The following is a 115,343-nucleotide window of genomic DNA, read 5'->3' as shown; positions in this document are numbered from 1 at the left end:
CAATCTCAAGAACGGCGTAAGTCCTATCTTATTAACGTTGATTACCAAATGAGGATAAAAAGAGTAAAACAAATTAAACGGCGCAAGTCATTCTATTTTTAACGCCAACCCGCTCAGGCCTGATTTCTTTTAAACGATTAAATTGATCGACAAAAACGACAGTGGGAACCAGGGTTGCGCAATCTTCTTCTAATACTTGGGTAAAGGAGGCAATAATTACCAGATCCCCTGGAGTAACCAAATGGGCGGCCGCTCCATTAACGCAGATATCAGTAGACCCTTTTTCACCGGTGATGGCATAGGTTTCAAATCGGGTACCTGCAGTGACATTCCAGACATTCACCGCTTCATAAGGCAATATATTAGCGGCTTTGAGAAGTTCGGGAGAAATAGTGATACTTCCTTCATACTCCAGATCTGCCTGAGTGACACAAGCACGATGAATTTTTGATTTAAGCATTTTTCTATAAGCCATTGTTTCTTTCCTAAAGGTACACTGTAAATAGATAATCGTGGAGATTCATCCAGATTAAATTGTGTTTTAATTTTACATCATGATTGGAAATTTATGCTAGATAAATTTTAAAAATAACCCAGTTGAACCTTTCTGCATAATCAGCGCTCTTGGTGGCTTTATCCCAATAATTGCAGATCGCGAAGCGACGAAATGTTGCAATTCAGGGCGCCGGGCGAATAGAAATTAAGCGATTTTTGTGATTGCGCAGTGCACAATTTGATTTTTGTTTAGCCAGTTGCTACAGTAATACATTAAAGGTATTAACATTGATCTTTGTCTAGGGAAGGATAAGGGAAGTGAATAGTCTCGGCAAGGGGCCCTCATTTTTTTATCTATGGAAAGATAAAGGACGCGGACATCAGTCTGTGAAAGAGGAATCCAATGAAATCCAGCGAAGCGTCAGAAACATTAATTAGCATTTTAAGCACTAATGCGGAGCTTTCCCCCAGTAAAACAATCTATACGTTTTTAGCTGAAAACAAAGAGTCAGTAAACATAACCAATCAAAAGCTACTCCAAAAAGTAATGGAATCGGCCACTCGTTTATTAACCTTAACAAAAACTGCGTCAAGAGCAATTATATTGCTAGGACCTGGCTTAGACTACATTATTGCTTTTCTAGGTTGCTTAATGGCAGGTGTTATAGCCGTTCCTGCGTATCCTCCTCGTAACAACCGTCATGCCAAGCGACTATTAGCGGTTATCAACGATTCAAAAGCTGAAGTGGTTATAACCACTGCGGCAATTGTCCGCCAATATCCTTTAGATAGGGTGAAGATGCTCTTGGTTGATGAGGCCTTACCCATAGACGCTGATTGCGGTCGATTTCCGGTGCTCACCTCGGATAGACTGGCTTTCTTACAATATACTTCAGGTTCAACCGGTGTCCCTAAAGGGGTGATGGTCAGCCATGGTAATATTATTGCTAATATCACTTTAATTGATACGCTCATCGAAGGAAGCTGCCAAACAGTCTGTTCCTGGTTGCCTCCTTTTCATGATATGGGGTTAATTGGGGCCATTTTATACCCTCTTGTTCAAAATGTTCATAGTATTTTAATGGCGCCTACTACTTTTTTAAAATGTCCCTTTTTTTGGTTAAAAACCATTAGCGATTATAAGGTGGACATTTCCCCTGCGCCCAATTTTGCTTATGAAATGTGCGTTAACACCATTACTGAAGAAGAAAAAAAAGAACTGGATCTGAGCTCATGGATGATTGCGTTAAATGGCTCAGAGCCTGTTAATGCAAAAACACTGCATCAATTCACCGAGAAATTCAGTTCGTGCGGTTTTCATGCAGAAACTTTTTATCCTGCATATGGGATGGCTGAAACGACCTTAATGGTTTCTGGCAAAAAACCAGGTGATAACACGGTCATTTTAGATGTTGATAAACAAGTTTTGCTGGAGTCCCATAAGATTCATGTCGATAAAACGGCGAAGAGTCGCGTTAGCATTGTCGGCTGCGGTTATACTGCAGCAGAACATGAGGTGAAAATCATTAATCCCCAAACGCAACAGATCCTGGACGCTTATGAAATAGGTGAAGTTGTTATTGCTGGCCCCAGTATTACTCAGGGGTATTGGGAAAAACCTGAGGCCAGTGAGCAAATGTTTGGTTTAAAGCTGCCTCACAGCAATAAACGATTTTTGCGAACGGGTGATCTGGGTTTTCTGGATGCAACAGGTCAGTTGTTTATTACTGGGCGTTTAAAAGATCTCATGATTATTCGTGGCCAGAATATTTACCCACAAGATATTGAATATGTTGTTTATGAGAGCCATCCGGCTTTAATACGACATGGAGCCAGTGCTTTTCTAATGGAAATAGAAGATGAGCCTGCGTTGGTTATTATCCAAGAGGTTCATCGCAGAGCTAAAGATTTTGATGCGATTTTTGCGGCTATTTTGAGGCGCTGTTCAGAAGATTTAGCTGTTGTGCCGGCTAAAATTATCTTAATCCCGCAAGCAACCTTGCTTAAAACCTCTAGCGGCAAGGTGCAGCGTAATGCTTGTCGCGATGCCATGCTCAATAATGAATTAACCGTCATCGCTCAATGGCAAAAAGTTACCAAACAGGCACCACAACATCCGGTAGATGTTAAAGAGAATGATTTACAGACCTGGATGAGTCAATGGTTTGCCAACCGGTTGAATCTTAATTTACAACAGATCGATTCCAAGGCCAATTTTGCTTATTATGGTGTTGATTCAAGTCTTGCCATGCAGTTTTGCGCCGCTCTTGAACAATATCTGCAATGCGACATTAATCCAAGCCTGCTGTGGTCTTATTCAACAATAGAGCAATTAGCTAATTATCTGTCTCCTGCTCCATTTGTGCAAAATGAAACTCCGTTGGTACAGTCTCAAGAAAGTAAGAAACAACAGATGGAGCCCATTGCTATTATCGGGATGAGTTGTCGCTTTCCGGGCGGGATTAATACGCCTGAACAATTATGGAGTTTTCTACAAGAGGGCAAAGAGGGTATTAGACAAGTTCCTGCTGATCGCTGGAATGCTGAACTCTATTATGATCCTGTTCCCAATACCCCCGGAAAAATGGTTACCGACCGTGGTGGCTTTATTGACCATATTGATCAATTTGATGCGGCACTTTTTAACATCAGCCCCCGTGAAGCTGAAGCCATGGATCCTCAGCATCGACTCTTGCTTGAGCTTTCATGGGAAGCACTGGAGCATGCAGGTATTGCTCCCTCCTCACTCAATAACAGTGATAGTGGGGTATTCGTAGGCATTTCTTCTGATGATTACAGTCGTCTGGCGACTGATGCAGTCTATCAATACGCGGATGCCTATTATGGACTTGGCAATGCGCATAGTGCTGCCTCAGGGAGAATTGCCTATTTTCTAGGTAGTCAAGGACCCAATGAAACTGTTGATACCGCTTGTTCTTCATCACTGGTTGCGGTTTTTAATGCATGCCAGGAGCTGCAATCCAGGATGTGTCATGTAGCAATTGCTGGGGGGGTAAACAGTATCCTCGAGCCCAGCATAAGCATCAGTTTTTCGCAAGCAGGCATGTTATCACCCAGTGGCAAATGCCAAGTATTTGATGCCAATGCCGATGGCTATGTGCGCAGCGAGGGCTGCGGAGTGTTAATTCTAAAACGTTTAACGGATGCTCAACGTGACGGTGATAAAATTCTTGCTGTTATTCAAAGTGCCGTGGTGAACAGCGATGGTCATAGCAATGGCATCACCGCACCCAGTCCGCAGGCACAAAAGGAATTAATAGAAACAGCACTTAACCAGGCTGGTTTATCTGCTGATGCGATCAGCTATATCGAAGCTCATGGAACAGGTACTCGTTTGGGTGATCCCATTGAATTTAATGCGCTTAGAGAAGTATTTGCTACAGGTACAAGACAAAAGGTTTTGTACGTTGGTTCGGTAAAGAGCAATCTTGGTCATTTAGAGGCCGCTGCGGGCATGGCAGGGCTTATGAAAACCATATTGATGCTCCAGCACAAACAAATTCCTGCCAACGTACATCTTAAAAACGTTAATCCGTTAATCAATTTAGACAGCATTCCTGCCCAAGTGCCAACCCAGCTGCAGCGATGGGAAACCACTTCTGCCCAGACTATTCGCTACGCTGGAGTAAGTTCTTTTGGTTTTACAGGCACCAATGCTCATTTAATTTTGGCAGAAGCGCAACCTGATGAAAAAGAGAAGACTGTAACACCCCAGAGACCCTGGCATGTATTGACTTTATCAGGGCACACCCTGGATGCATTAAAAACGCAACGGACTAATATCTTAAATCTGCTTCGGCAAGAGATGAAACCAGAATTAGCCAATTTGTGTCATACCTTGAATGTCGGCCGAAGCGCTCTGGCTTACCGTTTGGTCGTGGGGGCAAAAACAATTGAAGACATGATCAGGCAGTTAGAAGCTTATCCTATAGAGGCTGAACCAAGGCCGATTACCCATAAACAATGCGCCTTCTTATTTACTGGTCAGGGGGCGCAATATTCGGGGATGGGCTTAGAACTTTACACCAGTCATCCATTATTTAAAGCCCAAGTAGATAACTGTTGCCGTCTCTTGGCTGACTATTTACCTGTTCCCCTGGATGAAGTGATGTTCAATCCGGAAAAGAATTATTTATTGCAACAGACTCAATACAATCAGCCCGCTTTATTTGTTTTGCAATACGCTATGGCTATGTTATGGATTAATTGGGGGGTTAAACCTACAGCAGTCATTGGTCACAGCGTAGGTGAATATGTGGCCGCGACTGTTGCTGGAATGATGCGATTGGAAGATGGCTTAAAACTCATTTTCTGGCGGGGCAAGCTCATGCAGGCCCAGAAAAAGGGAAGTATGATTGCAGTAAAAACCAGTAGCGAACTGGCTTTGCAATTACTCAATGAGGTAAAACAAGAATCAGCAACTTCTATTTTAAATATTGCAGCCATTAACAGCCCTAGTCAGATTGTGTTTTCAGGAGAATCAGAGTTAATTAGTCAATTAGAGAAGAGCTGTCAATTACGTGGTATAGCAATAACGAAACTTGCAGTATCCCATGCTTTTCATTCTGAACTCATGCGTCCCATGTTAGATGAATTTAGGGAAATTGCGGATACGATACAGTATATGCCTGCCAAGATGTTATTCATTTCCAATGTTACTGGTAAGGCCATGTCTTCTGTTACGGGTTCTTATTGGGTCAATCATGTACTGGCAACTGTTCAGTTTAATGATGGCATCAATCAATTGTTTGAAGAAAATTATCAGATCTTTATCGAGGTTGGCCCTCAGCCCATCCTGCTCAGTTTTGCTATGGTACGAAATCCAGCTCCTGCACAGGCGCTTTGGTTGGCTTCTTTGAAAAAAAACAGCTCGGATTGGGAAACACTTGCTGATTCAATAGGGCAACTTTACAGCCATGGCGTCGATATTAATTGGAGCGCTTTTGATGCGCCTTTTCAAATAGAACACTATTCAAAACCATTGCCAACTTATCCTTTTCAACGTCAGTCATACTGGTTGGCAAAGGAATCACATCATCAGGAAACCGTTCTGTTGGATGCCTTTATAAACCAGGCACTCTATCAGATTTATTGGAAAAAATTACCCTCGACTGGGGAGGGTTCGATAGAGCAACAAGCAGGAAGCTGGTTGATTTTTGTCAACCAGAACGCCGAGAGCAGCAAGATTGCTAATGTTTTATCAGAGCATTTGGCAGAAAGTGTTATCGTAAAAGCGGGTAGCGCCTATAAGGCTTCTCCATCAATAGTAATCCTGAATCCATTTGATCCCGAGCACTTTCTGCGTTTGCTAGCCAATCTGCCAGATCTAGCGGGTATTGTTTACCTGTGGGGAATGACCGATAGTGATTTTGTTAAAACAGATAAGACATCTACGATAATTACCGAGGTACTCACCCAATATATCAGCGAGGCTTGTGCTGGTTTATTACATTTAACTCAGGCGCTGATCCATAAAGGCGGTACAGCCAAGCTCAGGGTCGTGACCAGAGCGACCGCAGGCTTTTCTCAATCATCAATCCCGGTATTCACGCCGTTAATTGGTATGAGTAAAACCCTGGTACTTGAATTCCCTCAACTTGATTATCAGCATATTGATTTTGATGCTGACGCAACAGTTAAAGAGGTAAGCACCCAACTTAGGCCGCTTCTTGCAACACACTGTGAGACACCTCTGCTCGTATCCTATAAAAGTGATCTCTACGTGCCCCGCCTGCGCCATGCCAAACTCAAACATGCGAATGCCGAATGGAGGTCTGATTCTACCTGTCTTATCACTGGTGGCTTGGGAGGACTGGGTTTGACATTATGTAAATGGCTTATAAAACAAGGTATTAAGCATATTGTTCTCTTAGGCCGACGCCCCCTTACTACGGAGCTTGATGAGCAGTTAAAGGCCCTTAGTGGAGGTAATCAAACCATCAGTTACTTGCAAGCGGATGTCAGTGATATGGAGCAATTGCGCACCGCTTTATCTCTGGTGCAAAGCTCGTTGCCCACAATTAAAAGTATTTTCCATACGGCGGGCATTTTAAGTGATGGGCTTTGGCAGAATTTAAGCTGGGCACAATTTGAAGAAGTCTTTCGGGCTAAGATACAAGGCGCATGGAATTTGCATCAGTTAAGTATCGATTTGGCCCTGGATGTGGATTACTTTGTTTTGTTTTCATCCATAAGCGCTTTGCTGGGCTCACCAGGACAAGCCAATTACGCAGCCGCTAATGCTTTTCTGGATGGTCTGGCTCATTATCGTCAACAATCAAAGCTTGCTGCATTAAGTATTAATTTTGGCCCCTGGCAACAATTAGGAATGACTCGTGACTTGCCCCAATCCTGGTTATCGTATGGTATTAAAAATATTAGTGAAAAAGAAGGAATGGCAGCCCTTAGGGCGATGATGGCATCGCCATCTTCTCAGCTGTGCCTGATGCCAAACCGTATGTCATCGGAAATATTAGCCCAGTTGCCTTCATTCCATAGGACATTTTGGTCTGAAGCCATTCAATCGGGCTTCAGCGCAGAGTCGACTAATTCTTCTAGTGCGCCTGACCATGTCTTAAGTCAATTGAAAAATGCCAGTGAGCGGGAACGTGTTGCTTTTTTGACCGAGCTGGTTACCAAGGAGATTAAGACTGTTTTACGCTTAAAAGAAAATCAGCCCTTGGCAATGCATACCACTTTATTAGCCCTAGGGATGGATTCTTTGATTGCTGTAGAATTGTTACACCAACTAAAAAGTAAATTACCGGTTGCAAATCTTAGTGCGCAAACTCTGTTGCTGGAAAATCATTCCATTCATGAATTGATTAAAATACTTGATGAAATGATAAAAAAATCCCTGAATGAGATAGCGACAACAAGTCCAGAACTGCCTATTGCGAAGCGTAATCTTCATCAGTTCAACCAATTATTGCCACTCTCCGTACAACAGATAAGAATCTGGCGACACATCCAGGAACAGCCTGACAACCCGGCTTATCGGATTACCAGTTTCTTAGAAATTATTGGTTCGCTCGACGTGGATGCTTTGGAACAAAGCATCCGACAGGTTATTAAACGACATGCAATGTTGCGTTGTAGTTTTCATACTTATCTGAATACTACCTTTCAATTTTGTCATGATGAAGTCCATTTTAAGCTACAGTTTCTCGATCTGAGCCAGGCAACGGCCAGCCAACAGAAACTAAGAATTAACCAAGTGGTGGCGGAGGTAAGCCAGCATCAATTCGATGTCACAAAGGCACCGCTGTTGGAAAGTCGTTTAATTAAATGTACAGAAAAACAGCATATTTGGACATTAAGCTTGAGTCATTTATTGATTGATGGGGCAAGCAGTTTGATTCTTTTACAGGATATTCTTCATTACTATGCTCTGAATTTAAAAACAACTACCGAGGCATTAGATGAAGAAGCGGTTCCCTATCAAGCCTTTATTGATTGGCAATTAGCCAGTTTTGTAAATGGTTCCTGCCAGAAATATACCGCATTTTGGCAGGAAAAACTGCAAAATTACAAGCCTATTCCGTTGCCAACTGACAAAGCCATACCCGAACAAGCTTTAGCAGTGGGCTCCAGAGAACTCATTGACATTGCACCTGAGGATCTTGAGACGCTACAGAAGTTGGCCAAGGAGCATCAGCTGACCTTGGTCAATCTTTTGCTTGCTGCCTACGGATTACTACTGGCTCGTTTTGCGCAGACTGATCGTGCATTTATTACCATGCTTTGTTCCGGGCGAGAATTAGAGCCCTACAGAACAACAGTAGGTAATGTGGCCAATGAACTTCCTTTAATTATTAGTTTTGCTCCCGATGCGACTTTTTTCTCCATGGTAAAACAGTTACAAGATGATCTGGTTAATTCCCTTGATTATCAGTATTTTCAACCAGAGCAAATAACGGAATTAGGATTACCTGTTCCTGATGTTTCTTTTGATTTTCAGCATCTTTGCTTACCAGAAATGGATACGGGTTTTACTCTGCGCCCATTTTCTCTGAAGCAAGTCGATTTACCGCTTTGGGGAGCCAATCCACGTAAGTTGTCGCTTAAATTTAACTACACCAACGTATTAAGCGGTTATATCAAATATCGCCGAGATTTATATGAAGAAGAGACGATAAAACGTCTTGCCAAACAATATGTTATGACGCTGAAACAAATAATGGGGAACCCTGAAATCAAGTGCCGTGACATCATTATTGCCTTTCCAGGAGATAAATTATGAGTGAATTAAGCTTGGTGACCCCATCATCGACTCTATTTAAAGAGTATGATATTCGCGGCGTGATTGGGGAGGATCTGAATCGGGACACTTATTACACTCTGGGGCTTACTATTGGTAGCGAACTGCAAGACATCGACACATCTAAAAAGATACTGGTTTGCTATGACAGTCGTGCGAGTAGCGAGATTTTTGCCGAAGCATTGAAACGCGGCTTATTACTTAGCGGAATTCAAGTTATCGATATTGGCTGTTTACCCACGCCTGTTCTTCATTTTGCCATGCGTTTTCTTAATTGTCCTTCCAGTTTAATGGTAACAGCCAGTCATAATCCCATCGATTATAATGGACTAAAAATCAGTATTGCTGGCAAAAATTATCATGGTGCGCTCCTCAAAACCTTGTACTATCGCATGATTCACCATCAACTCAGAGTCAATGAAAAAAATGAGGGAGCTTATATCCAATATCCTTCGGAACTGCTCGTTGCTCAATACATTCAGGCGATTAAAGCCGATCTTTCGCTGCCCCAAAAACTGCGCGTTGTTGTCGATTGCGGTAACGCTGTTGCAGGTAAGGTGGTGCCTCAGTTATTAACCTCATTAGGTTGTGAGGTCATCCCTTTGTATTGTGATGTTCAAGAAACGTTTACCAATCATCACCCCGATCCTGCAATTGAAGAAAATCTGGCCGATTTATGTCGCGTCGTTCAGGAGCAGAAAGCCGATATAGGCATGGCTTTTGATGGTGATGGAGATAGACTCGGCGTTGTGGATAATAAAGGGACTATTATTCCTTCAGATCGCCTGCTTCTTGCTTTTGCGGCAGTAGTACTTAACACAAAAAGCAATCCCACCGTTGTCTTTGATGTGAAATGTACTCAGCAATTGCATGACTATATTTTAGCTCATGGTGGGATCCCGGTAATGACCAGAACAGGAATGGCTCACATTATGTCCAGCATGGCAGAGCATCAAGCAATTCTTGGTGGTGAATTTTGCGGTCACTTTTACTTTAAAGATCGTTGGCTTGATTATGATGACGGGATTTATGCCGCGGCGCGCACTTTGGAAATGCTCGGTGAACAAGCGAATGATGTCCATACTTATTTCAAAAAATTTCCCAAATCAATAAATACCAGTGAATTAAAAATTCCTATTTCGGAACATAAGAAAGAAGCATTTATGAGGCAATTGTTGGAGCAGGCGCCAAAATTCCTGGGAGGTACCATCGTTCGTATTGATGGGTTGAGAGTGAGTTTTGCCAACGCCTGGGGCTTAATCAGACCTTCAAATACGGGGCCTTGGCTAACCCTGCGTTTTGAGGCGAAGACAGAGAGTGATTTACAACAAATTAAATTATTGTTTCGTGAATTAATTACGATAATTAACCCTTTTCTTGAATTACCTTTTTAATGAGTCAGTATGAACGAACGGATTATTGCTGTATTTGATTTTGATGGAACCTTGACGGTAGGGGCGTCCAGCCGCTTGTTATTTCTAAGACAATTAGTTGGCTTGCCCAGGCTGGTTGGGGGACTCTTATCTCGTTTTTTCAACGGTGGTTTACCGGGCAAGCCAGTTGGTAATGCGGATTATTTAGATCATTTATTTTTAAAAGGAATAACGAAGCACGAGCTAGAGCAGCAAGCTGTTGTTTTTCTTAAGCAGGTATTACTTAAAAAATTGCGCAAAGAGGCGATCGATCGCCTCCATTTTCATCAACAGCAGGGACATACTTGCATTGTCGTGAGCGGGGGATGGGATATTTATCTTAAACCCTGGGCGGAAGAATACGCGATTCAACAACTCATATGCACGGAACTGGAATTTGATCCAATTCACCATAAAAGTACTGGTCAGATGTTGAATAACTATTGTATTGGTTCTGAAAAATTAAAGCGGTTCAAAAAATTATATGCGAATCGTAATGAGTATATTCTTTACGCCTATGGGGATAGCCACCAGGATTTAGAATTACTTAACTATGCTGATTATCCTTTTTATAAGTGCTTTCAGTAAGTCTTTCAAAAGTCTTAGAGAAGGTAAGGCGGTTTTTTTTGATAACTGGTCAATTTTAAACCATAATTAAATACGTAGCGCTGAGCGGGGTGATTATTATGTTGACAAGAGATGAGCTGATTTTAATTGAAGAAAATTACTCCCTGGAACTTCTTCCAGAGAAGATAACCTACATGCCGGGGGGCGATGTCAATGAAGCGTATCAAGTACAATCAGCAACAAACTCTTACCTGCTTAAAAAAATAGAATTGAGTGAGTATGCGCGAGTATATAAAGCTACTCAAGATGAGATCAAAACCTCGTTATCTTTTTCTGAAGATATTTGTAGAAAGCAACAACAATTTGGGAATGTAGTTCCCGCATTAAAAGGGAAATCAGGTGTTTTTGTGGAAAGTAAAAATTACTTTTATATGTTGTTTCCTTATGTTGATGGCTCGGTTATAGAAAATCTGGCTATAGATAATGAAATGATTAGCCGAATCAGTCATAAGCTGTTTCAAATGCATCATGGAGCCATAAGCTATGACCAGGATTTCTCTAAACACAAAAGTGCTCATTTCCTTGAGGTCGCGCATACGCTGGTGGAAAACTCCTACTGGGCAAAACTAGACAAGGTTCTGAACTATTTTACTCCTTTTGAACCGATAAAAAAAATAACCCGATTCATCCTGGATAGCCAGGATGGTTTAGAGCAATCAATAAATGCTCTGTCTTTAGAGTCCGTGTGTCATAATGATTTAAAACCTAAAAACGTACTGTGGAATAAAGATAAAGATTTTTGGATTATTGATTGGGAGGCTGCCTGTGATTTTGATCATCGTGCCGATTATCTTGATACCCTACTAGCATGGTGCATTGAGGAAAATGCAAGAGTTTTTACCATAAATCCTGACAAGGTGATTGCTTTTCAAGGTCCTTACTATATCGCGCCAGAAGAATTGCATCATGCAATGAATATCGTCATTTTGAAATGGTATTTTTGGCTTTATTTTTGTCTATTAAAGGGGATGCAACATCCCACCAGAATTCCTCACTATGCTTATCATGCAAAAATAGCCCTAGGCTATCTAAATTTACTTATCGACAAAAGAGATTTGAGCTTTTTAGTTACAAGAAAATAGTTTGAGAGTTTTTATGAGCTTAACAAAACAAAAAAATCAGGATAAAGGTCATGTTGTCGCCATTTTTGATTTTGATGGGACTTTAACTAAAAAATCGACTACTTTACCTTTTTTGCGATTTGTATTTCCCGGGCAATTCATCCTGCTAATGCCATTTTTATTCCCCGCCTTAATTTTGTTTTCCTGTAGATTAATCACAATAGATAGTTTAAACCTCTTTATTTGCTGGCTCTTTTTTAAAAATAAGTCCAGAAACGTAATATTATCCTGGGGTGATTTGTTTGCCCAAACTCAAATACCTCATCTGCTCAAAGATGAAGCAATTAACGCCTTGAAAAAACATCAAAAAAACGGACACTACTGCATTTTAGCCACGTCTGCTTATGATGTTTATATAAAAGCTTGGGCCGAGTTTTATGGCTTTGACGCCGTAGTATGTACCGTATTTGAGGTGGGGAATAACAATCAGTTTACCGGATATCTCTCTGGAGCCAGCTGTTATGGTTTAGAGAAAGCCAAAAAAGTGCAACCCTGGATTACCAAAAATACGGAAATTTATGCTTATGGAGACAGTAGCGGAGACAAAGAAATTCTGGCATTAGCCGACCATCCGTTTTATCGATGCTTTTAATCATTAAATTAATGATATTAAAAGTATTTTCTTTGATTCTCTCTTCAAAAAACTGCCTCTGGAGATAACAAAGCACAAAAGTAGTGCAATTTTTCAAAGCGGAATTGGTTAAAAAAGCATTTGATTTTTAATTGATTTACGCCATGGGGTGGTCTAACCTTATAAAAGACTGTGCAAATTTTGGGCAGGGATGCGAAAGTGTTCTCTTTTTGCTTGAGGAGAGGTAGAGATGAGCTTCGATCCCAACGATTTATTGATCAATACCATTTTTAAAAACGCCCAACAATCCCCCGATAAAATAGCCCTCAAATTTCTTAAAAACGATTACCAGACTTCCGAATATTTAACTTATGAACAGTTATGCAACAAGATGACTGAGTTGGCTATTATAATCCAAGGTACAAAAAGCAATAGTCCTATCTTGCTGCTGTTTGATTCAGGGCTTGATTATATTGTTGCTTTTCTTGCTACTTTGCTCGCGGGTAAAATAGCCGTTACAGCTTATCCTCCACGAAAAACAAGACATCTCGAACGATTATTAGGTATTATTGATGACTCCAAAATTGATGTGATTCTGACTCAAAGTGCTATTAAAAACCATTGTGATCATAATCACTTTGCTTTTCCTGAACAAGCAGAAATAATCTGTACAGACGCTTTGGCAAAAACTACTGCATCATTTATTCCTACCCCAATTCTTAGTCATGACATTGCCTTTTTGCAGTATACCTCTGGCTCTACTGGAGCTCCCAAAGGGGTTATTGTCAGACATGAAAATATTGTTGCGAATATAAAATTAATGGCACAAGGACTCGGTTTAGAAAATATAAAAGTAGTCGTATCCTGGTTACCTATTTTTCATGACATGGGTTTAATCGGTTGCACCTTATTGCCTCTCTATCATGGTAGTACCGTGGTATTTATGGCCCCTATAACTTTTTTGAAGAAACCACATTTCTGGTTACAGGCAATGAGTGATCATAAAGCGACCTTCACCATGGCCCCCAATTTTTCGTATGAACTTGCATTAAACGCTGTGAATGATCAATCCAATCTTGATTTATCCAGTATATGTCATTTAATTAATGGGGCTGAACCAATTAAATCCAGCACTATTGCGAATTTTGAAAGAAAATTAGCCTCTTTTGGTCTTAAACCAAGAGCCATGAAACCTGCTTATGGTATGGCGGAAGCAACTTTAGCCATTTCAATTAATACTAATTTGGCGCCACGTGTTATCTCTGTATCTAAAAAGGGCTTACATCAAAGACAACTGCTAGGCCCAGAGAATGATGAGGAAGTAATTGATATAGTACGCTGTGGGATTATTAATGAATCTCATTACCATATTCGTATTGTCTGTCCTGAAACGTATAAAAGCTTGCCTAATAAGCAAGTAGGAGAAATATGGTTAAAAGGACATTCTGTAGCTGCTGGTTATTACCAGAATGAGAATAAAACAAAAGAAATCTTTGAAAACTATATTAGTGATACGGGTGAGGGGCCTTTTTTACGTACAGGGGATCTGGGCGTTCTGGATGAAGAAAATCATCTTATAATTTGTGGACGCCTGAAGGATTTAATTATTATCAATGGGCGTAATATTTATCCTCAGGATATAGAGCGGATCACTTATGAATCACATGCCCGACTTATAAAAAATAGTGCTGCTGCATTTGCGATTGCAGTAAATAACGAAGAAAAAATAGTCATTATTGCTGAGGCCGAAAAGCATTTAAAGCCAGCGGTCTATGAAGAAATCTTACAGGGAATAAAAAGAGCGGTCTTTGATGAAGCTGATATTATTCCTTATGATATTATTCTGATACCACCTCGCTGCATTTCCAAGACAAGCAGTGGCAAAATTCAGCGCAGCACATGTAAGAGAAATTATCAGGAAAACCAGTTAAGAGTACTGGCTCACTTATTAAACACCAAACCCGAGGCCATTAATAGGTCTCCTCTGCCAATAAAATCACTGGAGGATTGGATAAAAAGCTGGATAGCCCAACATTGCGCTATTGACGTCAATAAAATTGAAAGTACTCGTCCGTTTTTAGATTATAATCTGGACTCTGTTGCTCAAGCCCAGTTTCTTCATGAATTGGAACAATATACCAACAAAACATTAGAACCATGGCTTGTTTGGCAATATCCCAATATTCAGGAGTTGGTCTTGGGTTTAACCAATCAGGATAGTTCAACCAATACCAACCACCATTCTATTGCTTATACTCCAATTGCTATTGTTGGAATGGATGCCCGTTTTCCCGGAGTATCGCAGCACGATCTAAACGATATAAATGAGTTTTGGCAGTATTTACTGACTCAAAATGATGCCATTAGTTCTATACCAATAGAGCGCTGGGACAATCGACTTTATTTTAGTAAAAATCCACATCAAGAAGGTAAAACTTATGCAACAGCAGGTGGATTTTTAAATGACATTAAAAAATTTGATGCTCCTTTTTTTAATATTTCACCCCGTGAAGCTGAATATCTTGATCCGCAACAGCGTCTTAGTCTTGAGGCATCTTGGCATGCATTGGAGGATGCTAATATTGCTCCTTCAAGCTTAAAAAATAGCAATACTGGAATTTACCTGGGGATTAGCACCCATGATTATGATACGTTGATTCAAAAAAATACCTCCCTGGAGGAATTAGGTACTTATCAGGCAACAGGAACCAGTTTCTCAACCGCGGCTGGACGTCTGGCTTACTATTTAGGAACAGAAGGTCCTTGTCTGGCCATCGATACGGCTTGCTCTTCCTCGCTTGTTGCCGTCCATCAAGCGGCCCGAGCATTACATGAATACGAATGCGATCTGGCCATTGCCGGTGGCGTCAATCTGATTTTATCTCCTGAAAATAATATTATTTTTTCTAAAAGTGGCATGCTCTCTCCAACTAATCATTGCCATACCTTTGATGAACAAGCCGACGGTTATGTTCGTGGAGAAGGTTGTGGCATGATCGTTCTGAAACGTCTGGATGATGCATTGCGAGATGGAAATAAAATTTATGCCGTCATTCATGGGAGTGCCGTCAATCAGGATGGAGCAAGTAATGGGATGACCGCTCCTAATCTTAATGCTCAAATCAAAGTAATGCAGACCGCATTGCAAGCTGCTCATGTAACACCCGGACAAGTATGTCATGTCGAGGCGCACGGAACAGGAACCCCATTGGGTGATCCTATTGAATGGGAGGGAATTCGTAAGGTTTATGGAGAAGGACGCAGCACGCCGCTTTACATCACTTCCTTGAAAACAAGAATCGGCCATCTTGAAGCGGCTTCAGGTATTGCAGGATTAATCAAAACGACCTTGTCGCTCTATCATAAAACAATTCCTGCACATCTTCATTTTAAAAAATTTAACCCCAAAATTCATACTCAGGACAATATGATTGTTCCAACGACACCGGTTGAGGTCAACTCCGAAGGGGCGCTTTACGCTGGGGTAAGTGCTTTTGGTTTTAGCGGAACGAATGCCCATTTGATTTTAGGCGCAGCTCCGCGGCAGGATATTCCTTCTCTTTCTGAAAAGGAACATCCTTGTCTCTGGACTCTCAGTGCTAAAGATAAGATAACCTTGGATGATTACCTGCAGCATTACAAACAATTTGGAGAAAAGATACCTACCCAGGAATTTGTAGCCATGTGTTATCAATTACAAACCGGTCGGAATCATTTCCCTTATCGCTGTTTTATTGTCGCGAATAATAAAGAACAATGGCTTCAGGAACTCCACCAGTACCCACAGAAGGGAGAAATACATGGAAATCACCAATTAGCATGGTTATTTACTGGGCAAGGGTCATTAAAAAATAATATGGCCAGAGATTTATATGCTCATTCAATGTTCTTTACCAAACTTATTGATGAGTGTTGTGCAGTTGCTAATAATTATCTTCCTTATTCGTTAAAAACGATATTAATCGATACTCCTGACTCTATTGATATTAATAATACCTTCTACGCTCAACCCGCTCTTTTCGTTTTTGAGTATGTAGTGGCCCGTTGGTGGTTGGCATTAGGTATTAGACCTGCAGCATTATTGGGGCATAGTCTTGGTGAGTATGTTGCAGCAACTATTGCAGAAGTCATGTCTTTAGCTGATGCGTTGATGTTGGTTTGTGCTCGTGCTCAACTGATGGCAGAGTTGCCTGGCAATGGAGGGATGATTGCTGTTCATACTCCTGCTGAAGGTATTGACCTGATTCTGAAGAATAATTCAGATTTATCTATTGCGGCGCATAATAGTCCCGAACAGACGGTGCTGTCCGGTCCTGAGTCGTCAATTGAGGCTGCGGCGCTGTTTTGCAGACAACACCACATGCATTATAAAAAATTGCCCACATCCCATGCTTTTCATTCCCCGATGATGCAACCGATGATGGAGGCATTTTATTTGAAAGCAAACACCATTACTTATCATGCACCAACTTTACCGATTATCAGTAATGTGACTGGTAAAGCAGCAATGGAAAATACCTATAATGCTACTTATTGGTGTCAACATGCACTCAATTCAGTAGCGTTTTTAGCCGGTGTTGAAACACTGGTACAACAAGAAATTAACTTGATTCAGGAAATAGGACCTTCACCTGTATTAAGCCACCTGGCACTATTGAGCCATGAATTTATCAGTATTCCCTCCATGCTGGATACCAAACAAGGTTTTACTGATCTTTTAAATGCAACAGGGCAGTTTTATCTATCTGGCTGGGATTTAAATTGGCAAATTTTGTACAATCAAAATGCATTTGCCCCTGTCCAGTTGCCTTACTATCCTTTCCACGGTAGCGAATATTGGCTGAAAATCAAAAAAAATCTGCCTTTACGAAAAGAATGGACGCAAATGCTCTATCAAACCGCCTGGTTTGAGGCAGCCGTGTCAACTGAGCTACCCACTAAAAAATTAAGGACTCTGTTGATTTCTTCCGATTCAACTACCAGTAAGTCGCCTCAATATGTCGAAGCGTTGCTCCGACCCGAAACCAGTATGACGCTCTCTTTAATTTTAGCGGAAGAAACATTACCATTGATTACAAAGCATGAGGTGATCGTTTATTTTTGTCAGGCAGAAACCGAGAACTTTATAGGTGAGCTGACCTATTTTTATCGTTTGAGCCGCTATGTATTATCTGAAGCCCGTGAGAAACAGTTTATTTATGTTACCCATACTGATTCAGTAGTTGGACAAACCTTAATTGCAGCATTGAAATCAATCCATAAAGAACATCCTGAATGGCATTTAAATATCATCGATGCGAAGGACCTGAAAAATCCTTTATTGTGGCAAACCGTCGCCAACCCGCAGGTATTTAAAGAAACCCGTCTGCGTGTGGTGGAACAGCAGGTATTAACCGAAGCTATAGTTCCCTTCGAACCACAAAAAAACGCTATTTCCAGGCAAAAAACACTATCCAATAAAGTTTATCTTATTACAGGAGGAACTGGTGATTTAGGGCAATATTTTATTGAGCAACTTTTAAGAAATAAAGTTAAAACAATCATTAGTGTGGGGCGTAGCAATAATCCCAAGCCTTGGAATAGTAACATTAAAAACCTGCTTCGGGATGAAAAAACGTTGAGTTATCGCTCATGTGATTTAAGTAATTATGCTGATACGCAGGCACTTTTTGCCGAATTAAGCCATTCTTTTCCGCCCATAACCAGCATCATTCACGCTGCTGGGGAACTAAATGATAAGCTCTGGTTGGACACTACTCCGGAAGAGCTGGAGAGCTTGCTTAAAGGAAAGGCGTTAGGCGCCTGGAATCTTCATCTGGCTACCCAATCAATGAACCTGGAGGATTTCATTTTAATTTCCTCTCTGGCATCAGTGCTGGGTAATCAGGGACAAGTACTCTATGCTGCAGCCAATGGTTTTCTCAATGGACTAAATCAAAATCGAATAGAACAAAAACTGCCTTCCATGGTGGTTAATTATGGCCCAATAAAAAACACTGGGCTGTTTAAAAGGAATGAATCATTACTTACCGAGGCATTAGCATCACAAGGCATCAATACTCTTGAGAAACAAAGCACCTTTATTCCATTGCAATTATCCCCCAGTCCTGCTGAGCTCATTTATGCCGATATTAATCTTGAACGGTTGACTCGGTCGAATCTTCCCCCTGCCAGTCCCTTAGTAAGCGCTGCTGGTGAGCCTCCGGTGACTAATCTCGCTTTGGCTAAGGAAACAATCAATCAACTGGCTCAAAAGGTATTAAAAGTCGAATCTTTCTTAAAAACCAGTCAAAACTGGTTTGAGATGGGTATGGATTCTATTATGGCAAATCAACTCGCTTACTCAATCAATGGGATCTATCCGCAGGCAAAAGTCACCTCTAAAGACATTTTTCAACATGCTTGTACGGAAGCCCTTACTGATTTTTTAAATAATAGAATAGTACCCAATAAGCTCGATCCACTGGCTGCAACGCTAGGCATAAAGCAACTCCCAATCTCATTGCAACAGCAGGAGATATGGAATTATCTACAGACTACCCAAGATCCTAAAGCCTATTACATTCCCATGCAGGTACGCCTGATGGGCAATATCTCTTATGAGCGTTTTAAAGAAACGATTAGGTCGGTTGCTGCAAGTCACGATGTATTTTTCTTTCAATTTGATGAAGTGTTGACTCAGATCAGTATTAATAATGTAGAGCAGGCTCAAATTGAGGTGAGTTATGCCGACTCGCTTGATGAGGACGAAGTGAATTTGTTTTTCAGAAAACCATTCAATCTAAAAAAAGGCCCACTGGCACGTTGTCTCTTAATTAAAGAGAAAGAAAACGAGTATTTATGGTTAACTGTTTTGCATCATTTACTCGCCGATGGATTATCTGCCAATCAGTTTCTCCATGAAGTGGTTACCCATTATGCCAATGGGACCCAGCCTGTCTTAGCTAAATCGTATCAGGAATACATCATTTGGCAACGAGAGAATCATTTTCACAATCAAGTACCACTATTGCGTGAAAAATGGCAACCATTACTCAATGCCGTCCCTGTAGACGTTCCATTGGCCCATGATACTAATCTTCCACAAGAAGCCGTGGTAATAAACTGTTCCATTCCCATGGATTTAATAGAAAATAATAAAAACCTATTGGGGCAAAATCAGCTGACTTTGAGTAATTTCTTATTAATGACGCTTTCTCAAACCCTGCAGAATGTATTTAAGCGAAAAAGGCAAGGTCTTGTCGTATTTTTTTCAGGGAGAGAGAGCGGTGAATTTACTAATGTATTTGGCGATGTATCCAATGATGTGATTGTTTGTCTGGACCAGGTAGACGACATAGACCCTATTCTTTATTTAAAAGCATTACAAAAACAACTAATGGGGCTTGTTGAACATCAGTACTTTAGAATTCAATTATTAAAAGCGCATGATTTGTTACCGCAGATATCCTTTGATTTTCAAAATATTAATCAAAATATTTTCGCTAATGACACTTTGACAGCGATGCAGACCAGTTGTTGTAACGTGCAATCTTCTTTGTGGGGAGATGAGCCTCGATTGCTCTCCTTTAAAGTATTGCAAACAGAAGAAGGCTTGCGCTTATCATTGAAATATCGCGCCGATAAAATCAGTGAAGAGCATGCCAGGTTTCTCTTGGCGCAATGGAGAATTAAAACCATTCAGCCCTTGATAACCACGATCTCCAACCCTGAGGAGCATGTGATTGCTCAGCGTCCTGCTTCAATTTTACAACAAAATCTTTGGGAGTTATTAAAAAAATGCCCTAATGAAAGCCCCTATAGTATTCCTTTGTTTAAACTTTTGAATAATCAGTACAGTGTGGACGTTTTGCAACAAGCTCTTTCATCCATTATTGATGAACTAGCCGCATTACGGACTCATTTTGTGATTAAAGATAATGGTTTAAATTATGTTCTTTCACATAAAAAAAATAGTTTCATTACGCTAATTAAAACAGAACAACTTTTTGAAGCGATTAATGAAGTATTAGCCACACCATTAGCTATAGATAAAGCGCCATTATTGCATTGTTGGATTATTCAGGCCCAAAATGAGCCGGACTTATTATTGGTGAAAATTCATCATTTAATTATGGACGGCTTATCTGCAGAATTTCTTATGAAGCAACTTGAAGTCCGTTATTATCAGCACCTAAGAAAGGAAAGAATAATCAGCCACAATGATAATGAGGAATATTTATCTCTCTATAGCGAAGAGGAGAAATATTATTCACAGACCCAAAGAGTGAATAGCGATTATTATCAAAAAATTTCAGCACAGGCAAAACATCTCTTGCCAGCGAAAGCACAAAAGACAGGCTCATTTGGAGAGTTATGTTATGAAAAAATAAATGTAGAGCAAGTGAAGATTTTATATGAATTCTGTCATCACCATCAAATTACTCCCTATGCGATTTACTTGCAATTATTTAGTGAGGCAATCGCCATAGAGTACCATTTTGATGCAGTCTATATTAGTCTTGTTAAATCCAATCGTTCTATGTTGCCGCAAGCAGATATGATTGGCTATTTTGCAGACAATGTTCCTTTATTGGTGCCAACAGGTTCATCTAATTTCATCGAGTTAGTGAAAGCGACTCAATTTTCCATTCTGGAAACGATAAAAAAAATTCAGCGTCCTTTAAGTCATCAGGATCGGAGTGCCAGTGGTTATAAACAACCGGATTTCATTTTTAATTATTATCAACTTCTACCCAGCGAAGGATTGTTTGAGTCGGCAGAATCCATTCTGGAAATGAGTGTGAGGCACTTGACCCAATTTCCGTTTTGGAATTATCAATGTCCGGAGCAGTTGAATTTTATGATTCGCAGTACAGAACATGGGGATTATTTGGGCCTAATCTACGATCCTGTTCGCGTTGAAAAAGAAAGAGCGCAGCGAATTATTCGCTATATTCTCTCCCAAACAGAGCTGCTAACCAAAAAATAAGCTTACTGTACTCTGCTATTGGCTTAAGCTGTTTTTACGTCATCTTGAACGCAGTGAAAGATCTCCAAATGCAGGTACAATGCCCGTTCAGGAGATCTCTCACGATGTTCGAGATGATGTTTCTCAGATTTATTAAGATGTCACAAGAAATTATAGTAACATATTGTTTTATAAAGAATAATAAGGGTTGTCGTTTCATGCATAACCTCCTCTATGATGAAGTAATTAGTATAACTTCCTCAAGCACGTTATAATTCATTTTTGATTTTTTGTAGGTGATAAAAGTGAGGCACAGCCCACGTAAACGTTTCGGTCAGAATTTTTTACAAAACCGGCATGTTATCGATGAAATTTTGCGCGCCATTAATCCTCAGGCAAAAGATAATATGCTGGAAATAGGCCCGGGTTTGGGGGCATTAACCCAGCCTTTATTACGCAAACTGGAGCATTTGACTGCTGTTGAAATTGATACAGATTTACAACACTATTTAGCTCAGTTACCCATCGCGCAGGGTAAGTTGGATTTAATTTCAGCGGATGCGCTAACCATTGATTTCAGTCAATTTGGTTCTGATTTAAGGGTAGTTGGTAATTTACCTTATAATATTTCTACTCCTCTACTTATCCATCTACTGCAATTTGCCCCCTGTATAAAAGACATGTATTTTATGTTGCAAAAAGAGGTCGTCGATCGTATGGCAGCAGTGCCTGGAACCAAAGCCTATGGGCGATTAAGTGTCATGTTGCAATATCATTGTGAGGTAGAGCATTTATTTGATGTGCCCCCGGAAGCGTTTGACCCTCAACCCAAAGTGGATTCCGCAGTAGTGCGTCTTATTCCTTTTCAAACATCTCCTTTTGAAACAGTTGCAGTAGAACAGTTGGAGCGATTAGTTGCCAGTGCGTTTGCCATGCGGCGTAAAACACTCACTAATAATTTAAAAGGAATCATCTCTTTAGCTCAATTAACTGACTTGGGAATAGATGGTGGCAAAAGGCCAGAACAAATTTCTGTCGCTGAATATGTCCAACTAGCGAAATTTATTTCCAATTAGTGTAAAATTAAATAATAAATGAATGTGGAGGTTGTCTTGTTTCATCGTCAACGAAAAAGTCCCTTATCGGCACACTCTAAATCATTAAAGGATTTAGTGCGACATGTAGCTGCTCCTCAGTTTTTAGCTGAAGATAAAAGACAAGCACTATTGCAAAAAATGAAAGAACTTACTTGTCTGGAGCCTTCTCGCTATGAAAGCTTGTGCGCCGTTCTGGTTGAAAATTTGGTCAATTATTGCCAAAGTCTGCCTGAAACCACCAACAGTTATTATTCACAGCCGGGCGGATTGGTGGACCATGCTCTAAATCGCACCGAAGCAGCATTAAGTCTGTTTCAGGAGTTTATGGTTCAGGATCCATCGGATTCAATATCTGAAGAACAGAAACAATGGCAATATGCTCTTTATTCCGCGGCAATTTTACAGGGGATAGGTAAATTATTTGTGGATTATCGGATTAATTTATTTGATAGCAACGGCCAATTATTAAAACAATGGAATCCATTGCTGGAAAGTTTGAACAGTACCGGCAGTTATTACAGTTATGAGTTTCAGAAAGAATCTGATATTGAGTTTCGCCGTCGTTTAAATTTATTGATTGCAAGAGCTTTGATGCCGGCTAGCGGCTTTGCCTGGATTGCGTCTAATCCACAGATATTAGCGGTTTGGTTGGCTTTATTAAATGAAGATCAACGTTCGGCAGGTACTTTAGGGGCGATTTTAATTCGTGCAGATGCCTTGGCCATCCAACGTTATATTATGGAATTTATGGGCAAGAGCACTGGAAATCGTGCTGGACGTTATGGTAGGGCCGGTACTTTTTCAGGTGGAGTGCCTGAAACTTTAGCCGAAAAAGAACAAGCAATGGGGGTTGAGTTCATTCAGTGGATGGTCAAGGTTTTGGGTGAAGGCCGAATTATGATTAATAAGGCGCCTTTATTTATGGTACCGGGCGGTATGTTGATGTGCCAGGAAATGTTTCAGTTATTTGTGCGCGAACATCCAGAGTATAAGAACTGGCAGGCGGTACAAAATGGCTTTTTATCTTTAGGCCTTCATCGTCGAGGTGCTGATGGCTCTGTTATGAGTCGTTTTGAACAGACGCATAATCAACAAATGCACAGCGGCATTGTCTTTTCGGAGTATGCTGTTGCCTTACCTGAATCAGTAAAAGTCGTACAGTTGAATACAGGTATAGTGGAAACCTTATCTTCAACAGAGTTAGTGCATAGAGCACAATACCCTAGCCAATTTACCCAGCAACAAAACGTACTGGTTGTGGCACCATTGCAAAAATTATCGGCCACAGGATGGCAGAATGCGGAAAGCGAAGTATCATTTTTGGCCCCCGGGGTAAAGCGCGGTGTCTGATTATGCCATAGGAGATGTACAAGGATGCTACGAGCCTTTACAACGACTGCTGGATTTAATTGATTTTGATGAAAAAACAGATCGTTTGTGGTTCGTTGGTGATTTAGTGAATCGCGGTCCAGAGTCATTAGCTGTCTTGCGTTTTATTAGTACTTTACCCCTTGCCCCCATCATCACTTTAGGCAACCATGATTTGCATCTATTAGGTTCTCTATTTGGCGAGCGGCCATGGAAAGGGCATGATGATACGATTCAAATCGTTCTCAAGGCACCTGATGGAGAGCATTTGGGGCATTGGCTTAGAAAGCAATCCATTCTTCATTACTCCCCTGAACTAAAGGTCGTGATGAGTCATGCAGGGATAGCCCCTCTGTGGGATTTGTCTCAAGCCATACACTTAGCTCAAGAGTTAGAGGCAGTACTTTCCGGAGACGGTTATCAGGAGTTTTTAACTCATATGTACGGTAATAAGCCCGATATTTGGTCTGGTGACTTAATGGGACTGGATAGGTTAAGAGCCATTACTAATTATTTTACCCGCATGCGGTTTTGTGATGGCCGGGGCCGATTGGAATTGGGTTATAAAGGTACTATTGATAAGGCTCCTGCTAATCTTTATCCTTGGTATGCAGTACCAGGGCGTAAAGAAATTGAGGTTGATATTGTTTTTGGTCATTGGGCGGCTCTCATGGGGAAAAGTCCCAATCCTAAAATTCATGCAATAGATACCGGATGTCTTTGGGGTGGTCCATTGACCGCATTACGTTTGCAGGATAAACAAAAATTTTCCGTGCCAGGATTAGGAACGAATTGATCGAGTAATCACCTCCGAAGGCCTCGTATAGGCCACGGAGAGATAATTTTTAATAAACAACAGGCGATGACATCAGTGAATTTTTTACAGAAAAACAGATTGTTATTACAGGTATTCCTGTTGTTAAGCTTGCTTGGCTTTAATGCTTGGCCGGCAGCTAAATCTTCTGAATCTAAAAATCTGTACAGTTGGGTCGATGACCCTGCCGCCGAAGCCCAGCAGGTGGAAGAGGCTGGAGTTCGTCTGCGTGAGGCCATTGCAAATCCGGAATATGTGCTAAAGCACTGGATAGAACTACCTACCTCACCCGCTTCCCGTCGTAAGGTCATCCAGCATTTGAGCATACGAGAAGCAATCTTATTGGCTTTACGCTATAACCCTAATATTCAAAATGCAGAATTAGATCGCATTATTCAACGTTATCAGTTGCGTCTGGCCTATAATGAATTCGAACTGCAATATGCTTTGGGTGCCTCAGGCGTAATCCAGAAAAATACATTTAATGGCGTTGGTAGTGATACCACTCGTACCTTAGTAGGGAGTCCTGAGCTTAAACTAAAAACCAAATTGGGTACCCAGGCCTCATTGTCTATAGATAATAATGTAGCGATTTACAATGGCTATAATCCCCAGTTAAATTTTACTGTGACTCAACCTCTATTGCGGGGCTTTGGCTCGTCAGTTAATAAAGTGGGACTGTTGAATGCCATTGATAGCGAATGGTTAAATAAATTAAATTTACAACAATCCGTTGTCGATCAGATTACCCAAGTCATTATCGCTTATCGTTCGCTGATTCTCAGCGGTAATAATTTACAAAATCAGCGTTTGCAGCTAAAAGAAGCTAAAAAATCATATGAGATTAATGAAAAAAAAATAGCAGCGGGGCAATTGGAACCTACCGGCAATATTCAACAATCCTATCAAATTGAATCGTTAAGCTTGATGGTAGAGCAGGCCGAAAATGACTTTAATACGGCCGCCCAGGATTTGTTGCAAACGATTGGTCTTGATCCGGATATGCATTTATCAGTTCCCAGTGATGTGACCTTAGAGAAGCTCATGGTTCCTGATCTGCATCAAGCAATCGAAACAGCACTTAATCATAATACCTTATATTTAGCCCAGAAAATGACATTGCGTGCCGATGAGCGTGCCTACAAAGTGGCAAAAAATCAACAATTGTGGCAATTGGATGCTGCTGGAAGTGTGCAAAGTGGTACGGTAAATGATGTAACAGGGCTTAATGGGGGATTACGTGGTATTTACAATGGGAATAATGTAAATCAATCTGCACGGTTGACCCTAACTGTTCCCTTGCACGATTTAAATCGCCGCAGTCAGTTAATTAATGCCAAAGTGAGATTGGAAAAAGATAGAATTAATCTGATCGCGGCTAAAAGAGCATTGATTACCAACATTACTAACACGATTAATACGATCCAAAGTCTGGCTAAACGTTATGAATTAGCCCAAAAACAAGTGAAATTGGCTGAGCAATCCTATGCATTGGAAAAGAAAAAATTACAGGCAGGTATTTCAAGTGCTTTAGATGTAAATAATACTCAGAATCAGTTGATTCAAGCGCAATCAGGGCTAATTGGTGCAAAGATTGCGTATCTTAATCAGTTATCAGCCCTTCAACGGACTTTAGGAACCACGCTGGATTACTGGCAAATTAAACTAAGGTATGGCGGATGAATATTTATTTAAAAATGATTATTGGAGCCATTTTAGCTCTGAATCTTGCAGCTTGCGGTCATCATGAAAAGCAGAAAACCACAACCTTGAAGACCTATGAAGTAAAATCAAGGCCTTTGCATAAAACCCTGCATTTTACAGGAACCATTCAGCCTTTGCATGAAAGCACGCTGACCAGTCCCATGGAAGCAGTAGTTGAATCGATGGATTTTCATTACGGTCAGATGGTCAAAAAGGGTGATGTTGTTTTAACTTTGAATTCTAATGAATTGCAAAAACAATATAATGATACATTGACCGATTATTTAAAGGCTAAAGACAGTTATACCATCGCAAAAGCAAAGTTTGCCGGTACCCAGGACTTATGGCATTCAGGATTATTATCTAAAAATAATTATTTAAGTGAAAAATCAGGCATGGATACCGCGCGAGTGACCTTAATGCAAGCAACGCGTAAACTGACTGAAATGCTGGAAAAGATGGATGAAAATAAGACGCAAAATTTGTCCGCATTAAGTTTATCGGATTTTGATAAAGTTCGAAAAATTTTGACTTCCAATCATAATATCATTCGCTTGAAAGCGCCAAGTGATGGGGTGATGCTGTATCCACCAAAATCCGGTGAAGATAAAGCAACGCGAATTACCGTAGGTTCCTCAGTGAAATCCGGACAGGTATTGGCCATAGTTGGTAATTTAAGCGGCATTAGCGTCGAGATTGATGTTCCGGAAATAGATATTGATAAAATCCGTCCGGGAATGAACGCCACCATTAGTGGTATTGCCTTCGGCAAGCATCAATTAAAAGGCACTTTAGTCGCCGTGAATGCTCAGGCTTCTAATACCAGCAATGGCGGTTTACCCTCCTTTACAGCAGTAGTTGAAGTAAAATCATTGACTGCCGAGCAACAACCCTGGATAAAGGTGGGTATGAGTGCTGCAATTGAATTAAATGTAGAAAGTAATAATCAATTATTAGTTCCTATTGCGGCAGTAAAGCGAGAAAAGGGTAATAGTATTGTTACTCTTCAGCTTGCCCAAGGCTCTGTTGAGAAACGAATTATCACTACGGGCGCTGCTCAAGCTGATTCGGTGGTTGTAGAGACCGGTCTGAAAATAGGGGATGTGGTGGTTTATGATTGATGGTCCATTGATTAAGCTCACCGACTTGGTGAAGACTTATTCTCTTGAAGGAATCAGTACTACTGTATTAAAAGAGGTTTCCTTGACCGTCAATGAAGGGGAACTGCTGGCTATTGTTGGTGCTTCCGGCTCCGGAAAATCTACTTTAATGAATATTATCGGCTTATTAGATAAAGCCGATTCGGGCACTTATACGCTAAAAAATAGGAATGTAGCGGGTTTAAGTGACGATGAGTCTGCTTTTTTACGCAATCAGAGCATAGGCTTTGTTTTTCAGCAATTTAATTTATTACCTCGATTTACCGCCGTTCAGAATGTGGCATTGCCTCTTACTTACAGAGGGGTTAATGCCGCCGAGATTAAAGAAAGAGTATTAAAAGCGCTTGAACACGTCGGCATGCGCCAGTACGCGCATCACCGCCCGACGCAATTATCAGGTGGTCAACAGCAACGGGTAGCAATCGCCAGGGCTTTAGTTACCGAACCCCAGGTGATTTTAGCTGATGAACCCACTGGAGCTTTGGACTCCAAGACGGGCACAGAAGTAATGAATTTGTTTTTAGCCTTACACCAGGAAGGCCGTACCATCATCATGGTGACGCATGATGAACATGTCGCCGCACAATGCAAACGACGAATTACTCTTGTTGATGGAGTTGTTGTTGGAGAATCTGGGTAATGAAGTTTGTCAATCACTGTCAGCAGGCCTTAGTTAATTTAACTTCCTCTAAAATGCGTTCTTTTCTGGCTGTTTTAGGCATTTTGGTAGGTACTGCTGCTGTAGTCGCCCTAATCAGCTGTGGCCAATTGGCTACCGAAAAAGCTTTGGAGCAATTCAAGGCTTTAGGTACCGATTTACTTGCGGTGGCTGTTTATGAAAAAACGCCCAGTAAATCACGAAGTGGAGATGATTCATTATCAGTAAATCAATGGCAGCAACTCCCAGAGCGAATTCCCTCTATTCTAAAAATTGCACCTTATAGTACTGCCTATCAACCACTAAGTTTCCATGGCAAATTGATGCAAGGGGTGGTTATCGGTGCCGATGAGAATTTGGCTAATATTGTGCATGTTACTTTAGCACAAGGCCATTTTGTTTCCTTTTTAGAGTCCTTTGAACATTTCTGTGTCATTGGTGATGGATTAGCGCGCCAAATAAAAGAAATCAGCTTTGATGATCCTATAGGGAAACAATTACGTATAGGTCAATCTTTATATACTATCATTGGTATAGCCAATCACTGGAAAGAAAATGGTTTTTTTAATGAGGATATCAATCAGGCCGCTATCATTCCTCTGGCGGGCATCTCATTGGTGAGTAAGGATGCAAAAATTAATAATGCGGTGATTCAGCTTAAACCCGATAGCCCCATTGACGAGGTAATAGAAGAGATAAAACAAATCATTAGTTCCCAGATACCCAAGCTCAGCGTCTTTCCTCGCAGTGCCAAACAAATTATAGCCAGCATGGAAAGTCAGGGACATATTTTCACTTTGTTATTGGCTGTTATTGGCGGAATTTCACTTTTGGTCGGTGGGATCGGGGTAATGAATGTGATGTTGGTTTCCGTCAGTGAACGAAAAAAAGAAATTGGGATACGAAAAGCAGTGGGGGCTAGAAACAGTGAAATTCAAGCGTTGTTTCTTGTTGAGTCGGTGATGCTCTCTTTATTAGGCGGTATTCTAGGGGTTATTTTAGGGCTGATTTTCACCCGGGTTGTTGCTTATTTTAGCGGCTGGACTTTCTCCATATATTGGCTTCCCCCCATAGCAGGTTTTTTAGTTTCAGCCGCAACAGGAATTTTCTTTGGTTTTTATCCGGCCCGTCGTGCTGCAAAACTGGAGCCCATGGCTTCCTTACGCAGTGAGTAGCGTTTAATTATTGCAAAGAGAATCCTCGTCCGTCAGTAGAGCACAACGATGAGCGCTCCTTGAATTCATATTCTGGACTATAATAAATAGAATACCAAATAATGCATGATCTGGATGAAAAATGACCAAAAGACAATTAGAAATAGAGAATTTAAAAAAGAATAATCAAGAACAGCAAAATACACAAATGTTAATTAGTTTTACTGTACAGGAGCAAAGGGCGAGAGACTTGGAAAAAGAAAGCCAGATAAGTAGTTCCCAACAGCAGACTAATGAAGAGCCTGAAGCAGAAAAAAAAACAGATGATGCGATTGAATATATATTTTTGCCAAAGAAATCTCTTGAAGAAGAGGACGAGGAGGATAAGAAGAAGGCAACGGGTGGTCTTGAAACGACCTATGTAATTTCCCATCATATGAATGGTAAAGTGCTTGCTTACAGTATAGGCGTAGGTGATTGGTCAGATAATTTTCATGATATTTCTGACCTTGATATAAGTGATGAGGAATTTACAAACGACTTGCACTCAATTTTAAGAGGAGCGGCCTCCTCAGAAGATGGTGTACGAGCAGTAGAAAAAAAATATCCAGGGAGTAGAACCTACAAAGACTCAGAAGCCAAAGAACGTGCCGCAGAGTTTCTTCAAAAAATGAAAGACCGTAATGATATTGCAATCCCTAATTCACCAGCTCCCAGCCCTACAGCTGCACCAAAAACGGAGAATAGAGCCCCATTATCACCTCTACCGAATACACTACAGCCTAAAGAGTCTTCTTTGGGGATGTTCCATGACCCTCTAGAGGCTAACGAAAGTTTTAGTGAGCTCAGACCTTCCGCAACTGCCGAAGGCGAGGTGGAGCCTGGTTCACCGTCTCCCTTTCAAACTACACCCAAACCCTAAACATCCCAGAGAGTGAGACATAGGGGGATATTCGAGTTTAATCGTCATGCAGATACAAACGCTGGCATCACCATTAATAGTTCGATAATTAATAATGCAATCGTTAGTATACCCGCGGTATTTAATTGCCTCTTTTCACCAGCCATATCCATCTATAGCCTTTGTAGCCTGGGTTAGCCCAGGCTAATCCAGGATTTTGGTGTCAAGCAACAAAGCATTTCCCTGATTACGTTGACACGTTATATTACCCTAGATTCCTTAACTTAATGGCTGTGGGCGTATGCCGCTGGGTTGTCTACAAAGTCGATAAAATAATGAACTTAAAATGAGTCGCTTAGCACGTTATTTTATTTCATGGTTTTCTGTAGATGCGGACATGCCAAAACGAGCTAAAATATGCTGAATCATTCCTTTTGCAAGCTCTTCTTCACTCAGGAAAAAAGTTCCATCAATTTCTTGCTGTAATAAGTGGGCTTCTTCCTTATTGTGTGCTCGCACTGCGATTTCAATGTGAGGATTAAGCTCTCGTGCCCTGCTGATCATCTGTCTTAAATTAAAAATACTTGATGTGGCAATGACAAGCATACTGGCGCGAGTAATATGTGCCTGAATAAGGGCTGGTGCTTCCGAAGTATTACCAAAGATTGCAGCTATTTTGCGTTTTCTCAGGTGTTCAACCAGCTCTCGGTTCTGCTCCACAACTACATAGGGAATACCGTGATCATTCAATATCGCTCCTACCCGTTTACCAACCTGGCCGTAACCAATTAAAACAACTTGGCCTGATAAGTATTTTTCTTCAGTTGTTCTTGGGAATTCGGCCAATGGATCTTCAGAACGCTCGAGAGATTGAATCCAGGAAAACTTCGAACACATCCAGGATTGTAGCGGGTTTACCAATTTAAAAATAAACGGATTTATGGCTATAGAGATAAGTGCTGCGGCAAGAATTAATTCTTGGCCTTCAACGGGTAACAATTTCAGATACACTCCTTGACCTACCAGGATAAATGAAAACTCCCCAATTTGAGCTAAACTCGCTGAAACCGTGAGCGCTATGCTCAATGGATAACGAAAAGCGAGAACCAATGCTGCAGCTGCAATTGATTTTCCAATCACAATAATGCCGACCACGGCTAAAACATGTAACGGTTTTTCTATAAAAATGTAGGGATTGAATAACATACCTACTGAGACAAAAAATAATACGGCAAAGGCATCCCTAAAGGGCAATGATTCTTCTGCTGCGCGCCGACTAAATTTGGATTCTCTGATGATCATGCCGGCAAAAAATGCGCCCAGCGCTAATGATATACCAAATAATTTAGATGCTCCGAAAGCAATGCTGACTGCTGTAGCAATAACGCAGAGAGTAAAAAGTTCGCGAGAACCCGTGCGGGTAATATGCCATAATATCTTGGGTAGTATCCAGCGCCCCATTAAGAGCATTACTATAACAAATGATGAAATTTTGAAGAGGGTGATGCCCAATATTAACCACAAACTATGATGGTTGTACGCACCAGGCCCACCATTCCATGCCGCCAGGAATGGTAAAAAGACCAGCACAAGAATCATTGCGATGTCTTCAACAATCAACCAGCCTACAGCAATTTGTCCGTTTATAGATCCTAACAGGCCCTGGGACTCAAGCGCTCTAATTAATACTACGGTACTGGCAACGGATAGTGCCAAGCCAAACACCAAAGCATTACTTAAGCTCCAACCCCAAAAAAGGGCAATACAAGCACCAAGAACAGTAGCAATAACAATTTGGATTAATGCTCCTGGTAACGCAATTTTCCTTGTTTCAAGCAAGTTATCCAGGGAGAAATGCAGGCCCACCCCAAACATCAGCAACATCACTCCAATCTCGGTAAACTCAGCAGCAATTTCTGTGTTAGCTACAAATCCGGGAGTAAAAGGGCCGAGGATAATTCCTGCCAATAAATAACCAACCAGGGTGGGTAATTTGAGCTTTATCGCGATAAAGCCCATTACCAGAGCCAAACCCAATGTCGTTGCCATAGTTGTTATTAAAGGCAGACTCTGATGCATGAGTTAATTCCATATTCTTGAATATAAACTACATGTTCAAGTGTAAATATAAAGATCCTTTATCCCGTTTGCTCTTGAGATTTTATTCCAAGGCACTATAAGTAAAGCGCAAGAACTTATAAAAAACAAGAAAGCATGCTGCTAATGGTCTTTTTCATTTTTGGCTTAAAACGTTTTTCCACCCAGACCATAATAAATATTGGGCGTACTGGTTTCGCCCTGCTCTATTACCGCTTGTATTTCTTTTCGGGCTTGCTCCTTGAGCGGGTTATAATCCATATAATCCCATCTTGATTCACACCCTTGCCCTATACTTAGCGTATGTGCACTGGAAAAATTTGAATTGGCTATGACAGGGCCGTCTAAAACAAATTTTTTATCTTCAGAGCGTTTAGGCTTAGTTGCAATCTCACAAGAAACCTCCAGTGGTTGGTCCGCTTTTTCTCGAACACATTTGATTGCGCATATGATTGATTGTGGAGGAACTTTATAAGCGAGTGCTTCATAAGCATATAAAGACCACCCCGCATAGGCTCCAAGATTGTCTACCCCATGATCAAAAAATCTGCAAATATTCCCAGTTTGTGTGGCTTGAAAACTATGAAAATCCAGAATGATGTTTTCGAAATCACTGGGTGTATCTGATGTTCTGGATAGCCTTACTTCACCCTTGCCCTTACCTAAATATTCAATTTTAGTAGGCTCAGGTAGCGCAATAGCATAGATATAGGATGTTTCGGTGTTTAAGGGGAAAATGGGCGCACTTTCGAGTTTAGTCGTCATGCAGATACAAACACTGGCATCACCATCAATAGATTGGTAATTAATCCCGCAATCGTTGGTATATCCTCTGTATTTAATGGCCTCTTTCCACCATCCATCCCCATATCCATCTATTCGCGGGGAAAAACCGTCTTTAAAGATTTGCTCTGGGGGTCTTGTATCTGAACGATAATAAAGTCTTCCTTTCATGATAATCCCTTACATGATGATGAACCTCTTAAACTTTATAAAAAAAACATTAAGGAAATATTAAGAGAATAATAAATTAACGTCAGTTTCGGATAAGAAACACCTAAGGTCCCCTCTCACCGCGCGTAGCGTGTGAAGAGAGGGGGCTCTTAAGTGTTGCTTAGCCTGAACGGTTCATGAGTTGAACTTTAGACAGTTAAGCCTTTTCCATAGCGCGTTGCTTTAATTGACTAATGCACCATTCTTGTGATGAGTTAATACTGTTTTCAAGGCGCACCACCTTAATTTCATCCCTATTGCTCCAGTGCGCATCGCCACTGGCCGTGAGGGTATATTGAATAGTAAATTTCCAGATATTATCTTTTGTTTGTGGAGGAGTAATTTTGTAGCTTGATACCCACGGACTGGATACCCCGGTGACCCAATTTAATTCTATGAAATGATTAAGCGTTGTTTTTTGTAAGTCGGGGCACTGCAGCATGTATTGCACCGCTCCATTTCTGTTTTTCACCGCTTCTGCCCACGCTGTTGCAACTCCTTTGGGATTAGTTGGCGCTAATGCTTTTTCCAACATAAAAATTTGGCGGGGCATGAGCTCTTTTTCATTTATTGAGGCTGAATTTGTAGCAAACAAAAAATGGGAGGACAAAAATAAGCCCCCTAAAAGCAAATATTTTTTTATTATTGAGTCATTCAACATAGATTTTATCCTGGATTGTTAATTGTGGTCATTGTAGATGATACAACGAAGTTTTCATCTCGGCGACTTGGCTAATTAGGCAATTGATTTTAATTCACTGAGGGCAGAAATTGACTTATTGCATTGAATATATAAGTATTTTATGATGATGAAATTGTTGTCATCATGATAAATGGAATTTACTATGCTAAAAAAATCCTTGGTGCTGGCGCTATTAACCTGCAGTACTTTTTCTTTGGTTTATGCGGATTCTGCGTTACCTCCTGCCGAGAAATCCCTCCCGACAAGTTATATGCCAGTCGTCATTAATGAAACTTTTCAAACTATTCTGCAACGCATGAGTGCCGCGAAAGACGCGATTAATAAGAAGCAACAGGATCTGTTACAACAACGTTATGATTTGAGTAATAATCCTTCGCAAACAGCGACTATGTCTAACGGCAAACCTATTCAGGAAGGCGTCCGGGTCAAGTTACCTCAAGGGGTAACCTGGGAGCAGCTGGGAAGCATGAGCCCTGATGAAATCAAAACCAAAAAATTATTTCCCCAAGGCTTTTTACCCTTACCTCATCCTAATCATCCTGAGGGAGGCATGCTATTTCCCAAATTTGCAATTGATGAGATCAATAAGCAGGAAAACAGAGATTTAACTCGCTTTGATCTGGACTTTGATATTCCAGACCATTTTTTACCACCCTTTCCTGCTCCCATCTACTTAACAACCAGACCGGATCTTGGTGATGTGTCGCAAGGAAAATTAGTTACTATCGAGAATTACTATGAGTTGTTTAATGGGATATTGAATCCCAAGCAACTGGAAGGCCTAAGACTGCTGGTCACTCCTTTTCCTCAGCAACAATTTAACCAAACTGAGGACCGACGTACTGTAAAACCTAGTCGTGGAGTGGCCTGTTTGGATTGTCATGCCAACGGCCATACTAACAAAGCAACTCATCTGGTCGGTGATATTCGGCCACAAGAGTTTCGCCATAGGATCAATACCCCCACTTTACGTGGACTGAATATCCAGCGTTTATTTGGGTCTCAACGTGCTTTGAAAACAGTGGAGGATTTTACCGAATTTGAGCAAAGAGCCGCGTATTTTGATGGCGATCCGGTCATCGCTACTAAGAAAGGAGTCAATATTCTGGAGCGCGGCAGCCAAGTGCATTTCATGGCTGAATTCCAGGAAATTTTGGATTTTCCGCCGGCACCCAAGTTGAATTGGGAAGGAAAATTAGATCCAGCAAAGGCTACTCCAGCTGAACTTCGTGGCCAGGCTCTATTTTTTGGCAAAGCAAAATGTGCTAGCTGTCATACACCGCCTTATTACACAGATAACACTATGCATAACTTACAGACGGAAAAATTTTATGCACCGCAAATGATTAACGGCATGAAAGCTGTTGGCGATGGCCCAATCAAAACCTTCCCATTGCGCGGAATAAAAGATTCCCCCCCTTATTTGCATGATGGTCGTTTGTTAACCCTGGCGGATACCGTAGAGTTTTTCAACCTGGTGTTGCAATTACAGTTGACCAAAGAAGAAAAATCCGACTTAACTGAATTTATGAAAGCACTCTAATCTTGTCTATCAGTAGCCCGCAATAGAGTGCGGGCTACTCAAATAGTTAGGCGTGGCATGGTGCACTGTTAATCTGTAAATCTCGTTCTGCTATTACCACTGCATTTTCCAAGTCAGACTTCACTAGCGTGAAAAAAATTATTTCTATGACCTAGAGTAACTATTTTAATGACTGCGTTTGCAAGAGCTTTCAACAGATTAGTGAGATAGTCTCCCTAACCTAAAGCATTTTGTAATATGGGTTTAGCTGTATTGATTGCCTCTCTACAGGTGCTTTTAAATAGTTCGTCTGAGAATAGATCCCTGTCTTCCATATTATCTTTATAACGATCGCGTGCTGCTTGTAATGCAACTACTAAATTTGAAGCTACTCCATAAGCTGCGTATCATCTTGATGTTTTTGAATATATTTTTCCAGTAATGCTACTAAGGTGAATGTTGTGCCTGATATAGAGGTAACGAAAGGTATTGTTGGATGACTCCTTGAATAGCCTTGAGCGACACGGAGATCTAAATCTATCTTGCTTACTGTTCTTGTGTTCACTACTGGTAATTCGCATTAAGACTCTGTACATTCTAAAAACGGGACATTCAGTAGTTAAAGAATAAAAAGTCTATCTTCAAAGAAGATACTTCAGTTATTATTTAAAAATTAATGGTTTAAATATTAAAGAGAAATAGAAATGGGTCGACATGACATGTTACTAAATAAAAAGGGGAGAGCTATGAACAAGTTGGGGCTCGCTATAGCGTTTATGCTATTACAACACGTTGCTTTTGCCAGCCAAAGCTGGAATCAATGGCTTGCAGGAGTTAGAGAGGAAGCACTTCAACAGGGCATTCCACCCAGTTTATTTGATGAAGCCTTTGCTGGAATTCATGAGCCAAGTCGCCAAATTAAAGGGTTTATGCACTCTCAGCCCGAGCATCGATTAACTTTTTTAAAGTACCGGACTACGCGGGTTGATAATTACCGAATTGCCATTGGACGTAGAGAATATAAGAAGAATAAACAAGTACTGGAAGAAATCGGCCAACAATATGGAGTTAATCCTTGTTTTATTGTGTCTTTTTGGGGTATGGAAACAAGCTATGGGACTTATATGGGGAATTTCCCAGTAATAAAGGCCTTAGCTACTTTAGCCTATGATTCCAAACGTAAGGAATTCTTCCGTAAAGAATTGTTTATTGCCTTACGTATTCTTAAAGAAGGTCATGTTAGTCTGCAAGATTTCAAAGGGGAATGGGCCGGTGCTTCAGGCCAGCCGCAATTTTTACCTTCAAGTTGGGTGAAATATGCTGTGGATTATGACGGGGATGGTCATAAAGACATTTGGAAAAGTAAGCCAGATGTTTTTGCTTCTATAGCGAATTATATGAAGAAAAATGGTTGGCAAACTGGAGAGCCTTGGGCAATACAAGTAAAACTTCCAGCCAAATTTGATATGAAAATGGAAGGTAAAAATATTATAAAGCCTGTCAGTGAATGGGATGCATTAGGGGTGCGTACTGAAAGTGGTGAACCTTTGCCGTATCAGAACCTGCAAGCCAGCATAGTGAAACCCTTAGGAGGGCCTACATTTTTAGCTTTCCCTAATTATAAAATGATTTTGCGCTATAATAATTCTATCTATTATGCAGGTGCGATTGGCTACATGGCAGATAAAATTTGCCAGGCTAAGTAAGTCATAGCGTGGGGTTGGGCCAAGGCCCATAGCCGTTAAGAAACGTCATCCTGAGCGAAGCGAAGGATCTCCAAAATGTGGCTCAATGCCTATTTTAGGAGCTCCTTTGTCGCAAGCTTCTCGATGACGGGAAACCGCTTAAGATATAGGCAGGGCTAAATTCCTTAGCTTAACGTCTATGGGGCTAGGCCCAGGCTACGATAATTTATCATTGCATCCAATCTCAGCATCCGGTCTGATCCAAGATCTTTATAGGAGAAAAAAGTGAGCGATTATCTTGATAAAACAGCCAGCCTAACTCCTGCCACGAGAAGAGTGGTTTGTGATAAAGCCACCGAATATCCCCATACAGGCGCTTATAACACGGTGATGGCTCGAGGGACTTACTTATGTCGACGTTGTGGATTGGCTTTGTTTCGTGGCTCCAGCCAATTCAGTTCAGGGTGCGGATGGCCCAGTTTTGATGATGATATTGTCCATGCGGTAAAAAGAGAGCCCGATCCAGATGGTCAACGTACGGAGATACTTTGTGCTCGTTGTGACGCTCATTTAGGGCACGTATTTACTGGTGAGTCGTTTACCCATAAAAATTTGCGCCATTGTGTGAATTCTGCTTCACTTGATTTTGTGGTTGATAATGAGGTTTTGGATACGGAGGAAGCTATTGTCGCTGGAGGCTGCTTTTGGGGCGTAGAACATTTTTTACGCCAGATTCCTGGGGTAATCAGCGTGGAATCAGGATACACTGGAGGCCATACTTTAGATCCCGGTTATGATCAGGTTTGCAGCGGTAATACCGGTCATTACGAAGCAGTTCGGGTGATTTATGATCGGTCTAAAACGGATTATCACACGGTCTTAAAACGATTTTTTGAAATTCATGATCCCACCCAACGCACCGGACAAGGACCCGATTTAGGACAACAATACCAAAGTGCTGTGTTTTATTTTGATCAAGAGCAGAAGCAAGAGGCCGAGTCTTTAATGCAACAGCTCAGAAATAAAGGCTATCAGGTCGCCACTCGTTTACTTGAGGCTCAACCTTGGTGGCCTGCTGAAGAGTATCACCAAGAATATTATATAAAACATCGCAAGGCACCTTATTGTCATCAGCCGACCAATCGCTTTGAAGATTAAGGTTCTGCTCTGCCATACTCGATGGTTCCACTCCAACACCTAGATATTCCCAACGTCCCGTGGCTTGTCCACGGGATCCAGACTCTGAGTGTCTCTCCATATCAGATGTAACTCTTCGCGGTAACCCACGTTCTTAATAATAAAATGAGCGTGATCAATACCACGCCAAAAGCAAACCAATAATAACTGGTTAAACCCGCTGCAGGCAGCTCTTCGCGAAAAACATTCAATAAAACAGAGCCCGCCAAAAAAGCTACCATCAATGCGGCAATCAGAACATTAACTGGATCAAAAATAACCGAACACAACCAACCGGTTAATAAAGCGCTAATCAATAGGAAGCGGCCTACATGGTTGAATCGTGTCGGGTAGAAATGACAAAATTTTCTATCGGTCAATACAAAATGTAAGGCCATAGCCAAAGTAAACAGGATGGTTGCGGTGATGCTGGAGAGGGCTCTTAATGACATCGTATAGGTGATTAAGAAGTTGTAAACACAGAACATCACTAAATGTAAACCATAGACCAACCCATCGCTATGCCTCTCGTCACGATAACGTTCAGCCAATAAGTCAAAGCCATAATAAATGAGAAAGCCACATAAAGCGAAAATATAAATTAGCAACTCAGTAAAGGGGGTGAGCCATTGATTCTTCAATAAAAAGTCACCTATTGGTTTATTATATTCCACTAAATTAGGTAACATCTCCAAAAATACATAGGCAACAGCAACACCACCCGCAAAAGAGACAAATGCACGGCCATTTTCAGGAAGACGATTAGCAATCCACGGGCTTAAATAATGAAACATCACTAAAAAAAAGGTGGCGGCAAAGGCGATCCATAAATGAGGGGCATTGATCCATAACACGAAATAAACCTCCAAAAAATATTGGTTTCAAGTTCAGTATTTTCATAATCTTTTATAAAAACTGCCCTCAGTACACCATTATTAAAAGATGTTTTCAAATAAAACCAGGCGTAATGGCTTGTCACTATCAAGTTAAGAAATCAAGAGAACATTATTAGAGTCCATTTCACATTCACATGGTGTCGTGTAGGGGAGTAGATCTTGCTTGCGCGGGAAAGACAACTATTCATATACAATGAGTTAATTCTTAATGTAATGGCCTGGGTTTCAATCGAGTGTCTGACGAAGTTTTTTTAAATGACCTCTCTGGGTTTTGCTATCCAGTCTTTTTCTCACTGATGCTTTAGAGGGCTTGGTTTTCTTTCTTTTGACAGGAACAACACTTACTTTCTTAATGAGGGTAACGAGTCGCTGTAAAGCATCATCTCTATTCTTCTCCTGACTGCGATACCGTTGTGCTTTGATGATAATAATGCCGTCAGTAGAAATTCGGTAGTCGTTTAGTTGTAACAGCCTTAGTTTATATTCGGCAGGTAAGGTTGACTGTTCAATATTAAAGCGAAGATGAATCGCGGTAGAGACTTTATTTACATGTTGTCCACCGGCGCCTTGCGCTCGAATTGGGGTCAATTCAATCTCCGCTAGTGGAATGAATATATTATTGTTGATCTTTAACATGTAGACTCTTTTTGATTACCTCATAATTAATAATACAGTATTTTTCATTGGCTGGCGTGGGCTGCTCATTACCTCAACCGCGCTGTTTCATTTAAATATACTTTTTTTTAGGCTACCATCAACTATATTTAACTCTAGCATTATTAATAATATTGAAGGATAGAATGATGACTGAAACGATCGGGTATGCGGCTCCCAAAGCCGGAGCACCGCTACAACCTTTCACCTTTGAACGACGCAAGATTGGTGCACAGGATGTTGCTATTGATATTTTATTTTGCGGCATTTGCCACTCTGATTTACATCAAATCCACAATGATTGGGGTTTTGGACAATACCCTATGGTACCAGGGCATGAAATCATCGGCAAAGTGACTGCCGTAGGTGCCAAGGTTGACCGATTTGCGCCAGGTGATTTGGTTGGTGTGGGCTGTATGGTTGATTCCTGTGGCAAATGTTCTAGTTGTACCCTAAACGAAGAACAGTTTTGCGAATCAGGCATGACGCAAACCTATAATAGTGAAGATAAGATCTTAGGCGGTATGACTTATGGCGGTTTTTCTAAACATATAATAGTAACTCAGGATTTTGTATTAAAAATAGATAAACAATTAGATGCGTCTGCGGCGGCTCCCTTGCTGTGCGCCGGAATTACGACTTATTCACCGCTGAAACGGGCCAAAGTAGGTAAAGGAAGTAAAGTGGGCATTGTAGGTCTAGGTGGTCTTGGCCATATGGCCGTGAAACTGGCTCATGCTTTTGGGGCACATGTTACTGTTTTTACTACTTCAGCAAATAAAGTAAATGCCGCCAAACAATTAGGTGCTACAGACGTAGTACTCTCTACCGATGCAAAGGCAATGGACGCTCTGGCGAATCAATATGATTTTATTCTCGATACGGTCTCTGCCAAGCATGATTTAAATCCTTATTTAAATCTTCTAAAACATGACGGAACGATTACCCAGGTTGGCTTGCCTGCAGACCCAATGGAAATTCCAATGTTTCCAATAATCTTTAAACGCTTAAATGTAAATGGCTCTTTAATTGGCGGAATTAAAGAAACGCAAGAGATGTTGGATTTTTGCGCTAAACATAAGATTACTGCCGATATTGAGTTAATCAATATGGACGAGATCAATACCGCATTCCAACGCTTGCAAAAAGGGGATGTTAAATATCGCTTTGTTATTGATATGGCTTCCTTACGCTAGACTATAGGTATGTCAATTCCGTCGTTGCGAGCCTTGGCGAAGCAGAACGATGTTTCGTTAGAATTTTACAATTGCTTCACTTCGTTCGCAATGACGACTACTTGGGGCGCGATTAATGGCGTCAACTGAAGGATGTAGCCCGGGTGAAGGCGCAGCCGTAACCCGGGATCGAAACTTGATTGGTACTCTATCCCAGATTACGCTTCGCTCCATCCAGGCTACTGTGTTCTCTTAAGTTGACGCCATTCAACAGTTAAAGCACCCTATGGTAATACGTAGATAATCAAGGCTACCAAACCCGTAACCGCAATTAGTGGATGCAAGACCGCTACCCATTTGGGGATGGTGCCTCCCTTCATATCGATAATAAATAGAGTTAATCCGCCCAAGGCGCCAAGAATAAGCAAGGTCAAACCGACAGTCAGGGTAGGGGAGGCGACGTTCAAAATCATATAAATGATTACCAGTATTAATGCAGTTGCGGCAATAATTCCATGTAAATAGACGACCATTTTATGGCCGGGTCTGTCTTGCAAAACTGCAGTCAAAATGATTAAACCAAACAGTGCTGCAATAATAAATAAAATAATAGCCGCTATTAACATAAGACTTCCTTTTTCTTAGCCAATGGGTTGGTGCATGCATTTCTAAAATAGCCGTAAAATACGTTGTTTTATAATGCTATTCTTTAGCCTACCTCTTTTTTCCTGAGCCATCAATGTGAGTTCAATAAATCGACAATTTTCAAATTAATATTATCTTAAGAATAGTACTTTAGAATGACGTTGCCATCCTGCCAGTATCCGCAGGGAGTTGGTGCTATCTGAGCCGTAATTGTGCATTAATTATAAGCATGAAGTCAGTAGGAATACGGTTTATATTCACTTTTAAAAATGGAAGTAACTATGAAAAAATTAATTGCTACTTTATTCTCTTTATTTGTTTTTATTGGCGCTCAGGCTGCCTATTCCAATAATGATGTTCCCAATGAGTTTCAAGTTACGGAGCACTGGATCAGCTTAACCACAAGTTTTGATATTGAAACAAAAACTCATAAATTAGGCACTTTATATCGAAAATTTTTCAGCTTCTTATTAACATACGAGTTTTTTGATCCCTTTGATAATAAAATGGCTACTGCGCGTTCCAAGTTTTTCTCCTTTACGGCCCACTTTGACATCTATGACCGGGATGAACGTTTCTTAGGTTTTGCCGAAGAAAAAATATTTACTTTTTTCCCTACTTTCGATATTTATGGTAGCGACGCGTCAACCAAGTTGGCTAGAGCCGCAATGAATTTTTGGGGAACAACCTTTACCATCTATGATCCTGTAACAGATCAGGAAATGGCTAAAATGCACCGCTCCTTTTTCAGATTAAAAAATGACTGGAATATTACTATTACCAACAGAGCTTTATTTGAACGCAAAAACATTGATTTTAGAGTGTTGATGACGGTTCTTGCCTTCCAGGGCGATAGAGAAAATTGGGAAAAAGATCAAGACAACAATTCTAATAAAATCAGAACAAGCGCAGCAGATGCCACTTCGGTAGTCACTGATGATGAGCTCAATGGATTTAAGGAAAAAATTGCTGCAGCTGGGAAACACGCAGGATTAGACCATGTTCAAAAACCGGATCAACAAACCCTGGAACATATTGCCATTGAATTGGAAAGCAATTACAAAAATGTCCATACCCGCAATGAGGTAGAGCAAACAAGTCAAGAAAGACTGAGCAGTTTCATTGACTATTGTCTGAATTTAATAGAAGCAAATGATATGCCGGACACTAAGAAAAAAGCGATTCTCTTTTTGTTGAAGATGCGCTTGGAGGGAAGTGTTTAATTTCTTTAATTGTAGCCCGTATTAGCGGCGTAATACGGGTTTCCTAACACTTTCATGCCCTAATCTTTTAAGCCACGGCTAATGTTAAATTAACGTATGGTCCATTAACGCTAAAATTCCTGCTTCTTGCTTCAGTAGAGTTAATCGCCATGGTTCCTGTTGCAAATGAAGGGGTGATAAACACTGTTCCTGCCTGTACTAAAGTAGCCGGACTTACCTCTGCTATAGCATTATTATAGTAAGCCAGGCGATAACCTGCTTCTATGGTAAGACTATCAATATGTCGTCCAGAATAATTATAAAACAATCCTAACTTACCATCAAAACCGGTTACTACCTGGGTCACATCAGGGGTAGTTACTTCTTGATGGCTGGGCGATAATCCCAAAAATGTCAGGCGTGCTGAACTGGCGGTAAAATTATCCACCACACTAATACCGCCTGCAGTAAGCATTCCTGCTAGTTCTCCGACTACGCCAAAGCCGCGATAGACAACATATTGCACATTAAGGCCAAGATCAGGTCCCGCTCCTAAGTATTCTGACTTGTTTTGGGTTTCAAAAAAGAATTGAGGATCGGGAGGAAGGGCATAACTGTAGGGGGTGGCTGGAGCTCCGGCATAATCACTAAAGACAGTCGTTAAGGTTTGATTAATGCGTAATATATTAAGACCGCCAAACAGTCGGGCTCGCAGATTGGGACTGTATTCGAATAGTTTGCTGGCATTGATATCTATGCTATCAAAATCAAATTTTACCGTGCTATCAGCTCTTTTTATACCAAATACGGGTGGCCCCACTTCATAAGCAGGAGCAACAAATTCAACAGTAGAAAGATCGGTACTTTGAGATGCTTGTTTGAACGTTGAGTTACTTGTATCTAAATGAAGCCAATTAACATTAGCCTGATAGGGCGATGCTGAAAAATTGTAATTTAATCCTACTTCGAATGCAGGAGAGTATGCAGGATGGATTTCCTGATAATGCCAGCTTTGTGAATAAGGCTGATTTCCGGAAACAAAAACGGCATATTTCAGGTTATCACTGTTAGGCTGCAGATATAACAATCCACCATAAAGTTCAAGATTCTTTTTAGCGGGTTCATCTTTTAAAAGCTCAGCAAAAGTCGTCGTATAAACACAACTTAGAGTTAATCCGCAAAAAGCGCTAATCAGTTTAGTCAAGTTCATTAAAAAGTTCCTTAATATAATTTTCTTAAAGTTTGCTCCAGACGAAAATATCCATTTATCTTAATAACACGCCTGAGGGACTATCAAACGTGCCATGAGAGTCTTTGCATAATGATAGGGTGCCATTATTTTGATTAACAAAACATACAGATACACGGCCAGTGTCTGCTATGGGAACATAGGCTCGTGAGCCTAGATTGTTAAATGCAAGATTGCCAAATCCATCAAATCTCCCCCCTGTTATAGAGCACGAATGTAAGTTACTGGTGATGACATCGACTTTACAAACAGAAATGTTGTTACTGCCATTATTGGTAAGATAAGCAAACTGCCCAGAGGGATGTAAGGTAATTCCCTCCGGTTGACTAAAACCACCTACCCTGTTGTGGCAGCTTAGTAATCCAGTGGTTGCGTCAACGGGGCAAATCGACACATAATTGGCTAAGTCTGAGACGTAAGCGATAGTGCCTAAAGGATTAAGCGTCATATCAGATGGGATATGAAAGCCATTGCCTGTCGGGCCGCAGTTCCCCAGTGCTCCTGTAATACTGTCAACCTGGCAAAGAGAGACATTATCGGCACCTGCATTCGAAACATAAGCCAAAGTTCCTGCAGGATTAATAGCAATACCATCAGCACCATTAAATCCTGAACCTGTAATAGCACACCCGCTTAATGCCCCCGTACCGTTATTGACTTGGCATAGGACAACAGTAGAAACGGCCATATTTAATGCATTAATATTGGCCACATAAAAAACCGTGTTATTGGCATCCAGATTTAAAGTGGTAATTGCTTCCGGATTGGCAAATAAAGCACCGCTGGCAGTAATGATGCAGTTGGAGAACGTACCGTCTAGGGTGCTTACATCACAAAGAGAAATGCTGTTTTGATCCCAGTTGGTTATATAAGCGTGTTGAGCAGGTATTGCTGGTATTAGGGTAACAGACAACCTTTCATTCGCTTCGGGTTTTGAACAAAGAAAAGGATCGGGGGTATTATTGCCTGGTCCTTGAGTTTTACACACGGTGGGGCCATCTGTAATTCTTGGCGGGATTTGATTGCCATTGATTTGTAAGGTGAGAAGGCAGGAAGTTTTGGGATCCAAGGTAAAAGGACTTGGGCAAACCCCGGCTTCTCCGGTAATCTGATTGACGCCAGAAATGGGTTGCATGGTTAGCACCCGTTGTCTTGCCGTGTTGTTGGTGACTTTATATTGCACGATTTCCGAGCTGTTAACTGGCAGGAGCATGGTTGTCGGTGAAGCAGGTTCAATGTCAAAGACCGGCAACATTGCAGCATTTAAAAAGGTTGCTGTTAGCAATGTAATAGTTCCTGCGCTCCAGGTACAAAGAGATTTGATTCTTTTATTCATTGAGGCTTTCCTTAAACCGTATAACTTAATGAAAACTGCAATTGATGCGTATAAATGTGGTCTAAAGTCAGGCCTTGACCCATGGTTTGCCCTGGAGCAGGAGCCAGATTATTTTTTCCCCAGTCCGCAAACTCGTAGCCGACTCCAGCGTGCCAGTGCTCCGATAGTGCTTTTTGTATTCCTGCGCCGGCCGTATAGGTAAAACCGGACTCCGTATGAGATAAAAAGGCCGGAGTAGGCACTGCTGCAGAGTTCTTAGGTGTAATAATGAAAGCACGGGCTTGATTCGACCCAATACCAATGCTGCCACTGATATAAGGCAATACGATATGGCCGGTATTCATCAGCAGTTTTCCTTTTAGCGCAATATGACTGTGTTGGATGTGGTATCTATAGGTATAATTATCGAAAACAGGATCGGCATCATCCCAAATATCACCGGAAAGTCGGGCATTACTCGCTGCCGCCAATTCCACTCCTAGTTGTCCTTGAATCCGAGTATTGAGTGCTCTTTGAATGCCCAAAAATAATGCGCCTTCAGCTAATGCGGGCAAACTGTTATCGGCAGTGTAGGTTTTCTCTACGTCCGGTTGTAAAAAAAACGTTTGGGTTTCACCACCTTCTGTCCACACAGGACCAGCACTTAAGGTAATGACGTAAGCAGATAAATGCTCATTGTCTTTTAAAAGGGTATGGTGATTGTTATGTTGATTTCCAGCAAGGACTGTTTGTACATCTAAACCTGAACATAATATCAGAATGAGACTAGAGAGCTTCTTGCCCATATTGCGGTACATAGCACTTCCTTATGACTTTGGCTTTTAGAAACCCGCCAATCATACAAGGCAATAGAAGCATAAAGCAATAAGAAAATATTGATCGTAGGGACTACGACATAACCCTGTATGAGTTAAAAAATATTGGCTAGCTGGTATTGACAAACAAATGTTCAGTTTGTTAATTTATAGAGATTAAATTAAAACTAAATCTTTTTTGCTCATGATAAATAAACGCAACCATCAAATAAGCAACTTTTTGCCTGTAGGTTCTTCTACAAGCAGGTTGTTTTGCTGCAATCATTTATCAGCTCAAACTATTCGCTCAATTATTATTATCTTGCCCCCCTTACCCTAGAGCGGTCAGCTGTTTTTGATTACCCGTACCTCTCTAGGGAGAGAGGTTTATCGCGGGCATTGAAAAATCTGATTTTCCTTGCCATTAGAATGTGCAATTTTTCTGATGAGGTGGTGTATGGTGGTGCCAAAAAACAAGTATTTTCCCTATGTGATGTGGGCTTTCCCTTTATTATTTTTTACCTATCAATTTATTTTGCGTCTGTGGCCTGGCTTGATGATGCAACAAATGATGATGCAGTTTTCTATTAGCAGCAGCCAGTTTGGTTTAATTGCTGCATTTTATTATTATGGCTATTCCAGTATGCAGATTCCGGTAGCAATGCTCCTGGATCGTTTTGGAGCAAAATACATCGTTTTTGCTTTTGCCCTAATTTGTGGTGTTGCAACGTTGTTGTTTACTTATTCCACTAATTGGTACTTAGCATGTTTCAGCCGATTTTTGGTAGGAGCTGGATCGGCTGTAGGTTTTTTGGGCGTATCAAAAGTGGTCTCGGAATGGTTTTCTGCCCAGCAATACACCAAAATGATAGGGCTTTCTTTCACCGTCGGTTTGATCGGAGCCATATTTGGCGGCAAGCCCATTAGCTTATTCATTGAGCGTTATGACTGGCAGCAGGTTGCATTAACCCTGGCTTTGGTTTCTATGTTGATTGGCTATGGAGCATATTTTTTTCTGCGTTCTAACCAAAATAGAAAGAACGGTGACTCAAGCACTGAGTCATTTAAAATAGCTCATTTTAAAGTATTGCTTTCTTCTCCAGCAATATGGCTGTTGGCATTGGCCAATCTTCTAATGGTTGGATCTTTAGAAGGGTTTAGCGATGTCTGGGGGATTCCTTATTTGATGAAAGCCTATTCCATCAGTAAAGGGAATGCTGCTCAACTTATCTCTTTTGTTTTTTTTGGTATGCTTTGCGGCGGGCCCTTACTCGCTTTTTGTAGTAAGAAGCTGGGCAATTATGCCGTGATTGCTTTATGTGGATTTGGTATGGCTATTGCATTCGCCGCACTACTTTTGTGCAAAAACTACCATTGGTGGTATCTCGCCTTTTTGTTTTTTAGTATTGGGGTCATGTGTTGCTACCAGGTAATTATTTTTGCTGCTGGCGCTAATCTTGTGAAAGCACATTACTTGGGGGTTACAATTGCTTTTCTTAATTGCATCAATATGCTTGGTGGTTCGTTTTTTCATACTGCTATAGGACGGCTTATTGATGTGTTTTGGACGGGAGCTCTCAATGATAGCGGCGTAAAACAGTATAGTCTGATCGCTTATCAATCAGCCCTGATTTTGATTCCAGCCTGTGCCTGTTTGGGGGCTCTAATGGTTTGTTTTCTTGGGATAACCATGAAGCAAAGAAACAAAGTATTGATTGCCGCTTTTAAAACAGCATGATTTTCATGCCTGAGGCATACGGGCTCATGGCCATTAACTAGTCTTGGTAGCGCTGCGTAATCCAGTATTCACGGAACAATATCTTTCCTGGATTACGCAGCGCTAATCCAGGTTACACGTGACACTTTATATTAGCCATTACCAAAAGACTTAATCCTCAGTTGGGGAAAGATTTGCTTTATATTTTTTATCCCCTTGCTCTGCTTTATATTGATTTTCTTTTAATTGATGTTCATTGAGTTGTTGTTGCCAGAATGATGTGGCCTGTTCTTTAAGTTGATTGATTTTGCGCATCAATAAACCAAGATGAGTTGCGAGCATGGGCAATTTCGATGGTCCAAAGACAATTAAAGCCACAATAAATATTAGTAAGAGTTCACCACTACTCATGATGGTTTCTGATTATCCTTTGTAGAGTCATTTACCTGCTCATCGTTCATGGCGCGGCGGAAGTTTTTTATCGCCTCACCCAGATCAGTACCTAACGTTTTTAATTTGGAAGTACCAAAAAGAGCGATAATGATGGCTAATATGAGTAATAAAGATAATGGACTGATACCACTTAATCCCATGTTAACTCCTTTCTTTACGGTTAATGAGAGCAAAAAAACCTGCTAATACCGCCCCGGTTAACGCTATGGGGGTGAGGTTTTTGTAGTTTATCAGATGGAAGTAATTGATGAGGCCAATGGATATCAGAGAGGCAAATACCCCTATCGCGATACCCTTCCATTGGAACATCTGAGTGTTATTATTGGGACGAGAGAGAAGTACTTCTTGATTTAATATTAATTGTTCCTTTTTCAGCTCCAGGACGTCAAAGACCAGTTTGGGCAAATGGGGCAGTTGTTCGGCTATAAAAGGTAAATTTAGCTTTAATTGATGTAAAAAAGCTTTTGGTCCAATTTGTTGACGCACCCATTTTTCCAGAAAGGGTTTAGCTGTTGCCCATAAATCCAATTCAGGATAAAGCTGCCGGCCTAAACCTTCAATAGCGAGCAAGGTTTTTTGTAATAAAATCAATTGAGGTTGGACTATCATATGGAATCGCCGCGCTACTTGGAAGAGGCGTAGTACAACCTGGGCAAAGGAAATATCTTTTAAGGGTTTTTCAAATATGGGTTCACACACCGTACGAATGGCGCTCTCAAACTCTTCAACCCGCGTGTTTCGTGCTACCCAGCCACTTTCAACATGAAGCTGAGCCACACGTCGATAGTCACGGTTAAAAAAGGCCAGGAGATTTTCTGCCAGATAACGTTTGTCACTGTCATTTAATGTTCCAATAATACCAAAATCGATACAAATATATTGCGGCTCTTGAGGATGTTTATAAGATACAAATATATTGCCTGGATGCATATCGGCATGAAAAAAACAATCGCGAAAAACTTGAGTAAAAAAGATTTCAACGCCGCGCTCTGCCAGTTTTTTTATATTAATGCCGTGTGCCTGCAACTGACTTACATCAGAGACTGGTATTCCATGAATGCGCTCCATGACCATTATATTTTTACGCGCGTAATCCCAGTATATTTCGGGAATATACAATAAAGGGGAGTGATTAAAGTTACGGCGTAATTGCGCTGCATTGGCGGCTTCTCTTAATAAATCAAGCTCATCCAGTAAGGTGTGTTCAAACTCAGCTACTATTTCTTTAGGTTTTAAACGCTTTCCTTCTGGCCAATACTTGTCTGCCAATTTTGCAATGGTGTACATGATGCTTAAGTCTTGCTCAATAATTCGACGCATATGGGGTCTGAGTATTTTAACTACAACATCCTCACCTGTTTTTAATGTTGCTGCATGAACTTGAGCCATGGAAGCGGAGGCCAAGGCAATGGGATCAAATTGAGCAAAGATATCATAGGGGGATTGCCCATAAGCTTTCTCAATAAGAGCCATAGCTATCTCACTGGGAAAGGGGGGAACTTTATCCTGCAGTTTGCTTAATTCTACGGCTATGTCTTCTGGTAATATATCGGGTCTGGTTGAGAGAGCCTGGCCGAACTTAATAAATATAGGGCCCAACTCTTCTAAAGATTTACGCAGCGCTTCCCCGCGAGTTAATGGTACCTTGCGAAACCAGTTCCACGGATTTAAATAGACTATAAAGCGTATAGGGGCAAATACCCTTAATGACACGACCACATTATCCAACCCATTTCTGGCCAGGACATAGTTAATATGGATGAGGCGTAATAGTTTTCTAATTGATTTCATGAGCGCTCATTAGTTGATTAACATGAGCTTGCAATCGCCCAACGCTTAATGATAAATCATCTATCTCGTTAAAAAAATCATTTAGCTCATTTCGTGATGGAAAAATACGCAATTCTTCTTGAAGATACTCTGCAATATTCTGGGGGACGGCTTCGATAAATTGCGTCTTTAGCTCTTTTCCTCTGCTGACTAGCGAACCCAATTGATGAACAACGTCCTCAGCCGAAAGCTGGCCACTAAGTTCATTCCATAAGTTTTTAACGTGTCGCCCTAATTCTTCGGTTTTCAGGGTTATTAGTTCAGCTGGCGCTTCGGATTCTGGAGGAGATGCTTCATTAACCTGTTCAATAATCACCCCGCTTTTTTTGTTGATCATGGGCGATACTTTACTTTTTAATTTATTAAGTTCTTGCGCTATAGTTTCAGGATGAATCTCTTGGTGGTTCGAAAATATTTTGCCCATCTCACTGAAGAGCGGTTTAAAATCTTTTAAAGACAGTAGTGACGCATCATTGGATGTCACTGCTCTCTTGCGAAACCAATTCCGTGGATTGATGGCATTTAAAAAACGTAAAGGTGAGAATACTTTTAGCAACAAGACCACACTATTGAGTCCATACTTTGCCAGAATAAAGTTAATCCGAATGAAGCGTACTAATCGTTTAATCAGTTTCATGATCGCTCAGCAGTTGATTAACATGAGCCTGCAATCGCTCAACATTTAATGATAACTCATCTACATCGTTATAAAAATCGTCCAACTCATTGCGTGATGGAAAAACGCGTAACTCCTCCTGGAGATATTCAGTAACATTTTGACGCATGTTCTGGCTAAATTGTTTTTTAAATTCCATCCCTTTACGTACCAGAGACCCAATTTGATGCGCCACTACATCACCAGTAAAATGAGCTAAGTGTCCCTCCCAATCGATATCCATTTCATCAAATAATTTTTTAACGTTTTGCCCTAATTCGATGTCACCTGACATGCGCACTTTATCATTGAATAAGGAGCGTGCTTTAGAGGCTGGTAATAAACTAAGTCTTATCAAGCCTATAGGATTACTATGGATAATGGTATCGGGATGCTCCTCGTAGCGATCGAGTAAGAGCATTTCACCTTCTTTAAACTGGATAAAAAAATTGACATTTAAAGGGGTAATGATCATTTCAAGCACTTTGCCATCAAGTGCTTGTAACTTATTGGGCATCTGCTCATCCAGGCTCATGGCCTGGTTAATCGCTTTTTGTAGTGCTTTTAAAGAATATTTTTTTAACATAGTCAACTCAATATTTGTAGGCAATGTGCAACGCAACTATGCCTCCACTTAAATTATGATAGTGACAATCTTCAAACCCTGAACGTTCAATCATTTCCTGTAAGGCCAGCTGATTAGGATGCATACGTATAGACTCGGCAAGATATTGATAACTTGCCTCATCTTGTGCAAATAATTTTCCTACTTTAGGCAAAATATTAAATGAATACCAGTCATAAATTGGTTTTAATCCTGGAAAGGTAGGAGTCGAAAACTCAAGAACCATGAGTTTGCCACCAGGTTTACAGACTCGATACATTGAGCGCAGTGCTTCTTCTTTATCCGTTACATTTCGCAAACCAAAACCTATGGTAATACAGTGGAAACTGTTATCCGCAAAAGGCAGGTATTGAGCATTCCCCTGAACAAAGCTGATGTTCTTATAAAGGCCTTCATCCAGCAACCTATCCCGACCCACATTGAGCATTGCTGCATTAATATCGGTAAGAATAACTTGTCCAGTATCCCCCACTTTTTTAGATAATAATCGAGTCAAATCACCGCTTCCCCCAGCCAGATCAAGAACCGATTGTCCTGGGCGAACTTGGCTAAGTTCAATAGTAAATCGTTTCCATAGATGGTGAATGCCGAGAGACATTAAGTCATTCATTAAATCATAGTTTTTGGCAACAGAATGAAAAACTTCTGCTACTTTTCTTTCTTTTTCATCCCAGGCTACCGCTTCGAAGCCAAAATGAGTTGTTTTATCCTGATTAGTCATAAATAACTTGAACGCTCGATTTAATTACTTATCTTAACTGATAATTATCAAGGTACCCAGTTAAAATAGCAATCAGTTTAGCGAAGTATCTACATTGAGCACTTACTTAGGAAAAGAAAGGAAATTGTAGCCCGGATTAGCGCAGCCTAATCCCGGCTACAGATTACTACGGGTTGCATAAAGCAGCTAAAGCATTCAAATAATGCTGTTCATCGGGTGGCACATTATTTTTTTGCGAAAGCCACAAACATTCAGCCAGTTGATCCATGATTAAATGCTCAACGATCAATGGATCAGCATATTTACTCACTAAATTTTTATAAACAGCATTAATACCCGCTGGACGGTCTGTTGTTACTTGTTCTCTCACTGCAAGATGCAGCCCCATATGAAGGAAAGGGTTTGTTTCACCCAATTCAGGATAATAGGTATGTTCCTGAAATTTAGTGGTGCTCTCAATGATCTTATGGTACTCAGGATGCGCCAACAGCACCTGAACAATTTCATTTTCCAAAGACGACAGTGGTTTTTTATGTTGGTATTTATCCCAACTGGTGAAAAACATTTGTCTTGTTTCTTGAATCGTATCCCCGTAAAACATAAATTGCCTAAACATTATAAAAAAAACAGTGTAACCGAATGAAATTAGAACAACAATGAGATTATTGGTAAATAAGCCGTACTCAAATATGGTAAAAATGTTGACACTGACTGGCAGATTATGAGATATTGGTCTTGCGAGGTTGGACTTGCTATGTGTCATTCCACTGGGTCAATTGGCGACACACTGATTGGCCCTTTCTATTTTTATTTTATCATTTCCTTATCTTCGATAAACCATTCTTTAATTTAATATCTCATCACTTTTACATATTGCTCAATGCGAGTTTAATACCAATAAATGCCATTAAAAAACCACTGAATAATTCAATACCCTGCCATACAGTCGCTCTGGTTAAAATATTGGCAAAATAGCGGGTAGTAAAAAATAAAGAGCTGAACCAGAGTAGGCTTGAGGTAATGACACCCAATAAAAAAATCAATTCGTGATCTGGGAATTGGCTGCTGCCGCTACCGATAATAACCAGCGCATCGATGATGGCGTGCGGATTCAATAAACTAAAACCCAAGGCAAAAAGAATAATCTGGATTCTATTGTGAGTTTGATGGGAGAGATCGGTTTTCGGTTTATTCTTGGAAAAAGCACTGCGCAAAGTTTTCATTGCATAATAAAACAGGAAGGCGGAGCCTAACCAAATCATCCAGATTTGCAGAGTAGGATGATTTAACAGGAGTTCATGTAATCCCGCGACGCTGGCCCCGACTAAAATAATGTCGCAAATAAAGCAGACGGCGGCAGATAAGGCAGCATGATTTCTTCTTGCGCCTTGTTTTATAAGAAAGATATTTTGTGGACCCAAAGCCATTATTAAGGATAAACCCAGAAGTAATCCATTAAAGTAAATAAACATGAGGAAATGCAAAGCGAAATTAGTCGAGCGCGAATGATAACATATTTTTCGCCAGTACGGTATTTGAATTTTACATATAGGGCATACTTTGTGCAAATGTCTTGCAAAGGAGAAACATCACGAAACATCCTATCGATGATAGGTCATCCCAAGCGAAGAGGGGGCTCTTCACATGAAGGCACAATACTTTTGCAACTGACATGGTGGCTGCATTTGGAGAGCCTTCACGGTGTTCTAGATGACGAATGTTACCTCCTGTCATAGGGTGTTGTTACCTAACTCAATTTGTGTACATCGCGACGTTCCGCGGGACGTCGCGATGTACAGGCACTCAAAAAAAATAATATTTAATTTACTTCGACCAAAACTTGCCCATTTTCAATTTGCGTAGGATAAATCTTAAGATTTTTTTCCTTGGTAATTTTACCTAACAAATTACCAACAACAGGGGGCCATGGAGACCAGCACTTGGATTCACCGCTGACTAAATCGAACTCGCTCTTATGAAAAGGACATATTATGGAGCCATCATCAGTAATTTTTCCCTTCGTTAGCGGTAATTTTAAATGAGGGCATTGAGACTCAACGGCATGTACTTGCTCATTATGCCAAATTAACAGGATTTTTTTTCCGTCGATAAGGGTTACAAATCTTTTTTCTTGCTGTAATTTAGTTAATTCGACTGCTGGTTTGAATGCCATGGTTAGTTCCCTTAATTGGATGAAGAAGCGCATTATATCAGCGATGATTTTAATCTGTTAGGAATAATTTTTTAGCCAGCAACTTCTGGGTCTGCGGACTATTGATCTTTCGACATAGCACGACTGGGATGGTACGGGAGATTTTTAAGACGAGCATTGAAAAGAAGATATTTTTAAGTAGTTATTTAAAAAACCTGAATAACATTGCAACTTATCTATTGTGGAGTATAAAATGCGACAATTATTCTGTCTCCTCAAGAGAAACGTACAAAATAAGAACAAATAGGAGGGAGCGTGGGCTCTTTGTTAAGAAGAAAATTGATTGCCACTGTTGCTTTGGCAATGCTAAGTGTTATGAGTCAATCTTTGTATGCTGAAAACGTGAGCACTAAGCCCATAGAACCAGCCGTCGATACCAATTCTCCAAAAGGTCCTCATTCGGCTGCAGTAACTCCAACGTATCCTCCTACGTCTGCTGTAACCGGCATCCAACCCGAATTGATTCAGCGTGGGGAGTATTTGGCAAAGATGGGTGACTGTATTGCCTGTCATACCGACTTGAAAAGTGGTACTCCTGCTTATGCTGGAGGATTACCTATAGCAACTCCTTTCGGCACCTTTTATAGTCCTAACATTACTCCGGATAAAGAGACGGGAATAGGTAATTGGACGGAGCAAGACTTTATCAGAGCACTGAAAGAAGGACGGGATCCAAAAGGAAGAAACTATTTCCCCGTATTCCCATATATCTATTTTTCTAAAATTACCGATGATGATGCGCGTGCCTTATATGCGTATTTTATGAGTATTCCTCCTGTAAAATTAGAGAATAAATCCTTACCTTTCCCTTTTGGCGTTCCTGGGGCTCGATTTAGTCTTTGGGGATGGAATTTCTTATTTTTCTTCCCTGAAAATACGGAAATAAAATATGATCCTGAGCAATCCCCTGAGTGGAATCGCGGAAAATATATAGTCGATGGCTTAGGACATTGCAGCATGTGCCACACGCCGTTAAACGTGTTCGGGGGGCCAAAAACCCAATATTATTTAACAGGCGGTTTTGTCGACGGGTACTGGGCACCTAATATCACCAAATTTGGCTTGGAGCCCGCAACTCATGAGCAAATAGCTGATGTATTCAGAAAAGGTGAGTTACTTAATAATGCTGGACCCGTAGCCGGGCCGATGGCAGAAGTGAATCGTGACAGTTTAAGCCATTTAAATGATGCAGATCTGCTTGCCATTGCAACTTATATTAAGACAGTAACAACGCCAGACCCCTTGGTGAGCGGCATTGAGCCTTCAAATAAGGCTCCTTCTTTGTCTCGTGGCAAGCAAATTTATACTAAAGTGTGTGTGATTTGCCATCAAAATGGCGAAATGAGTGCGCCAATTATTGGTGATCCGTCAAACTGGTATATGCGCCTTAAAAGCAGTGGCTTAACTGGACTCTATCGACATGTGATTCATGGATTCAACTCCATGCCTATTAAAGGAGCCTGCGTCACCTGTTCGGATAACGATATTATTTCTGCTGTAGATTACATTCTCAACGAGTCTCTGACTCGTGCTCAATGGAGAGACCTGTCAGCAGGGGGCCCAGCAAAATATCCTTCCAGTGGCGCTAATATTTACAATGAAAATTGTGCTGTTTGTCATAATGAAGGAAAATCTGGTGCTCCCCAAATTGGTGATAAACAGGTGTGGAAGCCTTTGATTGCCAAAAATATGGATGTCTTGATCGAAAATACGATTAAAGGAAAAGACCATCCAAAAAATGGAGGGTGTGATAAATGCACTACCAATGAAATCATTGACGCCATTAAGTACATAGTAAATCAGTCTAAAACCGAAGGAAATTATTCCTTATGGTAAAAGACGGTAAATTGTTTCATTAAATCGATTAAATATGAGTCAGATTAATCTGACTACTTGAAGAGAAGAGGGATTGGGGATGTTAAACAGGTTAAAGATCTGTAGATTGGTGGTAATCCTTTGCGCTTTATTTTCCACACAATCAGTGCTGGCCGCTGCGGATTACTGGCAGTTAAATATGTATAAAGGGGTAACTCCCATAAGTAAGGATATTTATTATCTGCACATGATTGCCATGGTTATATGTGCCATCATTGGGGTTGTTGTATTTGGAGTGATGATTTATTCCTTAGTGCATCATCGAAAATCCAAAGGGTATGCGCCGGCAACATTTCACGATAATCCTCGCTTGGAAATCGTTTGGTCAGTCATTCCATTTTTAATTCTTGTAGGATTGGCGGTACCAGCGACCAGGGTATTGATTCGTATGGATGACAGCAACCAATCTGAGGTCACGGTTAAGGTGGTGGGCCACCAATGGAAATGGCAATACCAATATCTGGATCAAGGGATCAGTTTTTTTAGTAATTTATCGACCCCTTATGAGCAAATCCAGAATAAACAGGAAAAAGGACCGTGGTATTTATTGGAAGTAGATAAACCTTTGGTTTTACCTGTTAATAAAAAAATACGTCTATTGGTAACCTCTAATGATGTGATTCATTCCTGGTGGGTGCCTGAATTAGGGATTAAACGTGATGCAATTCCAGGGTTCATGTATGAAGCTTGGGCGAAAATTGATAAACCAGGTATCTACCGAGGTCAATGTGCTGAGCTTTGCGGTATTAATCATGGGTTTATGCCTATAGTGGTGGAGGCTGTAAGCCAAGATGAATTTGACCAATGGGTTGCCCATCAAACTAAAGTGGATGAGCACACGGGAGCCGCGGGAAATCAGCCTGCCTCACCAAAAACAATGACGTATTCCGACTTAATGAGTTTAGGTAAACAAAAATACGAGCAAATTTGTGTTGCTTGCCATAAGGCCGATGGGATGGGACTTCCTCCTCTGTATCCTGCGCTTAGAGGCAGTTCCATCGCCGTGGGTAAGCCTATTTCCCGTCATATTGATTTGATCCTTAATGGTATTCCCGGATCGGCAATGCAACCTTATAAAGATCAATTAACCGATGAGGAAATTGCTGCAATTACGACTTATGAACGTAATGCCTGGGGAAATAACACAGAAGATGAGATTCAACCTGAACAGGTTGCTGCATTAAGACAAAGTACTAACCAACAACCTACCATGGTTAATAAAGTTCAAGCTGGAGGTTTGCAATGAGTCACGCATTATCACATACAGATGAGTCCCATGATGAGCATCATGGTCCGGAGCAAGGCAAAGGCTTTTGGGGATTTGTAAAACGTTGGTTATTTACAACGAACCATAAAGACATAGGAAGTCTTTACTTATGGTTAGCAATGATTAGTTTTTTCGTAGCCGGGGCTATGGCTTTGGTCATCCGAGTTGAGTTATTTCAACCAGGTCATCGATTTGTTGATCCTAACTTTTTTAATCAAATGACTACTATGCATGGCTTAGTGATGCTCTTTGGGGTAGTTATGCCAGCCTTTACCGGGATGGCAAATTGGCAAATACCGATGATGATAGGTGCGCCTGATATGGCTTTACCCCGCTTAAACAACTGGAGCTTCTGGATTTTACCCTTTGCTTTTTGTCTGTTGTTTTCGACGATGTTTCATGCCGGTGGAGGCCCTAACTTCGGTTGGACTATGTACGCGCCTTTGTCAACAACCTATGCGCCTCCCAGCACTGACTTTATGATTTTTTCTATCCACATGATGGGACTTTCATCCATCATGGGTTCCATTAACATTATTGCGACCATACTCAATTTAAGAGCCCCTGGGATGACTTTAATGAAAATGCCTATGTTCGTATGGACTTGGCTTATTACCGCATTTTTGCTTATTGCGATTATGCCGGTATTAGCAGGTGCGGTAACCATGATGTTAGCAGACAGGCATTTTGGTACCAGTTTCTTTAGTGCAGCTGGTGGTGGTGATCCTATATTATTCCAACACGTCTTTTGGTTCTTTGGACATCCCGAGGTGTACGTTCTGGTTCTGCCTGCATTTGGCGTTATCTCTGAAATTATTCCAACTTTTAGCCGCAAGCCCTTATTTGGTTACCACTTTATGGTGTATGCGACAGTTAGTATTGCTATCTTGTCGTTTATCGTATGGGTACATCATATGTTTACCACGGGAGTGCCGTTGGGAGCTGAGTTATTTTTCATGTATACCACGATGTTAATTGCCGTGCCTACTGGAATTAAAGTATTTAACTGGGTCAGTACCATGTTTAAAGGAGCAATGACCTTTGAAACTCCCATGTTATTTGCTGTGGCATTCGTGTTTTTATTTACCATTGGCGGCTTTACCGGTTTGATGTTGGCTTTGGTTCCTGCTGACTATCAATACCAGGACAGCTACTTTGTGGTTGGCCATTTCCATTACGTCCTTGTTCCCGGAGTTATATTTTCTCTAATGGCTGCTACTTATTATTGGTTGCCCAAATGGACAGGACATATGTACAACGAAGCCATAGGCAAATGGCATTTTTGGCTATCGGTTATTTCCGTAAATATTACCTTCTTCCCCATGCATTTCTTAGGTCTTGCTGGCATGCCGAGAAGGATTCCTGATTATGCCTTACAGTTCACCAATTTTAACGTAATGATATCCGTTGGAGCCTTTATCTTTGGTTTTTCGCAACTCCTGTTTTTATATAATGTAATAGCAACGGTGAGAAAAAGAGGAACTAATAAAGATGTGGTAACAGATAGAGTTTGGGAGGGTTCCCATGGTCTGGAATGGACCTTACCGTCTCCTCCACCTTATCACACCTTTACAACGCCACCTGTTATTGAGTAAAGGCGGAAGTTGATGAGCAATGAAAAAAAACAGCAGAAATTGCTGCTTATATTGTCACTGATTGTGTTGGGGATGTTTGCGTTTGGTTTCGCGCTTGTTCCCATCTACAATAGTTTGTGCAAGACTTTAGGCATTAATGGTAAAACTAATCCTGAAGCCATTGCTTATGATGCGAGCAAAGTTACAATTGCTGCAGAGCGGGAAGTTTTGGTTGAATTTGTTGCTACTAACAATAGCGGAGTTCCTTGGGCCTTTTACCCAAAGACTAAAAAAATCAAAGTTCATCCTGGTGAAATTGTTAAATTGGCCTTTTATGCCGAGAATAAAACCGATCATCAAATGACTGTGCAAGCAATTCCCAGTGTGACACCAGGAATTGCTGCTAAATATTTAAAAAAAACTGAGTGTTTTTGTTTTACTCAACAAACATTAAAAGGGCATGAAGCAATGAATATGCCGTTGTTATTTCACTTGGATACGGCCTTGCCTGCAAATGTTAAGACCGTAACTTTGTCTTATACTTTATTTGATGTGACTGGCAGAGCAATCAATTAACATCAGCACGAGTTGTATTATTGACACAGGAGATTAAAACACAATGGGAGCGCAAGGTACTTATTATGTCCCCAAGCCTAGTCATTGGCCTTTGGTTGGATCATTTGGATTGACCACTACATTAGTGGGAGCCGCCTCGTGGCTTCATAATGATTGGTATGGTCCTTATGTCTTTACTTTGGGTCTTTGTATTCTTATCGGCATGATGTTTGGCTGGTTTGGCCAGGTTATCTACGAAAACAGTAAAGGTCTTTATGATCTGCAAGTCGATAAATCATTTCGTTGGGGAATGTGCTGGTTTATTTTCTCTGAGGTCTGTTTTTTCGGTGCTTTCTTTGGTGCCTTATTTTTCGCCCGATTTTGGGTGATACCTCTTTTGGGAGGTGAGGTTCATCCGATGACTCACATTACTTTATGGCCAGATTTTAAAGCAACGTGGCCTTTATTAAATAATCCTGATAATCAAATTTTTTCAGGAGCTCATGAAGCCATGGGCGCTTGGGGCTTGGCTGCGATAAATACGCTAATTTTATTAACCTCTGGAGTCACCATTACCTGGGCGCACTGGGCTTTAAAATTAAATAAACGAACTCAATTGTTAGTGGGGATGTCTTTGACCATTGCCTTGGGTTTGTTGTTCTTGACTTTACAGGCTTATGAATATCATGAAGCTTACACCGAGATGGGCTTAACCCTTGCTGCGGGCATGTACGGTACCACCTTTTTTATGCTCACGGGCTTCCATGGCTTGCACGTTACCATTGGAACCATCATGCTCATCGTTATTTTAATTCGTTGTAAGCGTGGTCATTTCACTCCGGAACGGCATTTTGCATTTGAAGGTGTTGCTTGGTATTGGCATTTTGTAGATGTGGTCTGGCTGTTCTTATTTCTGTTCGTTTATTGGTTATAAATTTTGCTATTACAGCCGGGTATTGATAATCAAGCCCGGCTGAAATTGAATTTTTTCAATTTCCATCTTATAAGTAAAGCAGAATTGAGCAAAATTAATTTCTCGTATGATGGCATTACCGCGGAAGTACTTAGCAAAAAAGAAGACCTCGCTGTCTTTCTCTAAATAATCAGCGCCGCTTAACTCTAACTCCGCTTCGGATAAACTAATCATTTGGCAATCATATTTGTTTTCACCAATTTTGATAGTTACTATCACAGGTTGAACCGGTTGAATTAACACGACAACCTCCGTTATTGTAAGGTAAGAATCCTCTAATTTGCATTGACCTTGTCCATATTTAAGGCAAATTATCTCTAAATAAACTTAATCGATTAAAATAGCTTCCATATATATAATTCTAGCTCAAGAATAATTAAACAGATCTTGGAGGAATAGCTTGAGTGTAAGCTATAAAAAAAGAGGCTTAGCTCACACATAACTCACGTTAACTTAAATGGTAGCTTCCCTGTGCGTGTTGGTTTTTGACGCACAGGGAATTTCGTTTATTAAGGGACTGGTGGTAAATCCATGGGGATGACCGCAACCTTATTAAATGGTATACCATTCAAAGTAGTAAAGGAGCCGCCGGCATAGACAGTGGAGCTGCTCAGAGCCAGTGTGAGCGCGGTGTTATCTGCATTGGGGTTCCAGCTGTTTGCAAGAGCTGTGCTGATATCCAGGGCGGCAATGCGGTTGCGTGTCTGCCCGCCAATACTGGTAAATGCTCCCCCGACATAGACAACCGAATCACTCAGAGCCAGGGCTGCAACAGTGCTATTGGCATTGGGATTCCAGCTGGTCGCAAGAGCCGTGCTGATATCCAGGGCGGCAATGCGATTACGCGTCTGGCCACCAATACTGGTAAAAGTTCCCCCAGCATAGACCGTGGAGCTGTTCAGGGCCAGTGTTTGCACCGTGTTATTGGCATTGGGATTCCAGCTGGTCGCAAGAGCTGTGCTGATATCCAGGGCGGCAATGCGATTACGCGTCTGGCCACCAATGCTGGTAAAAGCTCCCCCAGCATAGACCGTGGAGCTGTTCAGGGCCAGTGTTTGCACCGTGTTATTGGCATTGGGGTTCCAGCTGTTTGCAAGAGCTGTGCTGATATCCAGGGCGGCAATGCGGTTGCGGGTCTGTCCGCCAATACTGGTAAATGCTCCCCCGACATAGACAAGCGAATCACTCAGAGCCAGGGCTGCAACAGTGCTATTGGCATTGGGGTTCCAGCCTGTCGCAAGAGCCGTGCTGATATCCAGGGCGGCAATGTGATTGCGAGTCTGGCTGCCAATGGTGGTAAAATCCCCTCCGGCATACACGGTCGAATCACTCAAGGCCAGTGCTTGCACCGTGTTATTGGCATTGGGATCCCAGTCCGTAACCTTACCAGTACTGGCATCCAGAGCGGCAATGTAATTGCGGGTCTGGCCACCAATGCTGGTGAAAGATCCTCCTGCATAGACGGTTGAACTGATAGGAGCCAGTGTCATCACGGTGGAGCTGGCGCCGGGATTCCAACTGGTTGCAAGACCGGTACTGACATCCAGGGCGGCAATGCGATTTCGTCTCTGCCCGCCAATAGTGAAAAACGACCCACCAGCATAGACCGTGGAACCGTCAAATGCCAGTCCATACACCGTGCCATTGGCATTGGGGTTCCAGCTGGTAGGCAGACCGGTGTTGATATCAATGGCGGCAATATTGTTACGTGTTTGGCCGCCAATACTACTAAAGAGTCCTCCGACATAGACCGTTGAGCTGCTCAAGGCCATACTGAGCACCGTGCCCGCACCATCAGGATTCCAGCTGGTGGCTAAACCCGTGCTGGGGTCAAGGGCCGCAATGCGGTTGCGTGCTTGCCCGCCAATACTGGAAAATAATCCCCCGACATAGAGCGTCGAACCACTAAAGGCCAGAGTATTTACGGTTTGATTGGCATTGGGATTCCAACTGGTCGCTAAACCGCTGCTGGCATCAAGGGCGGCAATGCGGTTGCGCGTCTGGCCGCCAATGGTGGTAAAAATCCCTCCAGCATAGACCGTCGAACCGTTCAAGGCCAGAGCAAACACATTGCTACCTGCATTGGGGTTCCAATTGGTGGCTAAACCGGTGCTGGTATTAAGAGCCGCAATATTATTGCGCGTCTGGCCGCCTACCGTGGTAAAATATCCACCGGCATAGAGGGTTGAACCGCTCAAAGCCAGGGTGTTCACCTGATTATTGGCATTGGGGTTCCAGTTGAGGTCGAGAGTGCCATCGTTCAGGATATGAGCCAGCCGATTACGCGCTACTCCGGCTACCGACGTAAAACGTCCTCCAATATACCAGCCGCCAAGACCATCGGTCACCGCTATTAAGATATCGCCATTCACCTGTGGAAAAGGAGTGACCGGCAATCCTGTGCCCGTATCAATGGGCACCCCGCTGCCAGTGGTAGGTCCTACCCAGGTAAAGGCCCCTCCCAAATAGACCAGATGGTTGCTTGCATCGAAGACGATAGCGTTCACCGTGCCATTAGTCTCATAGGGGTAGCCCAGCGCCAGGGTGGCGGCCACGGTATTCGTCTCGTTACCGGCAATACTGATGGCGGTGACCGGATAGGATTGATCGTTAGAGGTAAAATGCAAATAGCAATGGTGTCCGGCGGGGAGAACGAGGCAATCACTGGCATTCTGAGTGACGTTGACAGCCAAGCCTGGTGGTATGGACGCCATGACATCCGTCACCGTTGTCGTACCGTTGTTCATCACCGTAAGAGAGCCGGTGGTATTCGGGGGGAGTAACAGAGGCGTGCCGCTAAGGGAAATCGTGGTAACACAGCTAACCGATACATTATTCACGTTACTGCTCATCGTGCCTGAGCCATTGCTCATGGTGCACTGTTGTCCAGTCGGTTGTTGGGCTACGGTGACGTTATAACTGCTGCCCGGGGGAAGCTCATTTGCAAATTGAAAGTGAGTCGCCCCCGTAGCAACAGACAAATTATCGCCCCCATTGTTTTGTAAGACCAGACCATTAGCGGTCAGATTGGAGATCATGCCGGCGAGAGTATAGGAAGAGGGCGGCCGGGTTAGGGTAATGTGCAATTCGTCGTCAGCTCTGGGGCGGTAACATTGCTGGGCACTTCCCTGGGAGCATAAAACAGGTCCTCCGGAAATCACAGGAGGCAAATTGGCACCCTGCAACTGCACGTTGAGGGTACAGCTTTCATGTGGGCCTACTGGCGTGCAGCCTGAAGCAATAATCCCTTGAATGGGTTGCATCAATAAATGCTGCGTTTTGCTGGTGTGATTAGTCACTTGATAGCGTACCGAGGCACTGCCGTTGGCAGGAATTAGAAGCTCGGTATCCGTTATGGGCTCAAAGGTCCATAAGGGCGTGGCGGCGTTTATGCTTGAGGTCGTGAACGCCAGCAAAAGGAAAATATAGGTTCTAAACCACGTCAATGGGTGTTTTTTCATATTTCAAATGTCCTTATATAGGATAGCAAAATGCCGCAGTATCGAGGGGATAGAGCCTACGATTGTATCCTGACTTAAAAAACTCTACGTTAACTTGATGAAACTATTGCAAAGGCTCAAAGATGCCTGGGGTAAAAAACAGAGTTGGTGGATGACTCACTATTATAAAACATTTTAGCGTAATCGAATACGACTAACTTGTGTCTCTTGTTCTGATAATCTATCGGCAGCAATTCTTGCAATATGATGAAGAATCAGATATTCATTAATTTTAAATTATTAACGCTAAAAGTGGTTGGCTTTTAATAAAGGCTTTGATTCTATTGTAAAATAAGCAAGCTTATATTTTGAACTTGGTTTACTCATCAGCGCAAATAATTGAGTTGCGGTGTCGTGCTAATACCTCAATTGGAAACCAATAAGCTAAACGGTTAGTATGCTAAATCAATTGGAGTCTACTACATGATCATTTCTTCTCCTGCAGATTACCGTAACGCAGCAAAACGTAAATTACCGCGATTTTTTTTTGATTATATTGATGGAGGAGCGTACGCTGAGCATACGTTGAAGGCTAATATTACTGAGCTGGAGAAGGTAACGCTTCGCCAACGTATCTTGAAAAACGTAGAGAATCTGAGTCTGGAAACCTGCTTATTTGACCAAAAACTGGCGATGCCTGTTGTATTAAGTCTAGTAGGTATCACTGGTATGTATGCTCGCCGGGGGGAAGTGCAAGCGGCCAAAGCCGCTGAAAAAAAGGGTATACCGTTTACCCTGTCTACTGTTTCCATTTGTTCTTTAGAAGAAGTTGCTTCTCAAAGTGCCCAACCCATCTGGTTTCAGCTTTATGTGCTTAAAGATCGTGGTTTTATGAAGAATGTACTTGAAAGGGCGCAAGCTGTAGGAGTGCAAAATCTTGTTTTTACGGCAGATATGCCAGGACTGACCCCACTAAGGACATCAAATAAAGTCAGCTGATGTTTTATTAAGTCCTTTTGGCAAACGTAAAATTTTTATCAGGGAAAATCCATAATATTGAGGTAAGAAAGCGAGTAAATCGGGGGGAATTGGTCTTTGGTGAGTAGGATCCATATAGAAGGTTGACGTTCCAACAAGAATGTTCTCAGGATTCGGCGTTTCCAAAATCAAGAGTCCCCCGGGAGAAGAACGCGATGAGCCTCCTCCACTAGCTTCTGCAGTTCGCCAAAGGCAAGATGTTCAACCAGATGAAATGCAGTAATTACACTAAGGCTTTGTTCTGATAGCCTTTTAAGATGTTCAAGCGCGTTGGCACAGATAATGGATAGTCCACGCTCTTTTGACGAGGTTATCAATCGCTCATTAGTATCAACTCCGTAGGCCGAAATCCCCTGTTCTTGCAACAATTCAAGCCATTCTCCTCTACCTGAACCCAGGTCAAGAACTTGAGCATCCGGATAAAATTGCATAAGGGTATGAATGAATGGAAGATACACTTTCAATTGAGTCTTAATGGTTTCAAAAGGACCACGGAAGTGCTCCATGAATGCTTGATAAAAATCAGCAGCGGTACTCGCATTACAAGAGTTGCTTTCTTTTTCAATGTTATTGTCAGTCATTCTGACAACTCTAAGGTATTCATGAACTCATTTACTTTACTGAAATGCTCATCCCAAGTGGGAATTTGCAAATTAGCCATACGCTGTTTTTGCGCTTGTCTAAGAGAACTGTTCTCCAGGGTATAATTTTCAATATGCTCCATCCATCCTTTACCATCAAGCGGATCCAGATAATCAGGAATATTACCTGCTATCTCACGAAAAACGGGTAAGTCACTGGCGATTACTGGGGTGTTAAAACTTAAGACTTCAATCAAAGGAAGACCATACCCCTCACTAAAAGTTGGGAAAAGTAAGGCTCTGGCATGAAGCAAATAGTTAATAAGCTCTTCATCTGGACTTTGTGACTCTATAACCACACTTTTTAATTGCTCACAACGATCCAACATATCCAAGCTGCCCCAACATTGTTTACCCCGTTTTCCAAGAATGACCAACTTTGGGGTTTTTACCCCTAACTTATCAACTAAACTCCGCCAAATTTGTAATAATAGTAAATGGTTTTTGCGTGGGTCAATGGTACTAACGATTAGAAAATAGGGTTCATCAATAAGTTTTTTTTCTTGGGTTAAGGCCGGACGCAAACCCGGGTTTTTAAACCCGCCAAGATCCGTTTTGAGTAAAAAACAATGGGTCCGAATGGTCGTTTTCTTAGAGTGCAGCAAGCCTTTAATGATTAATCGAGCTATAGTCTTAAAAGAGGTCGGATCCCAAGAGAGAAGCAAAAGGCCTATTTCTTGGGAAATATCCTGGGGGAAAATAAAAACTCGTGTCCGGGTACGAAAGAGTATTGCATGTCATAAAGATAATAGTGTAAATAAGCTAAGGTGACTCGAGGAATTCCGTGTGGAGGCTGATTTCGCCTTAAGGTATCAGTAATACTTGATATATCTATAAGTATTTGCTTCAAGACTAAACCTTTATTGCTCTATTTAGACTCTCGATTCTATTTCTGATTAAATAAAGTATCAATCGATTTTATAATTTTACGAGTAGTGGGAAATTAATTGAGCGATTGATAAAAAAATGCTTTTTGATGATGATTTATCGCTGCCATCAAGGGCTCAAGCCCCATAGCGCAGATGGGGCAATTACCCGGATGATACGGACGAATCTCTTTATCGCTTACCGTTGACTCATATAATTAATTGCCGCAGTTAATGCCTCATTGGAACAATCCTTATGGACTTCATTCGATTCATTGCATAAGCCTCCATGCTGCATGAGTCCTTTTCCTATAGTCAGGCTATATAACAAATAATCCATAGCGGATTTATATTGAGCGGGATCTTTTTTGGCCTCTATAGCCGCATGTTTAAAGCGAATATCCCATTCTTTTTTATTAAAGGCGGTAGGAGCTTTTATCGCCTGCGAAAACTGGGGAGCATGACAATTCTGGCAAGCGATTTGATACGTTTTCTTGCCTAAATCATCGGCAAAAACCTGTCCACTAATAGTGATCAACAATAGAGACATCAATAAATTTTTCATTTTAATTCCTTTATTTAATAATGACTTAGGTGTTTTCATTGAAATTTCCCTCTACCACCTTAGTTTAATCGTGCAATTTTTATACCTGAGTTGACAATGGTACAAATAGTAATTTCGTTTTATGTGCTGAGGTGTTGGGACAAACGCTAACAAATGGTTTTCTGGCGTCAGCAGCGGATGTTAAGCCAGTCTTTCTCTATACGTATTTCCATAACATTCTTAATAACCGTCTATACTGTTAAATATGTGGTCATGAAGGTTGTTATAAGAACATGTTACTATCCAGTTTATCCGCAGAAAACCAGGCCATCTACCTGCAGTATTTGAAAGATAAGGCAGTCTTAGAGGCTAATAAGCAAATCGATAATTTAGCCATAGATCCTCAAGGGCGTGTTTTAATTGAAGTTTCATTAACTGAAGAAGATTGGAGATTTCTTAATGAAACGCTGGTTCCTCAAATTGAGGATGAACAGTGGCGAAAGTGGGTAGGTCGAAAAACGACGGTTAGTTTGGACATCAGTGGACAAGAAGTCCTACAAAATAAATTGAATACCCAATTGCTGGAGGCTTTGCAAAAAGAGGATGACGTTAATTTCCAAGCCATTCATGAAGCCTTAACTACTACGCCCAAAGGAAGCATTATTGCGTTACAACAGGAATTTCATTTTCATTTAAGTTTAGCTACCCGCGTCTATGAAAAAGCAGTTGATGAACTTGACGATAAAGGAAATGAGCTGCAGGCCGCACATCAGGACGCCATGCTGGGAGTGAATAAGTTAGTGATGGCGGCCTATGCCGCTGCGTTAAAGAAAGCCTATAAAGGTAACAAAATTGATTTAAGTGTATTAAATCATGAACTGGATTTGGCGCGAAAGGCAATAACCCCCCAAGCCCATAAGATTTTACGGGATGAAATTATTAAAAGGACGCAGGTAACCTTAACCGAGAGTTCGTTTAATCATTCGCTTAAGGAGTTGGCTGAAGAAACTACGGCAACAGCCAATGATTTGCTCCATACAGACAGAGAGTCAGGTTTAGCAACCTGGATTGAAGGTTCGGAAATAACTGCGCACGATAGAGGATGGGGAGAAGAGCATACCGCTGCCCGTACCTTGATCACTCATCAATATACGAAATCTGGTGACATCAGTCCTCATAGCCATCCCAGAACGCAAATTCGTGTGCCTTCCCTTGATGCGAAGCTGAATGGTGAGTCTGAAAACTATCACATTCATGATGTCAAGAATAAAATTCATCACATTGCAACGAAGTATAATTTGTGCGCCGGGGATGCTACTCCTCCTGAGCGTGCATTTGTTTATAATTTGTACACCTCTCTTTATCATACCATTGATGACGCGCAGGGCAAAAACAAACAGACGCAAGGTGCCCGGCAAATCATTGAAGGAGCACATCGTTATAATTCTAATGCCATAAATCGTTATAATTCTGATCTCCTAAATTCTGATCCCCTAAAAAGAGATCCTGTCGTACTTTGTTTTGTCCAAAATATTCCGATCAATGGATTTGGCAGTGCCTTAGGTTATGGCAAACTTCAAAGGCCATTGGTTAAAGAAGCCACTTTAATGAGTGAAATGGCTTTGTTACATACCTTGTATAAAGCTTCTTCTCTTGAGCAACAAGAGGAGATCAAGGAAATTATCGGTCTGTACAAGAGTTATTTGCAACGTCCTGGCAGGCCCGTTTTCTTTTGCCAGTCAACGGCAGGTAAAATGGCAAAAGAAAAGATTGAGCAAATTAAGAATGAATGGAAAAACACCCCTTCAACAGCTCAGCAAGATATCGTTGCCGATGCGACGACTTGCCTTAAGAATCTAGTCGCTAACAATCTGCATTTTGATAAAGATTATGCAAAACTTGTCCAGTCTCTTTCTGTATTTTTAGAGAAAACTTCTATTGGTGGATGTAAGAGTGCTAATGAGCGCGCTCAATGCATTAATGGCCGGGTAGCCGTTTTAGACGCTTTACTTTTAAAAGATACCAATGATTTAACCGAAAAAGAGCGTCTATTGAAGACTGCTTTGACGACGTGTGCCCGCGACAATAAAATAACTCCTGAAATGGCCAAATCTCTTAAAGAATCGCTGGATGAGGCTTTTAATGAAGCAGGGTTACAGACGGCTCCTACGCTGATTAGTCTTGCGGATCAAGGGGCGAGTGCCAAAGCACAAGTTAGAACCCCCGTTGAAGGTCTTGTAAATAGTAATCAGTTTGAGGAGCCGACGCTAACCAATTTGCATCAAAGTAAATCCAGCGCAATGCAGGCTCATAAAGGACTTGGTGACGCAATGATGGCGGCCTGTACTGATGAGGCTGCGATAGGGGCTAAGAAGAAAGCGGAGCTGCCCCAAAGAGTCAAGGTTCTCCTGGACAAAGAGGTCTATGATAAAGTTCAGGAAGGGAAGTTATTTGGGCAAGTAGGGCACTATAAACAAGAACCTGAAGCGAATCATCAGTTTGTTAGTGAGCGACTGGGCAGTTCTCCTGATAAATTATCTGATGCTCAAAAGAAATTATATAAGGGGATCGATAAATATGAAGGTAAACATTTGGCAAAGATAAAAGCCTATAGCAAAGCTCATGGTTTACCTCTGCCAACAAAAGATAACCCCAATTTTTTTCGTGAGCAGTTTATCCATTTTTGTTTGAGTAAAAAATTAGATGGTTTTGCTATCCCTGACTCAGGAGACCCCAGGAAAAACAACCCTGAAAGAGCTACTATCAAACTCGAAGAGCTGTTTGGAAAAGAAGGAGCTGAACTTTATCAAAAGGCTTTGAAAGAAGAGCGCAACAGTCAAGAATACATGGATGCAGTATTTCGTACCTCCACCACTCATTATGAGGGCGATAAATGGGCGCAACGCCCCGTGGTAATTGTAGCCGGACCTTCGGCCAGTGGTAAATCGTTTGCAGCACAAGAGGCGATAAAAAAAGACAGTGAGTTTTTACCGAAAATGGATACGGGAGCCGATAAGCCAGGTAATGATGTGGTTGCTGTGGATGGCGGGATTTTTCGAGAAGTATCGCAAATGAGGAAATTTGCCATTCGTGTTGCTAATCAGCAGGGATTTACGGGCATCTCCGACTTGCATAGTAAAAGTTCAATATTAGACAAAGCAAAAAAATGTATTAAAGAAGCAGTATTTGCAACCAGCTCACTAGGTGTGGTCATTCCTGAAACATTTTCCAACCCTTTAAAAAATCCAGCCGGCATGCTTAGGAAAATTGAAAAATTACCCAATACCACACTCATGTTTACCCGTGTTGATGGCGAAGAACCTTTAGTTCTTAAGAAAACGGTTGGTTTTATGGGGTCTAACCGAGCCTGGAAAACAAAGGATTTTGACCGTTGTCCTGAGCTTGATTTAAATTCGACAGAGGATTTAAGTGAGTCTAAGGCTTATGGCAAACAAGGATTTTATTGGGGTAAAAAAGGCTCATTAGAGGCAGAGGAATGGTATAGAAAAAACAGTAAAGACAAGTTAAGTCTACTGATTATCAATGATTTAGTGCTTAAAAAACCAGTTCCCAAAGAGGTGCAGGAGAGTGGTGCAAAAGCTCACCGGTGGGCGGATGCCCAAAAGGGCGATGAAGGGGCTATATTAGTCAGCCGCCGAACTTTTGAAGCCTGGGTCAAATCAGAGGAAGAGATAACCCTTGAAGCGTTTATTAAAAAAACACCCAAGTCTTTATTAATTATGACCGCGGCGGAACAGCATCTTTTAGCGGTGCTAAAACAGCTTGAAGCAAGACTGGATCATGAATGTAAACATGAGCGGCGTCCTAAAAAAATAGCTGCTTTATCTACTGCTATTAAGGCGATAAACGGGGCTAATCCTCAGGATCCTGACTCATTTAAGTTGGCCATTGACACCATTCAGCCGTTGGTCACCAGAAAGACAGCTTCTTCACTGCGTAGAACTCAAAGCGTTTTAATTAATGCAGTCAGTGCATTGGAGGAGCGTTATGCTGAAGTTAAAAAACTGGAGGAAATTCGCAATAATAAGGTGGCTCCAGAGGCCTTGGTTTTGCATGAAAAGCAAGTCTGGAGGCAGAAAAAAGTGGAGCAAGAGAAGGAGATTCGTGACTTAGTAACTCATCTTGACTCTCTAAAAACAGTAAGAGAACAGGCCAGAGCCCTCAGCAATAATAGCTTTACATGGTTAAATGGAGCATTTGGGGCATCGGCTCAAAAATCTGCAACAGCATTACATCAAAAAATCCGTGATTTAGACGAAAGTTGTGAAACACTTATAGCTTATTTGGAGTATAAGCAATGGCAGATAGAAGGTTTTTTAAGTGAATTACCCGAAAAGCCATCAACTCCAGGGGTTGAGCAGCATAGACAAATGTTACAGCGTTCTTTAACACTGGTGAGAGATGAATTGGAAAACAGCTTATTGCCTACGCAAAAAATCTTGCGTGGGGATCCGGATAAAGAACATGTAATTGCCCGAGATGGCCTGATTGACACGGTTGAAACCGCAATGCAGGGCCAAAAAGGTATTCAGGTTTTTTCTACTTTTACCTGTGAAATTGGAGCAGACATTGCGCTGGAGCAAAAAGACCAGTTGTTTGGCGCATCTTTGTCAGACGAGGATGAGATAGAAGGAGTCGCAGTTCAGTTAGGCAACAGAAAAAAGCCTGTTTATCAAATGGTAGAGCAAGTAAAGGAAGGAATGGGGCGTCCATATAAAATTAAGAATCAATTTGGAGTTGAAATTGGCTCTTTTCTTGAAGAGCGCCCCAAAAAAACTTCGTCAACTGGCTCTAAAACAGAAGGTAACGACATCCAATTGAGTGCCATCCATTTTCCTGGGGGCGATGCTAAAACAGATAAAAATGCCAGGGATAATAAAATAATTTATTCTTTTGCCATGGCAATTCAATTATTGGCAACTATGGAAAAACCCCCAAGCAAGGAGAATCCTCTTATATTGGACGGAACAAATAGCGAAGCCATGCGCTTTATTTTCACTGCTTTAATGGTGTTAGGGGATAAATCATCAATGAAATTTGGTGCTGAAGCGATTAGCGTCGATCCTATATTCTTTAAGAAAGACGATGAACTTGGGTATTTTACCCGTTACAGTAGAAATTCATGTTATGACACTTATTTTAAAGACAGTACCGCTTTAACTCGACTGGTACAAGATGTTAAAGAGTTAACTACTGATAAGATGGGGCATGGCAAGGATCAACAAAATCTTGAAAAGGCCTTAGATCAGATGACCAAATTGTATAAAGAAAAAATACAGAAGGTAGTCGGAGAGACTGTTGAAGATCCTGATGCGCGATCAGAAGATAATTATACGGCTTGATTGGAATTACTTTCCTCTTTAACAAACGCTAAATAGTGGTTTGAGCTATGTAGCATAAAGCCGTTCTGGAAAATGCATGTAATTATTAATTTAGTATCAACCTATCTTAGTTTAATTTTTTTGAAGCGCTTAAATAAACGAAGGAGTTTTATATTCAGCTTGGTTTCTAATTCAACAACAGCTGTTTGATAATCGTTTGCCTCTAAGTCGTTAATCGGTGATTTACTGGCGAATAAAATATAATTCCCGCTTACTGTGCTGCAAAAAAGAATTTCAACAAAGTACTTATGTAAGCATTGAATAAAAGCCGAATTCTCTTCAGGAAGCTCGTGATAATTAACCACTAGCCATCCGGTATCATCTAAAACACGATGACATTGCTCAATAAACTGTTTTTTAATTTGGAACGTGTCCATACCGTAACTAAGGTATATATCCGCAAATAATACCTGGGTACTGCCACTTTCTTGATATTTTATTGCTGATTTTGCATCGGTTATCATGATGTGGATATTTTTTCTTACCGGCAATTGAAAAAAATTAAGGGCAATGTCATAAACTTTTTGCCGTAACTCGACGCAGAAGAGTGAACATTCAGGCAAAAGATAATGCAGCGAGTGCAGCAGACTGCCTCCACCTAATCCTAAAATGGTGATGTGGCGTGGGTTAGTAAATGCAAGAACCAGCAGCATAACCCGTATGTACTCATGGACAGGGACATGCGGATATTTAATATAGATACAGGTTTGATCGTAAACGGGGTCAAAATTTAATACTTTGAGATTTCCTCTATCGATAACCACAATTTCACCCCATTGATCACTGGTGCGGTAAGCGATGTGACTCCCAAAAAAATCATGGTTTTTTAAGTGTGAAATATTGTTCAACCGTATGCCTCTATTACTTTTTCCTGATTTAGGGTCTATTGATCTTTATTCTCCAAATCTCATGTGCTAGTACTTAAATAAAGAGCTATTCATGAAACAATCATGGACTGTATATCATATACCGATATACGGTATTCATCAACTGCATAATTGGAGTTTATTTTGTTACATGCGGCAATGGGGTAATAATGGAGTGAGTTTGCCTGGCTCGCCATAAATCCCAATCACGCTGAAGATTTAACCAAAATTCGGGCTCTGTACCTAATGCTTCAGAAAATGCTAATGCGGAGTCGGCAGTAACGCCACGACGTGTATTAACAATCTCATTAAGTCGGGCGTACGTCCATCCTAGATGATCCGCAAATTGTTTTTGAGTGAGATTAATCGGTTCTAAAAATTTTTTTAATAGAACTTCTCCTGGATGGGAGGGTTGTGTGTTCATAGATATCATTTATAACCATCTTAAATAACTTAAAATATATCTTATACCAAATATCGTGATAGAAAATACTATAAGATGCGGCGTATGTTCTATAATGGGTGAAATATACTCATAAAAACTCGGTCACTCTTTAACTCAATTCCCATAGGGATTGCGTTTAGCGCCATTCGCTCTTTTTTCAAAATGTTGATAATCTTGCACATCATACCAGTGTGCACCCCAATCCCATCCATGTTGTATAAAGAGTTGAGATACAAAGTCATTTTTTATTATTTTTCCGGGATAAGGTTTATAGCGATTAAGAAATTTGTTTCCACCTTCAGGAGATACCTTTTTCCCCTTAACAAAAGGATTGATCAGTGGATTAATATCTATTGCTCGTCCATAACTATGTTGCGAAAAAACTCCAGGCTTATTGGTTAGATCACGACAGTTAAAAGCAGAGGTATTGTTAGCTGCCATCGATGCATTGTCATTACCGTGAAAGATCTCCATAGGCTTCATGCTCTGAATGGGGAATTTCTTTAAATAGAGTTGTTTAAAAATAGCCACCACCTCATGAGCCAGCTCCTTGTTGACAATAAGAATACCTTGGTGAGTTTGATGATCAAATCCCCAATAGCTTAATTGAATATAGGTCAATTCATCCAAGGCAACAGGACAACCATTATGCCAGGTGTATTTCTTCATTTCCGTTTGCACTGTTGGTGGGATAGGACCAATGTTACTTGCAAAAGAAATGTTGTTTTTGGGGGCGTTAAAGGGGGCTGATGAAGTGGCATGGCTAAAAAAAAGAAGGGGCAATAAAAGGCAATTAGTTAATCTGTTTTTGACCATAAGATACTCCATAGGTATCACACACGCTGCTTGTTATTCATCATTTTTTCTATTAAAAAATTCATAGTCATAATACTCATTTTATAGCATAATCAAGCCCTTTAGAATGATTCAAAAAGATCTGCTATGTATTGTATTTTTATAGGTGGTGCTTCAGCTAGCGGTAAATCAAGTATTGCAAAACATTTGTTAAAAAAACTTAACGAGCTTGGGATTAATGCCACGGAATTGAAAATGGATGACTACTTCCATGAAAGGCCGGATGATATTGACAATGATGTCTTTAGGGCAACGACTAATCTTGATGTTCCGCAAATGCTGCATTTAGATCGTTTGAATAGAGATATTACGGAATTAAGCAAAGGGCATAGCATACGAAAACCCCTCCTTTCTTTTGCTACTAATAAATATTATGCCTGGGAAGATATTTCTCCTTCTGAGGTAGTTGTTATTGAAGGAATATTTGCTCAATATTTTTATCAAAACTTTGTAGACAAAGAACTCCCATCCATACTCGTTAATGTGACTACTGAAAGCTATCACGATCTGATGAATAGACGGATTGATCGAGATATTAAAGAGCGAAGCAGAACACGTGACGTAGTGCTTTCCTGTGAGCGCAAAACAGTAGGTCCTGGTTTCTATCAATATACGGCCAGTAATGCGCCGGGTGCTGATATTTATATCGACAATAAAAGACATGTGGATCTTGAGGAGAGAAATAAAGCTTTGGATGCTTCAGTGATGGAAATCATTGATCATTTAAATGAATTGCGCGCGGGACGCTCGGTAGAAAGACGAGCAAGACCTGATGTTAGAGAGCTTGTAGCCAGAAGTCATTGGGAGGCTGGAGAGAACTCCACTGCTATAGACCATTCTGAGGGACGCTTTATAGGGGTTTTTCATGGGGTTTTTGGTGAAACTCCAGGAGAATACAACCGCACTTTTTCTCATGATTGGAACATGCACGTATTAGCCGGTTTTGTCACAGTGCTGGGTGCTGCTGCTGTAGCAGTTGCCTTAGTTGCATTAAGTGGTGCCCTATGCACCGCAGTGGCTGTTACTGGTGCTGCAGTGGCCTTGACTGGCCTAGGACTGTTTGCTTACAGTGCCTGTAAAGGCTCTCAAGCCTCAACTGATGAGGAAAATTATTCTCTAGCAACCCCAGCCTTTTGACTGCCCTCTTGTGAATTAGTAGCCCGTATTAGACAACTAGGTAATACGGGAATAACTGATATGACGCCAGGCCATGATCTGCTGTTGGTAGCCTGAAAGAAATGATTGCTCTATTGCTTGTTGCATTCCTTTGGCAAAAATGGTTTTGTGGTCGCTTTTGCTTCTGCAGTAGATATTGTAATAGAACATAATCTAAGGGATATAGACATGCGCTCGGCTAATAATACAACGATCACACTTTGGCTATTGTTCTTTATTATTGTAGGAGTAATGATTTCATTTCTGGTTATACAAAAGATAAATAAACCAACTCCTTCAGCACGAGTGAGCACTGGGGAAAAAATAATATTACCTGCGCCAGTTTATGACAGTACGACTTCGGTAGAAAAAGCACTAAAACAACGTCGGTCGCTAAGACAATACAAAGATGAGGCCATGACTTTGCAGCAAGTATCGCAATTACTCTGGGCAGCCCAGGGCATCACATCGCCAGAGGGATTCCGTACCGCACCTTCTGCTGGAGCATTATATCCCTTGGAAATTTACTTGGTTAGCAGCAATGTTCGTGATTTACCGGAAGGCGTATATCATTATTTACCAGCAGAAAATGCACTGTTACTCACCGTTGAAGGCGATAAGCGAAGCGCATTAACCGCCGCCGCTCTTCAGCAAAATTCGATAAAACGTGCACCGGTTAATATAGTAATGACTGCGGTGTATGCCAGAACCACCAAGAAATATGGCAAACGTGGCAAACTATATGCGCATATAGAAATTGGCCATGCAGCACAAAATGTGTGTTTACAAGCAGCCTCTCTAGGGCTTGGAACAGTGACCATAGGAGCTGTTGATGACGCAGCTTTCAGAGCAATACTAGCACTTCCTAAAGAAGAGACCTCTCTTTATATAATGCCAGTAGGTAAAATATGAGTTAGCATCTTGGTTATGTTATTGTTTTAAAAAAAATTCACCTCTAATTCCAAAGCTCTATCGAGTACCTATAGAGATTCTTTAAGGCCTAAATAAAGCTCTGTTGGTTCTTGTCTTGATAATAGTCTACGACTATTGGGGCATGTTATTTTAATAAAGTACATACCTCGCGAACAGGTTAACTGATTAATGGAGTAATGAGCCAAGATGGTATCCGGTTATTGGTACAATGCAGCCCATGGCCGTCAAGCTAAGGATTTTGGTTGTTTAAGGGCAAACAAGCTGCCTGAGCATGTACTAAAACAGGAATGGATTCTCGCCTGCAAGAGAAGGACATAACCAAAATTGTCTTATCTTGACGGCTATGGCGCGATGCAGATCAGGTCATTTTGAGTGTTTAATGTACTCTTTCGCAAGGAACTCTTGCGGACGCGCGACAATGACCAGTGATGCAATCAAAAGTTGCTGTTTTAACCCATCAGTTGGTCAATTATCTTCTGCAACGTATTATTATTTTCATAATGAATGACCAGCGAGCCCTTGCCCGCTTTTCCTGGTTTTAATTTTATTTTGGTCTGTAATTGTTGCGCCAAGGTACTTAATTTATCTTGATAAAGAGGGCTTGGTTCTTCACGAGGCGACTCTTCCATTTTACCGGCTTTTACTCGCTCCACTAATTTCTCAGTTTCACGAACTGATAAATTCTTGGCAATAATCAATAGAGCTACCTGACTTTGTTGTTCTTCTTCCAGCATCAGCAATGCGCGAGCATGTCCCATATCTAAATCACCGTGCTCAAGAAGTTTTTTTACCGCTGGAGCTAAGGATAATAAACGTAAAAAATTACTCACGGCAGTTCTCGATTTACACAAAAGATCTGCAACTTGTTGATGAGTCAAGGCAAATTCGCTGGTGAGGCGGTGCATGGCCCGTGCTTGATCCATGGCATTTAAATCTTCGCGTTGTAAATTTTCAACCAAGGCCATAGCCATAGCTGTTTCATCATCAACTTGTTTTACTATGACCGGAACCTCAGTGAGGCCAGCTATTTGACTGGCACGCCAGCGCCGTTCACCGGCAATAATTTCATAACAGCCATTATTTAATTCTCGGACTAAAAGAGGTTGTAACAAACCTTGTTTTTTAATCGATTCAGCCAATTCATTTAAAGGCGCCTCTTCCATTTCTCCACGGGGCTGATATTTTCCTGGCTGCAGACAAGTGACTGCTAATTTAAGATGTTCTGTCTGTGGTTTTTCATTTAATAATGTGCTGCCAGATTGACTCAATAAGGCGGATAAATTACGTCCCAAACCACTGCGTTTTACTGTCATAATTATCCCCCAAATTAGCCTGCTACAGTTTGTTTACTGATTACTTCAGAAGCCAGCACCATATAAGCTGCGGCGCCGGGTGATGTTTTATCATAATGCAAAGCCGGTAATCCATGGCTTGGTGCTTCCGCCAGTCTGACATTACGCGGTATAACCGTACGATAGACTTTCGCAGGAAAATGCTCTAATAGCTGTTTCGATACATCCGCACATAATCGGTTGCGCGCATCGTACATGGTGCGAAGAACCCCTTCAATATTTAAACGGGGATTCACCGAAGATTTAACCTGTTCGATGGTGGATAGGAGGGCGGCCAAGCCTTCCAGGGCATAATATTCACATTGCATGGGAATTAATACCGAGTCAGCAGCAACAAAAGCGTTAATGGTTAACGTATTTAATGCCGGAGGGCAGTCAATAAGAATAAAATCATAATTATTTTGTAATGGCTGTAAGGCTTTATATAAAAAAGTTTCGCGATGATTGCGTTCCATCAAACTCACTTCGGCAACTGTTAAGTCGCTATTGCCAGGTATTAAATCATAACCACAAGTGGTGGAAAGACAAGCCTGTACAGCAAGGCAATCATGCAATAGCACGTCATTAGTGGTATGCACCAATTGATTTTTATCTACGCCACTACCCATAGTTGCATTGCCTTGGGGATCTAAATCAATCAACAATACCTGTTGATGGTTGGTTGCAAGCGATGCAGCTAAATTAATGGCAGTAGTGGTTTTACCTACGCCCCCTTTTTGATTGGCAATGGCTATGACTTTCGCCATAATTATTCCTTAGTTGGGTTATCGATCAGGACACAGCAGCGCTCACCCTCAACACCTTCAACAGTATAACTCTCGACTCGATATGGTTGATGGATCATCTTCAATTCAGTATCAGGATAACGCCCTTTCATTGCTAACCACATTCCATCTTTAGCAATAAGATGTTGGGTCCAATGAATCATTTGTTCAAGACTGCTAAATGCTCGACTTATTACTGTATCAAAACCTTGGGCCGGGTGGTAGTTTTCGACTCGAAATTGTACAATTTCCAGGTTTTTTAAGTCAAGTTGACGTTTTACTTCATTAAGAAAGCGAATTTTCTTGCCATTACTGTCTAATAAGACAAATTGCATTTCTGGTTTAGCAATAGCCAAGGGAATTCCTGGCAATCCAGCCCCTGTTCCTACATCCAGAATTCTCGTGCCTTTGAGCCATCGCACCATGGCGAGACTGTCCAGTATGTGTTTGCCGACCATTGCATCCAGGTGGCGAACTGCGGTGAGATTATAAGCTGCATTCCATTTATTAAGTAACAGCAGATACTTTAATAGCGGTTCGCAAAGGGGCTGTAACGCAAATTGTCCAAGCCCTTGCTCCAGCAGCAATTTAATGTTCAGGTCATCATTCATGCGTTAAGCCGACTTTTTTTTAAATGGACTAACAGCAAAGACAAGGCTGCAGGCGTTACTCCTGAAATACGACCAGCTTGGGCTAAAGTGGTCGGCTTTATTTTAGTTAATTTTTGGATGACTTCGCTGGATAAGCCAGTTACCTGAGCGTAATCCAGACTGTCGGGTAATTGAGTATTTTCGTATCGTCTCAATTTTTCAATGTCTTGTTGCTGCCGGTCTATATAACCTGCATATTTATTTTGAATTTCTATCTGTTCGGTCACATCAACAGGCAATTGGGGCAAACTCAAGTCATCAAGCATTAATAAATGCTGGTAGTTAATTTCCGGACGCTTTAAAAATTCTGAAGCTCGGTTATCATGCAACATTGGATTAGCAAGAATATCTTTGAATGCCTCATTATGACCGACGCGCACCCAGGTATTGTGGAGAAGTGATTGGGTTGCTTCTATCGCTTCGCGTTTGGTTGAAAACATGTGCCATCGCTCATCACCTACCAGACCTAATTCGCGTCCTTTAGTGGTTAAGCGCAGGTCGGCGTTATCTTCTCGTAATAGCAGACGGTATTCAGCGCGAGAAGTAAACATTCTATAAGGTTCTTGAGTTCCACAGGTAATTAAATCATCAATAAGTACACCAATGTATGCCTCATCGCGACGAGGACACCATAAATCTTTTTCTTGTACTTGTAAGGCTGCATTCATCCCAGCAATGATCCCTTGCGCTGCTGCTTCTTCATATCCTGTTGTGCCATTGATTTGTCCGGCAAAAAATAAATTAGGAATGGCTTTGGTTTGTAAAAAAGAGGTAAGGCCTCGCGGGTCAAAATAATCATATTCTATGGCATACCCAGGCCTGGTAATATGAGCATTTTCAAAACCTTTGATAGTACGCACAAATTGCACTTGTACTTCAAAGGGCAGGCTTGTAGAAATTCCATTAGGGTATATCTCTTCTGTCGTTAAGCCCTCAGGCTCTACAAAGATTTGATGAGACAACTTATCAGCAAAACGAACTATCTTATCTTCTATAGAGGGGCAATAACGTGGGCCTACCCCTTCAATTACGCCTGCATACATTGGTGATTGATGCAGGTTATTACGAATAATATCATGAGTTGCTTCTGTAGTATGGGTAATATGGCAAGGCACTTGTTGGGGGTGATCATTAATTGTACCCATATAGGAAAATACCGGTAGGGGCGTGTCACCCGGCTGGACAGTCATTTGGCTGAAATCCAGACTACGTCGGTCGATCCGTGGAGGGGTTCCGGTCTTTAAACGACCAACCGGTAATTCCAGATCGCGCAAGCTGTTTGCAAGAGCAATAGAAGGCGGGTCGCCAGCTCGTCCTCCGGAAAATTGATTCATACCTACATGAATTTTACCACCAAGGAAGGTACCGACTGTGAGAACCACTGCCCTGGCTCTTAATGTAAAGCCCATTTGGGTTACCACGCCCGCCACCCGTCCGTTCTCAATTAATAAGTCATCTACCGCCTGCTGAAAAATATCAAGGTTGACCTGAGCCTGTAATTGCTCCCTAATGGCTTGACGATAGAGTACCCTGTCTGCCTGAGCTCGGGTTGCGCGTACGGCAGGGCCTTTTGAAGCATTAAGAATACGAAACTGTATTCCTGCCAGATCAGCTGCTTTAGCCATCGCGCCATCCAGCGCATCAATTTCCTTAACCAAGTGCCCCTTACCAATACCGCCAATAGCGGGATTACAGGACATTTGACCAAGGAGGTCCATATTATGTGTGAGTAATAAGGTTTGCACTCCCATACGGGCTGCGGCAAGGGCTGCTTCAGTACCTGCATGTCCGCCACCTACTACAATGACATCATATAATTTTTCAAGATTCATGTCTGACCATTTATGTGCGTCAGGACTTACGGAAAACACCGACCTCTGGACTAAAAAAATTTTTTTACTCTGATTTGGGCTTTTTTCGTAAGTCCTGCATGTAACAAAAAGACCAATTATACACTTTTTTTAGCAATTCTCCCAATGAATAGTGCAGGAAAATTCAACAGTTCCATCTTAAACGCGGTGCAAGCGAAAAATTAAGATAAACCAATTTGGTCAGGGAAGAAGTTTTTAGATGCAGCCTGGCGAAAGCAAGCGCTGTCTCCATAGCCGTCAATCCAGGAAAAATCCCGTTGTTGTGGCGGCTAGCCTTTAGCTGCTTTTTCATGTCTTGATAACATATGAGCCAGTCTCATCCACCTCTGGGCACTTTCTCCCGCTAGCAAACAAAGGTAAAAACTTTAGCTTGAGGGCAATGTACCGCTCCCGGGTTTTGACTTCGTCTTCACCCAGGCTGCAAATTCAGAATGATTACAGTTGTCCACTTAGCCCACTATTCAAGAATGACAGATCAAGATCCTCTTCACTTTCATCTTGTTGTGGTTCCTTTGCAGTGGATGGTTTCTCACTCGATTTAAAAAAGGTTTGTGATTTCGACGTTTTTTCGACCCATTGCTCAGGATTTTGACAAAATGCCGCGTATTCCGCCGCATTCAATGGTTTTAGTGCCTCTTTTTCCGGTGTAATGAAATGATTAATAAGGAAATTGGTGAGAAACGCCAGCCCAATGACTGCAGCGATCACTCCCCAAAATGCTGGCCCCATGGGTAAAAAGATCAAGTTTACCAAAATAATAGCAGGCACGAACGTTTCAAATATTATGGAACGAAGAAGGTGTGCTGCTTGCAAAGTGACCGTTTGCCGTTGGTATTTTGACTCTGCCATTAATTTTTTGATCTCTAGAAAGAGGAATTTCTTTTCCTTATCATCCATGTCCGGATTTTCTTTCATTAACCTCTTAAACTCATCAATTTTATTTTTTATTTCTTCTTTGGTTTCTTTTATTGACTGTCTGGTTTTATGAATTTCCATACCACCTTTTATAGCATTACAAATCACTGTCAATGCAAGGCACAAAACGGCTCCGGCGGGTCCTGCAGCAGCCAATGCCGGAAGGAATGGGGCCGTCAACAAGAAAAAGGCCAGCATTAAACCCACAGCATAGGAGACATTAACTATTAAAATTCTTTTCTTATGCTCCCATTCCCTTTGACATTGTTTCTGAGCTTTTTTTAAGGCGTTTAATTGAGCCTGATATTCTCTAATTCTTCGGGCGTATTGTTCCTCTGCTTCAGCGGCTTTTTGGGTTCCTTCAAGCAGCAGTTTTAATCGCTTAATCTGATTCTCGTAATCTAGCAGCTCCTCGCTGTTGTCCGGGTCTTCGGCTAGGCTATGTGCTTGGGCTACTTCCACTGCCTGTAATTGGCCCTCATATTCTCTAATTCTTTGAGAATATCCTTCTGCTGTTTCAGCGTCTTTCTTTGTTCCCTCAAGCTGCAGTTCCAATCGCTTAATATGATTCTCATAATCCAGCATTTCCTTATTGTATTTTGTTTGTTCTTCGGCAAATTCCCATACAGCCAAAGTGATATCAAACACTAACAGCGCTAAAGTTAAGGCATCGCCCGCTGATCCTAATGTCCCTGACCCATAAAGCCAAAAAAAGCAAAGGGCATTTCCTGTTGCCCAAACAAAATCGTTGAGTAAGGTAAATTTTCTTTGATCCCATTGGGTAAGAAAACGTTTTTGCCAGGGAGTGCTTTTTTCTGCCTCACTGGTCATCCACGACCCTTGAATAGTGTGTTTTAGTAATAGGCTAAAATTAAGAGCAAAGCGGAAATAATATAAGGACCAACTAAGTGTGCCTGTGTAGGGATCTGGCATTTTGACAGTTTGTCTGCCTTGCTCCACATTCCAATAATCAGCGGGAATTAATTCCAGAAAGGTTTTGATCAATCCGCCGCCCCAAACCCAATAGAGTCGTTTTTCATTAAAGGAACCCATATGCTCTTTTATGGTTTTGGTTTTGCGATCCATATAGCCAACCATTTTTTCTGCAAACCATTGGCCAAAGGAAATGGCTAAGTATTTAACTGGATTTCCTTCACTAGCATATCCCTGGTCTGGAGAGGGTTTAATTTTTTTCTCTTTGCATACCTTTCCATACTGCAAGGCATCGATTAATTGATGGCATCTGCTGATCTGGCTGGTATAGACTTTTGAATTTTCCGTTTTTTGATATTCCAGTTCATATTGCTTTTGAGTCAATAAAAGCAAAAAAGTAACTCGCAGATTACGCAAGGCTTCCTCTTTTTGTGCCTCATTCATGTAGGGGAACTGAACGGGATCAATTGTTTCTATAATCGAAAGGTAATAATTGAGTGGGCTAAGAAAGCCGTTGCCCTCATTTTCTCTATTGTATTTAAGAAGTTCTTTAACTTTTTGCTTATAGCGCAGCTTATTCGTCTTACCATCTGTAAACGTTTTAAGGTAGGATTGAACAATTAAGCTGCTTGTTGCCATAACAGTACCTCTGTATTTTAGAGTTCTTGGTGACTCGCCTAGGACTTATGAAAAAAGCCGTTTGTTAAAAGAACGGCTACAGCAGTGCAAAATGTTCTCATAAACAATTTTTTCACAACGTTCCGGTCTTTTTTTCACCAGTCTTATCTATATATGATAGTAAAAAAAACAAATATGTTCTTTTTTATAACATAATACTTATTTTGAAAACAAGCTGGATATTTGTAGATTTACATTATTGATACTAAAGTTTGCATAAAATGAGGCTGATTTGACTTGATTTGTGGAGTATCTTTATTGGCCCATGATGCGTGGCATTCATGCAGTTTGGATTAAATTGATGTACCAATTTGCCGATTCATGGAACTTATTTAATAACAGGGAGTAATAATACCAGCCTTTTTTTCAAGACCTTCAAATAGCTTAGTGGAACATGAGTATGTTAGCGAGGCGGAAAAAACCAGAGAGGATATGACCCTTTTTGATGAGCATCTGGATAGAGAGAAAGTTGATCTTTACTTTAAAATCTATGGCTACAAACAAGGTGGTTTTTTGGCAATTTTGGAAGGTATGGGCTATGCCGTTGTTAATGGATTTTCGGCGCTTAAAACAGCTGCGATGTCCATTATGCCTTGCCATTCTCCAGCATAAATTTTTTTCCCAGGTCAGGGGCTAAACCCCTGACAAACTCTTTACAATTACAGTGCTGCGGGCTCAATGCCGCTTCTTGAGTAGATGTCATCAAAACGCTTAATGTCATCCTCACCCAAGTACGTACCACTTTGTACCTCTATGACATAAAGCGGTTCGTCTCCCGGATTACTTAAACGATGCAGGGTATTTTGCGGAATATAGGTGGACTGGTTCACAGATAAGCGGAAATTCCGGACATCATTAACTACCTCTGCTTCACCACCTACGACAACCCAATGTTCAGCCCGATGTTGGTGCATTTGGAGGGACAATTTAGCTCCGGGCTTAACCATCAAACGTTTTACTTTAAATGCTGGACCCTCAGCTAAAATTTCATAATATCCCCAGGGGCGGGATACGCGTTGGTGATCTTGAGTTAACTGATGGTGCTCTTTACGCAAGGAGTTGACTAATTCTTTGACCTGTTGTGAATAACGTTTATCGGCGACTAACACCGCATCACTGGTAGCCACTATTATTTGATCCTGAATGCCTACGGTGGTTACTAAAATATGTTCGCTATTAATTAAACAATTATGGCTGTCTTGGGCTATTACTTTTCCAGTGATGGTATTGCCATGCTCATCGGGTTGATTCGCATCAGCAACTGCTGTCCAACAACCTAAATCGCTCCACTGCATAAAGACAGGGATGACCACCGCTTTATCTGTTTTTTCCATGATGGCGTAGTCAATGGATTCATCTTTACATTGAGAAAAACAATCTAAATCAAGGCGTAAAAAGTCATGATGATGATAGGCCTGAGTCAGGGCTTGTTCACTAAAGTGGTATATGTTGGGTTCATATTTTTGTAGTTCATCAAGGTATACTCCGGCGGTACAAACAAACATCCCGCTATTCCAGAAATAATTACCATGGGCTATAAATTCCGCTGCCGTTTCTGCACGTGGTTTTTCTCTGAAACTCAAGACGGCTTTTACTTTATTAGTTAAAGGGGTACCTGCTTCTATATACCCATACCCGGTTTTTGGACTGTCTGGCTTTATACCAAAGGTAACGATAGCTTTATTTTCTAACGCAAAATGTCCGCCAGTTATCATGGCCTCTTTCCAGGCGTTATCATCCGCTATCCAATGATCTGAGGGTAAGACCAGCATTACTGCATCTCTACCTGCAGTCTGGACTAAATGACGGGCGGCGCAGGCAATTGCAGGTGCAGTATTGCGCGCACAGGGTTCTAATAAGTAAGTTGTTGGGGTATTAAAATCTTGTAATTGTTCCTGGCAAAGAAAATAATGGGCATCATTGCTTACTATCAGCGTTTGATTGCTCTGTAAGCTATTTGCTCTTTGCATGGTTTGTTGAAGTAAGGATTGTTTACCATTCAAGGCTAAAAATTGTTTAGGAAAGTTTTGGCGTGATAAAGGCCATAAACGGGTACCGGAGCCTCCGGCAAGAATTACTGGATAAAGATTAGTCGTCATGACATTCCAAGTTGTGGCATAATTGCCGGGCATTTTAACAGGATTTTTTATGAGCAAGCAATGCTCAATTTTTTTGAGGCGTATCAAATGAAAAAGGCAGTGGTGTTACTCTCGGGAGGATTGGATTCGACTACATGTTTGGCCCTGGCTAAATCATTGGGTTATACCTGCTGTGCACTGAGTTTTTCGTACGGTCAGAGACATTCTGCGGAATTATTGGCTGCAACACGAATTGCCCAACAAATGAAGGTGGAACATAGAATAGTAAACCTTGATGTTGCCTTGTTCGGCGGTTCAGCCTTGACGGATAAAACGCTGCACGTTCCTGATTTTCAGGAGAGTGCAGACATTCCAGTTACTTACGTACCGGCCAGGAATACCATATTTTTGTCTATGGCTCTTGGATTGGCCGAATCGCTTGGTGCCAGAGATCTCTTTATAGGAGTGAGTTCTGTCGATTATTCTCATTACCCTGATTGCCGACCTGAGTTTATCCAGGCATTCCAGGCTTTGGCTAATTTAGCAACTAAAGCCGGTGTAGAGGGGAATTTGTTTACTATTCATGCTCCCTTACAACACTTAAGTAAAGTAAAGACTATTGAGTTAGGTATTGAGTTAGGCGTTAATTATGGTTTGACCGTTTCTTGTTATCAGGCGAATGATGCTGGAGAAGCCTGTGGTAAGTGTGATAGTTGCACCTTCCGAAAACAGGGTTTTGCCGGAGCCAAAATAGACGATCCCACTTTATATCAGAAATTTGTTTCTATTTAATTCTTATAAATAATATAGTTCGATTGAATTTGGAGTGGGGCATGTGGCGTTGGATAAAAGAATGGTATAAAAGAAATCGAGTTCCTTTCGCGATTTTTTTGGGCGCGTCAATGGGGATAGGGCTGCTTATTGCCGCCGTCTGTTTATTCTCCCCTGCTGCTTTAGCGGCTTTTGCTACTTTAACATTGGGGGGCGTGACTCCTTTAAGTTTTTTGACTGCCATCCATTTGCCTCTGGCTTTACTAGCCCTTGCCGCCATTACGAGCGGGGTTGCTTTTGGCGCAATCACTATCGGTGTTCTGGTAATGAAACAATTCACTACTATAGGACGGCATCTATGGGCCTTGCATGGTGGTGAAAAACAGCCGCAAACCAACCCTTTAACCAGTGGAACCTATCATTATCTTCAAGCTCACTTACACGGCACTGATTCGTATATGGAAGAGTATGATGAAGAATATAATGAAATAAATTCCAGTAATTCGAGTGACGAAGAAGAACAAGAGGGCTCAATATGCTCTTCTGATTTCATTGATCCGGATAATCCTGTTGAAAGTATCCCGTATTCCTTTTCTCCTTCTCTAAGATAAAGGGACAAATTTCTTCTCTTACTTTTAATAGAATCCCAGGTCTACTGCCATTACCCTAAGCGACTTTCGGTCATTTTGGAGATTCTTCGCTTCGCTCTGGATGATGTTTGTTTAGTCAAAGGTGGTTTTTTATTGAAAGGGCGCTTAATTTTAGAATGGGTTTCGGATAGTTAGTAATGTATAAATTATAGTTAAATTTATTTTTTTTTGAACAAAAATATCTTCTTGTTAATAATTGTCTTTTTAACATATAAATGAGTTAAATTTACACTTTTGTTACAACATATTGAGCATTTTTGATTCACATTTTGCAAATTGGTTGCTACAATCCGCCTCGATTTATAACCTTGGAGTAAAATAATGACATTTAGACAATTTGCAAGAGCTGCTTTCCTGTTCCCTGCGACAGTTTTAGGTGGTATCACTGATCTGTTGTTAGGTTCTTACAAACGTAAAGCTACCGGCGAAATTAGAACTGATGCTGATGGTAACGCATTGACACGTCCCGGTTTGTTAAGCTCTATCCTTGATGGTATTAAATATGTAGCACGAGGTGTTGCTAATTTTGTTTACAACCACAGACAAGCAATCGCTACTGCTGCTTGGGCTTCTTTATTAGTGGCTGGTGCTGCTGCCTTAACTGTATTCTTATGGCCTGCTGCTTTAGCTTTTGCTACTACTTTCAGTATTGCTGGTTATTCTATTGCTAGCGTTGTTGGTGCTAACGTGGTTGCTCAAATCGCTGCTGTTGGTGTTGTTGGTGCTGTTGCTACCAGTGCTGCTGTTTATACTGTTGCTGCTATTGCTAACACAATCAGTGCAATCAGCTCTTTCTTTGCAAGCAGAAGCAGAGCGCAACAACCAGCAAACGAGCCTACTATTGGTGGTCAAGAAGTTACTGCTACCAAATCTGCTAAGGAATTAAGCAAGTTAGGTAAACCAATTCCTGTCACACAAGCTGAATTAAAAGACGAAGCTCAACCTGTTCATAGAACTGTATTGAAAAGCAGTGCAGAATTGAAGAAAGATAGTAAAGTCGAGGCTGAATCATCAGTTGAGGAAGTAGTAGTAGGTGCTACAATCGCTAAAGTTTAATTAGTAAACAAATATCTCAAAACGCGGCTTAGGCCGCGTTTTTTATTCCTCTCCCCACCGTTTTACCAATCCGCTTTCCAGATCGAATAAATCCAGAACTCTTCCTACCGTATCATCTACTATATCCTCTATGCTTTGGGGGTTATTATAAAAAGCCGGTACAGGAGGGTAAATGATGCCTCCCATTTGAGTCAGGGCTACCATGTTGTTCAGATGCCCCAGATGTAATGGCGCTTCTCGAGGGAGAAGCACTAATTTTCTCCGCTCTTTCAGGACAACGTCTGCGGCACGAGTCAGAAGGGTACTACTAATCCCATGAGCTATTTCACCTAAAGTATTCATCGAGCAGGGGGCGATAATCATTCCCATGGTTTTAAAAGAACCGCTGGCAATACTGGCAGCAATATCCATGCAGGGATGATATACATCAGCCAGCGCCTTAAGTTGTGCCGCACTAAATTGAGTTTCATAGGTCCGTGTCAATTGAGCTGCCTTGCTAACGACTAAATGAGTTTCTATAGCTAATTTCCGCAAGACCTGGAGAAGTCTGATGCCATAGATTATTCCTGAAGAACCACTAATGCCTATGATGAGGCGAGGATTTTGAGTCATGACCGGGTCACTTTTACTGAGAACTAATTTGATATTAGCAAATTATTGGCAATAAAACTCTACCGGCATTTCTTCTATAATGGCTGCAAGTCATAGACGGCAGTAAAAGAAGATAACTATTAAAGCATTTATTTTATCTTTGCGTTATAATTAGCCGTTTCATCCTTGTGAGTATTCTATATTTATGGCTACAGAACGTAAAATGCTGGTAACCAGCGCTCTACCCTATGCAAATGGCCATTTACATCTTGGACATTTGGTGGAGCATATTCAAACGGACATTTGGGTGCGTACCCATAAAATGTTGGGCATCCAATGCATCAGTGTATGCGGTGATGATGCGCATGGCACTCCGATTATGCTTAAAGCAGAACAAATGGGGATTACTCCGGAGGCATTAATTGCTGAAATCAAGTTAAGCCATGAACGTGATTTTCAGGCTTTTGCCATCAATTATGACTGCTATCACACCACCCACTCACCAGAAAACCAAGTTCTGGCTTCAGCAATCTATGAGCAGCTGCAAGCAGGCGGCGACATTATTAAAAAAACCATCCGCCAGGCCTATGATCCCGTAAAACAAATGTTTTTGCCCGATCGTTACGTTAAAGGAACCTGTCCTAAATGTGCAGCCCAGGATCAATATGGCGATAATTGTGAGGTTTGTGGCGCGACCTACTCGCCGACTGATCTTATTGACGCGGTATCTGCTATTTCAGGTGCCAAACCCATAGAAAAAGATTCAGAACACTATTTCTTTGATTTGCCCCGCTATGAAGAGTTATTGAAAGAATGGACTAGCAATGGTCATTTACAAAGTGAAGTTGCGAATAAATTAAGCGAATGGTTTGAGGCTGGACTGAAGCAATGGGATATTTCTCGCGATGCGCCTTACTTTGGCTTCCTGATACCAGGTACAACGGATAAGTATTTTTATGTATGGCTGGATGCGCCTATAGGTTACATGGCCAGCTTTAAAAAATATTGCGACGAGCATGGTGTTTCTTTTGCAGAGTATTGGAATAAAGATTCTAAGACCGAACTATATCATTTTGTAGGCAAGGATATTGTTTATTTTCATGCTTTATTTTGGCCAGCAATGCTTGCTGCCAGTGGCCATAGAATGCCAACGGCCGTATATACCCATGGTTTTTTAACCGTTGATGGGCAAAAAATGTCTAAATCACGCGGGACGTTTCTGGAAGCGCGTACTTATCTGGCTCATTTACATCCTGAATACCTGCGCTATTATTTCGCTGCCAAGTTAAATGGGCGTGTGGACGACCTGGATTTAAACTTCGATGATTTTACCAATAGAGTCAATGCAGATCTGGTGGGTAAAGTCGTCAACATCGCCAGCCGATGTGCCGGATTTATTAATAAACGCTTTGATAATCGTTTAAGTAGTACCTTAAGCGAGCCCAAATTGTACGCTGATTTAATCAGTGTCCGTGAGAGCATCATTGACGCTTTTGTAGCCCGTGACTATGCGCGCGCTATTCGTCAGATTATGGATTGTGCTGATCAGGTCAATCAATACATCGATGCCAACAAGCCTTGGGTATTAGCTAAGGAAGCAGATCGTTTGCCTGAAGTGCATGCGATTTGTACCATGGGAATTAACTTGTTCCGCATTTTAATCACTTATTTAAAACCAGTGTTACCCCTGATGGCTAAAGCCGCGGAACAATTTTTAAATTGTGAGTCCTTAATGTGGCACTCTATTGATGCTCCTTTATTAAATCATAATATTCATGTGTTTCAGCCTTTAATGGTTCGAGTGGAAAAAGAAAAGATAGAGGCCATGTTTGCGCAAACCAAGGAATCCTTAATGACTGTTGCTCCTGTAGAAAATAAGACCGCTCTTGATCAACACACCGTCAGTATTGATGATTTTGCAAAAGTTGATTTACGTATCGCAAAAATAGCTAACGCAGAGCCTGTGGAAGGTGCTGATAAGTTATTGCGCTTGACCCTTGATTTGGGTGATAGTCAAAAACAGGTATTTGCTGGAATTAAGAGTGCGTATGCTCCGGAAGATTTGATTGGTAGACTTACGGTTATGGTGGCTAATCTGGCTCCACGTACCATGCGCTTTGGGGTTTCCGAAGGTATGGTGTTGGCTGCTGGTGATGGAAAAGGGATTTATTTATTACAACCTGATGCAGGAGCACTGCCAGGCATGAAGGTGAAGTAATGGCGTCAGTTAAGGAATTAGATGCACTTTTGCCGCAAACACAGTGCGGCGAGTGCGGTTATTCAGGATGTTTGCCCTACGCCGAGGCCTTGGCACAAGGGACTGCCCCTATCAATAAATGCCCTCCGGGAGGTGTTGCTACAGTGAACGCTTTAGCGACCTTATTGCATAGGGATGCGACTCCCTATTTAGCAGAAGCCATGGAAAAGACCCGTCCTCCTTCAGTAGCCACTATACGTGAAGCCGAATGCATTGGATGTACTAAATGCATTAAGGCCTGCCCTGTGGATGCAATTATTGGTAGCGGAAAGCTAATGCATGCAGTCATTGCTCATGAATGTACTGGCTGCGGTTTATGTGTCGAGCCCTGTCCCGTTGATTGTATTGAAATGGTTACTTTACCTGCTTCAGCATATAATCCTGATTTGGCCCGTTCCCGTTTTAATGCAAAACAGACCCGGTCTTTACGAGATGAACACGAAAAGCAACAAAACTATCGCGAAAAGCGTCAATTGGCGTTGAAATCAGCCGATCATGTCCAAGATACCCAAGCCAAGCAAGATTATATTCAACAGGCTTTGGCCCGAGTAAAAGCCAAAAAAATCTTATGAACAAACAAAACCGACGTGAAATTTTTACCCGTTTTCGTGAGCAAAATCCACGCCCAACAACGGAGTTGAATTATCATTCGCCTTTCGAATTATTAATTGCAGTGATGCTATCGGCCCAGGCAACTGATGTCAGTGTGAATAAGGCCACGGCCAAGTTATTTCCAGTAGCCAATACACCGCAAGCCATTATTGATTTAGGATTGGAACACTTAAAAGAGTACATTAAGTCTATTGGTTTATATAATAGTAAGGCGCAGAATGTCATTAAGACATGTGAAATGCTGATGGCGCAACATAACGGCCAAGTACCTGATAACCGAGAAGCCTTGGAAGCGTTGCCTGGGGTAGGGCGCAAAACTGCCAATGTTGTGCTCAATACAGCCTTTGGCCAACCAACCATGGCGGTCGATACTCATATATTCAGAGTAGCTAATAGAACTGGCTTGGCTAAAGGTAAAACGCCTTTAGCAGTTGAATCAGGATTGTTAAAAAATATTGAACCCGAGTTTTTGCATGATGCTCATCATTGGTTAATTCTCCATGGGCGTTACGTTTGTACCGCGCGCAACCCTCACTGCCGTACCTGCTTGATCTTGGACTTGTGTGAGTTTAAAGATAAAAATTTGTGATACTGCATTGATTGCTACGTTTTATGGAAAATCCTTTATTTTTTCACCTGACCTGCTCCGACTATCGTACATATCTTTCCAAGAGAAAGGTTTTTTTCAGTTTGGAACACAAAAAGCTTAATTAAAAGGCTGGTATTTCTTTTTTTTTACTCATAAAATGAAATTCTGTTGTTGCAAGGAGAGCACTATGGGCTGGTTTACATCAGACGAAAGTAAAACGGAAGATACATTGAACGGTGACGTTGAAGCTGCAGAAAATGGAGTTACGGCTAAATTAACTGCCGGCGCCAAATGGATTTGGAATAATGCGATTGTAGGGGTATTCACTTATACTGCCAATACGGCATTTCAACTCCTCGAGCAAGGCCTGGCTTTGCGTAAAGCGGTTCCTACGCTGGTTAAAAATCCTGAAGCCCGGAAAATTGTACGCGGCATGGCTCATGTGCTCGTCTATGATGTTTTGCCGCTGGTGAGCCTTAATGCGATAAATAACCAGGTTCAGGGTTATTTTCAGGAGGATCAAGACGAGATGACCGGGTTAAGTCCCTATTCCGTCTTTTTAACCGGATTGACCTTAGTCAATTACACAGTGGTAGCATTTACCTGGCGACAAGGTGCGCAGGCCTCTGTTCGTATCCTGCTTTTAGATTCACTAGGGCCTCCTGCCTTTAATTCCAATAAAATCACCCGTCCACCCTCCTTGTGCACGGAATTAAAATGTACGGTGAAACGCGAGGTCAAAGGTTGGGGAAGAGAACCTCTCGTCTTATTGGGAAATGATTTATTAACCGCCGGAATAAGTTATGTACCTTATCTTGGACCACCGGTTTCACGCGTATTAAGTGTTTATTTTATCGGTCGTTACATTACTCGCTTGACCACGCCGGAGCGTTGTGAGCGACATAAAGCAATGATGCAGGAATCGGTATTGGCATTGGGCTTAGGTTATGAAGCCACAACCATGATCATGGATGCCTTTCTCGACGCGACTATCGGGATGCCTCCTTTTTTATATTATCGGGTGATGCGTCACTTATTACTTTTGTTGCATGTCAATGTGGCCGCACATATGACCTTGCCATTGGTCTTACCAGGGTGTGATCTCCATTTGATGTCCGAATTACCCAAAAATCTTGCACAATACAAAAACAGCTATATCTTTATTAAAAAGAATGATACTCGGGAACTGTATTATATTCAGCCTGATGGGGAATATGAAGAAGCAAAAATTATTGATTTCAATTTATTTGAAGAAAAAATAAGCACCATTAAAAATAAGGATAGGACTAAATTACATCTCAGTGAGGAGCAAATTAAAGAAATTGTAACATCAAACGGAGGCCACACTCTCTTACCAAAATATATGGATCCTTTGAATATTTATGAGCGGATAAGTCGTTTTATCGCGGATGTAATATTTGATGGCTTGAAGGTTAGAATACCTAAGGACTTTAAACTGGAGGAGGGGGCAAAACCACTCATCCCTCTTTCTACCGGTTTGAAGTTTGCTACAAAAGTTTTAAGAAGTGATTTAGAAAGCGAACAGGCACTGACCCCGCCAGGATTTTTTAAACGCTCAATCGATGCCGCTAAGCCTTGGGTATTACCGCCAATGTTTCGGGATGCTACCAGCTTTATTAACGACAGGGTTGTTGCAGACCACTGGCTGGCTCTGCGTGATGGAACAATTTCTACAGTAGAGATTATTGGTTCTGTGGGTAAAGTCAATGTAACACCTACTGCAACCGCAATAATAGCAATAGTCAGACATGCCCTTTCTAAATCTAAAGGAGAAACAATAGGCAAGACGGCACTTTTAACCGCCACATGGACTCCCCGATTTACCGCAAAAGCACTTAACTATAAATGGGGAATACCTAGATCGGTAACGCTGACCGCATTAAAGCTAAGTAAAAAAGAGGACTTTTGGGATTTAGCTGATGCGATAAAGGCATGGTGTCAACGACATAATATGCCATTGGAAGTGAAGTTGGTAGAAAAATCGCAAGTGCCTTTACTTGGGGAAAAAAAGGTCGAACCCCTTCCGGAACAACTTGAATCCTCTCCTCTAATTCCGCCTCAAGACCTAATATCTGAGCGACGTGACTCTTCAACAGTTGTAGCCCAGATTACCAATGCCCAAGAATTAATACCCCAGCGGCGTTCCTCTTTAACAATTGAAACGCCAGTTATCAATGCTGAAGAGTTAATATCCGAGCGAGGTGTCTCTTTAAAGGTAGAAACATCAGTTATCAGTGCGGAACAATTAATGTCCGAGCGACGCACCGTTTTACAACCCGAAACAGTCAGCAGTAGAGAGTTAAAAAAACCTAGCAATGTTACCAGCCCGGAAATGTTGTTTACGCTAAGAAAACGACCCTCCGCCTCTACTCAAAGTGATATTGTGCCTGTGCCCGAGGAAGAGAGAGTTAATGGTGCTTATTACTAGAAGAAACAGCAAGGCAACAGCCTATTAAGTGCGGTTGCCTTGCTGTATTTCATTTAGCAAGGCAGTATAGATTGCATGAATACCCACCCCAAAATATTTTAATGCCAGTTTTGTGTCGACTTGCCTTAAGAAGGTTTATAGTGTTATATTTACGCCCGAATTAGCCCAATAAGAAGCAATCATCGAAAAAATATTTTCGCCGTTGCTAGCCTATTTAAGTACTTGGATAGCTCATCCATAGTATTTAAAAGGACCATACCGTCAATGCCGTTCTTTAATTCAAATCAATTGTTATACTATGGAAACTTGTTTAACATGAATCAATCCTTGTCGTTGCAACAATCATCTCGCTTTTTATTTGCTACCGTGAGTATGATTACCTGTCTTATTTTATTAATTAATGTATCGTTTAAAATTATTATTCTGCGAGGATTAATATTTGCCGTCAGTAGTTTGCTCTGCCCCTTAATTGCAGGACTGTATTTATTGACCCTGAGGAAATGTACTTTTAAAGAACAAAGACATGTACTGAATGTTTCCTTAATGACCTTATATACCTTCTGTATTGGTGTGTATGTTCTGGTTAATTTACCAGCAGCAGAATACATGCTTGATAATCCGGTTTATCAGATCATTTTTGAAGACATTCCCAAGAAGTTTTTCGCAACTACTATCTCTTTTATGTTAAGTTTTTATTTGCCGCATTTATTGTTTTGTACCAAATCAAATAGGGTATTGTCATCCCCAAAACAATGCATGCTTTTGGCTTTACTGGGCGGATTAAGTTTTTTTGCTATAGATTTTTTTCTTTTGTTTTCAGATCCCCATGCTCATAGTTTTAAACAAATTTTTTTCGACTCATTAATGGTTGCCTCCTTGGTGTTGCTTATTATCGGTTTGAGTTATTTGTCGTTCTTGCTGAGTAACAAACAGCATAAACAGGTAGCATTAAAACTTAATCCCGGTGATGATGTTTTCCCTCTCTATCATTATCTTATTTGTTTTGCTGTGGCAGTAATGTTGATATGTATAGCGTGTGAATATCGTATCGTGGCATTTAGTAAAGACGGCATATTAGCCGCCAGTTGTATTTTTTTTCCTTTCACCATGATTATTAGCAGCCTGATTGGCGAGTTATGGGGGTATCACGCGAATTTGAAATTGGCTTTGGTATTAATTGGTGCGCAATTTATTTTTGATGCCTTTTTGATGGGCATCGTTGCTTTTCCTTCGCCACCGTTTTTTAATTTAAATCCTTTTTATAATTATATTGTGCCCAGACGACTTCCAGCCGCTTCACTTTCTTTATTTGTCACCTTTATCAGTAATGCCATGTTGTTGCATTATTTAAAGCATTCGAAGTGTAAATTGCATCGTTCCCTACGTATTCTTATAGCCAATATTTGCGCGAGCTCTTTATTATGTCTGGTAGACTATAGTTTATTGTTTGGCGGTATTTATCCCTATGATCAAATCATTAATTTAGTCGCCAATGTTTGGCAATATAAACTGTTGATGACGCTGATTTCTCTTCCTCTAATTCTATGGCTTTGTAAGTATTTGCAGGAAAATAATATCAGGGTTTTGCAAATAAAAGTTTAATATTTTATCCCTTGATTTAAGCCGTATTCCGTCATTTTGGAGATCCTGCGCTTCGTTCTGGATGGCGTGTCTTAAGTCAAGGGCAGTGTACCAGAGCCCAGGTTACAGCTAGTGCTTTCACCCAGGCTACATTTAAAAATTAACCCATCTATGTTATTGCCCGGCTTCTTTTTTTACCGGTCTTTTCCATCCCATTACGGTTTTTTGTTTTGACTCGGTGAGGGTCAGTTCATCAGCCGGAACGTTCTTGCGTATGGTACTGCCTGCACCTATGGTCGCGTTGGCACCTACGGTAACCGGAGCAACTAACTGAGTGTCTGAACCTATAAAAACACCGTCTTCGATAATGGTTTGGTGTTTATTGACCCCATCATAATTGCACGTAATAGTACCGGCACCTACATTCACTTTTTTACCCAAATGAACATCCCCTAAATAGCTAAGATGACTGGCTTTACTGTCTTCACCAAACACGGCTTTTTTAGTTTCCACAAAATTCCCTATTTTACAGTTTGCGGCCAATTGGGTCCCTGCTCGTAAACGGGCAAAAGGGCCGATATGGCAATTATCGGCGATGTGACAACCTTCCAGCACACTATTAGCATAAATTTCACAACCAGTCCCTAAGGTGACATTAGTTAAACTGCAATTGGGACCAATAATACAGCCATCACCAAGAGTTACCTTGCCAGTAAAGACACAATTGATATCAATGAATACGTCTTTACCACAAACTAATTCACCGCGCAGATCAAAGCGTTGGGCATCGGCAAGCATGACTCCGTTTTCAAGCAAGCTCTCAGCTTTTCTGTGTTGCCATATCCGTTCTAATTGTTGTAATTGCAAACGGTTATTTACCCCTTGTACCTCCCAGGGATCTTCCACAGCCAAAGAGGTGATAGGGGTATGATTTTTTACGGCTAAAGCGATTATTTCGGTTAAATAATATTCGCCCTGGGCATTTTTGTTGCTTAATTGAGGCAGCCAAAGCTCTAAGTCAGCTGCCTTGACACAGCAAATTCCTGAGTAAATTTCTTTTATATTCTTTTCTTGCTCATTTGCATCTTTTTCTTCTACAATGGAACAAATCTCACCGTGGTTGTTTCTAAGAATACGTCCAAGACCCTTAGGGTTTTCCAGGTGCGCAACCAGGAGTGCTAAAACGGATTGATGGTCAGATGTTGCTTTACTGCGTTCAATTAAAGCCTGGAGGGTTTTGGCTTGAATGAGGGGCACGTCGGCCGATAAGACCAGGACTTGTGCTTGAGCTGGCAGATGAGATAAGGCTTGCATGACGGCATGACCGGTACCAAGTTGTTCGGCCTGATGCACCCAGTGAACGGGCAAATCAGAGAGGGTGTTTTTAATTTGCTCCCCGCCATGTCCGTAAATAATATGTATTGCATCAGGATTTAATTGCTGCGCGGTTTCCACTACCCGTGTAAGCATGGGCTTGCCAGCCAAAGGATGAAGCACTTTAGGGGTATGGGAATACATTCGTTTACCTTGTCCGGCAGCTAAAATAATAATTTGTAAATTCATGAGTTTTGTGATTTCCTAATTAAATTACATAACAGGTGTGCAATTTAAACAGTCTGCCCCAATGTTATGAATGATGTAAATACTGATATGATAAAAAAATTGCAGATAAAGGAGTAGAGCAATGACAATTTTTCTAATGGTTTTAAAACAATTAATTAAAGAGCAATTAAATAAAGCAGAAGCGACACTAGGCTATCAGGCTACACTGCCTTTGATTTATGAACAATTATTATCACTACAGAAAAAAAGTATTCTCGATGAATTAGAGAAGAAAATAATAGTTGAGTTTAAAGCTACGGGGGATGATGAAACAGACTCAAAAGCAATCGGTAGATTAATAGAGGCGTCGCGAGTTCTTATTCAAGATGCACAAGAAGAACATGGTAAACCGCGTGACTCCGGAGATACCTTGATTATGATGAGTAACCTCATTTTCCATACTAATGCTTTCTATGCCCAAATAGATGCTTTTAATAAACAAGAAAAACCAGAAAAAATTGATAATAAAGCGGAGAGTCAGATACAAGGCAAGCAAGCCCCGGTCAAATTAAGATTAATTAATTATCCTTACAGTCAAACTCCTGAGAATGTTATTTATTATCATGCTCTTTTTTATTTAGGCCAAGAAGTTTTTCAACCTGAATCAAGCGATCTGAAAGTTAGAAAAAAGAAAGAGGATGCCGTTTTTGAAAGGATTCAATCTTTAAGTGAAAGAATAAAACCAGAGTTTGGGCTTTCAGATAGGAGAGAAAGGGCAATGTCTGCCTTAAAAGATCTTTCAGCGGATAACAACCACATTATTACGCCCAAAAACACTTCATCCTTCGGGCTCCCATTTTTATCGGTTGGTGGATTCTTCTCAGTTAAAGTACCTACCAAGTTATTTAATCCGAGTGAAGGTCGTTTTGGCCAGCAATTTAGTTTAGCAGAAAATAAGATTGAAAAGATGAGTGAGTGTGAGGCGGTAGTAGTTCCTGAGCAGGTTGTGGAGGAACAGGTGGGGGAGAGCACTACTGTAGTTACTGAAATGTAAATGGAGTTTGGAGATGATTCTCGTGAAGAGTCCGAGGCCAAAAGAATCATCTCTATAATAGGTCTCATATCCTTCCATAGCCGCTGCCATTAAATTAAGGAATTTTTTCGTCGTTTTTATTAACTTAATGGCAGTGCCCCCTAGCCGTGATGCCTATGAAAATTCTTCCGGCCCAGGATGAATCATCATAGAGGCTTTGTTTTGCACGGCCAAAACAAAATTTAATGATGCAGCTCCCCACACAAATTGGTTTCCATTAGTTTTTTGATCTGGACGATATCCAGATTTTTACTTAATAAATACAAAAGCTTACAATGAGCTGCTTCGGGGGTAATATCATGACCACTAATGAGGCCGGCTTGTTTTAACGTATGCCCCGTAGCGTATTGACTCATTTCTACCCGGCCTTGTTGGCATTGGGTGCAGTTCACGATGATTACTCCCCGGTCACAGGCATCTTTAAGTAATTTTAAAAAACGCGGGTCATTATTTTGCGCGTTCCCAGCCCCATAAGTTTCAAGAATTAATCCTCTTAATGGTTGGTTTAAAATATAAGAAAGCACTTCTGAAGCAAAACCAGGAAATAATCTGAAGTTAGCAATGAATTGTGGGGTGATGGTCTGTAAATGAAAGGCTTGTTCTGATGGTTTTAATAATAGGTGCTGATGAAGTTCTATAGTGATGCCAATGGAAGCCAGATGGGGGTAATTGGGCGAATCAAAGGCATTAAATTGTTGAGCGCTTATTTTTTGAGTTCGGTTACCGCGTAATAAATGTTGATTAAAGTAGATACAGACTTCATTAATGGGTTGATGAGCACAAAGCCATAGAGAGGTAATGACATTATCAATAGCATCATTGCGCACCTCTGATAAAGGAATTTGAGACCCTGTGACAATGACTGGTTTACTTAAATGTTCCAGCATAAACGACAAGGCTGACGCTGTGTAGGCCATTGTATCCGTACCATGAAAGACCACAAAGCCATCAAAATGCGCGTATTCATGGGCAATGTCATGGGCGATTCTATTCCACTCATTAACGGTCATATTCGAAGAATCAAGCAGCGGTTTATATTCTTTGATTACATACTCTGGCATGTCCGGATGTTTTAATGCCGGAATTTGTGCCAGGGCTGATTGGACATAGCCTGGGGCGGGTTCATAGCCCCTATTGGTTTTGACACTGCTAATCGTGCCGCCAGTATTAATGATTAAAATGCGTTTTTTCATGCGTTTTTCACTTAGGATGTTTGTGTTGATTATATAATGCTTTAGAGGGGATGGCGAAAAAATATAAATCGATTGAAGAAGATGCTTCATTACTTGACACCATAGTGGTTGCTCTATAGAAATAAAGGGCGTGATGGATGTATAAGGAGATAGTGATGCAAAAAGTTCAATTAAAAAGTGTAGCCGAATTAAGACAGGAAATTAATGCGGTAGTAAAACCAATTAATCTGCGTTTGGAACAATATCGTGCTGCGAAAGCAGTAATGCGCCCAAAAGTAGTTGATTATTTTTTTACGAAGCAAAATGAGTCAAGACTGCTAGAAGTCATGACCCTCATTGCGGGGCATCCCGTCGAAGCTGCCGTGAATGCCCAATTATTAGCCATTGATTTTAGCTCTTTGCAGGGACTCACCGATACCATATTGAGTAGTGGATTGGGTTTAAAACTCGAAGCAGATTTTTTTATCTTTCCTCATACCGAAGGACTCAAAGAAGACACCCTTGTTTTTATGAAACAATTCGCCCACGCTTTAAATGCGTATAGAACCTGTTATGGGATGGAAGCCATTTATGATGCCATTCTGCAACATCAACATGTACAAATTCAGCCCTATGAAACTTATTTGCCTGAGATAGAGGAGCTAATTGCGTCTTATGAAACCGGTCCCGAACCCGATGAAGAGTTAAGTGATTTTTTATCCGCTAGCTATACCAATGCACTAGCGATCCAAAAAAAAGTGGCCATTCAACATAATGAAATTAATGCGGCCAAAGAAGATTTTACCGAGATGATGCAAAGAGGGCTAGCAGTGATTTGTGAATGGTTAAATAAAACCGGAGGGAATTTAATTAAAGCAATGACGGAGTTTCCTGATAATAGCTGGTTAGGTAACCATTGGTGTCCTTTTCTAGTCAGTTTAATTAACCCATTATTTGCCGGTTATTACAGTTATTCCTGGTGGGTGGGCGGTTCTGTAAGTATCAATTCAAATTATTATGTGACGTTAACTAAAGAGTTGGCGCAATTCTCCTTAGGTATGCAAGACAAAATGGAGCATTTAAAGCTTGCTTTATTAGGTGAGGCGAATGGAAAAGTAAATCAATTAATTCAATCGATTCAAGCTCAGTCTGGTCTAAAAGGGATAAAGTTAGAGCAAAAACCACCATTAAATTATAGTCGGGACATGTATGGTTGGATGTTCTATTTAAGTCAGTTACGCACCCCAAATGACCATAATCATGACGAATCGGCCACGCTAGAATATCAATTCAAATAATATTTTCAGATTTAATTGCCAAGGTCTTGCACTTTGTGGAAAAATCAAGGTATTAACGGTTTAGTCTAAGCAGTGACATCATGGTGATTGATCGCGCCGGTTATCGTTTGAATGTAGGTATTATCCTTGTCAACGAATCGGATAGAGTATTTTGGGGCAGACGAAGTGGTCACGATGCCTGGCAATTTCCCCAGGGGGGATTGGCTGCAGGTGAAACGTCATTACAAGCAATGTTTAGGGAGTTGCATGAAGAAGTCGGTTTGGATAAGAGCGATGTCGAAGTGATGGGCTCGACCAAACGTTGGCTTAAATACAGACTTCCTAAACAATATTTACGTCATGGCAGTGAACCATTAGTCATCGGCCAGAAACAAAAATGGTATTTGCTAAAACTTATTTCCAGTGAGCAAAAAGTGAAGCTGGACTTAAGTGAGTCTCCGGAGTTTGATAGTTGGCGTTGGATAGATTTTCATGAGCCGGAAGAGAGGGTTATCTTTTTTAAGCGACAAGTGTATATTCAAGCGCTAAAAGAGTTGGAACCCCTGTTAAAAACTCGTCGTACCCCTTACGGCATGAAACGAAAAAGAGGTAATCATAGGCCCTAGATGCTAAAAGTACTAAAACGAATAGTTCAAGATGTCACCGCCGCCAAGCATTTAACAGACGCTCTTGGTATTCTGGTGCAGCATATCAATAAAGCCATTAATGCTGAGGCCGTATCCGTTTACCTTATAGATAACAAACATGCTGAATATGTCTTAATTGCCACTGAAGGTTTAAACAAACAGGCTGAGTTTCGGGTACGCATTGCTCTGGACAGTGGTCTTATCGGTTTAATCGGGCGTAGGGAAGAGCCCATCAATTTAGAAAATGCCCCCTCTCATCCGGATTTTTATCATAATTCTTTATTGGGCGAAGAGCATTTGAATGCCTTTTTGGGTGTGCCCATTATTCAACATAGAAAGCTGTATGGTGTTTTAATTGTTCAGCAAGTAGAGCAACGCTGTTTTGATGATGCGGAAGAGTCATTTTTAATTACTTTAGCAGCGCAACTTGGCGGGATTATTGCGCATGCGGAAGCAACCGGTGAGTTGGCTGAGCTGACCCAACCCAAGCCTTTAGGGGTGGCCAAGGTTGAAACAACTCAGACCGCTTTGTCTGGTATTGGCAGTGTTCCGGGAATTGGTATTGGTACTGCGGTGGTTGTCTATCCCCTGTCCGATATAGATGCTGTTCCACGAAATCCAGTAGAAGATCTGGAAGATGAAATTAGAGTTTTTTATGAGGCATTAGAAGCGGCCAGAGATGACATGCGTCGTTTGAGTAGACGCATGAAAGCAACAGTTGCTGAAGAAGAACACGCTTTATTTGACGTCTATTTACGTATTCTCGATAAAGACAGTTTAGGCGCTGAGGTAGAGCAGGTCATTCGTGAAGAGCAAATTAGTGCCCAGGCTGCTTTAGCCACCGTAATTAAAAAACACGTATCGCAGTTTGAAGGCATGGAAGATGATTATCTGCGCGAACGAGCCAGTGATTTTCGTGATTTGGGCAGACGGGTTTTAGCTGAGCTGCAGTGGTCACAACGCGAAGAAATTGCCTACCCTAAAAGAACGATTCTAATCGGGGAAGAGGTCACTGCCGCAGCTCTTGCAGAAGTTCCTGAAGGCCAATTGGTCGGGGTGGTTTCCGCCAAAGGTTCTAATAATTCCCATGTAGCCATTTTAGCCCGTGCCTTAGGGGTTCCTACCGTCATGGGTTTGCGTGGTTTAAAGGTTGAATACGTTTCTCGGCGGGCATTAATTGTCGATGGTTATTATGGCCATGTGTATGTTTCGCCCTCCAGGACGATACTCACTGAATTTAAATTATTAGCTCAGGAAGAACAGGATTTAAATCAAAGTCTCGTCAGTTTGCGGGATAAACCTGCAGAAACAACGGACAGCTACAGAGTTTCTTTGCAAGTAAATACCGGATTGGCTATGGACGCTGGTTTATCCATGAGCGTCGGCGCTGAAGGAGTGGGCTTATATCGTTCAGAGGTTCCCTTCATGAGTCGCGATCGTTTTCCTTCAGAAGACGAACAAACTATTATTTACCGGCAGACCCTTAAGGCTTTTGCTCCTCGTTTTGTTACGATGCGAACTTTGGATATTGGCGGCGATAAAATTTTGCCTTATTTTCCCATAGCAGAAGACAATCCTTATTTGGGATGGCGCGGCATCAGAGTCACTTTGGATCATCCCGATGTATTTCTGGTGCAGGTTCGCGCCATGATGCGTGCCAGCGAAGAATTGAATAATTTACGCATTATGTTACCCATGGTAACGAATCTGAGCGAAGTGGAAGAGGCAACGTATTTAATAGAGCAAGCCTTTGAGGAGCTTCTGGAAGAAGGGTGCGCTATAGAAAAACCCAAAATAGGGGTCATGATAGAAGTGCCCGCCGCAGCTTATTTAGCTCGTGAAATAGCAAAGCGCGTCGATTTTATTTCGGTAGGCAGCAATGATTTGACTCAGTATTTATTAGCTGTAGATAGGAATAATGCCCGGGTTGCAGGCCTTTATGATGCCTTACATCCTGCTATGTTGCGCGTTCTACTTAAAGTGGTTGAAGGCGGACATGCGGCGGGAGTTGAAGTCAGTATTTGTGGCGAGATGGCCAGTGATCCTTTGGCGGTTATTTTGTTAATTGCTATGGGTTTTGATACTTTAAGTATGAACTCATCCAGCTTGCCTCGAGTCAAATGGGTGATTCGCAATTTTGCTATAGCCAATGCCAGAAAGATCCTTGCTGAAGTGCTTGAATACGAACATCCAGCAGAAATACGCTTCCATTTGCAAAAAGCATTAGAAGAGGAAGGTTTGGGTGGTTTAATTAGAGCAGGAAAGTCCTAATGCTTATGAATTTATTCCTGGATGCTACTATCTATATTTTCATTGGTATTTTCGCGGGATTAATGGCTGGTATTTTAGGAGTTGGCGGTGGAATAATCGTTGTCCCTGGATTGGCTTTTATTTTTCAGCTGAGACAACTTATCCCGGAACAGATAGTAATGCATGCCGCTACAGGCACTTCATTAGCGATAATGATTTTTACGGCACAAGCTTCTTTAAGAGCTCATTATAAAATGGGCGAAATTCTTTGGTCGGTTTTTAATAAATTATGGCCAGGAATAGTGATAGGGACCGTTTCAGGTGTTGTCATTGCTGGATTTATATCGACTTATTGGTTGAAAATTATCTTTGCCGTTTTTTTATTATTTGTGGTCGTTAAGATGTTGACTGATGTTCATGTAAAGCGGGCAGAACGATTTCCCAAATCTTGGTTGAACGGCCTGGTTAGTTTTGTGATTGGATTAAAATCCGGTCTTTTAGGAATTGGGGGGGGTGTTTTAATCATTCCTTATCTTGGTTCTTGTGGTGTCGCTGTGCGAAAAATTCCAGCGGTATCTAACTTATGCTCCTTTACCGTTGCGCTGGTAGGAACCGTTGCTTGTATGGTAACGGGGCGCTATGAAATGGCTGCAATACCTTATTCCACCGGATATATCTATTGGCCCGCAGTGCTTTGGGTGGCAATTCCCAGTTGTTTCATTGCCCCTTATGGAACTAAATTAAATTATCTTTTACCTGTGCAACAATTAAAATATGGTTTTATTGCCATATTATTTTTAACAGCACTTAAAATGTTTTTTTAAAAGGAACTTAAATTCATATGGTTACTTTTCCTTATATCAATCCGGTGGCCTTTTCTTTGGGGCCGGTAAAAGTTCATTGGTATGGTTTGATGTACTTAATCGGTTTTGTGGGCGCCTGGTTGTTGGCTTATTGGCGGATGAAACATTATAAACTGAATTGGACTACTGAGCAGATTAGCGATTTGATATTTTATACCGCTCTCGGCGTCATCTTAGGCGGTCGTATTGGCTATATGCTGTTTTATAATTTTCAGGAGTTCATTCATCAGCCTTGGGTATTATTTAAAATTTGGGAAGGGGGGATGTCTTTCCATGGCGGGTTAATTGGGGTGATTATCGCGGTATGGATATTTGCACGAAGATTTGGCAAGACATTCTGGGAGGTTGGTGATTTCGTTGCCCCCTTAGTACCGTTGGGATTAGCTGCTGGTCGGGTCGGCAATTTTATTAATGGGGAGCTATGGGGAAGAGTGACAGATGTTCCCTGGGCAATGGTATTTACTCATGTAGATGATCAGCCGCGCCATCCCTCTGAAATTTATGAATTTGGTCTGGAAGGAGTTGGCTTATTTATTCTGGTCTGGTGTTATGCCTCAAAACCCAGACCAACAGGACGAGTCTCAGCCGTATTTTTAATGGGTTATGCGGTCTGTCGTTTGATTGCTGAGTGTTTCCGTCAGCCGGATCCTCAATTAGGTTTTATTGCTTTTGGCTGGTTGACCATGGGACAGATTTTATCTATACCCATGCTATTATTCGGGCTTTGGTTATGGTGGGTTAATAAATGAAAACTTATTTGCAGTTATTAGAGCATATTTTACAGCACGGAACGGAAAAAACAGACCGAACAGGTACAGGAACCTTATCTGTATTTGGTTATCAAATGCGTTTTGATTTGAGTAAAGGGTTTCCATTATTGACCACCAAGAAGTTACATACGCGCAGTATAATCCACGAACTGTTATGGTTTTTACGCGGTGATACCAATATTGCTTATTTAAAAGAAAATGGAGTGACCATCTGGGATGAATGGGCTGATAGCAATGGTGATTTGGGCCCTGTTTATGGTCGTCAATGGCGTAGTTGGCCAACGGCTGATGGGCGCACCATCGATCAATTGTCTGACATTGTGCAGCAAATTAAAACCAATCCTGATTCACGTCGTTTAATTGTCAGTGCCTGGAATGTCGGTGAGTTAGATCAAATGGCCTTAATGCCATGCCATGCCTTATTTCAATTTTATGTCGCAAATAACAAGCTTTCTTGCCAACTCTATCAACGTTCCGCAGATGTATTTCTAGGAGTGCCCTTTAATATTGCTTCTTATTCTTTATTGACCCATATGGTGGCCCAACAATGCAATCTTGATGTGGGTGAGTTTGTCTGGACGGGTGGGGATTGTCATTTATATCTCAATCATTTAGAACAAACGAGAACTCAATTAACCAGAGCTCCTCTCCCTTTGCCTTCTTTACACATTAAAGCAAACCCCGCCTCTTTATTTGAATACCGTTATGAGGATTTCGAATTTGTAAATTATCAATGTCACCCTGCAATTAAAGCCCCCATAGCGGTTTAGTCAATTTGATAACCAATTTATAGTAAATTGGCTTACTTAACTGAATTCTGGACTTGATAAGAGTGAACTACTGTCTTTTGTTTCAACGCTCAAAGCATGACGCGTTGGGACAGCTATCGCTAACTGGCTAAAGAAGCGATGTAATTGTACTGGTGTTGGGGAGTGGCTCTCTTCTTCTTGTTCAGGACCAAAATATGAAGCAGGATTTACATCGCTAAACGGGGATGCCAATACAAGTTTATCTGTTGTGGCGTTCAAGTGTTTTTCGATATTGCTTAATCCAATAGAGCTTGCGGAGGATTGGCTGATGAATGGAGGAAATTCGAAAAGTTCATCCTTAGGCGTTAAGCCAGAGAGCAAAGCAAGAGATGATGTCGAACTACTGCCCATATCCTGAGACAAAGGTGAAGCAGAGGGCTCTGGACTGCTACTATTTATATTTGGACTCTTTGTGCTATTGCGAGCACGAGAAGAGGGTCTGATTTTATTTAAAAAGTGTAATACTTTGCCGCTTCCAAACTCTGTAATAACGTCTTCCAAACTACTCTGAAATTTATCTGATGCGCCATCTTTTTCCGCATGACTACCCTCAAAATGGAAAAAAACGGGAATGACGAAAGGTGATGATGCCGCACTTGCAACCGACACGGGAGTTACGCTGGCTGTGACTTTATTTTGGGCCTTAAATTGCTGATCATGGTTATCTTGAAACACATTAATTAAAGCATTTAATTCGGGTATTTGACATGTAGCAGTTCCGGAATATCCTAAGTTATAATCAGTGATAATATGAACCTGATCTACACTATTTTTAGCCAAGCCGTTAACTACTTCTGCTAAGAAATCTAAGACAGCTGGTAATGCAGCTTCTCTGGCGTCAGTTAAAGGAGTTTTACATTTATGAACACTATATTCAGAATTTGGCGGAAGACGGCTAAATACCCCATTATGTCGCTCTGGATGATGTGACACTACTAAAATTATTTTCATGTAAGCTTCTAAACGAGAGATAAGTAGAGAGTGTATGCTTAAATACTTAACAATATATTAACCCAGGGTAAAGTGATCTGTGATGCGGATGGTGTTTGTTGAATAAAACGATGGTATGTATTTGATTTTACAGCAAGGTTAGATGGTGGAATTTAAATTTGTGAATTATCAATGTCATCCTGCAATTAACGCGTCTATAGCGGTTTAGATTGAAGCTCCTGGTGGAGATGTCTTTTATATTGTATGAAGGAACGGCTGGGGGAGCGCGCAAGCTGTAAACCGGGATTTGGGAGGCACCTCATCCTAGGTTCCGACTATGTCTTTACCCGAGCCCCAATTGCTTATTTAACAAAGTGGCAACCCCTTTTCTTTCCAACAGTCGAATAGATTTTTAACTTCATTATAAAGATTCGTTTGCTGCTCAATAAACATCTTTCTTTGGGAAATTGGTTTTATTAATTCGTTATACAATAAATCATCATCAAAACCATATTCAGCCGCACATTTTTTATCGGCGATAAAATAACACTGCTTGATACCAGACCAATGAATGGCCGACAAACACATGGGACATGGTTCAGAGGTACAGTAAATGATACTTGAGCCCAGTTGGTAGTTTGCTAAATTTTTTGAAGCGATTCTAATCGCATTCATTTCAGCGTGGCACGTAGCATCATTTTCTTTTAAAACAGTATCATGTGCCAGAGCAATAATTTGACCTTTATTGACGATACACGCGCCAAATGGCGCTCCATCACCATTTTCAACTCCTTGCATAGCCTCTTTCAAGGCCAATTCGAAATAACTAAGCATTTTCAAAACTCATAATCTAATAAGTCGCGAGTGGGTTGCCCAACAAAGGGTACTAATTCTTAAATAGGAATACAAACCCGACAAGCTATATATTATTACATAGTTTTTATTGAATGAAAGTAATGTCGAGCATTTGAACGTCGGTGGATTAAAATTGTAGGGATTGGAGCTGACTGCGCATTTTTTGGTTGATTAATAATTGATCTCTCAGTTTTTATTTGTTACAATGTGGCCTAATTAGTAATTCAACACGATTAGCCCCTCTGTCTATAAAAGGTAACAATCCAATGCAAATAAAACGAGATCATAGCGCTTTAGAGAGTGACCAGAAAGAAATAGAATGTACTGTCAAGAAGAAACCACGTTGGGATGATGTTGCATTAGAAATTAATAACACTCGAGATGACAGTAGTAACTCTGATAGCGATTCGGACAACGACTCGGAAAGTGATAGTGAAGAAGAAAAAGATTTTTCCGTACATACCTATTTGGATAAAAAAGAAAAACAATTTATCCCTTATGAGGAGGACGACTCGGAACTCCAGTCCGTCATCAATAGAAAATATCTTTTTTTTAATCATGACGATGCTAGAAAATGGCACTGCTCAAACAGCCATGGCGGATTAATGCTTTTAAATGCACACCATAGAAAACTTCTCGAAGAAACAGCGCCTTTTGATGATAAACAATTCTGGATAGAAAGTGCCGTTGTAGGGGGGCGAATATATCGTCTAATCCTTGGAGCGCCTCAACCTAATATGTACGCTGTGGAAGGAGACCCTACCTCCATGAATTATCGTCTATCTAAGGATATTCCCAATTTTTTTGAGTGGACGAGAGTCTTACAAAAGAATATGTTACATAGAAGACCAATAATTGGACTCACGGCCATTCATCTTGTTGCATCTTTTTTAGCTGATATCGATATGAATGATGAAAACTTTGGTGTAAGTAAAACGGATAAGGCTTTGCATGCGGTAAAAATTGATCCGGAATGTTGTTTTAGTTACCCTTTTTATACTGAAAAGTATAGCAACATTCTAAATGGTCTAACTGACTTTGAATCAGAGGTACCAAAAAACCTCTTTAATAAAAAAGAGTTTTTTGAAACCTTGGCAACTATCATCTCGACTCCAGTAGAATCTTATAAAGAGATCATTGATTCGTCATTTAGTGCTTGTTATGCAAGACAAAAAAAAATATATGTAGACATACTTTCTAATCGCATTAATCTTTTTCAACAAGCAGCTTTTGCCCTTGACGGATTTGAACAGTTTTATAGTGAATATCAAGAAAAACGACGCCTCGAAGCCGCTCAACGAGAAGCAGCTCGTCAGGAACAGATTCTGCGAGAACAAGAACAGCTAAGATTATACCAGCAGTTTGAACAAGATTATCCAGTTTATTCTTCTAACCAAGAAAGCAATCAACAAAAACTTGAAGAATTAAGTGAGTTTGGACTCTCAGGGAATATGACCGCCAATCCAAATTCATTTTTTGATTATCGGCAAGATCAACAAGTGGGAGTTGCACCCTCGCAGGTGTTTTCATTAATTGCTAGTAATTAGCAAGGTTGGGTTGCGACCCAACCTTCATTTTTTTAACGCATAGGACACATGAAACTATAATTCTTTTCTATAAGTTTTCATTAAATATCCAGAGCATCAGTGACAATAAAATTTTATTCTCAGGTCGAACCTTGAGTCTATTTTAAGAGGGTTGCTCGTTATAGTTTAGGAACCTAAAGCGTTAGCAATTTTATGCTTATGGAGTAGATTTTTATTTGCCCATATGGTTTAATATTGCCTCAAATGCTTTTGTGGTGTTCAATATGATCAAGAAAATAATGGTAATCTTGTTGGTGTCTTTAGGGGTTATGGGGACGGGCTATACCAGTAAGCTCAGTAAATTTTTAAATAAAATGGATGAGGAACAAAAACAAAGGGAGGCTCAGGAGTGGCAGCAAGATATGAATTTTGGTGACTTTGTATTTCGTTTGCAAAAGCGATATAGCGATGATCACGGACAACGTTGTCGGGATTATGAATTTCGTGCTCGTTCTAACCCTTACCGACATGGGTACTTCACCGTTTGTGATGAGCGATAGAAACGAAGTTTAATACAGCTAATTTTCACAGTAACTCAGAAGCCAAGTCGGTATAGGTAACCGTTCACGTAATGGCGTCAACTTAAGCACCTGTAGCCCGCAACCGGGATCAAATTTGGAATCACTTCCTTCCTGGTTGCAAGCAACCAGGCTACAATTCACACAGGATTGATTTCTTCAGTTGACGCAATTGATCGTTCACGGGGTATGCAAATTCCGTCGTTGCGAGCCTTGGCGAAGCAATCCAGAATGATGTTTCGCTAGAACTCCGTTCGCAACGATGACTACTTATCCAAAAAGCTTACGGATGTCTTCTGGCAAGGGAACTGATTTGTTTTGGGTATAATCTACCCACACAATTTTGCTGATCCCTTGCGCCATCAGGAGTTCACCTTGATATAAATCATGATCCATGATCATGCTGGAATTGCCAAGGGTGTGTAAATTACTGCGTATGGTTACGGTAGCTGGATAAATGACTGGCTTTAAAAAAGTACAGGCCACATGAATGACGACAGGGCCAGTGTTTCCTCTAAGATGAATGTTAATTTCTCTTAACCATTCAATACGCGCTTCCTGAAAATAATCAAAATAACGAGCGTTATTTACATGCCCCAGGGCGTCCATATCGCCCCAAGCAATGGCAAATGTTTTTTGATGCACAGTAATTTTTTGATCAGTCATGATAGGTCCATAGGATCAACATCCACATTCCAGCGAACGCCGTTGCTTAATTTGGTTATTGTTAACCACTCTCTCAATTGCGTCAATGAACTTTTCAGCACTTTTCTTGAAGGCGATTTAATTAATAATTGCATACGGTGTTGATTGGCTTTACGAGGCAAAGGAGCAGGTGCCGGTCCCATAACGGTAATGGGATGAGTCTGGATTTGATCTTTAGTTGCATGTAAAAATTTTAATACCTGCCCTATTGTTTTTCCCTGGGCTCTGATCACTGCCAAAAAATGAAATGGGGGCAATTCTGCTTCTTGGCGAGTGGTCAGTAATGCATCTGCAAATTCATCATAACCTTGCTGAATTAATAAATTGAGTAAAGGATGATTGGGCAAATGGGTTTGGATGAGGACTTGGCCCGCTTGCTCGGCACGCCCTGCCCGTCCTGAAACCTGGGTTAATAACTGCCCCAAATGCTCCATTGCCCTAAAGTCCTGATTATATAAACCGGCATCAGCATCAAGAACGACCACTAAGGATAATCGCGGAAAATGATGACCTTTGGCCAGCATTTGCGTACCGACAATGAGTTGCGCCTCGCCTTTGTTTATTTTATCGAGATGAGCATCTAAAGAATTTTTTTTACGTACTTCATCCCGGTCTATACGTAATACATTGGTATCAGGAAATCGAGCGCTTAAAAACTCATGCACGCGTTGGGTACCAGCCCCTACGGGAATTAATTCCGGACTGTTACAATTGTGGCAGGAAACTGGAACTTTTTGGGTTAATCCACAGTGATGACAAATCATGTGACCCTGTTGCTTGTGCAAGGTTAAATGGCTATCGCACGCACGGCAATCAGCCATCCACCCACATTGATGACAAAGCATCACGGGAGCAAAGCCACGGCGATTGATAAAAACCAGCACTTGATTGTTTTTTTGCAAGTGTTCTTCTATGACCTTTAAGGTGGGTGTTGCCAGGCCATTTTGTAATGCCTGAGAGCGCAAGTCGATGAGCTGATAATGAAGAGGGGTTGTTGATAAGGCTTTATGGTTTAGTCGTAATAGAGTGTGTTTCTTTTGTTTGCAATTATGGACGCTTTCCAGGCTTGGCGTTGCCGAGCCTAAAATGATTGGGATATTGGCAAGATGAGCACGCATTAATGCAGTATCTCGAGCAGAATAACGCACCCCTTCCATTTGTTTTAATGAGACATCATGTTCTTCATCAATGATGATTAATCCCAAATCCGGCATAGGAGTAAAGACAGAAGAACGAGTACCAATTACCATTTTGACACGGTTTTCTTTCGCTAATTGCCAGGCGATTTGTCTTTCTGATTCATTTAAATTGGAGTGAATCACTGCAATAGGCTGATTAAAGCGAGCGGTAAAACGAGATAATAATTGGGGGGTTAAACCAATTTCAGGTACTAATACCAATACTTGTTTCCCTTGTTCGAGAACCTGGGCAATTACTTGCAAATAAACTTCCGTCTTGCCACTGCCAGCCACTCCTTGTAATAAGAAACTTTGATAGTGGTGTAAATGCTGAGTTATTGCTGTAACAGCCACTGCCTGCTCCGGATTAAGAATGAGTGGTGGTGAGAGTGTCAGGTCTGTTCTTTCGGGAATCATGATCTGTTGCGATAGCGCAATAATCTGGGCTGAGAGTAAAGCCATTAATTGACTGGAATTAAAACCCTTTTGAGCCAGCCTTTGTTTGGAAACCTTATCGGATTGTGAACTTAAAAAATCTATAAGCTCCAGCTGTTTGCGGGCTCGCGCAGGAATGAGCTTTTTGGCTTGCTCCACAGGGAGGTTCAATTGATAAAAATCACCCATTGGCAATTGGCAGGCTTGGCCTAAACGGTATTTTTTAGGTAAAGCAAGAGGCAATACTTCGGACAAGGGCGATTGATAGTAGCTGCCAATCCATAGACACAGGGCCAATAAATCAGCAGTGATTAAAGGCTGGTCATCAATAATGGCGCTGATGCTTTTTAATAATGTACCGGTATGTTGGGTTGGCCCCTTACTGATTACTATTCCCAAGCGTGTTTGATTGCGAAAAGGCACCCATACTCTGGCGCCGATACAAGGAGTTAACTCAGGTGCTTCGTAGTCGAAATAGTCACGACTGGTATGGGGAATACATATTTGGTACACGTCGCTCATTTAGCTTCTATGCCATTCATGACTGGCTGATTGTCCTGGAGCAGAAAAGACTTTGACTACGACTTTTTCGATACGATGTCTATCCAGTTCTTCATGTTCTTTAATCAGTTCATTAACAAACCAGCGTGATAATTCTTCAACAGTGATATTGGTCAGCGGCATCAGGGTGACGTCTTCTTTAAGGAAGGGGATTTTTTTATGATTAAAGGTAAAATAATAATATTCTTTGTCTTCACCATATTCTAAAAATGGTGAAAATTGAGGCATCAAAAAGGTCTGATTTAATTGGCGACATAATTTATGAATACGCTCTTTATAATAACGGTAATCGAAAGTCATCCCGTTTTCTTCTACCCAGGTCGTTAACGCTAAATAGACGCCATACATATGGCCATGAAGCGGTTCTCTTTTTGTTGCGGAGAAGATAGTAGTATGGCCTGCGGAAAATTTCATCGACTCTTTCTGTAATTCCACCGTGGTCAGATATTTTTTCATAGTTTATAAACTCACTCGTTTATCGTGTAATTGAAACCCGTGCAAATCGATTTCTACATCGCGGGTCAGGGCAATTACCTTGAATAGTTCGCCCATTTCACTGGGTTGGGTTAATTGTTTTATTGCCTGTTTTGCCTGAAATTGTTCGCGTTCATTATCCAGAGTATGGACTAAGCTTAACAAACCGTTAGCCAGCAAAAAAGAGGCCTGGTTAGTATACCCGGCAATATGAAATCCTGCCTGGTGTCCTGCTTCTGCGACATGAGTAAAATCGACATGGGCGGTAATGTCTTGTTCACCGGGATGCAACAAGGGATCAGGGTGGCTATGATGTCTGTAATGGCACATTAAAGTCCCTTGGTTACGATCGGGATGATAGTACTCATGTCTGGGAAACCCATAGTCAATTAATAGTACTACGCCCTGTTGTAACATGCGATAAATGTTCACTAACCAGTCATCAATAAACAGGTTTACTTCTGAAAGATAAGGTTTGGGGAGCTGAGCTAAATGGCGGTTTACATAGGTCAGTAAGCGTTGATTTTGACTGGGTTTAAAAATTTCTCTTAATTGATTTTGCTCATTCAAGGTGATATAGCTTTCCATAACCCCATTGTCGGTTAACATAAACCGGTTTACAGGCATGGCGTCTAATACTTCGTTGGCAATAATCACTCCATTGAACGGCGTTTCCGGCCAGCGTTCCAGCCATTGTACTTTAGAGGCCAAATGCGGTATTTTTTGCTGGAGCAGTTCTTGCTGACGATGACGCAAATTAGCACTTACTTCCAGAATATAATAAGATTCGGGCAAGCAA

At 41.2% G+C, this 115,343-nt stretch carries 89 protein-coding genes (1 of these 89 only partly in view); 47 read left to right on the top strand and 42 right to left on the bottom strand.

What is annotated here, in order from left to right; genetic code table 11:
• Positions 1 to 73 precede the first annotated feature (73 nt).
• On the bottom strand, positions 74 to 475 hold the full coding sequence (gene panD, locus LOX96_RS02990; RefSeq protein ID WP_250420501.1) for an aspartate 1-decarboxylase: 402 nt from the start codon (positions 473 to 475) through the stop codon (positions 74 to 76).
• A 423-nt stretch (positions 476 to 898) separates the two neighbouring features.
• Here panD and LOX96_RS02985 point away from each other — a divergent pair, with 423 nt between their 5' ends.
• The 14 genes from LOX96_RS02985 (at position 899) to LOX96_RS02920 (ending at position 30,334) form a co-directional block, all read left to right on the top strand.
• Positions 899 to 8,758 carry a type I polyketide synthase gene (locus LOX96_RS02985; protein WP_250420498.1) on the top strand — a complete coding sequence of 2,620 codons (7,860 nt, stop codon included), beginning with the start codon at positions 899 to 901 and terminating at the stop codon, positions 8,756 to 8,758.
• The gene (locus tag LOX96_RS02980; protein ID WP_250420495.1) at positions 8,755 to 10,170 is read left to right on the top strand and encodes a phosphomannomutase/phosphoglucomutase; all 1,416 of its coding nucleotides are present in this window, start codon (positions 8,755 to 8,757) and stop codon (positions 10,168 to 10,170) included. Before LOX96_RS02985 ends, LOX96_RS02980 begins: the two co-directional genes overlap by 4 nt.
• Positions 10,171 to 10,179: 9 nt before the next feature.
• Positions 10,180 to 10,776, top strand: coding sequence for an HAD family hydrolase (locus LOX96_RS02975; protein WP_250420492.1), 597 nt, complete (start codon positions 10,180 to 10,182; stop codon positions 10,774 to 10,776).
• 98 nt (positions 10,777 to 10,874) lie between these two features.
• Entirely contained in the window at positions 10,875 to 11,897 is a 1,023-nt protein-coding gene (locus LOX96_RS02970) for a phosphotransferase (RefSeq protein ID WP_250420489.1), read from the top strand.
• A 13-nt stretch (positions 11,898 to 11,910) separates the two neighbouring features.
• Positions 11,911 to 12,528 (top strand): HAD-IB family hydrolase, encoded by a 618-nt coding sequence (locus LOX96_RS02965; protein ID WP_250420485.1) that lies wholly within the window; start codon positions 11,911 to 11,913, stop codon positions 12,526 to 12,528.
• A gap of 229 nt (positions 12,529 to 12,757) precedes the next feature.
• Positions 12,758 to 21,478: a type I polyketide synthase gene (locus LOX96_RS02960; protein WP_250420482.1), complete on the top strand. Its 8,721-nt coding sequence runs from the start codon at positions 12,758 to 12,760 to the stop codon at positions 21,476 to 21,478.
• Positions 21,479 to 21,762: 284 nt separating this feature from the next.
• Positions 21,763 to 22,533 carry a 16S rRNA (adenine(1518)-N(6)/adenine(1519)-N(6))-dimethyltransferase RsmA gene (rsmA, locus tag LOX96_RS02955; RefSeq protein WP_250420480.1) on the top strand — a complete coding sequence of 257 codons (771 nt, stop codon included), beginning with the start codon at positions 21,763 to 21,765 and terminating at the stop codon, positions 22,531 to 22,533.
• Positions 22,534 to 22,569: 36 nt separating this feature from the next.
• The gene (locus LOX96_RS02950; protein ID WP_250420476.1) at positions 22,570 to 23,904 is read left to right on the top strand and encodes a TraI domain-containing protein; all 1,335 of its coding nucleotides are present in this window, start codon (positions 22,570 to 22,572) and stop codon (positions 23,902 to 23,904) included.
• A complete protein-coding gene (locus tag LOX96_RS02945) occupies positions 23,897 to 24,718 on the top strand; it encodes a symmetrical bis(5'-nucleosyl)-tetraphosphatase (protein WP_250420473.1) in 822 nt (273 codons plus the stop codon). Before LOX96_RS02950 ends, LOX96_RS02945 begins: the two co-directional genes overlap by 8 nt.
• A 75-nt stretch (positions 24,719 to 24,793) precedes the next feature.
• Complete coding sequence (locus tag LOX96_RS02940) at positions 24,794 to 26,419, top strand: TolC family protein (protein ID WP_250420470.1); 1,626 nt, start codon at positions 24,794 to 24,796, stop codon at positions 26,417 to 26,419.
• Entirely contained in the window at positions 26,416 to 27,561 is a 1,146-nt protein-coding gene (locus tag LOX96_RS02935) for an efflux RND transporter periplasmic adaptor subunit (protein ID WP_250420467.1), read from the top strand. The genes LOX96_RS02940 and LOX96_RS02935 overlap by 4 nt, the downstream gene beginning before the upstream one ends.
• A complete protein-coding gene (locus LOX96_RS02930) occupies positions 27,554 to 28,240 on the top strand; it encodes an ABC transporter ATP-binding protein (RefSeq protein WP_250420465.1) in 687 nt (228 codons plus the stop codon). Before LOX96_RS02935 ends, LOX96_RS02930 begins: the two co-directional genes overlap by 8 nt.
• The gene (locus LOX96_RS02925) at positions 28,240 to 29,433 is read left to right on the top strand and encodes an ABC transporter permease (protein WP_250420463.1); all 1,194 of its coding nucleotides are present in this window, start codon (positions 28,240 to 28,242) and stop codon (positions 29,431 to 29,433) included. Before LOX96_RS02930 ends, LOX96_RS02925 begins: the two co-directional genes overlap by 1 nt.
• Positions 29,434 to 29,554: 121 nt before the next feature.
• Positions 29,555 to 30,334 (top strand): hypothetical protein, encoded by a 780-nt coding sequence (locus tag LOX96_RS02920; protein ID WP_250420460.1) that lies wholly within the window; start codon positions 29,555 to 29,557, stop codon positions 30,332 to 30,334.
• A 342-nt stretch (positions 30,335 to 30,676) separates the two neighbouring features.
• Here LOX96_RS02920 and LOX96_RS02915 read toward each other — a convergent pair whose 3' ends face one another.
• The 3 genes from LOX96_RS02915 to LOX96_RS02905 form a co-directional block, all read right to left on the bottom strand.
• A complete protein-coding gene (locus LOX96_RS02915; protein WP_250420457.1) occupies positions 30,677 to 32,392 on the bottom strand; it encodes a cation:proton antiporter in 1,716 nt (571 codons plus the stop codon).
• Between the two features lie 165 nt (positions 32,393 to 32,557).
• The gene (locus LOX96_RS02910; RefSeq protein WP_250420454.1) at positions 32,558 to 33,364 is read right to left on the bottom strand and encodes a hypothetical protein; all 807 of its coding nucleotides are present in this window, start codon (positions 33,362 to 33,364) and stop codon (positions 32,558 to 32,560) included.
• Between the two features lie 196 nt (positions 33,365 to 33,560).
• Entirely contained in the window at positions 33,561 to 33,956 is a 396-nt protein-coding gene (locus LOX96_RS02905; protein WP_250420451.1) for a hypothetical protein, read from the bottom strand.
• 292 nt (positions 33,957 to 34,248) lie between these two features.
• Here LOX96_RS02905 and LOX96_RS02900 point away from each other — a divergent pair, with 292 nt between their 5' ends.
• The 3 genes from LOX96_RS02900 to LOX96_RS02890 all read left to right on the top strand — a co-directional run bounded on the left by LOX96_RS02900 (position 34,249) and on the right by LOX96_RS02890 (position 38,471).
• Positions 34,249 to 35,649, top strand: a complete 1,401-nt coding sequence (locus tag LOX96_RS02900) for a cytochrome B6 (protein WP_250420448.1) — start codon at positions 34,249 to 34,251, stop codon at positions 35,647 to 35,649.
• Positions 35,650 to 36,374: 725 nt separating this feature from the next.
• The gene (locus LOX96_RS02895) at positions 36,375 to 37,334 is read left to right on the top strand and encodes a lytic murein transglycosylase (RefSeq protein WP_250420445.1); all 960 of its coding nucleotides are present in this window, start codon (positions 36,375 to 36,377) and stop codon (positions 37,332 to 37,334) included.
• Between the two features lie 264 nt (positions 37,335 to 37,598).
• Positions 37,599 to 38,471, top strand: a complete 873-nt coding sequence (locus tag LOX96_RS02890) for a bifunctional methionine sulfoxide reductase B/A protein (RefSeq protein ID WP_250420442.1) — start codon at positions 37,599 to 37,601, stop codon at positions 38,469 to 38,471.
• 101 nt (positions 38,472 to 38,572) lie between these two features.
• Here LOX96_RS02890 and LOX96_RS02885 read toward each other — a convergent pair whose 3' ends face one another.
• A complete protein-coding gene (locus LOX96_RS02885; protein WP_250420439.1) occupies positions 38,573 to 39,343 on the bottom strand; it encodes a hypothetical protein in 771 nt (256 codons plus the stop codon).
• A 267-nt stretch (positions 39,344 to 39,610) separates the two neighbouring features.
• Positions 39,611 to 40,021 (bottom strand): alternative ribosome rescue aminoacyl-tRNA hydrolase ArfB, encoded by a 411-nt coding sequence (gene arfB / locus LOX96_RS02880; RefSeq protein WP_250420437.1) that lies wholly within the window; start codon positions 40,019 to 40,021, stop codon positions 39,611 to 39,613.
• A gap of 167 nt (positions 40,022 to 40,188) precedes the next feature.
• On the opposite strand from arfB, the gene LOX96_RS02875 reads away from it, so the two are divergent.
• On the top strand, positions 40,189 to 41,235 hold the full coding sequence (locus tag LOX96_RS02875; RefSeq protein WP_348645821.1) for an NAD(P)-dependent alcohol dehydrogenase: 1,047 nt from the start codon (positions 40,189 to 40,191) through the stop codon (positions 41,233 to 41,235).
• Between the two features lie 263 nt (positions 41,236 to 41,498).
• Here LOX96_RS02875 and LOX96_RS02870 read toward each other — a convergent pair whose 3' ends face one another.
• Complete coding sequence (locus LOX96_RS02870) at positions 41,499 to 41,840, bottom strand: hypothetical protein (protein ID WP_250420433.1); 342 nt, start codon at positions 41,838 to 41,840, stop codon at positions 41,499 to 41,501.
• Positions 41,841 to 42,140: 300 nt separating this feature from the next.
• On the opposite strand from LOX96_RS02870, the gene LOX96_RS02865 reads away from it, so the two are divergent.
• Positions 42,141 to 43,082, top strand: coding sequence for an LURP-one-related family protein (locus LOX96_RS02865; protein WP_250420430.1), 942 nt, complete (start codon positions 42,141 to 42,143; stop codon positions 43,080 to 43,082).
• 67 nt (positions 43,083 to 43,149) lie between these two features.
• Here LOX96_RS02865 and LOX96_RS02860 read toward each other — a convergent pair whose 3' ends face one another.
• Genes LOX96_RS02860 through LOX96_RS02850 form a run of 3 tightly spaced genes read right to left on the bottom strand, consistent with a single transcriptional unit; the run spans position 43,150 to position 46,443 of the window.
• Positions 43,150 to 44,271 carry an Lpg1974 family pore-forming outer membrane protein gene (locus tag LOX96_RS02860; protein WP_250420427.1) on the bottom strand — a complete coding sequence of 374 codons (1,122 nt, stop codon included), beginning with the start codon at positions 44,269 to 44,271 and terminating at the stop codon, positions 43,150 to 43,152.
• A 55-nt stretch (positions 44,272 to 44,326) separates the two neighbouring features.
• A complete protein-coding gene (locus tag LOX96_RS02855) occupies positions 44,327 to 45,646 on the bottom strand; it encodes a lactonase family protein (protein ID WP_250420424.1) in 1,320 nt (439 codons plus the stop codon).
• Positions 45,647 to 45,657: 11 nt separating this feature from the next.
• The gene (locus LOX96_RS02850) at positions 45,658 to 46,443 is read right to left on the bottom strand and encodes an outer membrane protein (protein WP_250420421.1); all 786 of its coding nucleotides are present in this window, start codon (positions 46,441 to 46,443) and stop codon (positions 45,658 to 45,660) included.
• A gap of 454 nt (positions 46,444 to 46,897) precedes the next feature.
• On the opposite strand from LOX96_RS02850, the gene LOX96_RS02845 reads away from it, so the two are divergent.
• Positions 46,898 to 48,178, top strand: a complete 1,281-nt coding sequence (locus LOX96_RS02845; protein WP_431606625.1) for an MFS transporter — start codon at positions 46,898 to 46,900, stop codon at positions 48,176 to 48,178.
• 150 nt (positions 48,179 to 48,328) lie between these two features.
• Here LOX96_RS02845 and LOX96_RS02840 read toward each other — a convergent pair whose 3' ends face one another.
• From LOX96_RS02840 to LOX96_RS02800, 9 genes are all read right to left on the bottom strand, one after another.
• Positions 48,329 to 48,568, bottom strand: a complete 240-nt coding sequence (locus tag LOX96_RS02840; protein ID WP_250420415.1) for a Sec-independent protein translocase subunit TatA/TatB — start codon at positions 48,566 to 48,568, stop codon at positions 48,329 to 48,331.
• On the bottom strand, positions 48,565 to 48,750 hold the full coding sequence (tatA, locus tag LOX96_RS02835; RefSeq protein ID WP_250420412.1) for a twin-arginine translocase TatA/TatE family subunit: 186 nt from the start codon (positions 48,748 to 48,750) through the stop codon (positions 48,565 to 48,567). The genes LOX96_RS02840 and tatA overlap by 4 nt, the downstream gene beginning before the upstream one ends.
• Before the next feature lies 1 nt (position 48,751).
• Positions 48,752 to 50,401: a ubiquinone biosynthesis regulatory protein kinase UbiB gene (gene ubiB, locus LOX96_RS02830; protein ID WP_250420409.1), complete on the bottom strand. Its 1,650-nt coding sequence runs from the start codon at positions 50,399 to 50,401 to the stop codon at positions 48,752 to 48,754.
• Entirely contained in the window at positions 50,388 to 51,077 is a 690-nt protein-coding gene (locus LOX96_RS02825; protein ID WP_250420406.1) for a hypothetical protein, read from the bottom strand. The genes ubiB and LOX96_RS02825 overlap by 14 nt, the downstream gene beginning before the upstream one ends.
• Complete coding sequence (locus LOX96_RS02820) at positions 51,064 to 51,681, bottom strand: ubiquinone biosynthesis accessory factor UbiJ (protein WP_250420403.1); 618 nt, start codon at positions 51,679 to 51,681, stop codon at positions 51,064 to 51,066. Before LOX96_RS02820 ends, LOX96_RS02825 begins: the two co-directional genes overlap by 14 nt.
• 7 nt (positions 51,682 to 51,688) lie before the next feature.
• Positions 51,689 to 52,441, bottom strand: a complete 753-nt coding sequence (gene ubiE, locus LOX96_RS02815; protein WP_250420400.1) for a bifunctional demethylmenaquinone methyltransferase/2-methoxy-6-polyprenyl-1,4-benzoquinol methylase UbiE — start codon at positions 52,439 to 52,441, stop codon at positions 51,689 to 51,691.
• A gap of 166 nt (positions 52,442 to 52,607) precedes the next feature.
• A complete protein-coding gene (locus tag LOX96_RS02810; protein ID WP_250420396.1) occupies positions 52,608 to 53,042 on the bottom strand; it encodes a DUF1841 family protein in 435 nt (144 codons plus the stop codon).
• Positions 53,043 to 53,307: 265 nt separating this feature from the next.
• Positions 53,308 to 53,913 carry a LysE/ArgO family amino acid transporter gene (locus LOX96_RS02805; RefSeq protein WP_250420393.1) on the bottom strand — a complete coding sequence of 202 codons (606 nt, stop codon included), beginning with the start codon at positions 53,911 to 53,913 and terminating at the stop codon, positions 53,308 to 53,310.
• A gap of 347 nt (positions 53,914 to 54,260) precedes the next feature.
• On the bottom strand, positions 54,261 to 54,614 hold the full coding sequence (locus tag LOX96_RS02800; RefSeq protein ID WP_250420391.1) for a Rieske (2Fe-2S) protein: 354 nt from the start codon (positions 54,612 to 54,614) through the stop codon (positions 54,261 to 54,263).
• Between the two features lie 294 nt (positions 54,615 to 54,908).
• Here LOX96_RS02800 and LOX96_RS02795 point away from each other — a divergent pair, with 294 nt between their 5' ends.
• From LOX96_RS02795 to LOX96_RS02775, 5 genes are all read left to right on the top strand, one after another.
• A complete protein-coding gene (locus tag LOX96_RS02795; protein WP_250420388.1) occupies positions 54,909 to 56,489 on the top strand; it encodes a c-type cytochrome in 1,581 nt (526 codons plus the stop codon).
• Positions 56,490 to 56,568: 79 nt separating this feature from the next.
• Positions 56,569 to 57,774 (top strand): cytochrome c oxidase subunit II, encoded by a 1,206-nt coding sequence (gene coxB / locus LOX96_RS02790; protein ID WP_250420385.1) that lies wholly within the window; start codon positions 56,569 to 56,571, stop codon positions 57,772 to 57,774.
• Positions 57,771 to 59,390, top strand: coding sequence for a cytochrome c oxidase subunit I (gene ctaD, locus LOX96_RS02785; protein ID WP_250420382.1), 1,620 nt, complete (start codon positions 57,771 to 57,773; stop codon positions 59,388 to 59,390). Before coxB ends, ctaD begins: the two co-directional genes overlap by 4 nt.
• A 12-nt stretch (positions 59,391 to 59,402) precedes the next feature.
• Positions 59,403 to 59,945 carry a cytochrome c oxidase assembly protein gene (locus tag LOX96_RS02780; protein WP_250420379.1) on the top strand — a complete coding sequence of 181 codons (543 nt, stop codon included), beginning with the start codon at positions 59,403 to 59,405 and terminating at the stop codon, positions 59,943 to 59,945.
• Positions 59,946 to 59,988: 43 nt separating this feature from the next.
• Entirely contained in the window at positions 59,989 to 60,858 is an 870-nt protein-coding gene (locus LOX96_RS02775; RefSeq protein WP_250420376.1) for a cytochrome c oxidase subunit 3, read from the top strand.
• A gap of 9 nt (positions 60,859 to 60,867) precedes the next feature.
• Here LOX96_RS02775 and LOX96_RS02770 read toward each other — a convergent pair whose 3' ends face one another.
• Positions 60,868 to 61,140 (bottom strand): hypothetical protein, encoded by a 273-nt coding sequence (locus LOX96_RS02770; RefSeq protein WP_250420374.1) that lies wholly within the window; start codon positions 61,138 to 61,140, stop codon positions 60,868 to 60,870.
• Positions 61,141 to 61,406: 266 nt separating this feature from the next.
• Positions 61,407 to 64,358, bottom strand: coding sequence for a beta strand repeat-containing protein (locus LOX96_RS02765; protein ID WP_250420371.1), 2,952 nt, complete (start codon positions 64,356 to 64,358; stop codon positions 61,407 to 61,409).
• A gap of 462 nt (positions 64,359 to 64,820) precedes the next feature.
• Here LOX96_RS02765 and LOX96_RS02760 point away from each other — a divergent pair, with 462 nt between their 5' ends.
• Positions 64,821 to 65,336 (top strand): alpha-hydroxy-acid oxidizing protein, encoded by a 516-nt coding sequence (locus tag LOX96_RS02760; protein WP_284498286.1) that lies wholly within the window; start codon positions 64,821 to 64,823, stop codon positions 65,334 to 65,336.
• 167 nt (positions 65,337 to 65,503) lie between these two features.
• On the opposite strand, the gene LOX96_RS02755 is transcribed toward LOX96_RS02760, so the two are convergent.
• From LOX96_RS02755 to LOX96_RS02745, 3 genes are all read right to left on the bottom strand, one after another.
• The gene (locus tag LOX96_RS02755; protein WP_250420368.1) at positions 65,504 to 65,956 is read right to left on the bottom strand and encodes a class I SAM-dependent methyltransferase; all 453 of its coding nucleotides are present in this window, start codon (positions 65,954 to 65,956) and stop codon (positions 65,504 to 65,506) included.
• Entirely contained in the window at positions 65,953 to 66,681 is a 729-nt protein-coding gene (locus LOX96_RS02750) for a glycosyltransferase family 4 protein (RefSeq protein ID WP_250420365.1), read from the bottom strand. The genes LOX96_RS02755 and LOX96_RS02750 overlap by 4 nt, the downstream gene beginning before the upstream one ends.
• Before the next feature lie 400 nt (positions 66,682 to 67,081).
• Complete coding sequence (locus tag LOX96_RS02745) at positions 67,082 to 67,447, bottom strand: cytochrome C (RefSeq protein WP_250420617.1); 366 nt, start codon at positions 67,445 to 67,447, stop codon at positions 67,082 to 67,084.
• 272 nt (positions 67,448 to 67,719) lie between these two features.
• Between LOX96_RS02745 and LOX96_RS02740 the strand changes: the two genes are divergently transcribed.
• Entirely contained in the window at positions 67,720 to 72,789 is a 5,070-nt protein-coding gene (locus tag LOX96_RS02740) for a hypothetical protein (protein WP_250420362.1), read from the top strand.
• Between the two features lie 101 nt (positions 72,790 to 72,890).
• On the opposite strand, the gene LOX96_RS02735 is transcribed toward LOX96_RS02740, so the two are convergent.
• The 3 genes from LOX96_RS02735 to LOX96_RS02725 form a co-directional block, all read right to left on the bottom strand.
• Positions 72,891 to 73,676 carry a class I SAM-dependent methyltransferase gene (locus LOX96_RS02735; RefSeq protein ID WP_250420359.1) on the bottom strand — a complete coding sequence of 262 codons (786 nt, stop codon included), beginning with the start codon at positions 73,674 to 73,676 and terminating at the stop codon, positions 72,891 to 72,893.
• 157 nt (positions 73,677 to 73,833) lie between these two features.
• A complete protein-coding gene (locus tag LOX96_RS02730; RefSeq protein WP_250420356.1) occupies positions 73,834 to 74,118 on the bottom strand; it encodes a HigA family addiction module antitoxin in 285 nt (94 codons plus the stop codon).
• Positions 74,119 to 74,253: 135 nt separating this feature from the next.
• Positions 74,254 to 74,955 (bottom strand): M15 family metallopeptidase, encoded by a 702-nt coding sequence (locus tag LOX96_RS02725; RefSeq protein WP_250420353.1) that lies wholly within the window; start codon positions 74,953 to 74,955, stop codon positions 74,254 to 74,256.
• A gap of 126 nt (positions 74,956 to 75,081) precedes the next feature.
• Between LOX96_RS02725 and LOX96_RS02720 the strand changes: the two genes are divergently transcribed.
• Together LOX96_RS02720 and LOX96_RS02715 are read left to right on the top strand one after the other, a co-directional pair.
• Entirely contained in the window at positions 75,082 to 76,131 is a 1,050-nt protein-coding gene (locus LOX96_RS02720) for a uridine kinase family protein (RefSeq protein ID WP_250420350.1), read from the top strand.
• 117 nt (positions 76,132 to 76,248) lie between these two features.
• Positions 76,249 to 77,061, top strand: coding sequence for a SagB/ThcOx family dehydrogenase (locus tag LOX96_RS02715; RefSeq protein ID WP_250420348.1), 813 nt, complete (start codon positions 76,249 to 76,251; stop codon positions 77,059 to 77,061).
• 470 nt (positions 77,062 to 77,531) lie between these two features.
• On the opposite strand, the gene LOX96_RS02710 is transcribed toward LOX96_RS02715, so the two are convergent.
• The 5 genes from LOX96_RS02710 to LOX96_RS02690 form a co-directional block, all read right to left on the bottom strand.
• Positions 77,532 to 78,395, bottom strand: a complete 864-nt coding sequence (locus LOX96_RS02710; protein ID WP_250420345.1) for a ParB/RepB/Spo0J family partition protein — start codon at positions 78,393 to 78,395, stop codon at positions 77,532 to 77,534.
• Positions 78,396 to 78,409: 14 nt separating this feature from the next.
• On the bottom strand, positions 78,410 to 79,180 hold the full coding sequence (locus LOX96_RS02705; protein WP_250420343.1) for a ParA family protein: 771 nt from the start codon (positions 79,178 to 79,180) through the stop codon (positions 78,410 to 78,412).
• A 2-nt stretch (positions 79,181 to 79,182) separates the two neighbouring features.
• Positions 79,183 to 79,809: a 16S rRNA (guanine(527)-N(7))-methyltransferase RsmG gene (gene rsmG, locus LOX96_RS02700; protein ID WP_250420340.1), complete on the bottom strand. Its 627-nt coding sequence runs from the start codon at positions 79,807 to 79,809 to the stop codon at positions 79,183 to 79,185.
• On the bottom strand, positions 79,806 to 81,680 hold the full coding sequence (mnmG, locus tag LOX96_RS02695; protein ID WP_250420337.1) for a tRNA uridine-5-carboxymethylaminomethyl(34) synthesis enzyme MnmG: 1,875 nt from the start codon (positions 81,678 to 81,680) through the stop codon (positions 79,806 to 79,808). Before mnmG ends, rsmG begins: the two co-directional genes overlap by 4 nt.
• A gap of 474 nt (positions 81,681 to 82,154) precedes the next feature.
• Positions 82,155 to 84,206: a hypothetical protein gene (locus LOX96_RS02690; RefSeq protein ID WP_250420334.1), complete on the bottom strand. Its 2,052-nt coding sequence runs from the start codon at positions 84,204 to 84,206 to the stop codon at positions 82,155 to 82,157.
• A gap of 426 nt (positions 84,207 to 84,632) precedes the next feature.
• On the opposite strand from LOX96_RS02690, the gene LOX96_RS02685 reads away from it, so the two are divergent.
• On the top strand, positions 84,633 to 84,857 hold the full coding sequence (locus LOX96_RS02685) for a hypothetical protein (protein WP_250420331.1): 225 nt from the start codon (positions 84,633 to 84,635) through the stop codon (positions 84,855 to 84,857).
• A gap of 47 nt (positions 84,858 to 84,904) precedes the next feature.
• On the opposite strand, the gene LOX96_RS02680 is transcribed toward LOX96_RS02685, so the two are convergent.
• The gene (locus LOX96_RS02680; RefSeq protein WP_250420328.1) at positions 84,905 to 86,344 is read right to left on the bottom strand and encodes a mannose-1-phosphate guanylyltransferase/mannose-6-phosphate isomerase; all 1,440 of its coding nucleotides are present in this window, start codon (positions 86,342 to 86,344) and stop codon (positions 84,905 to 84,907) included.
• An 87-nt stretch (positions 86,345 to 86,431) separates the two neighbouring features.
• Between LOX96_RS02680 and queC the strand changes: the two genes are divergently transcribed.
• The 3 genes from queC (at position 86,432) to LOX96_RS02665 (ending at position 88,800) form a co-directional block, all read left to right on the top strand.
• Entirely contained in the window at positions 86,432 to 87,115 is a 684-nt protein-coding gene (gene queC / locus LOX96_RS02675) for a 7-cyano-7-deazaguanine synthase QueC (protein WP_250420326.1), read from the top strand.
• Between the two features lie 41 nt (positions 87,116 to 87,156).
• Entirely contained in the window at positions 87,157 to 87,705 is a 549-nt protein-coding gene (locus LOX96_RS02670; RefSeq protein ID WP_250420323.1) for a hypothetical protein, read from the top strand.
• A 360-nt stretch (positions 87,706 to 88,065) separates the two neighbouring features.
• A complete protein-coding gene (locus LOX96_RS02665; protein ID WP_250420321.1) occupies positions 88,066 to 88,800 on the top strand; it encodes a hypothetical protein in 735 nt (244 codons plus the stop codon).
• 42 nt (positions 88,801 to 88,842) lie between these two features.
• Here the strand turns inward: LOX96_RS02665 and LOX96_RS02660 are convergent, their stop codons facing one another.
• Entirely contained in the window at positions 88,843 to 89,412 is a 570-nt protein-coding gene (locus tag LOX96_RS02660; RefSeq protein WP_250420318.1) for a UbiX family flavin prenyltransferase, read from the bottom strand.
• Between the two features lie 184 nt (positions 89,413 to 89,596).
• Between LOX96_RS02660 and metG the strand changes: the two genes are divergently transcribed.
• The 5 genes from metG to LOX96_RS02635 all read left to right on the top strand — a co-directional run bounded on the left by metG (position 89,597) and on the right by LOX96_RS02635 (position 96,900).
• The gene (gene metG / locus LOX96_RS02655) at positions 89,597 to 91,609 is read left to right on the top strand and encodes a methionine--tRNA ligase (RefSeq protein WP_250420315.1); all 2,013 of its coding nucleotides are present in this window, start codon (positions 89,597 to 89,599) and stop codon (positions 91,607 to 91,609) included.
• Complete coding sequence (locus LOX96_RS02650; RefSeq protein WP_250420313.1) at positions 91,609 to 92,220, top strand: RnfABCDGE type electron transport complex subunit B; 612 nt, start codon at positions 91,609 to 91,611, stop codon at positions 92,218 to 92,220. The genes metG and LOX96_RS02650 overlap by 1 nt, the downstream gene beginning before the upstream one ends.
• Entirely contained in the window at positions 92,217 to 92,849 is a 633-nt protein-coding gene (nth, locus tag LOX96_RS02645) for an endonuclease III (RefSeq protein WP_250420310.1), read from the top strand. The genes LOX96_RS02650 and nth overlap by 4 nt, the downstream gene beginning before the upstream one ends.
• Before the next feature lie 187 nt (positions 92,850 to 93,036).
• On the top strand, positions 93,037 to 95,298 hold the full coding sequence (locus tag LOX96_RS17530; RefSeq protein ID WP_284498285.1) for a hypothetical protein: 2,262 nt from the start codon (positions 93,037 to 93,039) through the stop codon (positions 95,296 to 95,298).
• 315 nt (positions 95,299 to 95,613) lie between these two features.
• Positions 95,614 to 96,900 (top strand): VUT family protein, encoded by a 1,287-nt coding sequence (locus tag LOX96_RS02635; protein WP_250420308.1) that lies wholly within the window; start codon positions 95,614 to 95,616, stop codon positions 96,898 to 96,900.
• 153 nt (positions 96,901 to 97,053) lie between these two features.
• Here LOX96_RS02635 and glmU read toward each other — a convergent pair whose 3' ends face one another.
• Positions 97,054 to 98,442, bottom strand: a complete 1,389-nt coding sequence (gene glmU / locus LOX96_RS02630; RefSeq protein WP_250420305.1) for a bifunctional UDP-N-acetylglucosamine diphosphorylase/glucosamine-1-phosphate N-acetyltransferase GlmU — start codon at positions 98,440 to 98,442, stop codon at positions 97,054 to 97,056.
• A gap of 121 nt (positions 98,443 to 98,563) precedes the next feature.
• On the opposite strand from glmU, the gene LOX96_RS02625 reads away from it, so the two are divergent.
• Positions 98,564 to 99,475, top strand: coding sequence for a hypothetical protein (locus LOX96_RS02625; protein WP_250420302.1), 912 nt, complete (start codon positions 98,564 to 98,566; stop codon positions 99,473 to 99,475).
• Between the two features lie 221 nt (positions 99,476 to 99,696).
• On the opposite strand, the gene ansA is transcribed toward LOX96_RS02625, so the two are convergent.
• The gene (ansA, locus tag LOX96_RS02620; RefSeq protein WP_250420299.1) at positions 99,697 to 100,707 is read right to left on the bottom strand and encodes an asparaginase; all 1,011 of its coding nucleotides are present in this window, start codon (positions 100,705 to 100,707) and stop codon (positions 99,697 to 99,699) included.
• A 155-nt stretch (positions 100,708 to 100,862) separates the two neighbouring features.
• Here ansA and LOX96_RS02615 point away from each other — a divergent pair, with 155 nt between their 5' ends.
• The 6 genes from LOX96_RS02615 to thyA all read left to right on the top strand — a co-directional run bounded on the left by LOX96_RS02615 (position 100,863) and on the right by thyA (position 107,263).
• Entirely contained in the window at positions 100,863 to 101,984 is a 1,122-nt protein-coding gene (locus LOX96_RS02615) for a hypothetical protein (RefSeq protein ID WP_250420296.1), read from the top strand.
• A gap of 80 nt (positions 101,985 to 102,064) precedes the next feature.
• Positions 102,065 to 102,589, top strand: a complete 525-nt coding sequence (locus LOX96_RS02610; RefSeq protein ID WP_250420293.1) for an RNA pyrophosphohydrolase — start codon at positions 102,065 to 102,067, stop codon at positions 102,587 to 102,589.
• On the top strand, positions 102,590 to 104,881 hold the full coding sequence (gene ptsP, locus LOX96_RS02605) for a phosphoenolpyruvate--protein phosphotransferase (RefSeq protein WP_250420291.1): 2,292 nt from the start codon (positions 102,590 to 102,592) through the stop codon (positions 104,879 to 104,881).
• Positions 104,881 to 105,684 (top strand): sulfite exporter TauE/SafE family protein, encoded by an 804-nt coding sequence (locus LOX96_RS02600; RefSeq protein ID WP_250420288.1) that lies wholly within the window; start codon positions 104,881 to 104,883, stop codon positions 105,682 to 105,684. Before ptsP ends, LOX96_RS02600 begins: the two co-directional genes overlap by 1 nt.
• 17 nt (positions 105,685 to 105,701) lie before the next feature.
• A complete protein-coding gene (gene lgt / locus LOX96_RS02595; protein WP_250420285.1) occupies positions 105,702 to 106,472 on the top strand; it encodes a prolipoprotein diacylglyceryl transferase in 771 nt (256 codons plus the stop codon).
• Positions 106,469 to 107,263 carry a thymidylate synthase gene (gene thyA, locus LOX96_RS02590; protein WP_250420282.1) on the top strand — a complete coding sequence of 265 codons (795 nt, stop codon included), beginning with the start codon at positions 106,469 to 106,471 and terminating at the stop codon, positions 107,261 to 107,263. Before lgt ends, thyA begins: the two co-directional genes overlap by 4 nt.
• Before the next feature lie 36 nt (positions 107,264 to 107,299).
• Here thyA and LOX96_RS02585 read toward each other — a convergent pair whose 3' ends face one another.
• Together LOX96_RS02585 and LOX96_RS02580 are read right to left on the bottom strand one after the other, a co-directional pair.
• Positions 107,300 to 108,253, bottom strand: coding sequence for a hypothetical protein (locus LOX96_RS02585; RefSeq protein WP_250420279.1), 954 nt, complete (start codon positions 108,251 to 108,253; stop codon positions 107,300 to 107,302).
• Positions 108,254 to 108,598: 345 nt separating this feature from the next.
• Entirely contained in the window at positions 108,599 to 109,066 is a 468-nt protein-coding gene (locus tag LOX96_RS02580; protein WP_250420276.1) for a nucleoside deaminase, read from the bottom strand.
• 287 nt (positions 109,067 to 109,353) lie between these two features.
• Between LOX96_RS02580 and LOX96_RS02575 the strand changes: the two genes are divergently transcribed.
• Positions 109,354 to 110,634, top strand: a complete 1,281-nt coding sequence (locus LOX96_RS02575) for a hypothetical protein (RefSeq protein WP_250420273.1) — start codon at positions 109,354 to 109,356, stop codon at positions 110,632 to 110,634.
• A gap of 266 nt (positions 110,635 to 110,900) precedes the next feature.
• On the top strand, positions 110,901 to 111,173 hold the full coding sequence (locus LOX96_RS02570; protein WP_250420615.1) for a hypothetical protein: 273 nt from the start codon (positions 110,901 to 110,903) through the stop codon (positions 111,171 to 111,173).
• A gap of 288 nt (positions 111,174 to 111,461) precedes the next feature.
• Here LOX96_RS02570 and LOX96_RS02565 read toward each other — a convergent pair whose 3' ends face one another.
• The 4 genes in view from LOX96_RS02565 to LOX96_RS02550 are tightly spaced (at most 3 nt apart) and all read right to left on the bottom strand, a layout consistent with a single transcriptional unit that may run on beyond the window.
• Positions 111,462 to 111,857, bottom strand: coding sequence for an acyl-CoA thioesterase (locus LOX96_RS02565; RefSeq protein WP_250420270.1), 396 nt, complete (start codon positions 111,855 to 111,857; stop codon positions 111,462 to 111,464).
• Positions 111,854 to 114,031, bottom strand: a complete 2,178-nt coding sequence (locus LOX96_RS02560) for a primosomal protein N' (protein ID WP_250420267.1) — start codon at positions 114,029 to 114,031, stop codon at positions 111,854 to 111,856. The genes LOX96_RS02565 and LOX96_RS02560 overlap by 4 nt, the downstream gene beginning before the upstream one ends.
• On the bottom strand, positions 114,032 to 114,526 hold the full coding sequence (locus LOX96_RS02555) for a 6-pyruvoyl trahydropterin synthase family protein (protein ID WP_250420264.1): 495 nt from the start codon (positions 114,524 to 114,526) through the stop codon (positions 114,032 to 114,034).
• Positions 114,527 to 114,529: 3 nt separating this feature from the next.
• Positions 114,530 to 115,343 carry the 3' portion of a class I SAM-dependent methyltransferase gene (locus LOX96_RS02550; RefSeq protein WP_250420261.1) on the bottom strand. It continues 299 nt past the right edge of the window, so 814 of the gene's 1,113 nt are visible here — the last part of the coding sequence; its start codon lies off the right edge, out of view; it ends in the stop codon at positions 114,530 to 114,532.

Origin of the sequence: Legionella maioricensis (assembly GCF_023618015.1) — a bacterium.
Lineage (GTDB): Bacteria > Pseudomonadota > Gammaproteobacteria > Legionellales > Legionellaceae > Legionella > Legionella maioricensis.
This window is presented reverse-complemented; position numbering and strand designations above follow the sequence as displayed.

What these genes read in the sequence shown, in the direction of transcription:
- LOX96_RS02960 (WP_250420482.1), top strand. Translation starts at nt 12,758, where the DNA reads ATGAGCTTCGATCCCAACGATTTATTGATCAATACCATTTTTAAAAAC.
- ubiB (WP_250420409.1), bottom strand. Translation starts at nt 50,401, where the DNA reads ATGAAATCAATTAGAAAACTATTACGCCTCATCCATATTAACTATGTC.
- LOX96_RS02870 (WP_250420433.1), bottom strand. Translation starts at nt 41,840, where the DNA reads ATGTTAATAGCGGCTATTATTTTATTTATTATTGCAGCACTGTTTGGT.
- LOX96_RS02840 (WP_250420415.1), bottom strand. Translation starts at nt 48,568, where the DNA reads ATGAGTAGTGGTGAACTCTTACTAATATTTATTGTGGCTTTAATTGTC.
- LOX96_RS02615 (WP_250420296.1), top strand. Translation starts at nt 100,863, where the DNA reads ATGCAAAAAGTTCAATTAAAAAGTGTAGCCGAATTAAGACAGGAAATT.
- LOX96_RS02855 (WP_250420424.1), bottom strand. Translation starts at nt 45,646, where the DNA reads ATGAATAAAAGAATCAAATCTCTTTGTACCTGGAGCGCAGGAACTATT.
- LOX96_RS02860 (WP_250420427.1), bottom strand. Translation starts at nt 44,271, where the DNA reads ATGAACTTGACTAAACTGATTAGCGCTTTTTGCGGATTAACTCTAAGT.
- LOX96_RS02650 (WP_250420313.1), top strand. Translation starts at nt 91,609, where the DNA reads ATGGCGTCAGTTAAGGAATTAGATGCACTTTTGCCGCAAACACAGTGC.
- LOX96_RS02565 (WP_250420270.1), bottom strand. Translation starts at nt 111,857, where the DNA reads ATGACTGATCAAAAAATTACTGTGCATCAAAAAACATTTGCCATTGCT.
- LOX96_RS02915 (WP_250420457.1), bottom strand. Translation starts at nt 32,392, where the DNA reads ATGCATCAGAGTCTGCCTTTAATAACAACTATGGCAACGACATTGGGT.
- LOX96_RS02845 (WP_431606625.1), top strand. Translation starts at nt 46,898, where the DNA reads ATGGTGGTGCCAAAAAACAAGTATTTTCCCTATGTGATGTGGGCTTTC.
- LOX96_RS02740 (WP_250420362.1), top strand. Translation starts at nt 67,720, where the DNA reads ATGTTACTATCCAGTTTATCCGCAGAAAACCAGGCCATCTACCTGCAG.
- LOX96_RS02965 (WP_250420485.1), top strand. Translation starts at nt 11,911, where the DNA reads ATGAGCTTAACAAAACAAAAAAATCAGGATAAAGGTCATGTTGTCGCC.
- LOX96_RS02920 (WP_250420460.1), top strand. Translation starts at nt 29,555, where the DNA reads ATGACCAAAAGACAATTAGAAATAGAGAATTTAAAAAAGAATAATCAA.
- LOX96_RS02725 (WP_250420353.1), bottom strand. Translation starts at nt 74,955, where the DNA reads ATGGTCAAAAACAGATTAACTAATTGCCTTTTATTGCCCCTTCTTTTT.
- LOX96_RS02610 (WP_250420293.1), top strand. Translation starts at nt 102,065, where the DNA reads ATGGTGATTGATCGCGCCGGTTATCGTTTGAATGTAGGTATTATCCTT.
- LOX96_RS02970 (WP_250420489.1), top strand. Translation starts at nt 10,875, where the DNA reads ATGTTGACAAGAGATGAGCTGATTTTAATTGAAGAAAATTACTCCCTG.
- LOX96_RS02555 (WP_250420264.1), bottom strand. Translation starts at nt 114,526, where the DNA reads ATGAAAAAATATCTGACCACGGTGGAATTACAGAAAGAGTCGATGAAA.
- LOX96_RS02925 (WP_250420463.1), top strand. Translation starts at nt 28,240, where the DNA reads ATGAAGTTTGTCAATCACTGTCAGCAGGCCTTAGTTAATTTAACTTCC.
- ubiE (WP_250420400.1), bottom strand. Translation starts at nt 52,441, where the DNA reads ATGACTAATCAGGATAAAACAACTCATTTTGGCTTCGAAGCGGTAGCC.
- tatA (WP_250420412.1), bottom strand. Translation starts at nt 48,750, where the DNA reads ATGGGATTAAGTGGTATCAGTCCATTATCTTTATTACTCATATTAGCC.
- LOX96_RS02600 (WP_250420288.1), top strand. Translation starts at nt 104,881, where the DNA reads ATGCTTATGAATTTATTCCTGGATGCTACTATCTATATTTTCATTGGT.
- LOX96_RS02680 (WP_250420328.1), bottom strand. Translation starts at nt 86,344, where the DNA reads ATGACGACTAATCTTTATCCAGTAATTCTTGCCGGAGGCTCCGGTACC.
- LOX96_RS02800 (WP_250420391.1), bottom strand. Translation starts at nt 54,614, where the DNA reads ATGGCATTCAAACCAGCAGTCGAATTAACTAAATTACAGCAAGAAAAA.
- LOX96_RS02805 (WP_250420393.1), bottom strand. Translation starts at nt 53,913, where the DNA reads ATGTTTATTTACTTTAATGGATTACTTCTGGGTTTATCCTTAATAATG.
- LOX96_RS02690 (WP_250420334.1), bottom strand. Translation starts at nt 84,206, where the DNA reads ATGGCAACAAGCAGCTTAATTGTTCAATCCTACCTTAAAACGTTTACA.
- lgt (WP_250420285.1), top strand. Translation starts at nt 105,702, where the DNA reads ATGGTTACTTTTCCTTATATCAATCCGGTGGCCTTTTCTTTGGGGCCG.
- queC (WP_250420326.1), top strand. Translation starts at nt 86,432, where the DNA reads ATGAAAAAGGCAGTGGTGTTACTCTCGGGAGGATTGGATTCGACTACA.
- LOX96_RS02905 (WP_250420451.1), bottom strand. Translation starts at nt 33,956, where the DNA reads ATGCCCCGCCAAATTTTTATGTTGGAAAAAGCATTAGCGCCAACTAAT.
- LOX96_RS02850 (WP_250420421.1), bottom strand. Translation starts at nt 46,443, where the DNA reads ATGTACCGCAATATGGGCAAGAAGCTCTCTAGTCTCATTCTGATATTA.
- LOX96_RS02825 (WP_250420406.1), bottom strand. Translation starts at nt 51,077, where the DNA reads ATGAAACTGATTAAACGATTAGTACGCTTCATTCGGATTAACTTTATT.
- nth (WP_250420310.1), top strand. Translation starts at nt 92,217, where the DNA reads ATGAACAAACAAAACCGACGTGAAATTTTTACCCGTTTTCGTGAGCAA.
- ctaD (WP_250420382.1), top strand. Translation starts at nt 57,771, where the DNA reads ATGAGTCACGCATTATCACATACAGATGAGTCCCATGATGAGCATCAT.
- LOX96_RS02665 (WP_250420321.1), top strand. Translation starts at nt 88,066, where the DNA reads ATGACATTTAGACAATTTGCAAGAGCTGCTTTCCTGTTCCCTGCGACA.
- mnmG (WP_250420337.1), bottom strand. Translation starts at nt 81,680, where the DNA reads ATGAATCTTGAAAAATTATATGATGTCATTGTAGTAGGTGGCGGACAT.
- LOX96_RS02585 (WP_250420279.1), bottom strand. Translation starts at nt 108,253, where the DNA reads ATGAAAATAATTTTAGTAGTGTCACATCATCCAGAGCGACATAATGGG.
- LOX96_RS02760 (WP_284498286.1), top strand. Translation starts at nt 64,821, where the DNA reads ATGATCATTTCTTCTCCTGCAGATTACCGTAACGCAGCAAAACGTAAA.
- rsmG (WP_250420340.1), bottom strand. Translation starts at nt 79,809, where the DNA reads ATGAATGATGACCTGAACATTAAATTGCTGCTGGAGCAAGGGCTTGGA.
- LOX96_RS02780 (WP_250420379.1), top strand. Translation starts at nt 59,403, where the DNA reads ATGAGCAATGAAAAAAAACAGCAGAAATTGCTGCTTATATTGTCACTG.
- LOX96_RS02775 (WP_250420376.1), top strand. Translation starts at nt 59,989, where the DNA reads ATGGGAGCGCAAGGTACTTATTATGTCCCCAAGCCTAGTCATTGGCCT.
- LOX96_RS02625 (WP_250420302.1), top strand. Translation starts at nt 98,564, where the DNA reads ATGACAATTTTTCTAATGGTTTTAAAACAATTAATTAAAGAGCAATTA.
- LOX96_RS02935 (WP_250420467.1), top strand. Translation starts at nt 26,416, where the DNA reads ATGAATATTTATTTAAAAATGATTATTGGAGCCATTTTAGCTCTGAAT.
- LOX96_RS02705 (WP_250420343.1), bottom strand. Translation starts at nt 79,180, where the DNA reads ATGGCGAAAGTCATAGCCATTGCCAATCAAAAAGGGGGCGTAGGTAAA.
- LOX96_RS02895 (WP_250420445.1), top strand. Translation starts at nt 36,375, where the DNA reads ATGAACAAGTTGGGGCTCGCTATAGCGTTTATGCTATTACAACACGTT.
- LOX96_RS02575 (WP_250420273.1), top strand. Translation starts at nt 109,354, where the DNA reads ATGCAAATAAAACGAGATCATAGCGCTTTAGAGAGTGACCAGAAAGAA.
- LOX96_RS02755 (WP_250420368.1), bottom strand. Translation starts at nt 65,956, where the DNA reads ATGACTGACAATAACATTGAAAAAGAAAGCAACTCTTGTAATGCGAGT.
- LOX96_RS02980 (WP_250420495.1), top strand. Translation starts at nt 8,755, where the DNA reads ATGAGTGAATTAAGCTTGGTGACCCCATCATCGACTCTATTTAAAGAG.
- LOX96_RS02910 (WP_250420454.1), bottom strand. Translation starts at nt 33,364, where the DNA reads ATGAAAGGAAGACTTTATTATCGTTCAGATACAAGACCCCCAGAGCAA.
- LOX96_RS02710 (WP_250420345.1), bottom strand. Translation starts at nt 78,395, where the DNA reads ATGACAGTAAAACGCAGTGGTTTGGGACGTAATTTATCCGCCTTATTG.
- LOX96_RS02975 (WP_250420492.1), top strand. Translation starts at nt 10,180, where the DNA reads ATGAACGAACGGATTATTGCTGTATTTGATTTTGATGGAACCTTGACG.
- LOX96_RS02560 (WP_250420267.1), bottom strand. Translation starts at nt 114,031, where the DNA reads ATGAGCGACGTGTACCAAATATGTATTCCCCATACCAGTCGTGACTAT.
- LOX96_RS02865 (WP_250420430.1), top strand. Translation starts at nt 42,141, where the DNA reads ATGAAAAAATTAATTGCTACTTTATTCTCTTTATTTGTTTTTATTGGC.
- arfB (WP_250420437.1), bottom strand. Translation starts at nt 40,021, where the DNA reads ATGTTAAAGATCAACAATAATATATTCATTCCACTAGCGGAGATTGAA.
- metG (WP_250420315.1), top strand. Translation starts at nt 89,597, where the DNA reads ATGGCTACAGAACGTAAAATGCTGGTAACCAGCGCTCTACCCTATGCA.
- LOX96_RS02900 (WP_250420448.1), top strand. Translation starts at nt 34,249, where the DNA reads ATGCTAAAAAAATCCTTGGTGCTGGCGCTATTAACCTGCAGTACTTTT.
- LOX96_RS02730 (WP_250420356.1), bottom strand. Translation starts at nt 74,118, where the DNA reads ATGAACACACAACCCTCCCATCCAGGAGAAGTTCTATTAAAAAAATTT.
- LOX96_RS17530 (WP_284498285.1), top strand. Translation starts at nt 93,037, where the DNA reads ATGGGCTGGTTTACATCAGACGAAAGTAAAACGGAAGATACATTGAAC.
- LOX96_RS02820 (WP_250420403.1), bottom strand. Translation starts at nt 51,681, where the DNA reads ATGTTAAAAAAATATTCTTTAAAAGCACTACAAAAAGCGATTAACCAG.
- ansA (WP_250420299.1), bottom strand. Translation starts at nt 100,707, where the DNA reads ATGAAAAAACGCATTTTAATCATTAATACTGGCGGCACGATTAGCAGT.
- LOX96_RS02810 (WP_250420396.1), bottom strand. Translation starts at nt 53,042, where the DNA reads ATGTTTTACGGGGATACGATTCAAGAAACAAGACAAATGTTTTTCACC.
- thyA (WP_250420282.1), top strand. Translation starts at nt 106,469, where the DNA reads ATGAAAACTTATTTGCAGTTATTAGAGCATATTTTACAGCACGGAACG.
- LOX96_RS02985 (WP_250420498.1), top strand. Translation starts at nt 899, where the DNA reads ATGAAATCCAGCGAAGCGTCAGAAACATTAATTAGCATTTTAAGCACT.
- LOX96_RS02765 (WP_250420371.1), bottom strand. Translation starts at nt 64,358, where the DNA reads ATGAAAAAACACCCATTGACGTGGTTTAGAACCTATATTTTCCTTTTG.
- glmU (WP_250420305.1), bottom strand. Translation starts at nt 98,442, where the DNA reads ATGAATTTACAAATTATTATTTTAGCTGCCGGACAAGGTAAACGAATG.
- LOX96_RS02930 (WP_250420465.1), top strand. Translation starts at nt 27,554, where the DNA reads ATGATTGATGGTCCATTGATTAAGCTCACCGACTTGGTGAAGACTTAT.
- ptsP (WP_250420291.1), top strand. Translation starts at nt 102,590, where the DNA reads ATGCTAAAAGTACTAAAACGAATAGTTCAAGATGTCACCGCCGCCAAG.
- LOX96_RS02670 (WP_250420323.1), top strand. Translation starts at nt 87,157, where the DNA reads ATGTGGCGTTGGATAAAAGAATGGTATAAAAGAAATCGAGTTCCTTTC.
- LOX96_RS02580 (WP_250420276.1), bottom strand. Translation starts at nt 109,066, where the DNA reads ATGCTTAGTTATTTCGAATTGGCCTTGAAAGAGGCTATGCAAGGAGTT.
- LOX96_RS02720 (WP_250420350.1), top strand. Translation starts at nt 75,082, where the DNA reads ATGTATTGTATTTTTATAGGTGGTGCTTCAGCTAGCGGTAAATCAAGT.
- LOX96_RS02745 (WP_250420617.1), bottom strand. Translation starts at nt 67,447, where the DNA reads ATGAAAAATTTATTGATGTCTCTATTGTTGATCACTATTAGTGGACAG.
- LOX96_RS02660 (WP_250420318.1), bottom strand. Translation starts at nt 89,412, where the DNA reads ATGACTCAAAATCCTCGCCTCATCATAGGCATTAGTGGTTCTTCAGGA.
- coxB (WP_250420385.1), top strand. Translation starts at nt 56,569, where the DNA reads ATGTTAAACAGGTTAAAGATCTGTAGATTGGTGGTAATCCTTTGCGCT.
- LOX96_RS02635 (WP_250420308.1), top strand. Translation starts at nt 95,614, where the DNA reads ATGAATCAATCCTTGTCGTTGCAACAATCATCTCGCTTTTTATTTGCT.
- panD (WP_250420501.1), bottom strand. Translation starts at nt 475, where the DNA reads ATGGCTTATAGAAAAATGCTTAAATCAAAAATTCATCGTGCTTGTGTC.
- LOX96_RS02875 (WP_348645821.1), top strand. Translation starts at nt 40,189, where the DNA reads ATGACTGAAACGATCGGGTATGCGGCTCCCAAAGCCGGAGCACCGCTA.